At 60.5% G+C, this 111,545-nt stretch carries 112 protein-coding genes and 1 pseudogene (2 of these 113 cut by a window edge); 54 read left to right on the top strand and 59 right to left on the bottom strand.

Annotation, left to right across the window (positions count from 1 at the left end; genetic code table 11):
• The 7 genes from RHEC894_RS16470 to RHEC894_RS16500 all read left to right on the top strand — a co-directional run.
• Nucleotides 1-121 carry the 3' end of a polysaccharide pyruvyl transferase family protein gene (locus RHEC894_RS16470; RefSeq protein ID WP_085738068.1) on the top strand. It extends 899 nt beyond the left edge of the window, so 121 of the gene's 1,020 nt are visible here — the last part of the coding sequence; the start codon falls outside the window, past its left edge; its stop codon occupies nt 119-121.
• 12 nt (nt 122-133) lie between these two features.
• Entirely contained in the window at nt 134-955 is an 822-nt protein-coding gene (locus tag RHEC894_RS16475) for a galactosyl transferase (RefSeq protein WP_085738069.1), read from the top strand.
• Between the two features lie 81 nt (nt 956-1,036).
• Nucleotides 1,037-1,981: a glycosyltransferase gene (locus tag RHEC894_RS16480; protein ID WP_085738070.1), complete on the top strand. Its 945-nt coding sequence runs from the start codon at nt 1,037-1,039 to the stop codon at nt 1,979-1,981.
• A 96-nt stretch (nt 1,982-2,077) separates the two neighbouring features.
• On the top strand, nt 2,078-2,962 hold the full coding sequence (locus tag RHEC894_RS16485) for a glycosyltransferase family 2 protein (RefSeq protein WP_085738071.1): 885 nt from the start codon (nt 2,078-2,080) through the stop codon (nt 2,960-2,962).
• On the top strand, nt 2,959-3,939 hold the full coding sequence (locus RHEC894_RS16490) for a glycosyltransferase family 2 protein (protein ID WP_085738072.1): 981 nt from the start codon (nt 2,959-2,961) through the stop codon (nt 3,937-3,939). Before RHEC894_RS16485 ends, RHEC894_RS16490 begins: the two co-directional genes overlap by 4 nt.
• A 208-nt stretch (nt 3,940-4,147) precedes the next feature.
• On the top strand, nt 4,148-4,606 hold the full coding sequence (locus RHEC894_RS16495; protein ID WP_085738073.1) for a glucuronosyltransferase: 459 nt from the start codon (nt 4,148-4,150) through the stop codon (nt 4,604-4,606).
• Nucleotides 4,603-5,079: a glycosyltransferase gene (locus RHEC894_RS16500; protein WP_085738074.1), complete on the top strand. Its 477-nt coding sequence runs from the start codon at nt 4,603-4,605 to the stop codon at nt 5,077-5,079. Before RHEC894_RS16495 ends, RHEC894_RS16500 begins: the two co-directional genes overlap by 4 nt.
• Nucleotides 5,080-5,100: 21 nt before the next feature.
• Here RHEC894_RS16500 and RHEC894_RS16505 read toward each other — a convergent pair whose 3' ends face one another.
• The 4 genes from RHEC894_RS16505 to RHEC894_RS16520 form a co-directional block, all read right to left on the bottom strand.
• Nucleotides 5,101-5,796: an SGNH/GDSL hydrolase family protein gene (locus RHEC894_RS16505; protein WP_085738075.1), complete on the bottom strand. Its 696-nt coding sequence runs from the start codon at nt 5,794-5,796 to the stop codon at nt 5,101-5,103.
• Nucleotides 5,797-6,030: 234 nt separating this feature from the next.
• Entirely contained in the window at nt 6,031-7,338 is a 1,308-nt protein-coding gene (locus RHEC894_RS16510; RefSeq protein WP_085738076.1) for an HlyD family type I secretion periplasmic adaptor subunit, read from the bottom strand.
• Between the two features lie 15 nt (nt 7,339-7,353).
• Nucleotides 7,354-9,123, bottom strand: a complete 1,770-nt coding sequence (locus tag RHEC894_RS16515) for a type I secretion system permease/ATPase (RefSeq protein WP_085738077.1) — start codon at nt 9,121-9,123, stop codon at nt 7,354-7,356.
• Nucleotides 9,124-9,711: 588 nt separating this feature from the next.
• Entirely contained in the window at nt 9,712-11,268 is a 1,557-nt protein-coding gene (locus RHEC894_RS16520; RefSeq protein ID WP_085738078.1) for a right-handed parallel beta-helix repeat-containing protein, read from the bottom strand.
• A gap of 672 nt (nt 11,269-11,940) precedes the next feature.
• Between RHEC894_RS16520 and RHEC894_RS16525 the strand changes: the two genes are divergently transcribed.
• A complete protein-coding gene (locus tag RHEC894_RS16525) occupies nt 11,941-12,669 on the top strand; it encodes an Ig-like domain-containing protein (RefSeq protein ID WP_281069160.1) in 729 nt (242 codons plus the stop codon).
• Nucleotides 12,670-12,815: 146 nt separating this feature from the next.
• Here the strand turns inward: RHEC894_RS16525 and RHEC894_RS16530 are convergent, their stop codons facing one another.
• From RHEC894_RS16530 to RHEC894_RS16550, 5 genes are all read right to left on the bottom strand, one after another.
• Nucleotides 12,816-13,520, bottom strand: a complete 705-nt coding sequence (locus RHEC894_RS16530; RefSeq protein ID WP_085738080.1) for a hypothetical protein — start codon at nt 13,518-13,520, stop codon at nt 12,816-12,818.
• On the bottom strand, nt 13,520-15,796 hold the full coding sequence (locus RHEC894_RS16535) for a polysaccharide biosynthesis tyrosine autokinase (protein WP_085738081.1): 2,277 nt from the start codon (nt 15,794-15,796) through the stop codon (nt 13,520-13,522). The genes RHEC894_RS16530 and RHEC894_RS16535 overlap by 1 nt, the downstream gene beginning before the upstream one ends.
• Before the next feature lie 51 nt (nt 15,797-15,847).
• On the bottom strand, nt 15,848-16,552 hold the full coding sequence (locus RHEC894_RS16540; RefSeq protein ID WP_085738082.1) for a sugar transporter: 705 nt from the start codon (nt 16,550-16,552) through the stop codon (nt 15,848-15,850).
• 76 nt (nt 16,553-16,628) lie between these two features.
• Nucleotides 16,629-17,840 (bottom strand): polysaccharide biosynthesis/export family protein, encoded by a 1,212-nt coding sequence (locus RHEC894_RS16545; RefSeq protein WP_085738083.1) that lies wholly within the window; start codon nt 17,838-17,840, stop codon nt 16,629-16,631.
• Nucleotides 17,841-18,129: 289 nt separating this feature from the next.
• Nucleotides 18,130-19,554, bottom strand: coding sequence for an O-antigen ligase family protein (locus RHEC894_RS16550; RefSeq protein WP_085738084.1), 1,425 nt, complete (start codon nt 19,552-19,554; stop codon nt 18,130-18,132).
• A gap of 308 nt (nt 19,555-19,862) precedes the next feature.
• Between RHEC894_RS16550 and RHEC894_RS16555 the strand changes: the two genes are divergently transcribed.
• On the top strand, nt 19,863-20,462 hold the full coding sequence (locus RHEC894_RS16555; RefSeq protein ID WP_010067361.1) for a transglutaminase-like cysteine peptidase: 600 nt from the start codon (nt 19,863-19,865) through the stop codon (nt 20,460-20,462).
• 258 nt (nt 20,463-20,720) lie between these two features.
• Entirely contained in the window at nt 20,721-22,049 is a 1,329-nt protein-coding gene (locus RHEC894_RS16560) for a UDP-glucose/GDP-mannose dehydrogenase family protein (RefSeq protein ID WP_085738085.1), read from the top strand.
• A 111-nt stretch (nt 22,050-22,160) separates the two neighbouring features.
• Here RHEC894_RS16560 and RHEC894_RS16565 read toward each other — a convergent pair whose 3' ends face one another.
• Nucleotides 22,161-22,952, bottom strand: a complete 792-nt coding sequence (locus RHEC894_RS16565) for a metallophosphoesterase (RefSeq protein ID WP_085738086.1) — start codon at nt 22,950-22,952, stop codon at nt 22,161-22,163.
• A gap of 589 nt (nt 22,953-23,541) precedes the next feature.
• Between RHEC894_RS16565 and RHEC894_RS16575 the strand changes: the two genes are divergently transcribed.
• Entirely contained in the window at nt 23,542-23,793 is a 252-nt protein-coding gene (locus RHEC894_RS16575; RefSeq protein WP_010067482.1) for a KTSC domain-containing protein, read from the top strand.
• Between the two features lie 99 nt (nt 23,794-23,892).
• Here RHEC894_RS16575 and RHEC894_RS16580 read toward each other — a convergent pair whose 3' ends face one another.
• The 3 genes from RHEC894_RS16580 to ung form a co-directional block, all read right to left on the bottom strand.
• The gene (locus RHEC894_RS16580) at nt 23,893-24,498 is read right to left on the bottom strand and encodes an alpha/beta hydrolase (RefSeq protein WP_010067483.1); all 606 of its coding nucleotides are present in this window, start codon (nt 24,496-24,498) and stop codon (nt 23,893-23,895) included.
• 11 nt (nt 24,499-24,509) lie between these two features.
• Nucleotides 24,510-25,442, bottom strand: coding sequence for a VOC family protein (locus tag RHEC894_RS16585; RefSeq protein ID WP_085738088.1), 933 nt, complete (start codon nt 25,440-25,442; stop codon nt 24,510-24,512).
• Nucleotides 25,443-25,575: 133 nt separating this feature from the next.
• The gene (ung, locus tag RHEC894_RS16590) at nt 25,576-26,277 is read right to left on the bottom strand and encodes a uracil-DNA glycosylase (RefSeq protein WP_010069003.1); all 702 of its coding nucleotides are present in this window, start codon (nt 26,275-26,277) and stop codon (nt 25,576-25,578) included.
• Nucleotides 26,278-26,508: 231 nt separating this feature from the next.
• Between ung and RHEC894_RS33265 the strand changes: the two are divergent.
• From RHEC894_RS33265 to RHEC894_RS16600, 3 genes and pseudogenes are all read left to right on the top strand, one after another.
• Nucleotides 26,509-27,930 (top strand): annotated as a pseudogene (locus RHEC894_RS33265) (phosphomannomutase); the annotation flags it as partial.
• Nucleotides 27,931-27,969: 39 nt separating this feature from the next.
• Nucleotides 27,970-29,397: a mannose-1-phosphate guanylyltransferase/mannose-6-phosphate isomerase gene (locus RHEC894_RS33270; RefSeq protein ID WP_206427926.1), complete on the top strand. Its 1,428-nt coding sequence runs from the start codon at nt 27,970-27,972 to the stop codon at nt 29,395-29,397.
• Between the two features lie 135 nt (nt 29,398-29,532).
• Nucleotides 29,533-29,838, top strand: a complete 306-nt coding sequence (locus RHEC894_RS16600) for a hypothetical protein (RefSeq protein WP_085739016.1) — start codon at nt 29,533-29,535, stop codon at nt 29,836-29,838.
• Nucleotides 29,839-29,880: 42 nt separating this feature from the next.
• Here the strand turns inward: RHEC894_RS16600 and RHEC894_RS16605 are convergent, their stop codons facing one another.
• A complete protein-coding gene (locus RHEC894_RS16605; RefSeq protein WP_085738090.1) occupies nt 29,881-30,837 on the bottom strand; it encodes an endonuclease/exonuclease/phosphatase family protein in 957 nt (318 codons plus the stop codon).
• 280 nt (nt 30,838-31,117) lie between these two features.
• On the opposite strand from RHEC894_RS16605, the gene RHEC894_RS16610 reads away from it, so the two are divergent.
• Nucleotides 31,118-32,134, top strand: coding sequence for an NAD-dependent epimerase/dehydratase family protein (locus RHEC894_RS16610; RefSeq protein ID WP_010068295.1), 1,017 nt, complete (start codon nt 31,118-31,120; stop codon nt 32,132-32,134).
• 37 nt (nt 32,135-32,171) lie between these two features.
• Here RHEC894_RS16610 and RHEC894_RS16615 read toward each other — a convergent pair whose 3' ends face one another.
• Nucleotides 32,172-32,573: a hypothetical protein gene (locus tag RHEC894_RS16615; protein WP_245339475.1), complete on the bottom strand. Its 402-nt coding sequence runs from the start codon at nt 32,571-32,573 to the stop codon at nt 32,172-32,174.
• Nucleotides 32,574-32,749: 176 nt separating this feature from the next.
• Nucleotides 32,750-33,007 (bottom strand): hypothetical protein, encoded by a 258-nt coding sequence (locus RHEC894_RS32485; protein ID WP_125460971.1) that lies wholly within the window; start codon nt 33,005-33,007, stop codon nt 32,750-32,752.
• Nucleotides 33,008-33,283: 276 nt separating this feature from the next.
• Between RHEC894_RS32485 and RHEC894_RS16620 the strand changes: the two genes are divergently transcribed.
• The 6 genes from RHEC894_RS16620 (at nt 33,284) to RHEC894_RS16645 (ending at nt 39,518) form a co-directional block, all read left to right on the top strand.
• On the top strand, nt 33,284-33,988 hold the full coding sequence (locus RHEC894_RS16620) for a CerR family C-terminal domain-containing protein (RefSeq protein ID WP_085739018.1): 705 nt from the start codon (nt 33,284-33,286) through the stop codon (nt 33,986-33,988).
• Nucleotides 33,985-34,998, top strand: a complete 1,014-nt coding sequence (gene hlyD / locus RHEC894_RS16625; protein WP_085738091.1) for a secretion protein HlyD — start codon at nt 33,985-33,987, stop codon at nt 34,996-34,998. Before RHEC894_RS16620 ends, hlyD begins: the two co-directional genes overlap by 4 nt.
• A complete protein-coding gene (locus RHEC894_RS16630; RefSeq protein ID WP_085738092.1) occupies nt 34,995-36,752 on the top strand; it encodes an ATP-binding cassette domain-containing protein in 1,758 nt (585 codons plus the stop codon). The genes hlyD and RHEC894_RS16630 overlap by 4 nt, the downstream gene beginning before the upstream one ends.
• Nucleotides 36,749-37,876, top strand: a complete 1,128-nt coding sequence (locus RHEC894_RS16635; RefSeq protein ID WP_085738093.1) for an ABC transporter permease — start codon at nt 36,749-36,751, stop codon at nt 37,874-37,876. Before RHEC894_RS16630 ends, RHEC894_RS16635 begins: the two co-directional genes overlap by 4 nt.
• 1 nt (nt 37,877) lies before the next feature.
• Nucleotides 37,878-38,990 (top strand): ABC transporter permease, encoded by a 1,113-nt coding sequence (locus RHEC894_RS16640; RefSeq protein ID WP_085738094.1) that lies wholly within the window; start codon nt 37,878-37,880, stop codon nt 38,988-38,990.
• Nucleotides 38,991-39,122: 132 nt separating this feature from the next.
• The gene (locus RHEC894_RS16645; protein WP_085738095.1) at nt 39,123-39,518 is read left to right on the top strand and encodes a DUF1236 domain-containing protein; all 396 of its coding nucleotides are present in this window, start codon (nt 39,123-39,125) and stop codon (nt 39,516-39,518) included.
• Between the two features lie 74 nt (nt 39,519-39,592).
• Here RHEC894_RS16645 and RHEC894_RS16650 read toward each other — a convergent pair whose 3' ends face one another.
• The 5 genes from RHEC894_RS16650 to RHEC894_RS16670 all read right to left on the bottom strand — a co-directional run bounded on the left by RHEC894_RS16650 (nt 39,593) and on the right by RHEC894_RS16670 (nt 43,068).
• Nucleotides 39,593-40,030, bottom strand: a complete 438-nt coding sequence (locus RHEC894_RS16650) for an EamA family transporter (protein ID WP_085738096.1) — start codon at nt 40,028-40,030, stop codon at nt 39,593-39,595.
• A gap of 81 nt (nt 40,031-40,111) precedes the next feature.
• Nucleotides 40,112-41,155 (bottom strand): Gfo/Idh/MocA family oxidoreductase, encoded by a 1,044-nt coding sequence (locus RHEC894_RS16655; RefSeq protein ID WP_085738097.1) that lies wholly within the window; start codon nt 41,153-41,155, stop codon nt 40,112-40,114.
• A 9-nt stretch (nt 41,156-41,164) separates the two neighbouring features.
• Complete coding sequence (locus RHEC894_RS16660) at nt 41,165-41,950, bottom strand: ThuA domain-containing protein (protein WP_085738098.1); 786 nt, start codon at nt 41,948-41,950, stop codon at nt 41,165-41,167.
• A gap of 196 nt (nt 41,951-42,146) precedes the next feature.
• A complete protein-coding gene (locus RHEC894_RS16665) occupies nt 42,147-42,488 on the bottom strand; it encodes an SMR family transporter (RefSeq protein ID WP_085738099.1) in 342 nt (113 codons plus the stop codon).
• Between the two features lie 16 nt (nt 42,489-42,504).
• Nucleotides 42,505-43,068, bottom strand: coding sequence for a TetR/AcrR family transcriptional regulator (locus RHEC894_RS16670; RefSeq protein ID WP_085738100.1), 564 nt, complete (start codon nt 43,066-43,068; stop codon nt 42,505-42,507).
• A gap of 167 nt (nt 43,069-43,235) precedes the next feature.
• Here RHEC894_RS16670 and RHEC894_RS16675 point away from each other — a divergent pair, with 167 nt between their 5' ends.
• Complete coding sequence (locus RHEC894_RS16675; protein WP_085739019.1) at nt 43,236-43,625, top strand: group II truncated hemoglobin; 390 nt, start codon at nt 43,236-43,238, stop codon at nt 43,623-43,625.
• A 2-nt stretch (nt 43,626-43,627) separates the two neighbouring features.
• Nucleotides 43,628-43,999: a DUF423 domain-containing protein gene (locus RHEC894_RS16680; RefSeq protein ID WP_085738101.1), complete on the top strand. Its 372-nt coding sequence runs from the start codon at nt 43,628-43,630 to the stop codon at nt 43,997-43,999.
• A 77-nt stretch (nt 44,000-44,076) separates the two neighbouring features.
• Here the strand turns inward: RHEC894_RS16680 and RHEC894_RS16685 are convergent, their stop codons facing one another.
• The 5 genes from RHEC894_RS16685 to RHEC894_RS16705 all read right to left on the bottom strand — a co-directional run bounded on the left by RHEC894_RS16685 (nt 44,077) and on the right by RHEC894_RS16705 (nt 46,969).
• Nucleotides 44,077-44,391, bottom strand: a complete 315-nt coding sequence (locus RHEC894_RS16685) for an antibiotic biosynthesis monooxygenase (protein ID WP_085738102.1) — start codon at nt 44,389-44,391, stop codon at nt 44,077-44,079.
• Nucleotides 44,392-44,400: 9 nt separating this feature from the next.
• Nucleotides 44,401-44,673: a hypothetical protein gene (locus RHEC894_RS16690; RefSeq protein WP_085738103.1), complete on the bottom strand. Its 273-nt coding sequence runs from the start codon at nt 44,671-44,673 to the stop codon at nt 44,401-44,403.
• On the bottom strand, nt 44,670-45,077 hold the full coding sequence (locus RHEC894_RS16695) for a DUF2325 domain-containing protein (protein WP_010064567.1): 408 nt from the start codon (nt 45,075-45,077) through the stop codon (nt 44,670-44,672). The genes RHEC894_RS16690 and RHEC894_RS16695 overlap by 4 nt, the downstream gene beginning before the upstream one ends.
• 108 nt (nt 45,078-45,185) lie before the next feature.
• Nucleotides 45,186-46,490: a TonB family protein gene (locus tag RHEC894_RS16700; protein ID WP_085738104.1), complete on the bottom strand. Its 1,305-nt coding sequence runs from the start codon at nt 46,488-46,490 to the stop codon at nt 45,186-45,188.
• A 56-nt stretch (nt 46,491-46,546) separates the two neighbouring features.
• A complete protein-coding gene (locus tag RHEC894_RS16705; protein WP_010064519.1) occupies nt 46,547-46,969 on the bottom strand; it encodes a hypothetical protein in 423 nt (140 codons plus the stop codon).
• 178 nt (nt 46,970-47,147) lie between these two features.
• On the opposite strand from RHEC894_RS16705, the gene RHEC894_RS16710 reads away from it, so the two are divergent.
• From RHEC894_RS16710 to RHEC894_RS16740, 7 genes are all read left to right on the top strand, one after another.
• Complete coding sequence (locus tag RHEC894_RS16710; protein ID WP_085738105.1) at nt 47,148-47,330, top strand: hemin uptake protein HemP; 183 nt, start codon at nt 47,148-47,150, stop codon at nt 47,328-47,330.
• A gap of 8 nt (nt 47,331-47,338) precedes the next feature.
• Nucleotides 47,339-48,388 (top strand): ChuX/HutX family heme-like substrate-binding protein, encoded by a 1,050-nt coding sequence (locus tag RHEC894_RS16715; protein WP_085738106.1) that lies wholly within the window; start codon nt 47,339-47,341, stop codon nt 48,386-48,388.
• An 11-nt stretch (nt 48,389-48,399) separates the two neighbouring features.
• Nucleotides 48,400-49,329 (top strand): ABC transporter substrate-binding protein, encoded by a 930-nt coding sequence (locus RHEC894_RS16720; protein ID WP_085738107.1) that lies wholly within the window; start codon nt 48,400-48,402, stop codon nt 49,327-49,329.
• A gap of 2 nt (nt 49,330-49,331) precedes the next feature.
• A complete protein-coding gene (locus RHEC894_RS16725) occupies nt 49,332-50,444 on the top strand; it encodes an iron ABC transporter permease (protein WP_085738108.1) in 1,113 nt (370 codons plus the stop codon).
• 23 nt (nt 50,445-50,467) lie between these two features.
• Nucleotides 50,468-51,262 carry a heme ABC transporter ATP-binding protein gene (locus tag RHEC894_RS16730; RefSeq protein ID WP_085739020.1) on the top strand — a complete coding sequence of 265 codons (795 nt, stop codon included), beginning with the start codon at nt 50,468-50,470 and terminating at the stop codon, nt 51,260-51,262.
• Between the two features lie 149 nt (nt 51,263-51,411).
• The gene (locus RHEC894_RS16735; protein WP_010067268.1) at nt 51,412-51,756 is read left to right on the top strand and encodes a DUF883 family protein; all 345 of its coding nucleotides are present in this window, start codon (nt 51,412-51,414) and stop codon (nt 51,754-51,756) included.
• Nucleotides 51,757-51,765: 9 nt separating this feature from the next.
• Nucleotides 51,766-52,164, top strand: coding sequence for a hypothetical protein (locus RHEC894_RS16740; RefSeq protein ID WP_085738109.1), 399 nt, complete (start codon nt 51,766-51,768; stop codon nt 52,162-52,164).
• 268 nt (nt 52,165-52,432) lie between these two features.
• Here RHEC894_RS16740 and RHEC894_RS16745 read toward each other — a convergent pair whose 3' ends face one another.
• Both RHEC894_RS16745 and RHEC894_RS16750 read right to left on the bottom strand, forming a co-directional pair.
• On the bottom strand, nt 52,433-52,990 hold the full coding sequence (locus RHEC894_RS16745) for an RNA polymerase sigma factor (RefSeq protein ID WP_085738110.1): 558 nt from the start codon (nt 52,988-52,990) through the stop codon (nt 52,433-52,435).
• A 10-nt stretch (nt 52,991-53,000) separates the two neighbouring features.
• Nucleotides 53,001-53,207: a NepR family anti-sigma factor gene (locus RHEC894_RS16750; RefSeq protein WP_085739021.1), complete on the bottom strand. Its 207-nt coding sequence runs from the start codon at nt 53,205-53,207 to the stop codon at nt 53,001-53,003.
• 253 nt (nt 53,208-53,460) lie between these two features.
• On the opposite strand from RHEC894_RS16750, the gene RHEC894_RS16755 reads away from it, so the two are divergent.
• From RHEC894_RS16755 to RHEC894_RS16775, 5 genes are all read left to right on the top strand, one after another.
• Nucleotides 53,461-54,255: a response regulator gene (locus RHEC894_RS16755; RefSeq protein ID WP_003581798.1), complete on the top strand. Its 795-nt coding sequence runs from the start codon at nt 53,461-53,463 to the stop codon at nt 54,253-54,255.
• A gap of 192 nt (nt 54,256-54,447) precedes the next feature.
• Nucleotides 54,448-55,443: a sensor histidine kinase gene (locus RHEC894_RS16760; protein ID WP_010069031.1), complete on the top strand. Its 996-nt coding sequence runs from the start codon at nt 54,448-54,450 to the stop codon at nt 55,441-55,443.
• Nucleotides 55,444-55,847: 404 nt separating this feature from the next.
• Nucleotides 55,848-57,209 (top strand): NAD(P)-dependent oxidoreductase, encoded by a 1,362-nt coding sequence (locus tag RHEC894_RS16765; protein WP_085738111.1) that lies wholly within the window; start codon nt 55,848-55,850, stop codon nt 57,207-57,209.
• Between the two features lie 15 nt (nt 57,210-57,224).
• The gene (gene preA, locus RHEC894_RS16770; protein WP_085738112.1) at nt 57,225-58,538 is read left to right on the top strand and encodes an NAD-dependent dihydropyrimidine dehydrogenase subunit PreA; all 1,314 of its coding nucleotides are present in this window, start codon (nt 57,225-57,227) and stop codon (nt 58,536-58,538) included.
• A 62-nt stretch (nt 58,539-58,600) separates the two neighbouring features.
• Nucleotides 58,601-58,858 carry an SEC-C metal-binding domain-containing protein gene (locus tag RHEC894_RS16775; protein WP_245339476.1) on the top strand — a complete coding sequence of 86 codons (258 nt, stop codon included), beginning with the start codon at nt 58,601-58,603 and terminating at the stop codon, nt 58,856-58,858.
• A 93-nt stretch (nt 58,859-58,951) separates the two neighbouring features.
• Here RHEC894_RS16775 and prfH read toward each other — a convergent pair whose 3' ends face one another.
• The 3 genes from prfH to ftrA form a co-directional block, all read right to left on the bottom strand.
• Nucleotides 58,952-59,566, bottom strand: coding sequence for a peptide chain release factor H (prfH, locus tag RHEC894_RS16780; protein ID WP_085738113.1), 615 nt, complete (start codon nt 59,564-59,566; stop codon nt 58,952-58,954).
• The gene (locus RHEC894_RS16785) at nt 59,553-60,743 is read right to left on the bottom strand and encodes an RNA ligase RtcB family protein (protein ID WP_010069127.1); all 1,191 of its coding nucleotides are present in this window, start codon (nt 60,741-60,743) and stop codon (nt 59,553-59,555) included. The genes prfH and RHEC894_RS16785 overlap by 14 nt, the downstream gene beginning before the upstream one ends.
• A 234-nt stretch (nt 60,744-60,977) precedes the next feature.
• Entirely contained in the window at nt 60,978-61,979 is a 1,002-nt protein-coding gene (ftrA, locus tag RHEC894_RS16790) for a transcriptional regulator FtrA (protein WP_085738115.1), read from the bottom strand.
• 71 nt (nt 61,980-62,050) lie between these two features.
• Here ftrA and RHEC894_RS16795 point away from each other — a divergent pair, with 71 nt between their 5' ends.
• From RHEC894_RS16795 to RHEC894_RS16805, 3 genes are all read left to right on the top strand, one after another.
• Nucleotides 62,051-62,458 (top strand): rhodanese-like domain-containing protein, encoded by a 408-nt coding sequence (locus tag RHEC894_RS16795; RefSeq protein WP_085738116.1) that lies wholly within the window; start codon nt 62,051-62,053, stop codon nt 62,456-62,458.
• Nucleotides 62,459-62,613: 155 nt separating this feature from the next.
• A complete protein-coding gene (locus RHEC894_RS16800) occupies nt 62,614-63,150 on the top strand; it encodes a biliverdin-producing heme oxygenase (protein ID WP_085739024.1) in 537 nt (178 codons plus the stop codon).
• Nucleotides 63,147-65,717, top strand: a complete 2,571-nt coding sequence (locus tag RHEC894_RS16805; protein WP_085738117.1) for an HWE histidine kinase domain-containing protein — start codon at nt 63,147-63,149, stop codon at nt 65,715-65,717. Before RHEC894_RS16800 ends, RHEC894_RS16805 begins: the two co-directional genes overlap by 4 nt.
• Nucleotides 65,718-65,720: 3 nt before the next feature.
• Here RHEC894_RS16805 and RHEC894_RS16810 read toward each other — a convergent pair whose 3' ends face one another.
• Nucleotides 65,721-66,398: a TetR family transcriptional regulator C-terminal domain-containing protein gene (locus RHEC894_RS16810; protein ID WP_085738118.1), complete on the bottom strand. Its 678-nt coding sequence runs from the start codon at nt 66,396-66,398 to the stop codon at nt 65,721-65,723.
• On the opposite strand from RHEC894_RS16810, the gene RHEC894_RS32490 reads away from it, so the two are divergent.
• The 4 genes from RHEC894_RS32490 (at nt 66,388) to hydA (ending at nt 69,845) form a co-directional block, all read left to right on the top strand.
• Complete coding sequence (locus RHEC894_RS32490) at nt 66,388-66,594, top strand: hypothetical protein (RefSeq protein WP_125460972.1); 207 nt, start codon at nt 66,388-66,390, stop codon at nt 66,592-66,594. The genes RHEC894_RS16810 and RHEC894_RS32490 overlap by 11 nt on opposite strands.
• Nucleotides 66,595-66,671: 77 nt before the next feature.
• Nucleotides 66,672-67,928 carry a Zn-dependent hydrolase gene (locus RHEC894_RS16815; RefSeq protein WP_085738119.1) on the top strand — a complete coding sequence of 419 codons (1,257 nt, stop codon included), beginning with the start codon at nt 66,672-66,674 and terminating at the stop codon, nt 67,926-67,928.
• Entirely contained in the window at nt 67,925-68,383 is a 459-nt protein-coding gene (locus tag RHEC894_RS16820) for a hypothetical protein (protein WP_010068501.1), read from the top strand. The genes RHEC894_RS16815 and RHEC894_RS16820 overlap by 4 nt, the downstream gene beginning before the upstream one ends.
• A 4-nt stretch (nt 68,384-68,387) precedes the next feature.
• Nucleotides 68,388-69,845 carry a dihydropyrimidinase gene (gene hydA / locus RHEC894_RS16825; protein ID WP_085738120.1) on the top strand — a complete coding sequence of 486 codons (1,458 nt, stop codon included), beginning with the start codon at nt 68,388-68,390 and terminating at the stop codon, nt 69,843-69,845.
• Between the two features lie 57 nt (nt 69,846-69,902).
• Here hydA and RHEC894_RS16830 read toward each other — a convergent pair whose 3' ends face one another.
• Complete coding sequence (locus RHEC894_RS16830; protein ID WP_085738121.1) at nt 69,903-70,316, bottom strand: cupin domain-containing protein; 414 nt, start codon at nt 70,314-70,316, stop codon at nt 69,903-69,905.
• A gap of 94 nt (nt 70,317-70,410) precedes the next feature.
• Here RHEC894_RS16830 and RHEC894_RS16835 point away from each other — a divergent pair, with 94 nt between their 5' ends.
• The 7 genes from RHEC894_RS16835 (at nt 70,411) to RHEC894_RS16865 (ending at nt 79,744) form a co-directional block, all read left to right on the top strand.
• Nucleotides 70,411-71,196, top strand: coding sequence for an ABC transporter ATP-binding protein (locus RHEC894_RS16835; protein WP_004673032.1), 786 nt, complete (start codon nt 70,411-70,413; stop codon nt 71,194-71,196).
• A gap of 172 nt (nt 71,197-71,368) precedes the next feature.
• Nucleotides 71,369-71,749 carry a DUF559 domain-containing protein gene (locus RHEC894_RS16840; RefSeq protein WP_085738122.1) on the top strand — a complete coding sequence of 127 codons (381 nt, stop codon included), beginning with the start codon at nt 71,369-71,371 and terminating at the stop codon, nt 71,747-71,749.
• Nucleotides 71,746-72,675 carry an ABC transporter permease gene (locus RHEC894_RS16845; protein ID WP_085738123.1) on the top strand — a complete coding sequence of 310 codons (930 nt, stop codon included), beginning with the start codon at nt 71,746-71,748 and terminating at the stop codon, nt 72,673-72,675. The genes RHEC894_RS16840 and RHEC894_RS16845 overlap by 4 nt, the downstream gene beginning before the upstream one ends.
• Nucleotides 72,672-73,799 (top strand): ABC transporter permease, encoded by a 1,128-nt coding sequence (locus RHEC894_RS16850; protein WP_085738124.1) that lies wholly within the window; start codon nt 72,672-72,674, stop codon nt 73,797-73,799. Before RHEC894_RS16845 ends, RHEC894_RS16850 begins: the two co-directional genes overlap by 4 nt.
• A gap of 59 nt (nt 73,800-73,858) precedes the next feature.
• Nucleotides 73,859-74,830, top strand: a complete 972-nt coding sequence (locus RHEC894_RS16855) for an ABC transporter substrate-binding protein (RefSeq protein ID WP_085738125.1) — start codon at nt 73,859-73,861, stop codon at nt 74,828-74,830.
• 387 nt (nt 74,831-75,217) lie between these two features.
• Nucleotides 75,218-76,411, top strand: coding sequence for an efflux RND transporter periplasmic adaptor subunit (locus RHEC894_RS16860; protein WP_085738126.1), 1,194 nt, complete (start codon nt 75,218-75,220; stop codon nt 76,409-76,411).
• 12 nt (nt 76,412-76,423) lie between these two features.
• On the top strand, nt 76,424-79,744 hold the full coding sequence (locus RHEC894_RS16865; protein WP_085738127.1) for an efflux RND transporter permease subunit: 3,321 nt from the start codon (nt 76,424-76,426) through the stop codon (nt 79,742-79,744).
• A gap of 99 nt (nt 79,745-79,843) precedes the next feature.
• On the opposite strand, the gene ureG is transcribed toward RHEC894_RS16865, so the two are convergent.
• From ureG to RHEC894_RS16960, 19 genes are all read right to left on the bottom strand, one after another.
• A complete protein-coding gene (gene ureG, locus RHEC894_RS16870; RefSeq protein WP_008534592.1) occupies nt 79,844-80,455 on the bottom strand; it encodes an urease accessory protein UreG in 612 nt (203 codons plus the stop codon).
• Nucleotides 80,456-80,543: 88 nt separating this feature from the next.
• Nucleotides 80,544-81,215 carry an urease accessory protein UreF gene (locus RHEC894_RS16875; protein WP_085738128.1) on the bottom strand — a complete coding sequence of 224 codons (672 nt, stop codon included), beginning with the start codon at nt 81,213-81,215 and terminating at the stop codon, nt 80,544-80,546.
• 6 nt (nt 81,216-81,221) lie between these two features.
• Nucleotides 81,222-81,818, bottom strand: coding sequence for an urease accessory protein UreE (gene ureE, locus RHEC894_RS16880; RefSeq protein WP_085738129.1), 597 nt, complete (start codon nt 81,816-81,818; stop codon nt 81,222-81,224).
• A gap of 84 nt (nt 81,819-81,902) precedes the next feature.
• Entirely contained in the window at nt 81,903-82,766 is an 864-nt protein-coding gene (locus RHEC894_RS16885) for a GGDEF domain-containing protein (RefSeq protein ID WP_010067688.1), read from the bottom strand.
• A gap of 330 nt (nt 82,767-83,096) precedes the next feature.
• The gene (locus RHEC894_RS16890; protein ID WP_085738130.1) at nt 83,097-83,768 is read right to left on the bottom strand and encodes a TIGR02117 family protein; all 672 of its coding nucleotides are present in this window, start codon (nt 83,766-83,768) and stop codon (nt 83,097-83,099) included.
• Between the two features lie 31 nt (nt 83,769-83,799).
• On the bottom strand, nt 83,800-85,512 hold the full coding sequence (ureC, locus tag RHEC894_RS16895; protein WP_085738131.1) for an urease subunit alpha: 1,713 nt from the start codon (nt 85,510-85,512) through the stop codon (nt 83,800-83,802).
• A gap of 3 nt (nt 85,513-85,515) precedes the next feature.
• A complete protein-coding gene (locus RHEC894_RS16900) occupies nt 85,516-86,154 on the bottom strand; it encodes a Urease operon accessory protein (protein WP_085738132.1) in 639 nt (212 codons plus the stop codon).
• Between the two features lies 1 nt (nt 86,155).
• Nucleotides 86,156-86,563 carry a lysozyme inhibitor LprI family protein gene (locus RHEC894_RS16905; protein ID WP_085738133.1) on the bottom strand — a complete coding sequence of 136 codons (408 nt, stop codon included), beginning with the start codon at nt 86,561-86,563 and terminating at the stop codon, nt 86,156-86,158.
• Nucleotides 86,564-86,575: 12 nt separating this feature from the next.
• Nucleotides 86,576-86,881: an urease subunit beta gene (locus tag RHEC894_RS16910; protein ID WP_003542314.1), complete on the bottom strand. Its 306-nt coding sequence runs from the start codon at nt 86,879-86,881 to the stop codon at nt 86,576-86,578.
• 10 nt (nt 86,882-86,891) lie between these two features.
• The gene (locus RHEC894_RS16915) at nt 86,892-87,140 is read right to left on the bottom strand and encodes a DUF1272 domain-containing protein (RefSeq protein ID WP_085738134.1); all 249 of its coding nucleotides are present in this window, start codon (nt 87,138-87,140) and stop codon (nt 86,892-86,894) included.
• Nucleotides 87,141-87,149: 9 nt separating this feature from the next.
• A complete protein-coding gene (locus RHEC894_RS16920; RefSeq protein WP_003561955.1) occupies nt 87,150-87,452 on the bottom strand; it encodes an urease subunit gamma in 303 nt (100 codons plus the stop codon).
• A gap of 28 nt (nt 87,453-87,480) precedes the next feature.
• Entirely contained in the window at nt 87,481-88,299 is an 819-nt protein-coding gene (locus RHEC894_RS16925; RefSeq protein ID WP_085738135.1) for an urease accessory protein UreD, read from the bottom strand.
• A gap of 152 nt (nt 88,300-88,451) precedes the next feature.
• Complete coding sequence (urtE, locus tag RHEC894_RS16930) at nt 88,452-89,147, bottom strand: urea ABC transporter ATP-binding subunit UrtE (protein WP_085738136.1); 696 nt, start codon at nt 89,145-89,147, stop codon at nt 88,452-88,454.
• Nucleotides 89,148-89,165: 18 nt separating this feature from the next.
• Entirely contained in the window at nt 89,166-89,684 is a 519-nt protein-coding gene (locus tag RHEC894_RS16935) for a hypothetical protein (protein WP_010068678.1), read from the bottom strand.
• 76 nt (nt 89,685-89,760) lie between these two features.
• Complete coding sequence (gene urtD, locus RHEC894_RS16940; RefSeq protein ID WP_085738137.1) at nt 89,761-90,516, bottom strand: urea ABC transporter ATP-binding protein UrtD; 756 nt, start codon at nt 90,514-90,516, stop codon at nt 89,761-89,763.
• Nucleotides 90,517-90,521: 5 nt separating this feature from the next.
• Complete coding sequence (gene urtC / locus RHEC894_RS16945) at nt 90,522-91,685, bottom strand: urea ABC transporter permease subunit UrtC (protein WP_085738138.1); 1,164 nt, start codon at nt 91,683-91,685, stop codon at nt 90,522-90,524.
• Nucleotides 91,682-93,334 (bottom strand): urea ABC transporter permease subunit UrtB, encoded by a 1,653-nt coding sequence (gene urtB / locus RHEC894_RS16950; protein ID WP_085738139.1) that lies wholly within the window; start codon nt 93,332-93,334, stop codon nt 91,682-91,684. The genes urtC and urtB overlap by 4 nt, the downstream gene beginning before the upstream one ends.
• Before the next feature lie 114 nt (nt 93,335-93,448).
• Nucleotides 93,449-94,741: an urea ABC transporter substrate-binding protein gene (urtA, locus tag RHEC894_RS16955; RefSeq protein WP_085738140.1), complete on the bottom strand. Its 1,293-nt coding sequence runs from the start codon at nt 94,739-94,741 to the stop codon at nt 93,449-93,451.
• 188 nt (nt 94,742-94,929) lie between these two features.
• Nucleotides 94,930-96,834 carry a phosphatase PAP2 family protein gene (locus RHEC894_RS16960; RefSeq protein ID WP_085738141.1) on the bottom strand — a complete coding sequence of 635 codons (1,905 nt, stop codon included), beginning with the start codon at nt 96,832-96,834 and terminating at the stop codon, nt 94,930-94,932.
• Between the two features lie 178 nt (nt 96,835-97,012).
• Here RHEC894_RS16960 and RHEC894_RS16965 point away from each other — a divergent pair, with 178 nt between their 5' ends.
• Together RHEC894_RS16965 and RHEC894_RS16970 are read left to right on the top strand one after the other, a co-directional pair.
• Complete coding sequence (locus RHEC894_RS16965; protein WP_085738142.1) at nt 97,013-100,399, top strand: ATP-binding protein; 3,387 nt, start codon at nt 97,013-97,015, stop codon at nt 100,397-100,399.
• Nucleotides 100,392-101,309 (top strand): response regulator transcription factor, encoded by a 918-nt coding sequence (locus tag RHEC894_RS16970; protein WP_085738143.1) that lies wholly within the window; start codon nt 100,392-100,394, stop codon nt 101,307-101,309. The genes RHEC894_RS16965 and RHEC894_RS16970 overlap by 8 nt, the downstream gene beginning before the upstream one ends.
• 185 nt (nt 101,310-101,494) lie before the next feature.
• On the opposite strand, the gene RHEC894_RS16975 is transcribed toward RHEC894_RS16970, so the two are convergent.
• The 6 genes from RHEC894_RS16975 to RHEC894_RS17000 all read right to left on the bottom strand — a co-directional run bounded on the left by RHEC894_RS16975 (nt 101,495) and on the right by RHEC894_RS17000 (nt 107,028).
• Nucleotides 101,495-102,619 (bottom strand): branched-chain amino acid ABC transporter substrate-binding protein, encoded by a 1,125-nt coding sequence (locus tag RHEC894_RS16975; RefSeq protein WP_085738144.1) that lies wholly within the window; start codon nt 102,617-102,619, stop codon nt 101,495-101,497.
• Between the two features lie 120 nt (nt 102,620-102,739).
• Complete coding sequence (locus tag RHEC894_RS16980) at nt 102,740-103,093, bottom strand: DUF6867 family protein (RefSeq protein WP_085738145.1); 354 nt, start codon at nt 103,091-103,093, stop codon at nt 102,740-102,742.
• 18 nt (nt 103,094-103,111) lie between these two features.
• Entirely contained in the window at nt 103,112-103,855 is a 744-nt protein-coding gene (locus RHEC894_RS16985; RefSeq protein WP_206427867.1) for an ABC transporter ATP-binding protein, read from the bottom strand.
• Nucleotides 103,855-104,730: an ABC transporter ATP-binding protein gene (locus RHEC894_RS16990; RefSeq protein ID WP_085738146.1), complete on the bottom strand. Its 876-nt coding sequence runs from the start codon at nt 104,728-104,730 to the stop codon at nt 103,855-103,857. Before RHEC894_RS16990 ends, RHEC894_RS16985 begins: the two co-directional genes overlap by 1 nt.
• Nucleotides 104,730-106,121, bottom strand: a complete 1,392-nt coding sequence (livM, locus tag RHEC894_RS16995) for a high-affinity branched-chain amino acid ABC transporter permease LivM (RefSeq protein WP_085738147.1) — start codon at nt 106,119-106,121, stop codon at nt 104,730-104,732. The genes RHEC894_RS16990 and livM overlap by 1 nt, the downstream gene beginning before the upstream one ends.
• Before the next feature lie 4 nt (nt 106,122-106,125).
• Nucleotides 106,126-107,028: a branched-chain amino acid ABC transporter permease LivH gene (locus tag RHEC894_RS17000; RefSeq protein WP_085738148.1), complete on the bottom strand. Its 903-nt coding sequence runs from the start codon at nt 107,026-107,028 to the stop codon at nt 106,126-106,128.
• Nucleotides 107,029-107,565: 537 nt separating this feature from the next.
• Between RHEC894_RS17000 and cysQ the strand changes: the two genes are divergently transcribed.
• The 3 genes from cysQ to RHEC894_RS17020 all read left to right on the top strand — a co-directional run bounded on the left by cysQ (nt 107,566) and on the right by RHEC894_RS17020 (nt 111,362).
• Nucleotides 107,566-108,363, top strand: a complete 798-nt coding sequence (gene cysQ / locus RHEC894_RS17010) for a 3'(2'),5'-bisphosphate nucleotidase CysQ (protein WP_085738149.1) — start codon at nt 107,566-107,568, stop codon at nt 108,361-108,363.
• A gap of 620 nt (nt 108,364-108,983) precedes the next feature.
• The gene (locus RHEC894_RS17015) at nt 108,984-109,709 is read left to right on the top strand and encodes a sugar transferase (protein ID WP_085738150.1); all 726 of its coding nucleotides are present in this window, start codon (nt 108,984-108,986) and stop codon (nt 109,707-109,709) included.
• Nucleotides 109,710-111,086: 1,377 nt separating this feature from the next.
• Complete coding sequence (locus tag RHEC894_RS17020; protein WP_007533628.1) at nt 111,087-111,362, top strand: DUF1153 domain-containing protein; 276 nt, start codon at nt 111,087-111,089, stop codon at nt 111,360-111,362.
• 22 nt (nt 111,363-111,384) lie between these two features.
• Here the strand turns inward: RHEC894_RS17020 and RHEC894_RS17025 are convergent, their stop codons facing one another.
• Nucleotides 111,385-111,545, bottom strand: the final stretch of a protein-coding gene (locus RHEC894_RS17025; protein ID WP_085739026.1) for a paraquat-inducible protein A. The gene runs 307 nt beyond the window's last position; only the last 161 of its 468 coding nucleotides appear in the window; the start codon falls outside the window, past its right edge; its stop codon occupies nt 111,385-111,387.

Consider the following 111,545-nt stretch of genomic DNA (forward strand, 5'->3'; position numbering starts at 1 on the left):
CATGAATGCCTTCTCCGGCGGAACGGATCTTTCATACAAGGCAACCTCGCTCGAAGACGGGATCGAGTGGGCGCGTCACCAGGCGCTCCAGAATAAAGAAGCCGTGGGCTTGCGGGCTTAAGGGGGTTATTCGATGCCACTCGTTACCTTCATCATCCCGGTCCGACATCAGGACAACGCCCGCGATTGGAGCAGGCTGAAGGCAAATCTTACCCAGACCGTGGCCTCCATTTCCAACCAGACCAATGGCGACTGGCGCGGAATCATCGTGGCGAACGAAGGGGCCGATCTGCCTGATCTGCCGGAAAAGTTTTCCGCCGTGCGCGTGACTTTTCCGCCGAACGACCTGCACGAACTCGGAAAGGGCAGCAAGGAAGATTTTCTTGACGCCTTCCGCGCCGACAAGGGCCGGCGCGTTCTGAGCGGCATGTTGACCGCCGCCGACAGCCGCTTCTTCATGATTGTCGACGACGATGACTTCGTCAGTTCCCGCATCGTGCAACACGCATCCGAAAATCGAGACGCCAACGGCTGGACGATCGACCACGGCTACATCTGGGATGATGGCGGCAATTTCCTCTTCGGCCATGATGACTTCAGCCATCTCTGCGGCACATCCTTGATCATCCGTGCAGATCTCTACGATCTGCCGAACCGATTTGAGGATGCTTCGCTCGACTGGATCAAGTCGATGCTGGGCAGCCATGTTCGTATCGCGAAAATTCTGGCGCAACGCGGAACGCCGCTTGCAAAACTCCCCTTTCGCGGAGCAGTCTATCGGGTCGCCCATGGCGGATCGCACAGTCAGGCGCCGAGCCTGCTGCGGCAGTATTTCCTGAACCGCGGCGTGCTCACCAAACCGCGGCGCTGGTTACGCAATCTTCGTAAGTTGAGGGTGCTCGGCGAAACACACAGGCGCGAATTCTTCGGCAAGACGCGGTCGAATCCAGCGTAAAAACCGTTTGCTCGAACATCGCACAGGCAGTCAAAATATGAGGCTTTTCTCTTTCGACTTCACCAAGAGGGTTGGTCATTGATGTCGGATCTATTCGTCAGCGTGCTCTTTGCATCTTATAATGGCGCCAGCCGACGGATGCGCCATATGTTGGATTCCTTGGTGCGCCAGGAACTTCCCCATGATCGATGGGAATTGATTGCTGTCGACAACAACAGCAATGACGACACGTTCGATCTTTTGAAGTCCTACAGCGACAAGCTTCCGATCACCATCCTGCAGCAGCGCACGCCGGGAAAGTCCGGTGCGTTGAACATGGGCTTGGATCGGGTAAAGGGAGATCTCGTCGTCCTGACCGACGACGACATTCGCGCCGAACCGAATTGGCTGACGGCAATCGTCGACTGCGCCGCTGCCCATCCCAGCTATGGCGTCTTCGGCGGCAGAATCGTCCCCGATTGGGAAAAGGAGCCGAAGGATCGCTTTATCGACTGGATTCCTATGGGATCGACATTTGCGATCGTTGACGAGACACAAAGCGGACCATGCGACCCGACAAAGGTTTGGGGCCCGAACACGATTGTTCGGCGTGAGTTGCTGGGGGCGAGCGTCCGCTATCGGGAAGACATCGGTCCTCTTCCGGGACCGATGTTCGCAATGGGCGAGGATGCCGAAATCATCATCCGCCTCGCAGCCAGCGGCGCCAAATCCTATCGATGCGCCGAGGCCGTGGTTCACCACTGGATCCCGGCATCGAGCGTCACCGAGCACTGGGTCCAGAAGCGCGGCGAACGGCTTGGCTATGGCATGCCGGCACTCTTTCCCGACGAAGTGCCTGGAGGGGTAAGGCTAAGCGGAGTTCCGCTTCCGACTTGGATCGAAAGCGCGCAATGGGCATTGCGGGCAGCCGGCCTTTACCTCCTGCCGCAATCGAAGAAGCGTTTCTGGGCAATCTGGAAATATTACTACATGCGTGGCTATCGCGCCGGAATTCGCCGATACGCGCCCCAGACGCTGGGGCGATGATCGATTGGCCTACTGCAGCACTTATGCAGCAATTCAAAATGTTACAGCGTCCTTTGCGCGTCTGAAAAGACGCGCGGCGCTGTAGGAGGCGATAATTTGAAACTTTCGGTGCTCATCAACAATTTCAATTATGGGCAATATTTGCGCCCATGCATCGACAGTGTTCTGTCGCAGGCCTATCCCGACTTTGAAGTGATCGTAGTCGACGACGGCTCGACGGATGATTCCAGGCAGATTCTCGCCTCCTATGGCGAGAAGATCCTGCCGGTGTTGAAGGAAAACGGCGGCCAGGCCTCGAGCTTCAATGCGGGTTTTGCGGCCGCGAGCGGCGATATCCTGTTTCTCCTCGATGCCGATGATGCGTTTCTGCCCGGTAAACTCGCCGGGATCGCCGAGATCTACGATCGCAACGAGATCGACTGGTGTTTCGACCGGGTGACGACCAATGAAGGCGACCAGCCTCCGGTGCGACTGCAGGTGACGCTCTTCGACAAGCGGGATACGCTTCGCAACGGCGGCTTTCCCTCGCTTCCGGTTCCGACATCGGGCCTGAGTTTCCGCCGCAGCCTGCTGTCGCAGATCCTGCCGATGTCGGTTGCGACAGACGTCGTCCTCAGCGACAACTATATCAAGTTCGCCGCAGCCTATCTCGGCCGCGGCGCCATCGTCGAAACTCCTCTGACCTTCCAGCGCATTCATGCGTCGAACCGCTATACCGGCACGAGCAGGGCAAAGACATTGCGCCCACGCATCATGATTGCGACGGGACTGGAGCTGGCACGTCGTTATGACGGGCTGCAGGCGCTCGGCAAGAGCCTGGTGGCCGGCGGCATCGCCGAAACGACCTCGCTGCTGAAGCTCAGGAGCGAAGCGCGCAATACGGTCGCCGGCGGCCCGTTCGGCGATGCAGCCGCAACCGAAGTGGCCCTGATGGCGGCGCGCAAGCGTTTGGGAAATATGCTGCGGAGAGGACAGGCATGAACCAGCAAGAAACTCTCCCGCCTTCATCCGCCGATATCGCAGCGGACGCCGCACCGCTGAAGATCGCCGTCGGCGTGCTGACCTATCGCCGTCTGGACGGGATCGCCAAGCTGCTCGACGTCATGACGCGCCAGATCAGGCACGCCGCCCGCCCCTATCATCTCACCATGGTGATCGTCGACAATGATGCGGCCGGCAGCGCGAAGGCAACGGTGGAGGGGTTTGGCCAGACCGGCGCCTACGATCTGATTTACGTCGTCGAACAGAACCAGGGCATACCCTTTGCACGCAACCGCGCGCTGGATTCGGCACCTCCCGGCACCGACCTCTTCTGCTTTCTCGACGACGACGAATGGCCGGTCGACGGCTGGCTGGACGCCATGCTGGAGACCCGCGAGAAAAACCGCGCCGATTGCGTCTACGGCCCCGTTCAGCCGGTCTATCCCGAAAACCCGCCGGAATATTTCATCAAGGCCAGGGTATTCGAGCGCAAGAAGAACATCGACGGCCAGCGTATCGGTTATGCGGCTTCGAACAATGTGATGTTCGACTACCCCCTGATCCGCTCATGGAACCTTCGTTTCGAGGAGAAGATGCGCTTCACCGGCGGCACGGACTATCTTTTCTTCAATCAGGCCGTCCGCCGCGGCATGCAGATTTTCTGGGCCGACAAGGCGCTGGTCTATGACATCGTTCCTGCGAACCGGATGACCTGGAAATGGGTGTTGCAAAGACAATACCGACTCGGCAATACCTTCGCAGTCAGCGAGGTTCTGCACGGCAATCTCAAGCGCCGGATTTATCGCGCCGCTTATGGTGCCACGCGGGTCCTGCTTGGACTGGCCATGCTGCCGGCGATCTTGATTTCACCCTACTGGGGCATGCGTGCCCTCACCCATGTTCTGCGCGGCGCCGGCATGGTCAACGGCATTCTCGGACATGCATATCAAGAATATAAGCCCAATGCCGCTCTTTGAGACTGTTTGGAGCATGTTCAGATGAGCTTTGACGCTTCCGACGTTCCAACCGGACATATCCTGTGTGATTGGCCGTCCGTGAACTTCAAGGCTTCAACCAACCCGGCCAAAAATGGTACAGTTCCGTGGAACTATCTTGACATGACCGCCGTTCGAACAGAACCGTTTCCCACACATGTCATCGGTCAAATATAGGAGATGCCTGTCTATGGCTGAGAAAAAATTGAAGGTTCTCGCTGCCTCGTCAGGAGGCGGCCATTGGGAGCAGCTGATGGCCATGCGCGGCGCGTTCGAAGGCTGCGATATCGTCTTTGCAACGACCATTCCGGGCCTGCTTGCCAAATATGACATTCGCGACGGTCTGGTGCTTCCCGACTGCAGCCGCGACTCCATTACCATGTCGATCCGCTGCTTTTTCAGCGCCTTCTCCATCGTCATCAGACACAGGCCTGATGTCATCATCTCCACCGGTGCGGCGCCCGGACTTTTTTGCCTGCTTGCCGGCAAATTGACGGGCAAGCGCACGATCTGGATCGACAGCGTCGCCAATGTCGAGAAGCTCTCCCTGTCGGGAAAATTGGCTGGCCGTATCGCGACGCTCTGGCTGACGCAGTGGCAACATTTGTCGCGGCCGGATGGTCCCCACTACGCAGGAGCTGTGCTTTGATCCTTGTCACCGTCGGAACGCAGCTGCCGTTCGATCGCCTCGTCAAGGCTGTCGACTCTTTTGCAAAGGATCTGTCCAGGCCGGTTCTGGCGCAGATCGGCAAGGGGACTTACACGCCCCAGAACATGAAATGGATCAAGAATATCGAGCCCGCGGACTTCGACAGGGTCTTTTTCGATGCAAGCGTTATCGTTTCTCATGCGGGAATTGGCACAGTGCTGACCGCGAAACGTTTTGGAAAACCGATCATTCTCGTTCCCCGGCAGGCGTCCCTCGGAGAACATCGCAACGACCATCAACTCGCCACGGTAGGCCAACTCGCCGGCCGGCCAGGCATCTATGTCGCCCATACCGACGAGGATCTCAAAAACTATCTTCTCGACGATCTGGACAGTCCCTCTCACGAGGACCCGTCTGAGGCTGGGCGGACTTCGCTGGTCAAATACCTCAAAGGCTATCTCGCGGCGGTCTGAACCAAGCCCCTCGCGGATCTGTCATTCTTTGCAATTGCCGCCGGCAATCTGTTTGACAAGCTCCGGCACGATGATTTTGGAAGCAATGTCAGGCAGGGGATGGGCGCCATCGGGGATGGCTGCAGCCAGATCCTCCGGCGTCAGACGCTGCCAGTTGGGCTGGTGGTCGACAAACTCCAGACCCCGTTCCTCAGCCTCCGCCTGATGGGCCGCGATGTAACTTCCGACAAAGGGACGGATCAGGCCACGCATTCCCGAAAACGGGTTCATCGCCATGACGATGATCCGCGCGCGCGGCAGGCGCTGCCGAAGCCGGTCGAGGATGTCGCCGATATTCTTGCGGCTTTGCGCAAGCGACACGAACCGCTGCAAGGCTGCATCGTTGGCATAAAGCTCGATCAGAACGATATCCGGCTGCCCGGCAACGACGCGATCAAGCTGGGTGAGAGCCCATAGCGTCGTCTTGCCGCTCTTTGCAACGCTCTCGACTTTCACAGGTCTTTGCAGGCAGGCTGCAAGCTCAGTCTCGAGCGACGGCTGCCACCCCCCGCGGGCCGTCAAGGATGTGCCGAAAGCCACTATTTTCAACGGCGGAAGGCCCTCGGCATTGCTATTCCCAGTCACCGAAAACATCGCGAAACAGGCAAAAAGCAAAAGCAGCCCATAAGCCGGTTGTCTCGCCATTGGCATCGCTCGCCAGAGCCGCAAACCGATCATGAGGAGACCTTGCAACAGGCTTGGAGCCATCTTGCGAAATGGCCGCGCATCGCTGTTCGATCGTGACAGATCGCTCACCAGGGAACCGCGCTTCTTTTCACACGCCCAAAAGGTGCTGGAACGCTTTCGATCACTGCATATTTCTCAATCGGTTCCGATTTCAGAAATTATGCAGAAGAGCCAGATCGATGACAACGGCCTCTTTGAAGCGTTGGCGACGCGGTACGCCGCCAATCACTCCTCACGAAATACGTGCTGCATCTGATCGGTCAGCGGCTTGGTAAGATAAGAGATAACGGTCCTGTCGGCGATCTTGATAAAGACCTCAGCCGGCATGCCCGGATAAAGCTTTATAGCCTTCAGCTTGGCGATGCTTGCAGCCTCCGGCTTGACGCGAAGGGGATAATAGCTGATGCCCGTCCGCTCATCCTTGACGATATCAGGCGCAATCGAGGTGATCTCGCCGCGCACATCAGGCGTCGTGCGCTGATCGAAGGCGCTGAAACGCACATCGACGGACTGGCCGACGTGAACCTGGTCGATATCGCGGGTGGCAACCTTCGCTTCAACCGTAAGGTCTTCGTTCTCGGGAACGACGAGCATCAGCGTCTCGCCAGGATTGACGACGCCATTGACCGTGTGAACCGAAAGCTCATGAACGCGCCCGCTGAGCGGCGCGGTAATGTCGAGGCGGCGGAGCTGATCGACCGCCGTTCCCCGGCGCTCTTCATTTTCGGCGATCTTAGCCTCAACGTCGGTCAGTTCCTTCGCGATCTCGGAGCGACGGTCCTCGTCCAGCTGAATTGTCTGGCGATCGAGCTCGATTGCCTTGCCTTCAGCCTCTGCCTTTGCCGCGATTTCCTGGCCGCTGTTACCCTGGAGTTCAGCGCGGGCGCGCTTCAGCGAATTCAAACGCTGCAGCGTGACCAGCCCTTTCTTGTAGAGCGTATCGACGCCCTCGAGTTCCTGTTCGATCAGCCCGAGCGAATCATTGGTCGCATTGATCTGAACGACCAATCCTTTGATCTGCTCGGCCAGCTGATCCTTGCGCGAGGCCAACTGGCTCTTCATGCCGACCAGCGCCGATCTGCGGCTGTCGAACAATTTCGTCTCGCCGTCCAGCAGATCCCGCGCCGCGCTGCTGGATGTCAGATCGCTGATGTTTTCCTCGACATTGAATGACTCGGCGTCGATCCGTTCGGCCTTCAGCCGGGCGCGGCGCGCGTAAAGCTGGGCGAGCGTGCTCTCGACGATCGAGAGCTGCGCCTTTGTCGTCGTGCCGTCGAGTTGTATCAGGACCTGTCCAGCCGTCACATGGTCGTTTTCCGCAACCAGCAGCTTGGACACGATGCCGCCGGTCAGATGCTGAATCTTCTTCACGTCACCGTTGACGACAACAACACCTTCGCCGATGACGGCGCTCGAAAGCTCCGTCGTTGCCGCCCAACCGCCAATGCCGCACACGAGAGCGATAGACAACGCGCCGACGATAGCGACATGACGATTGAGGGAGCGTTTCGATTCGCTGATAACTTTACTCACAATCTTCCTTCCGGCCTATTCGGCGGCCATGCCGTCGACGACGACCTTGAGCTGAGCCACACGCTCGGCAATCGGCGTACGCGCCGCCGCCGCGTCCGGCCGGCTGACCCGCGCCAGCACTTCTTCCTTGGGACCGAATGCGATCATCCGGCCGTCCTGCATCATCAGCACGAAGTCGCATGCTGCCAGAACACCGGATCGATGGGCGATGACGACGACGATGCCGCCGCGTGCGCGCACGCTCATGATCGCAGCACTTAGCGCCCGCTCGCCTTCTTCATCGAGATTGGAGTTCGGTTCGTCGAGCACCACCAGGAATGGTTCGCCGTAAAGCGCTCTTGCAAGCGCGATGCGCTGTCTCTGGCCGGCCGAAAGCGCGGCCCCACCTTCGCCGATTTCGGTTTCGTAACCGTTCGGCAGGCGAAGAATGAGATCGTGAACGCGCGCTGCCCTCGCCGCGGCAACCACCGCCTCAGGCGACATTTCCTTGGCGAAACGGCAGATATTCTGCGCGACGGTTCCCGAGAAAAGCTCGACATCCTGCGGGAGATAACCGATATGCCGGCCAAGCGCGTCGCCATCCCACTGGTCGAGCGCTGCGCCATCGAGGCGAATGGATCCCCTGACGGTCGGCCAGACACCCATCATCGCCCGCGCCAGCGACGACTTGCCCGAGGCGCTGTAACCGATGACCCCGAGGGCGCTTCCTGCTCTCAAGCCGAAGCTGACATCGGAAATGACCAGACGCTGGCCGGCCGGCGGTCCACTCGCCAAACCCTCGACCGTCACCTGCTTGGAGGGCGCCGCAAGCGCCAGCGGGACCGGAATTTCCGGAATGGTTTTCAACAGATTCGCAAGCCGCGCCCAGCTTTGCTGGGCGGAAACGAAACCGCGCCAATTTCCGATCGCCGCTTCGACAGGCGCCAGAGCGCGGGACGTCAGAATGGAGCCGGCGATGATAATGCCTGAGGAGGCCTGGCCTTGAATGACGAGGATCGCACCGGTCGCCAGCGTTCCCGATTGCAGGGCAATACGGAAAATTTTCGACAGCGTCGCATAACCGTTGCCGACATCCGACGCCTGCCGGGTGATGAGCCGGTATTCGCTGTTTTTACGGTCCCAGATTTCAGCCATGGTGCCCGCCATGCCCATGGCGTGAATGACTTCGGAATTGCGGATCGAGGTCTGCGCAAAGGCATTGCGCATATTGCCGGCTTCGGATTGCCGTTTTGACAGCGTACGCGTTCCCTGGTTGGTCAGGAACGTCAGGATGGCGAGAACCAGCGATCCACCGATCGCGATATATCCGATCGCCGGATGAAACAGGAAACAGATCACGACATAGAAGGGAAGCCAGGGCAGATCGAACATCGCCGTCGGACCCATGCCGGACAGGAAGGTTCTGATCTGGTCGAAGTCGCGCAACGGCTGCAGCCCGTCCCCACCGATCTTGACCTTCAACGGCGCCTTGATCAGCGCCCGGAACACGCGTCCATTCACCATCTCGTCGAGCGAGCCGGCAACGCGCACGAGCATTCTGCTCCTGAGAACTTCGAACGCACCCTGAAAAGCGTAAAGGGCCAACGCAAGTATTGCCAGAGCACCCAGCGTCGGTATGCTTTTGGCGGGAATGACGCGGTCATACACCTCAAGCATAAAAAACGAACTTGTGAGATAGAGGATATTGATGAGCGCGCTGGCTATGCCAATGAAGACAAGGCCTCCCTTGCATTTTCGCAAGGCTTTGGATGGCTCGCTGACGTCCGCTGCTGAACTCTGAAACACCAAGTAATCCCTCTTCTACCGCATCGCACGCAGGTAAACGCCAACGCGCTCCGCAGTTACGGGCCCATCAAGCCCGACAATGACATAGTCGCATTTGGATCATCGGCACCGGCGCCGGGTCTCCGCTTGCAAGTTCACGACTTATTATATGAATCGCACCGAAAGATGGCCGAAAATTCCAATTTTAGCGCGCCAGTTTAGGGGTTCTAGCTTAACGCTACGATAAATATATCGGCTTAAGCAAGTGAAAATCCCAAACCGCCCAATAACGGCTCAACGCGCCGGCCGCCGGCCGCGCATAGACACGATGTTTACTGGGGCATTAACTATACGTTCAATATACATCTTTCTTGCTTTTGCGGGACGGAACATTTTTGTCATTGACCGTCCTTCGCTCTTTTGATTTCGACGGCAGATCCGGCGAGTTTGGAGCATGTCGCGGAAAACTGTGTGGCGGTTTTGCGGCAACGACATGCGCAAACAGGACCTAAAGCGCGGGGAGCGATTTCGATCGCGGCGCGCTTTACACGTCGAGACGGACCGCTCGGCAGCAGCGGCCGGCTGACGCCGTCCCGGCGGCAGTCTGCTTCAGAGCAATATGTGGCTGTGATGGAATGCATCCACATCGATGCCGACGCTCAAGCTGTCCGTGTCGATATGCGAAGCGCCGTCGGAGATCTTGTACTGGAAGGACTCGCTGACCTTTCCGCTGAGGCCGGCGATTTTCGCCGCATCGACCGTGTAGGTGTAGTCGCCGTCGCTATCCACATGGATGACACCGTATTTTCCGGTCAGCGTCAGACCGTGTTTGTCGACCGCACTATCACCGAAGCGGCGAAGCAGCACGATCCCATTGGCCGCATGATCGTTTTCAAGAAGATTGCCGTGATAGGCGTTGCCGGTGTCGGCCGAGATCTTCAGAGTATCATGCACCGCGACAATTTTAGCGGCGACGGTCGGCGATGTGGGCGCCGTGTGCGTTTCGATGACCGGCTCGACAACTGGCGTGGCGGGGGTCTGTACACTTCCTGATGTATTGCCGGCAGCACTGTCGAGTTCGGCCTGGGCTTGTTCGAGCGTCTTGTTGTCGCTGACGGAGAACGTGTTTGCGACGGCAATGACGGCAGCTATCGTCGACGTCGACACCAGGCTGTCGACTATATTGTCATGGAAAGAGCCGGTTGCAGCTCTGTCGACCTTCAGCGCCGACGAGGTCAGATCGTCAAAGACATTGTCATGGACGTCGATATTCGAGCGAACATAATCTGGATAACCCGCCGCACTGATCGATACGCCCCACACGCCGTCGTGAATATAGTTTCCGCTGATGTCGTAGTTCTTCGCATCGCCCTGATCGCCAAGGCCGATGCCATAGGACCATTTATAGCCGCCGAATCCGGAAATATCGTTGTCATGAATGGAGATATTCGTACCCGCCTGGGCGCTCAACCCGAAGCCGCCGCCGACCAGCGTATTGCCCTCGACCACCGCATCTGTGGCGCGCACCAGCACCAGCACGCCCTTGGCGCTATTGGTCTCGGTCTGCTCCAGATGATTGTCCTTGACCAGGATATTGCTGCTGTCATTCAGCTGGATGGCGTCAGCTGCGCTGCCGAGGCTGTTGGTCACGGTATTGTTGATGAGAGTGACGCCGTTGACCTTTTCCATCCAGATGCCGTCGGCATGCACACCGGTCAGCGTGCTGTTCTCGATCGTGATGTTCTGGCTGCTTTGGAAGCTGACTGAACCGGCCTTTCCGGAAAGGCCCGTATTTGTCACCTCGACGTTGCGCACCGTCCAGTTCGACACATTGCCCGCATAGATCGCGTTGGCCCCGGTATCGGCAATCTTGATGTTCTCGATGACGATGTTCGACGCCTTGGAACCGTGGATACCGTCATTGCTGCTGTGAATGACCGGTGCGTCGCCGATACCATAGCTGCCGATCGTGATCGGAGCGGTGACGCTGCCCGAATATTTCAAGTCGAACTGTTCGTTGAACACGCTTCCGGCAGCAAGGAGCACGCTGTCTCCGGGATTGAGCTTCAAGGCTTCGACAGCAGACAAAGTCGCAAAAGCTGAATTCTCGCCGGTTCCGCTATTGTGGTCGGATCCTGTTGCTGAATTCACGTAGTAGACGGTCATGCTCTGATCTCCCCGCGCCAATGGAAATCTTTTAAGCGTGGACCTCTCTCCGCCAGCTAAAATGAAACACTAAAATGCCGGACATCCCGCAATAATTCTTGAATTCTGAAGAAAAGGACGTGCTTCAGCGGTAAACATTTTGCATTGCAGCGAATTTGTACCGCACAATTCACGTATACCTCTCAGTAATACGTGCAACACGAGCGCATCTCTCAACCTGTGATATTTCGATAGAAAGGAGTTCAGCCCGGTACCTAAATTCCTTGGTAAACGGCTATGACGACGAAGTCGCAGCGACAAACATCAGGCACAATCCAGTTGCAATAATGCTACAATCAATCAAAAACTTAAAATTTAACAATAGCTCAATCTGATTATCCGGAATATGACAAGCAGAAGAAGCTTCATGCCGTATTATTGTAAATTGCCCACCAATAAAATTTCTTGTCACCGGAAGAAAATTGGCAGCGAATGTCATAGCTTGCGTTTTCAATTATTGTTAACGCAATATTACCTAGGCCTTTCATTATCTTATGCACATTTAACGTGTGCCGATATTGAGCATCGCGCCCAGAAATGCTCACTTTTTGTTAATTATGTTCTTGACTCTCCGAATTAGGAAATCCTTAATCGGGCCGCTCGCCAAAGGTCAGGGACGGCCGGCGAAGAATAATTCAAGGAGAGAATTCAATGGCTATTCATGCAACCGACGATACTGCAACATTCCTGGAAACCGACGTCATCTCGGGAAATCTGCTTTCTAACGATTCATCCGACAACGGCCACCTGTTCCTGCGCGCCTTCGATCAGCAGAGCGTTGGCGCCAAGCAAGGCAACAACCAGGTCACCGAAATCCAGGGCGACTACGGCACCTTCTTCGTCAAGCCGGACGGCAGCTACACCTATGTTCTAAGCGCCGCTGCCAAGGTCAACTTCACCAATGGTGAACTGCTTCAGGAGAAGGTCTCATACAAGATCTCCGACGGCAGCGGCCACACCGACGTCGGCCTGTTCACGCTGAATATTCAGGGTGTAACCCAGGTCAAGCCGATCGCTGTCGACGACCATTACAGCTTCATCGAAGGCAACCCCATCGGCGGCAACGCTCTCGCCAACGACATTCCCGGCGACAATGGTCATCTCTTCCTCCGTCAGTTCGGCACCACGAGCGTCAACGGCAATCCGAGCGCAACGACCGACGTCGCCGGCACCTACGGCACGTTCCACGTCAAGTCGGACGGCTCATTCACCTATGATCTGGCAGCAGATATCGCCCCGGGCGATCACGTCACGGAAACCGTCCAGTACTACAAGATCTCGGACGGCCAAGGTCACACGGATGTCGGCGTTCTGACGCTCAATATCACCGGCACGGATTTCGTTTCGGGCGCCAGCGTCTGATCGTTCCATAGCCGATCAATAGACAATGCCCGCCGCGCAAACGGCGGGCATTCTCATATTTCAGTTCGGGCTCGATAAAAAAACCGGAGCAGCGGCTTGGCTGCAACCCGGTGCCGGTATGCGCCAGCCTTCAAAGCGTCGACGAATTATCTGCTGCAACGCTGTCGAAACCGTGCTGTCGCACCGTCTCCGACGCTCGCCCAGCTTCGATCAAAGATTGGACGAAGCTGCGGGCTGATCTCTTTTATCGCAGCATTGACCCTGCAGCGATCGCCGAGTTTCAGCATTGTCGTCAGATCGCTATCGAGCGCGCGCTTGGCCGCGGCAAGCGTCGCGTCGGTGAAATCGTTCCAGAAATAAAACCGCGTCAGAACCATCATTTCGTCGTGGGGCGCCAGCACAACCGAGCGCTTCATCATTCCCGCAATCGAAACCGGCTCTTCCGCAATAGTCGACTGCACGGCCGCAAGACGAAGCCAAAAATTGCTGTTCGTCGGCATGCACGACAGCGCATACCGAAGATATTGGCGCGCACCCGATGCTGCAGCGGCCCAGGCGTCATAGTTGACATTGACGTTTTGCCGATCGAGTTGCGCCAGGACGAGCGTTACGCCAGCCGCCACAATGTCGGATCGGCAATAATGCCCGTCAACAACCTCGACACTGCGCGAAGCATATTTAGCCACGACATCATCGGCGACAGTCCCGCCACGCTCGATCCTTTCGGCGACGATCGAGATGCTTGCCGTTCTGATCGACGCGTACAGCTCACGACCAGCCAGCACCGCAAAGGCGACGGTGACGACAACAAAAACGACCCTGGAAACCGAAACGGACCGACTGCCGAACATCAGCTTTCGGTATAGTATCGCGAATACCGCTTATAATAATATTCGCTCGAACCGAATGTCCGGTAAAGCTTCATCTGCGACGGGTCGACCTTGGTCAATACGGCACCGACGCATTTTGCATAGAGTTCCGGCTCGGACAGCAGGGTCGACTGCACGACCTTGCGCGAGGTCTTCCCCCACTCGATAACGAACACCACCGCATCGAGCTTCGAACTGATAGCGCGCGCATCGACAACCGGCGCCAAGGGCGGCAGGTCGACGATAATATAATCGAAGCTCTGACGCGCCGTTTCAAGAAGCTGATCCATGCCGCGTGACGCCAGCAACTCCGACGAATGCGGAACGCGGTACCGCGCCACCGTCGGCAGAAATGCAAGCTTTGTCCTTGGATCGAGTAGGATCAGATCCTTGAGCGGACGACCGTCGACGATCGCCTCGAGCAAGCCCGCCTCGGCATGGCGGCCGATTGCCCGGGTTGCGCCGGGATTACGCATGTCGCCGTCGATCAGCAGGCAGCGCGCACCCTGCATTGCCAGAAGCTTGGCAAAATTGACGGATGTCGTCGACTTGCCCTCCCCGGGCAGGCTCGACACGACGCCGATGACCTTGCAGCGCTGATCGGCGGCGCTGATGTCGATGGCGATTTTCGCGCTTCGAAGCGTTTCGGCAAATGCCGACAGCGGATGCTCCTCGACATAGGTCGTCGTCTTCCCGCCTCTGGCGATGCTTCGCGGATTGTTGGGATCGACAAGCGCCGGATCGTCGACGTTATTTTCGATCAGCGGCATGACGCCGAGAGACTCGACATCCAGCACTTCCCGGACATCGTCACCGGTGCGGAAGAACCGATCCCGGAATTCACGGAAGGCGCCGATGCCGCTTCCGACTGCGCATCCGAGGAACATCGCAAAAGCGACGACGAGGGCTCTCTTTGGAGCACTCGGCTTCGTCGGAGTCTCCGCCGTCGTGATGATACGCGCGGCAGTGATCGGAAAGCTCTGCTGCTGAATGGCTTCCTGATAGCGCGTCAAGAAGCTCTGATAGAGATTCTTGTAGGTATCCCGGGTACGCTCAAGCTCGCGAAGCTGCACCTGCGTCTCGCCGGCCGTTGCAGCCACTCCCGTCGCTTGATCAACGCTTTCGCGGAGCGACTTCTCTCGAGACTGAGCGACCTGTACCTCGCTTTGATAGCTCTCAGAAATACGGTTCAACTCGTCAAACATGAGTCGTTCATATTCGGCCATTTCCGCACGAAGCCGGACCGCCTGGACGTGGTCCGGACCGAGTCGCGCCTCGATTTCGGCTTCGAGCTTCGAAGCTTCAAGATATTTCTTGCGCAGGTCGTTCGAAATGGAGCTGTCGAGCACATCCGTGACGATCGCATCGGTCTGTTTGGCATCGATAATCGACTTGACGCGCGCATATTTTGCCTCGGCCTGCGCTGTCGCCGCCTGGGCATTGATTAGCTGGCTGTTCAGTTCGGAAAGCTGCTGCTCGCTGAGAAGCGTTCCGGTTCCTGACTCGACAAGCCCGTGCTCGCTACGGAATTTCTGAACCGCAAGGTCGGTGTCCAGCGCCTGCTGTCGCAGTTCCTCGATACGCTCTTGCAACCACGCGCCGGCCCGGCGTGTCGCCTCGTATTTCGAATTGAGCTTGTCGACAAGATAGACGTCGGCGATCGCGGCCGCGATCTGACGCGCCATGTCGGGCGACTGCGAGGTATAACTGACATCGAGAACGTAGGATTTGCCGACGCGTTCGACATCGATATTGCCGGCGACGGTTTCGGCAGCAAACCGCCGCTTCATGTCCTGATCCGGTGCCACGGCCGCGTCATCGGCAAACCACGATTTGAAATTCACCAGAGATTTCAGCGTCGCGACTGAAAACAGCGAATTCTGCTGTGCGTTAAACACCGGATCGTCGACAAGCTTCAACTTGTCGACGACGGCATAGGCGATCGTGTCGGACTTCAACAACTCGACCTGGCTGAGGACCGTCCCTTCGTCATCGTCCAATTGGCCGAAAGCCGCCAGCTGGTTGATCACCTGATTGTCGCTGCGATCGATCAGCACGCTTGTATCGGCGGTATAGACCGGTACCGATGTCACCACATAGACGATGCCGAGAATGGCGAAGGCGAAAGCGCTCGCCGCGACCATCCGCCACTGTCGGCGGGCAATCGCGATGAGCTTGTCGAAATCGATGAAATCAGCTTCGTTTCCCGTATCGCGGGAGGGGTCGATACGCGGCGTAAGTTTATCTGGCGATAGCAATTTCGATCTCCAACAAAGGCGTCAAGCGCTAAGATCTAAGGGCAATTCCAGCTATTGTATGACGGGGGTGCTCGGACTCGTCGATCCGCCCGTGTCGGAAGACGACTGCCCTGCCCCATTCACGCTGAGGATCGTCGTCGTCGAGGACGAGCTGTCGTCGCTGGCGCCGCCATTGGAAACCTTGAGTGTACCGGCAGTCGTCGCGGCTCCGTCGAAGGGCGTACCATCGTCAGAGCCCGGCCCCGTCGGGCCAATCGACCCGTCATTGCCGATGCCGGCTGCAGCGGCGGCACTTGCCCCCGGGCCGAGCGCCGCAGTTCCGCCTTCGGCAAGAACCTTCGCAAAGGCGGCAAGCAGCGGCGCCAGATTGGGATCGGCACTCGCCGCCTCGGCAACGGCCTTTTCGATTGCCAGCTTGAACTGCGGATCCGAGACCTGGCAGCTGTTCGCCGCCCTTCCAAGACCAGACCCGATCGCCGCCATCTGCGCGGCATTGGCCTTTTTGGCCTGCTCGATCACCGGCGCAAGCGTGTCATTGCTGCTGCCGACCAGTGCCCGAACACGGGATGACAAAACCAACGGATCGGACATATCGAGCAGAGCGGCGGGATTGGTCGTAAATCCGCTGACGTCGACCGAAGTCAGATTTGCCGGCCCGAGGCAGGCGGCCGCAAAAGCGCTCGAAGTCATGCCGGCAAACATCGCGACGACAATTCCGCTATACGCAAGCTTACGATAAACAGCTGACCTTGCCATAACCTAGTCCTTCATCAAATCCGCTATATATAGGCCGCCGGCGTCGATCAGCGATCGATGCCGGCGCCTATTTCAATCAATTTTCGAGATCCCGAACCGCGTTGCGGGTATCCCTCGCATCGTCGGTCACGCCGGAAACAGTGGACGATACCGAGTTGACGATGTCAAGGAACTTGACCAGTTCGACAGAGTCCGAATTGGAAATATAGATAATATCCTTGTCTTCCATCTTGAATTGCTGGGTGGCAAACAAGGTAGCGGGATCACGCAGGTTGGCGCGAATGATCACCGGAACCGCATCCCCTGCAAATCTCGTCGTGTCCACGCGCATCGCTTGAAGCGTTTTCTTTGGAACCTGGCGATAGAGCAGAACCTGAGCCGGATCGGCGCGGTCGTCGCGCAGGCCACCTGCCTTTGCAATTGCCTCGCCAAGGGTCAAGTCAGACTCTTCGAAATCGAAACGGCCGCTGACGCCGGCGGCGCCGAGCGCAAGATAGGTGCGGCGCTCGTGATCGACCGAGATCGTATCATCCGGCGCGACATAGATATTTTCCGCCGGGTTTTTCAGCAGCGTATTGTAGGCGACGGTTGCCGTCTTGCCGCGGCGCTGCAGCGTCACGTTCGTTTCGATATTGTTGGTCGTTAAACCGCCGGCGGCGGAAATGACGTCGAGAACACGTTCACCGGCCGGGCTGATCTCGACACGCTGCGGGTTGTTGACGTCGCCGAGAACCGCAACCTGGCTGGACCGGTTTGTCGTCGTCGTGATAACCACCTGCGGCTCGATCGCGCGGCTCGCCAGGCGATCTTCGACATCCTGTTCCACGGTCTCCTTGAGGCGACCGGCAGCCGGAACGCGGCCTGCATAAGGAATTGTGATCGTGCCGTTTCTATCGATGGTCTGAGTCGGCAGCGAGATGTAATTGCCGGGTCGGCTGCCAGCATCGGACGGAATGAAGAGACCGCCGGACTGGGCTTCGAAGATGGCGACCTGAACGACGTCGCCGTAACCAAGCGGAATTTCGGGGGCGCCGCCTCGACCGCCGCCAAAGCCCTTGAAGGAGGTTGGCTGGGCAGAGGTAAAATAGGGAAGAACGTTCTTGCTGAGATCGACGAGGGCGTAGTCGATGCCGACGCGACGCTCCTTCGTTGTCACTTTTACCGCGGCATCTCGATCAACATCTTTGTGATCGGGGCCGGATCTTGGCAACGACGTGCAGCTTGCCAATATAGTGGTTAGCGCTACAACAATGGCGACGCGTGTACTAACGATACGAGAACAACCCATAGAATAACCTGTGTTGACGCCCCTGAAGCTACTGCCCCGCAATCTGACCAAATACAAGACAATCCCCAATCAATAACACTGAAAGCCGATTAACATTCCCCTAACTGTGGCAGGCCGGCAACGCCAGGCCTCTTAGGAAGCGAAAATGACGCCGACCCGACTTTTTTTGGGGCCGCAACAATCCGAAGGCTGCACCTGCTATAAAATTTCTTGCGTTTGAGAGTCAACAGTTCGCACCTGCACAATCACTACTTTTGAAAAACCTTCATAAAATTCACCCACTTAATTTTCAGCTAGTTAGCGACCGCTCATATACCCTGTCCGCTTCGCCGTTGCTGCGCCCAAGACTGATCGCGACAACAGCACTGAGGAAGGCGGCGTAAAACACGGCAAAACCCGGTATCTGCAAAGAGAAATCCACCGCCGCATGCAGGGCGACCAAAACCGTTCCGGCCAGGCCAAGAAGGACATAGTGTCTCAGGCGTCGTCTTTGCGCGAGCCCGCGCCGGAACACGCTGGCAAGCACCGAAAAGGCAAGGGCCGCCGCGATCGGAAACAATATTCCGAGACCCAGGAATCCTTCGAGATAGAAATTATGCGCCCGGTCGAAGATCCCGAAAATTCCGCAGGCCGGATCGCGGTAGGCAGAAAACACGGTGCGGAAAGTGCCAAGGCCGGTCCCGGTCAGCCAATGATCCGAAATGGCACGCCAGATGCCCGGCAGGATGCAGAACCGATCATCATCCTCGAGATGCCGCTCTTGCGCACGCAGGATCGCCTGGCCTGCGAACATCGCCACCAACAAGATGACGAAACCGATCGCCGAGACGAACTTCACCGTGGAATGCCATTTCGGCGCCGGCTTCGGCTTTCTGCCGGAGCCGTTCCAATTGAGAACGAGCCATGGAAAATAGATGAGAGCGGCAACGAAGGTCGAAAATATTCCGGCGCGCGACCGGCTCAGCATCAGCGCCGTGAAGCAGGCGCATAACAGCAGAATATAGATCCACGACCTCAAGAGAAGAGCGTTGCGGCCCGGCTCGCCGGATGGATATTTTGATAAGGAACGGGCGATGTCCCTGACCAGGGTTAGCATCAGCAGCGTTCCAAGCCCGAGGAAGGTCGCGGCAGTATTGCGATTGACGAAGACCGCAGTCAGGCTGTCGAGGTAGGCGCGTTTCTCGACGACGACCAAGATATTGGGAAACAGCGAAAATTGCAGCAGGCCGAAAACCGCGATGATGCCCGCAGAGAGCCCGAGGCCGGCGAGCACTTTCCTCGCCCGCTGATCGGTATCGCACAGGAGAAGCCCGGTCAGGAAGGTGACGAAAGGCAGCGCGACCCAGAGGATCGACGCGAGGGTATCGGCCGGTTCGACCGAGATTGCCGCATACTGAACACCCGCCAGGTCACGCGCAGCCCCCCAGGCGGGATTTGCCAGCCAGTTGGCAGGCAGCTCGATGGTCTGGACGAACATCCAGCCCGTCACCACGATGAGCAGAAATAAAGAGAGGCTGAAAACCCACCTGCTTTGTCCAGGCTCTCCGAAGAGCAGCGCCGAAATGACGGCGAGGGCAAACATCCCGATCGCGGCGAAGGCGAAAGGAAAGGGCGTAACGCTTCCGAACGGAATGAGCGTCAGTATAACCAGGCCAACAAACGCAAAGAGAAGAACCTCCCGCACGACTGGTCTGTTGATGAGGTTGGAGAACATTTGAATTCGTTTACCAGAGCAGGCGGCGACAAAGCCATTGCAACCGAAGAGATTAATTTACTCGTACTAACATAAGTTGAACATCAAGCACTTGCGTGCTAAAGTGTAACAGAATTCCACATCGTTTAAAATTGTCGCGAAAGGTTTAAGCCAATCGAGACAAGGCCCGGTTATGCTCCCTCCAAGCAGCAGAAACGGGACAGATATTCTGCGTCCAATACTTGGCAGATCACCAGATCGCCATGCCATTGACCGAGAAAAAAGGCAAGCCTGATCTCAATCGGTTGCCCTGAAAGGGGATTAAAGAGATGAAGAAAACGTTCGTTACACTTCTGGCGCTGGCCTTTACGGCAGGCAATGCCTGCTCGGCATTTGCCGCCGGTCCCGCAGGTTTTGCCCGCGGCCTGAACGGTAGTTCGGCGGTCAGCTATATCTCTGAAAAAGGCAAGATCATCCCACCCTTCGCCCAGGTGTTGTTCTGCGCCCAGAACCCGGCCGAATGCCGTGACAACAATGGTCTGTCGGTCGTTGCGCTGACCGACGAGCAGATGCAGCAACTGAAGACCGTGAACAACACCGTCAATCGCACGATGATCGGCCGCAACGACTCCAGCAGCGAACTGAACGGCGATGTCTGGAAGGTGAATGTTCGCAGCGGCGACTGCGAAGATTTCGCCTTGACCAAGCGCAGCCGGCTAATCGCTATGGGCTGGTCGTCGCGCGCTTTACGAATCGCGACGGCATATACACCTTCCGGCGAAGGACATGCGGTTCTCGTGGTCAGAACCGACAAGGGTGACCTCGTGCTCGACAACAGGAAAAGCAGCATCAAGAACTGGCGGGACACCGATCTGCGCTGGGACAAGATTCAATCGGGGACAGACCCCTATGTCTGGTACCGGCTGTAGAAGTTCGGGCTGCGGAAGAACCGTCTGGAAATGAAAGTCGAGCCGCCTCTGACGAGCGGCTCGACTTGTCACATTGCCCACACAAACCTATGTTTCTTGCTGTCGAAGGGGTGCCGGCAATGAATTGTCGTGCCCCTCGTTCGATTTTCGATGTGGGTATCAAGCGATCTTCGATATTGTCTTTTCGCCCAGATTCAGTATGACCAACGCCATGCTGCGACGCAGCATGACGTTCTACTCCAATGATTTGAGGGAAATATGCGCATCACGATGATTGGATCAGGCTATGTCGGCCTCGTTTCAGGCGTTTGCTTCGCGGATTTCGGCCACGACGTCATCTGCGTCGACAAGGATCTGAGTAAGATCGAAGCCCTTCGCGAAGGCCGTATTCCGATCTACGAGCCGGGTCTGGAGCAACTGGTCGCCGAAAATACCAGCACCGGCCGGCTGTCGTTTTCGACCGATGTCGGCGAAAGCGTCCGTAGCGCAGACGTCGTGTTCATCGCGGTCGGTACGCCATCCCGGCGCGGCGATGGCCACGCAGACCTCTCCTATGTCTATGCGGCGGCGCGCGAGATTGCCACCTACGTGGAAGGCTTCACCGTGATCGTCACCAAGTCGACGGTACCGGTCGGCACCGGTGACGAAGTCGAGCGCATCATGCGCGAAACCAATCCTGCGGCGGATGTCGCCGTCGTTTCCAATCCGGAATTCCTGCGCGAAGGTGCGGCGATCGAAGACTTCAAGCGCCCCGACCGTATCGTCGTCGGCCTGAATGACGACCGGGCGCGCGAAACCATGACCGAGGTCTACCGCCCGCTTTATCTCAACCAGGCACCGCTGGTCTTCACCACCCGCCGCACCTCGGAACTGATCAAATATGCGGCCAATGCCTTCCTCGCGATGAAGATCACCTTCATCAACGAGATCGCCGATCTCTGCGAGCGCGTCGACGCAAATGTCCAGGACGTTTCGCGCGGCATCGGTCTCGATGGCCGTATCGGCGCCAAGTTCCTGCATGCCGGTCCCGGTTACGGCGGCTCGTGCTTCCCCAAGGATACGCTTGCCCTTGCCAAGACCGCGCAGGATTACGATGCGCCGGTCCGCCTGATCGAGACGACGATCTCGATCAACGACAACCGCAAGCGGGCGATGGGGCGCAAAGTGATCGCCGCCGTCGGCGGAGACATTCGCGGCAAGAAGGTCGCGATTCTCGGCCTGACCTTCAAGCCGAACACCGACGACATGCGCGACAGCCCGGCGATTGCCGTTATCCAGACCCTGCAGGACGCCGGCGCTAAGGTGGTCGGTTACGATCCCGAAGGCATGGAGAACGCCCGCAAGGTGATCGAAAACATCGAATATGCGAGCGGCCCCTATGAAGCAGCCGCCGGTGCGGATGCGCTCGTCATCGTCACCGAATGGAACCAGTTCCGCGCGCTCGATTTCAATCGCCTGAAGCAGTCGATGCACAGCCCGGTCCTGGTCGACCTGCGCAATATCTACCGCAGCGACGAGATCCGCAAACACGGCTTCACCTATACCGGCATCGGCACCAACCTCTATCAGGAATCGACGAACACCTGACAGGTCCCGGTACACCGATCATCATCCTGACGCCGCGGAGCATAAAGCCCGCGGCGTTTGATTTTGGAGCACGGCGCAAAAGCGAAAACGGTTTCGGCGACATGCACTCATTCAAAGGATCCCGACCCGCGTTCCTTTTATCGTCAACACCGTCAACCGGCCCGTCGCCGAAACCGCCGTATCGATACCGATCCGTTGCGGACCGAATGTCGGGGTTCGTGCCGGGGTATGCCCGTGGATCACCAGGACAGGAAGCTGCGGTCCTTCATCCAGGAAGGGTTGGCGGATCCACATCAGGTCGCTGTCTTTCTGCTTCTTCAGGTCGATGCCCGGTTTGATGCCGGCATGGACAAAAACCACCCTTCCCATCCGCAGCATGATCGGCAGCGATTCCAGGAACTGGATATGCCGCTCGGGGATCATGTTGCGAATGACGCGGGCAATCATTTCGCTTCCCGCCGCCGACTGCAGCAGATGCTCGATATCGATACCGTATGAGTGCAGCGTCTCCGTCCCGGCAAAGCCGAGCCATTCAAGAATGTGCGCCGGTTTGCGATAGAGCTTCACAAGCTCCGCGTCGTGGTTGCCGCACAGAGAAAAACGCTGAAATCCCGGCGGCGGGCTCTTGCTCAGGAACTCCAGCACCGCGCTCGAGTCAGGCCCGCGATCGACATAGTCGCCGAGCATGACGATAAGTTTCGGCCCAGGAATGCGCGCGGCATCCTCCTCGATGCGGCGATGTGCTTCGATAAGCTCCTTGTAACATCCGTGGACATCGCTCATCGCGTAGACCGCAGCGAATTCGCCTTCGGCAAAGGTCAGCCGAGCGCGTCCTTTACGGCTGCCGGCCAATATCGATATCTGTTGTCGCCACGGCCCGAGATTGTTGAACATGTAACCCATTTATGAGATCCGACAGCACGCGAGCTTGTCGGACAAACTCCATTTCCGACTCATCCCTGCACGGGCATGAGGCTTAGTGTCCAAAAGAAGTTGGCCTGATCACGGCCTCATCGAATTGCCGCGACCGCTTGCCACATTCAGAACGATATAATCCTCTTCCCGAGGCACTGCTCCCCTCGCATCGAATCACCCAATTCTCACATCGTCACCTTGGGGAAATTTGCGCATGCAGATCAGCCTTCGGAGGCCCATGGTCCAGCCGCTCACGCAACAGTGAAATCACTATTGCGAGAAACGGTAATTTGTATTCGGTCATTTTGCGCGGGCAGCACCATCAATATTGCACTTTATTTTGGTATAGGACGGTTAATTCGGCGTTAAACCGTAATGTTCGCTCCATCAGCGGCTGTGTCCATCGCCAGTTCTCCGAACTGGAGAATTTCCGGCCATCGGATTTCCACAGGCGAGACTTTCTGAAAAGCTGTAAAAAGCAACTATAGCGATATGCTTCGGAAAAAAATGAACGTTTAAGCTTATCATGCTTGACGCTACTGTGGCGCCGCATGATGATAGGCCATTGCGAGCGTGAATGACATTCGTCACCAGAAATCTCAGATCCAAAACTGCGGGGTGCAAAGTGGAAACTGCGGTTGATTCGAAACTTATCGAGGCGATCACCTACGACGAAGACAGCCGGCATCTACGGGTCTACCTGACAAACGGTCAGAGGCGAGAATATGAAGGCGTTCCCAAAGGAGTGGTCGTCGGTTTGACGATGGCCGAATCCCCGGGAAATTTTTACATGAAGGCAATCAGGGGCAAATATCCTCCCCGCCCCTGATCTCCTGTCCACAACGACGATAGGACATCGGTTCAAAAAGCTGCGGGAGCGGCATATGCCGGTCCCGCAAATCAGTTTCCGACCGGCTGCGGCATATCCTCAATCGCCACCGAAGAAATCGCGGACCGCATCGACCTCGAGCGGAGCAATCTCGTGGCCACCGGGATGCCAGACCATCCTCACCTCCGCCCCGCGGCTCTTCAGATACTCCGATAGCGCCTCAGTCATCGCAACAGGAGCGATCGGATCCCGCTGGCCGGCCGTCAACAGCACCTTTCTCCCCACAAGCGTTGCCTGGGCTTCCGGCCGAAACGGAATGAGGGGGTGCATCAAAACCGCGGCATCGAATATCCCCTTCTCGATCAGCACATTGGCAAGAATGTTTGCGCCGTTCGAAAAGCCCAGGCCGAGAATCTCGGAAGCCTTGTGTTCGTCAGCCAATGCCTTGACATAGGCGGCCATCTTTTCCGTCGCCCGTGAAAGGTCGGCCATGTCGTAGACCCCCTCTCCGGTGCGCCGGAAGAACCGCGCCGCGCCATATTCGGAAACGTCGCCGCGCGGCGAGAGAACCGTTGCTTCGGGCAGCAGCCGCCGGCCGAAATCGAAGAACTGATTCTCGTCGCCGCCGGTGCCGTGCAGCACCAGCAGGATCGGTTTGCCAGGTGCACCGGAATGCAGCCGGTGCACATATCCAGCTTCTGTCATGTCGCCCCTCCTTACGCTTCGAGCGGCTGCAGGTGCTGTTCGAGCAGCGCGCGAAGATGGGCGTGTTGCTCCGGCAGCTTCAGGGCTTCGCCGAGATGGGCCGTGTCTTCGTCCCGGTCAAAGCCGGGCTCATTGGTCGCGACCTCGAACAACACGCCACCCGGTGTGCGGAAATAGATCGCCCAGAAATAATCGCGGTCGATCACCGGCGTGACCTGATAGCCGGTGTCCATCAGCGCCTTGCGCACTTCGAGCTGCTTTGCGCGGTTCTCGACGGCGAAGGCGACGTGATGCACGGAGCCGGCGCCGGGAAGCGCACGGGCAATATTCGGCATGGTCTCGAGATCGATGAGATGCGCGCCGTTGCCGTCGGGCTTGATCAGCCGCTTGACGCCGTCCCTTTCCTCTGCGACCTCATAGCCCATGAACTTCAGGAGTTCGGCGGTGGCGCCCTCGTCCCGCAGCCGCATGGCGACAGAGTGGAAACCGCGAATAGCGTGGTCCTCGCTGATACCGCCATGCGTCCAGGGCTGGCGGACATCGTCCCTGACCTCAACCAGCGCGAAGCCGTCGCCATCCGGGCCCGAGAAGTTCAGGCGCTTCTCGCCGAAGCTTTCCTCGGCCTTCAGGCCGCCGATATTGAGCGCGGCAAAGCGATCGCTCCAGAAGCCGAGCGAGCCTTGCGGAACGGAAAACACCGTCGTGCCGACCTCGCCGGTACCCGGACGGCCCTGCGCCATCTTCGGGAACGGGAAATAGGTCATTACAGTGCCGGGCGCACCGGTCTCATCACCATAATAAAGGTGATAGACGTCGGGCGCGTCGAAATTCACCGTCTTCTTGACGCGGCGCAGGCCGAGCGCATGGGTGAAGAACTGGTTGTTGGTGCGGGCGTCCTCCGCCATCGACGTGACGTGGTGCAAACCCTTGATCTGATCGAGCATGTGAGACCCCTTTCTTGCCCGCCGCTTGCAGGCTTTCGATGGATCATAAATGCGCGCTCGCAGCCCCTGCGGATAGACCCGCCGACCAAAACGCATTGTCTCCTTTTAGTGAACGAAGGTCGATATGCGTTCACTAAGAAGCATTGGGATCGACCGGCAATTGCCAGTCGACCGGCGTGCGCCCGCGTGACTGCAGGAAGGCATTCGCCTTCGAAAAATGCGCGCAGCCGAAGAAGCCGTTATGGGCCGAAAGCGGCGAGGGATGCGGCGCCTTCAACACCAGATGGCGCGTCGTATCGACGAAGGCAGCCTTGCGCTGGGCATAGGAGCCCCAAAGCATGAAGACGACGGATTCGCATTCGTCGTTGACCTTGCGGATGACGGCGTCGGTGAATTTTTCCCATCCCTTGCCCTGATGGGTCGCCGCCTGCCCTTCCTCGACGGTCAGCACGCTGTTCAGCAGCAGCACGCCTTGCTTTGCCCAATGTTCGAGAAAGCCGTGACGCGCCGGCGTGATGCCGAGATCCGTCTCCATCTCCTTATAGATATTGACCAGCGAAGGCGGTATGCGCACGCCCGGCCGCACGCTGAAGCAAAGCCCGTGGGCTTGCCCCAGCCCGTGATAGGGGTCCTGGCCGAGAATGACGACCTTGACGTTGGAGATCGGGGTCAGATCGAGCGCGCGGAAATATTCGCTGCCCCGCGGGAAAATCCGCTTACCGACCTGCTTCTGCGCGACAAGAAAGGCTTTAAGTTGCTGCATATAGGGACTGGAGAATTCCCCCGCCAAGGCGGCCTTCCAGCTCTCTTCGAGACTGACTGATGTATCGCTCATCCAGCAAACCCTTCGCATATGACGAAACAACGGACACACGGTTCTAACAAAATCGATCTAGGCTGCAATGCCTGTCGGCAATGGGTCTACGCCTTTGGAATCGGCGGCAGAAGACTGCGAGAGGCTGTCCGAGGCATCGTTGTTCGTGTTTAACTATATGACGGCTTCGGTATTTACGCCGGCAGGCGGCCTGAGTAGAACCTTGATCGTAAACCGGAGACATCTCTTCAAATGAAATTCGGCACGAGCGGCCTTCGCGGACTTTCAGTGGATCTCAAGGGACGCGCCTCTGCGCTTTATGCGACGGCGTTCGGCAAATATCTGCTGCAGACCGGCAAGGCTGAGGTCGGAGATACCGTTCTGATCGGCCGCGATTTTCGCGATTCGAGCCCGGATATCTCCGGAAATTGTGCCGGCGCACTCGCCGCGCTCGGCTTCCGGGTCTTCGACTGCGGCAATGTGCCGACGCCGGCGCTTGCCCTTTATGGCCTCGCCATCAACGCCGCATGCCTGATGGTTACGGGCTCGCATATTCCGGCAGACCGCAACGGCATCAAATTCTATCGCCCGGATGGCGAAATCGACAAATTGGACGAGGCGGCAATCACGGCATGGGCGGCCGAGATCGAACGAACAGGCGAGGCCGTTGCAGAGGCGCCGGCCAAGACCGAAAATCATGAAGCGATCTGCCGGCAGCTCTTTTTTGAACGCAATACCGCCCTGCTTGCGCAAGGCGCGCTCTCCGGCCTGAAAATCGGCGTTTACCAGCACAGTACCGTCGCCCGCGACCTGCTGGTCGACGTTCTCGCCCATTACGGCGCCGAAATCACCGCTCTCGGACGTTCGGAGAGTTTCATTCCCGTCGATACCGAGGCCGTTTCCGACGAGACGATCGCGCAGATGAAGCGCTGGACGTCCGATCACAAATTCGATGCGATCGTCTCGACCGACGGCGACGGCGACCGCCCGCTGGTCGCAGACGAAAGCGGCACGCCGCTGCGCGGTGATCTTCTCGGCCTTGTCGCAGCCAATTTTCTCGGCGCCGGCACGGTGGTGACACCGGTGACCTCCAATTCCGGCATCGAGGCTGCAGGCTCCTTCGCCGTCAGGCGAACCCGCGTCGGTTCGCCCTTCGTCATCGCAGGCATGGAAGAGGCCGTGGCCGCCGGCGCGGATCATGTCATGGGCTTTGAGGCCAATGGCGGGATGCTGACCGCAACGACGTTCGACATCAACGGCAGAGCCGTGCGCGCCTTGCCGACGCGCGATTGTTTTATCCCGATACTTGCGATCCTGTCGCTCGCCGCCAGTCGCAGGCAGCCGCTTTCTGCCATTGCCGCCTCCTATCGCCTGCCCTTTGCCGCCGCCGATCGCCTGGAGAATTTTCCGGTGGAGACGAGCGCGACGCTGATGGAATATCTTCGCGCCTCCAATGAAAATCTTGTCGCTTTCCTGGAGCCGGTCGGGGAGCCGGCGACGACATCCGACATCGACGGACTTCGCGTGACGCTGAAGGACGGCAGGATCATTCATTTCCGGCCCTCGGGCAATGCACCTGAGATGCGCTGCTACGTGGAAGCCGAAAGCGAAACCGCAGCCCTGGATCTGCTGAAGACCGGGCTCAGGGAAATAACGAACTGGGCAGACGCCCGCCAACATGCCACGAACAAGCTTTTTTCAAGGAACCCGCCTATGACGCAGAAAATCGTTCCCGTGATCATGGCCGGCGGCAAAGGCACGCGGCTCTGGCCGCTTTCCCGTGCCACCGCACCGAAACAGTTCATCCAGTTCGTCGGCGACAAGACGCTGTTTCAGGCGACCCTCGAACGCGTTTCCAATCCGGAGATCTACGAAGCCCCGATCGTCGTCACCAATGAGGAATTCCGCTTTCTGGTCGCCGAACAGGCCCGCGCGCTGGCCGTCCCGCTCGCCGCCGTGCTGCTGGAACCGGTCGCCCGCAACACCGCCGCAGCGGTGGCCGCCGCCGCAACACTTGCCGCCGACCTTTTCGGCAAGAACACCATCATCCAGATGCTCGCCTCGGATCACGAAATCCTTGCCGACAAGAGCTATTTCGATTGCATCCGCATCGCCCGCGACGCCGCGGCCGACGGCAAGCTCGTCACCTTCGGCATCAGCCCGACCGAGCCGGCAACCGGTTACGGCTATATCGAGATCGGCGATGCGCTTAAAAACGGCGCTCACAAGGTCGTTCGCTTCGTGGAGAAGCCGGCATTGGAAAAGGCCGAGCGGATGCTCGCCGACGGCGGCTTCTACTGGAACTCCGGCATCTTCATGTTCCCGGTGACGGAACTCATCGCCGAATTGCAGGAACATGCGCCCGATGTACTGAAGGCGGCAAGCAAGGCCGTTTCCAAGGCCAGCCGCGACCTCGATTTTACCCGCCTTGACGCCGACCATTTCGCCAAGAGCCCCGATATATCGATCGACTATGCGATCATGGAAAAGACCTCGAAGGCTGCCGTCGTCCCCTCGCCGTTCAAATGGTCCGACATGGGAAGCTGGGATGCCGTTTGGAAATCAGGCGCCCGCGACAGCAACGGCAATGTTGCCGCCGCAAACACCACCGTCGTCAATACCCGCAACTCGCTCGTCATGACGCATGGCGTACATCTTGCGGTCCAGGGCATGGAGGACGTCGCCGTCATCGCCAGCGAGGACGCCGTCTATGTCGGGCCGCTCAAGGACAGCCAGAATGTCGGGCAACTGGTCAAGATGCTGGCCTCTTCTTCCGGCACGGCGAAATTCACCGAAACCCACCCGACATCCTACCGCCCCTGGGGTGGTTACACCTCGATCTTCAACGGCGATCGTTTCCAGGTGAAGCGCATCTTCGTCACGCCGGGCAAGAAGCTGTCGCTGCAGAAGCACCACCATCGCTCCGAACACTGGATCGTCGTCAAGGGAACGGCCGAGGTGACGGTCGGCGACAGCGTGCGGATGCTGCGCGAGAACGAAAGCGTCTATATCCCGCTCGGCGAAGTCCATCGTCTCGCCAATCCCGGCAAGATTCTCCTCGAGCTGATCGAGGTGCAGACAGGCTCCTATCTCGGCGAGGACGACATCATCCGCATCGTCGATGAGTTCGGAAGAACCTGACGTCGCAGCCGGACCGCGGGTCTGGATCAAACAATGCGCCGCCCTTTTCGGCGCAACCACCATCGCTGTTGAAGTCGCTGTGGGAATTCTCGTAGAATGGACGCACCGAAAGACATGACCGGAGATATTCCCCTGATGCGCATCTTGCCCGCCCTCGCCGGACTTCTCGCAATCATGGGACCGGGAATGGCGTTTGCCGAAAACGCAAAGATGCGGACGGCAAGCGAAGCCGAAATTCGCGAGCACCTGCCGGGCACGTCGGAACTGAAAGAAAGCAGCAACGGTTACGAATATCGCAAGGGCAACGCCAATGGCTATAAAATAACCAATGGCCAGGTGTGCGTCCGGTTTCCCAACAAATCGACCGACTGCGTCAGCGTGAAGACCGACGGCGAGAAATTTCAGATGATCGACAAAAAAGGCGGCAGAACGAAATTCTGACTTTGCTCCGGGCACGTCCCAGGCAAATTATCCTGCCTGGGCTCATCTTGCCGGTGAAGTTTGACCGTTCCTGTCGAGAGCGAATTCGGCGATCAGGCCTGAATGGTTCGAGCCGAGATTGTCATCGAGACGTTTCAGCGATGTCAGACGAAGCGGCGCGCGCGCAAATATGTGATCGATGGCGATCCCGAGCACGCCCGCGCCGGCCGGCCATGTTGCCGGTTCTGGCGCGATCGTTTTCAGCTTCTGTTCGCGCAGGAAATCCTGGATGCTCGGGGCGATTACCGAAGAATTGAAATCACCCGCCAGCACCAGAGGGCCGTCGATCGAACCAAGCGTTTTGGCGAGGTCTTCCAATTCAGCCATCTGGAAATCATCGAAATAGGGTTTGGTCAGGTGGGCCGAGACCAGATTGATGGTTTCGCCGCCAAACTCGACGCTCGATATAGCAAGCCTGTTTTTTCGCAGACTGCCCATGCTTGCGACCTGCCGGCTGACGAACGGGCGTTTGGACAGCAGCAGCGTATCGCAGCTATCCTTCCCGTCGTCGCAGCCGATATGATAGGGATAGACCTTGAACAGTTGCTGCAGATGAAATGTCAGCGGCTTGGCTTCGAGCAGATTGACGACATCGGCATTCGAAGCGATCACCATGTCGGTGATAGCAGTCGAGTTTTTCCAGTTGTCGATCGCGATGTTGAACGACATCAGACGGAAAAGCCCCGGTCTGTCCGTACCTCTGTCGTCCTCGGAAAACTCGCGCAGCATGACGACGCCGTGAGCGACGAGAACAAGCGAGACAAACAGAAGAACGAAGCCGTAAATCTGTCTCCTGACAGCCAGAATGATCAGGCTGGCGGCAACAAAGAGGACGCCGAAATGAACCTGGAAGCTGTAGAGGAAGGACAGCAGCCAGAAGTTAGTGACATAGCGTAGAGATACGATCGCGATGGCAACGGTCAGAAACGCACAGAGAATCCAATAAATTATCTCTCTCATCGATCCTGACCTGCTTGCAGACGACCTGTCGGCCATAACATGCAGGCAGCCATGCCGCAATGCAGCATAACAGCCGATGGCCGCAACTGGCCCTCCGGCGATATCGACGGCCTCTCCGTCATTCCTCAGGCCAGCGGGCGGATACGCCGAAGACACGCTGCAATGACGCCGCCTTCTCTTCAAAGACCTATCGACTCGGCGTCTTCTTATCTTGTAAGTGAGGGCCAATTCATATGGAGTCGGCTTTTTGCCGTCGGCAAGGAGTCGAGAAAAGGTGGGAATGCGCTACTTCATTACAGGCACTGCCGGCTTTATCGGCTTTCATCTGGCCAGGCGCCTGCTGCAGGAAGGGCATGACGTCACCGGTTTCGACGGCCTCACTCCCTACTACAATGTCAAGCTCAAGGAGATGCGCCACGCGGCACTTTCCCAGTTTCCGGCCTTCACACCCGTCATATCGATGCTTGAGGACCGGCCGGCCCTGGAAGCGGCGGTTCTGGCGGCCAAGCCCGACATCCTGATCCATCTCGCCGCCCAGGCCGGGGTGCGCTACAGCCTGGAAAATCCCGAGGCCTATCTTCGTTCGAATGTCGAAGGCTCGTGGAACATCATGGAAATCGCCCGGCGCGCCGAAATCCGCCACCTGATGCTGGCCTCGACATCGTCGATCTACGGCGCCAATGCGACCGTTCCTTTTCATGAGACCGATCGTGCCGACGAACCGCTGACCATCTATGCGGCGACGAAGAAATCGATGGAACTGATGGCGCACAGCTACGCCCATCTTCATAAGATTCCGACCACGGCCTTTCGTTTCTTCACGGTCTACGGCCCATGGGGCCGGCCCGACATGGCACTGTTCAAATTCACCAAGAACATGCTCGAAGACCAGCCGATCGAGATCTACGGCGAAGGCAATATGAGCCGTGACTTCACCTATATCGACGATCTGATCGAAGCGATCGTCAGGCTATCGGCAATCGCTCCAAGCGAGGACAACCGTCTCGACAATGTGGCTGTTGAAACGCTTTCGCGCCAGGCGCCCTTTCGCGTCGTCAATATTGGCGGGGGACAGCCGGTCAGCCTGATGGATTTCGTCGAAACGGTGGAGAAGGCGCTCGGCCGTCCTGCCATTCGCAAGATGCTGGCAATGCAGAAGGGTGATGTGCCGCGCACATTCGCGGCCCCCGACCTGCTCGTGGCACTGACGGGATACAAGCCGGACACGACTTTGGATGTCGGCGTCAAGGCTTTCGTCGAATGGTATCTCGAGGTGCGCGGCGAGCTCGGCGCCTGAAACGCCGCGCCGGATTATTGCCCGTTGATCCGGAGCGTCAGCGGAGAAACGTCACCGCATGCACCGCGTTGACCGCCTGCGAGAACACGTAGTCGACGATTGCCCGACCTGAGAGATAGGTCTTGAGCTGATAGCCCTGCCCCTCGGCTTCGGCAGGGCTGCGCAGAACGAAAGGCATGGCTGGACGCACGAAACCGGCACGTGTCGTCAAGGGAGCCTCGGGCGAATGACCGATGGCGGAGGTGTACATCAGGTCGCGGGCAAGGCTGGCGGGGCCGATAGCGAATGCCGGCCCGGCAGCGGCGGTGATGGTCAGAGTCAAGGCGATGGCGGCGAGCGTCTTGTGCATGTCGAAGTCCCCATTTTGCGGATCGGCGGGCTTTTGCCTGGCCCGGCTCCAAACGATCGGTGTGTCTGTCCACACATCGGCCGTTTTCATGAGACCACTCTACACCTCAGTATTTTCAGGGCTTTTAAGCGGATCGGTCAAATTTTACGAAATTTGATTTTCTCGTAAAAGGCTCGGATCCACAGGGAAAATGGATTGGCTGGCCAGACGGGCCACGAATGCAGCGTCGGCGAAACGTGCCGATAATCCGAGCGCTGCACCGCGGTCTACAGAATGCGATCCAGCTTCTTATTGATGTGCAGGTTCGGCATCAATCCCGCACTTTGCGCGGCATGATAGGATTCCCGCGCCGCATCGAACGAGATCGACCACATGATGGCGCTGAGCAGGAGCGCGATGATATAAATCTGGATACGCATCACATCGGCGATACGGAAAGAGCAAGGCCGTTTTGTGTCAAAAAATGACCGCGTAAATAGAAAAAATGGCAGGATTATTTGCGCTGCAATATGTCCGCCGGACACATTAGTGTCGCGAAAATTAGCGATGGTGCATCGCTACTGTTAGCAGCCCAACCCCGAGGCTTGTTTCTCTTCCCACCTGAGAACCCTGAGAGGCCCGTTCGTCACGGGCCTCTTTGCCTTTGTCGCCGACATTTCCCGCGGGCAGCCGAATTGGGCGGCACATCGATCTCGGTTATTCGCCCTATTCTGAATCTCTGCAGATCCGGTTTGAAAGGGTTCTCCGCGGAAATATATCAATCGATTGACTTATTTTACGATCCGCGCTATAAAACTATCATGAACCAGGAACATGACGCCGAACCTCCACCAACTTCCGCCCGTGCCGAGATCGCGCGCCAGAAGATGCTGACCGCCGCTCTCGACGTCTTCGGGCGCTACGGCTTCGACGGCGCTTCGACGCGCCAGCTGACCGAAGCCGCCGGCGTCAACCTGCAGGCCATCCCCTATTATTTCGGCAGCAAGGAAGGCCTCTACATCGCCACTGCCGAATTTCTGATGGCCCGCATCGACACGCATGTCGGCGATATGAGGGCACGCATCGGCGCGCATCTGCTGACGCTTGACGCCGCCGGTGAACGGCTCGCCGAAGCTGAGGCCCGTCGCTTCCTCACGGAAATTCTCCAGACGATGGTGACGCTTTTCGTCGGCAAGGAATCCGAATCCTGGGCGCGCTTCCTGATCCGCGAGCAGATGGAGCCGACCGAGGCCTTCACACGGGTCTATCAGGGCATCATGCGGCCGATGATCGAGATGGGCCGGCGGCTGATCGGCGCCATCCTGCATGAGGACCCCGCCTCGGAACATGTGCGCCTGCGCACATTCAACCTTCTCGGTAGCATCCTGGTCTTTCGCGTCACCCACGCGGCCGTCCTTGCCCAGATGGAATGGGACGCCATCGGCCCCGAACAGGTGGAAACCTTGCGCGGCCTTGCCGCCGAACTTGTGGATCTCCTCGGCCCGCCGAAAGGAGGCGCAGAATGAAACGCACGCTTCCCATCGCCATCCTGCTCCTGCTTGCGGTGGGTGCGGCGGCCTGGTGGTACGGACTGCCCGAAAGGCTCGGCTGGCTGCCTCCAACCGGCCGCGAATTCGTCCTTTATGGCAATGTCGATATCCGCCAGGTCTCGCTCGGCTTCCGCGTCAGCGGCCGCCTCTCCGAACTGCGCGTCGATGAGGGCGACGTCATCAAGAGCGGCACTGTTTTGGCGAAGCTCGACGCCGCGCCCTACGAATTCGCCGTCCGCTCCGGCGAGGCCAATGTCGCGGCGCTTCGGGCAACACTGGATAAGCTGAAGGCGGGGCCACGGCCGACCGAGATCGCACAGGCACGCGCCGCTTATGACGAAAGCCTCGCCGATCTCGAAAACGCCAACCTCGCTTATGAGCGCGCCCGCCAGCTTCGCCCGCAGGGCACGATCTCAGAAGCGAACCTCGATCAGGCAACCGCCGCAAAAGCGATGGCCGCCGCCCGCTCCGCTTCCGCCAACGAGGCGCTGAAACTGCTGCAGGAGGGCTCGCGGGCCGAGGATATCGCCGCCGCCGACGCGCAGGTGAAGGCCGCAGAGGCAACGCTCGCCTCTGCCCGCACGTCGCTTGAAGATACCGAGCTGCGTGCGGCGAATGACGGCGTCATTCTCTCTCGCGTGCGGGAAACCGGCGCCATCGTCTCGCCGGCCGATACCGTCTTCGTCTTGTCCCTGACCGCGCCCGTCTGGGTGCGCAGCTATGTCGCGGAACCCGATCTCGGCCGCATTCATCCCGGCATGAAGGTATCAGTCGCCTCCGATACGGCGCCCGACAAGCCCTATGAAGGCACGATCGGCTTCATCTCGCCGGTCGCCGAATTCACCCCGAAATCGGTGGAGACGCCGGAGCTCAGGACCGATCTCGTCTATCGCCTGAGGATCGTCATCGACAAGCCCGGCCCGGATCTGCGCCAGGGCATGCCGGTCACCGTGCGACTTTCCCCGCCCGCGGCAGACGGGCAATGACCGCCGCCGAAACCGCCCGCCGGACAGGTTGGGACGACAAGCCGCTCGTCCGGATCGACGGCGTCACCAAGCGCTTCGGTGACGCGCCCGCCGCCCTCGACGCCGTCTCCGGCGTCATTGGCGGCAGCGCCATCACCGGCCTCGTCGGCCCCGATGGCGCCGGCAAGACGACGCTGATCCGGCTGATGACCGGCCTGATGCTGCCGGATACGGGAACAGTAGAAGTCCTCGGCTTCGACACCCGAAAAAATGCCGCCGGCATCCAGGCGGCGATCGGCTACATGCCGCAGCGCTTCGGCCTCTATGAGGACCTCTCCGTGCAGGAGAACCTCGATCTCTATGCCGACCTGCGCGGCCTGCCGAAGAGCGACCGCGCCGGCGCCTTCGACGAACTGCTCACCTTCACCGACCTCAAGCGTTTCACCGGCCGGCTCGCCGGAAAGCTGTCCGGCGGCATGAAACAGAAGCTCGGCCTCGCCTGCGCGCTGCTGAAGAAGCCGCGCCTGCTGCTGCTCGACGAGCCGGGCGTCGGCGTCGACCCGATCTCGCGCCGCGACCTCTGGAAGATGGTCGAGAACCTGACCAGGGAAGGCATCGGCGTGCTCTGGTCGACCGCCTATCTCGACGAGGCCGAGGCCTGCGATCATGTGCTGCTGCTGAACCAGGGAAAACTGCTTTTCTCGGGAAAACCGGAGGAAATGACCGAGCGTGTCAACGGCCGCGTCTTCCGGGTCTCGGATGTCTCTGGCCGCCGCCGCCAGGTTCTTGCCGAGCTGCTGCAGGCCGATGGCGTTATCGACGGCGTGATCCAGGGCGAGGCGATCCGCCTGGTCGCTGCCAGCGGCAAGACGCCCGATATCGGCAAGGCCGGCGACCGAGCATCGCTCGCCTCCGCCCCGCCCCGCTTCGAGGATGCCTTTGTCGACATGCTCGGCGGCGGCCCCGGCGGCCGCTCCAGGCTTGCAGAAGCGCAAGAGCCGCTGAAGGCCGAGGACGACCGGCCGGTGATCGAGGCCAAGGGACTGACCAAGCGCTTCGGCGATTTCACCGCCGCCGACGATATCAGCTTCGATATCCGCCGCGGCGAGATCTTCGGCCTGCTCGGCCCGAACGGCGCCGGCAAATCCACCACCTTCAAGATGCTCTGCGGCCTGCTGAAGCCAACCAGCGGCGAAGGCCGCGTCGCCGGTTTCGATCTCCGCCGCGATGCCGCCGAAGCCCGCAACCAGCTTGGCTACATGGCGCAGAAATTCTCGCTCTATGGCGACCTCACCGTCATGCAGAACCTCGAATTCTTCGCCGGCGTCTACGGCCTTCGCGGTCAGCGCAAGCGCGAGCGCATCGCGCTGATGGCCGGCATTTTCGATTTTGGCCGCCACGCCCGCGAACCCGCCAAGGACCTGCCGCTTGGCCTGAAGCAGCGCCTGGCGCTTGCCTGCGCCGTCATGCATGAGCCGCACGCCCTGTTCCTGGACGAGCCGACATCAGGTGTCGATCCGATCACAAGGCGCGAGTTCTGGACGCATATCAACGCGCTTGTGGAAAAAGGCGTCACCGTGCTCGTCACCACCCATTTCATGGACGAGGCGGAATATTGCGACCGCATCTCGCTGATCTATCGCGGCCGCTCGATCGCGCTCGGTTCGCCCGATGAACTGAAGGCCCGCGTCGTGACCAAGGAACAGCCAGACCCGACGATGGAGGACGCCTTCATCGCCCTGGTGCAGCAATCAGAAACGGAGGATGCCGCATGAGCACCTCTTCCGGCCGGCTTCGGCGTTTGTTTGCCCTCGTGCGCAAGGAAAGCTTCCAGGCGATCCGCGATCCGAGCAGCATCCTCATCGCCTTCGTATTGCCGCTGATCCTGCTGTTTCTCTTCGGCTACGGTGTCTCGCTCGATACCACCCGCACCCGCATCGGCCTGGTGACCGAGGAGATGACGCCGCTGACGCAGGATCTGTCGGCGAGTTTCCAGGCCTCGCGCTATTTCGATGTGACGATCGGCCGTGACCGGCGCCTGTTCGAGGACGATTTGGTGACCGGCAAGGTGCGCGGCATCGTCATCATCCCCGCCGAGTTCACCACGCGCTACACCGCCGGCAATCGCCCCGTCATCCAGGTGATCGTCGACGGCTCCGACCCGAACACGGCGAATTTCGTGCAGAATTATGCGCAGGGCGCCGTTGCCAACTGGGAGCAGCAAAGGCGGGCTGATGTCGCCTCGCACAGCCCTGCCGTCGCGGTCGAGCAGCGCTTCTGGTTCAACCCGGAACTCACCAGCCGCAATTTCCTGGTGCCGGGCTCGATCGCCATTGTCATGACGCTTGTGGGCACGCTGCTCACCTCGCTCGTCGTCGCCCGCGAATGGGAACGCGGCACGATGGAAGCGATGATGGCGACGCCGGTGACGGCGGTCGAACTGCTCGCCGGCAAGATCTTGCCTTATTTCCTGCTCGGCCTCACCTCGATGACGCTCTGCGTGCTGCTGGCGGTCTTTCTCTTCGGCGTGCCCTTCCGCGGCTCGGTCGTCGCGCTTTACGCGCTGTCGGCCGCCTTCCTGATCCCGGCGCTCGGCCAGGGCCTGCTGATCTCGACGGCGACGAAGAACCAGTTCCTCGCCTCGCAACTGGCGCTGATCTCAGCCTTCCTGCCGGCCTTCCTGCTGTCGGGCTTCCTGTTCGAGATCAATTCCATGCCCGAAGTCATCCAATGGATCACCTTCATCGTGCCGGCACGCTACCTGATCCCCAGCCTGCAGACCGTGTTTCTCGCCGGCGACATCTGGCCGATGTTCGGAAAAGCGATCTCCGTCATGCTGACGATCGGCGCCATCATGTTCGTGCTGGCCGCACGCAGCACCAGAAAGAGGATCGGCTGAGATGGGATGGACGAGGCTTTACGCCCTGATCGTCAAGGAACTGCTCGCCGTGCTGCGCGACCCCAAGGGCCGCGCTATCCTGATCGGCCCGCCGATCGTTCAGCTCCTCGTCTTTTCCTATGCGGCAACGCTCGAAGTGCGCAATGTCGACGTCATGATCCTCAACCGCGACAGCGGCCATTGGGGCCAGGAGCTGATCGAGCGCATCGACGGCTCGCCGACCTTCCGCAACATCGAGGTCGCCGCCAGCCAGGCGGAAGTCCAGGTGGCGATCGACAATCAGGCCGTCATCGCCGCCGTCGAGATCGGCCCGGATTTCTCACGCAACATCGAGGCGGGAACGCCTGTTGATCTGCAGGTCGTGCTCGATGGCCGCCGCTCCAATGCCTCGCAGATCGTCGCGGGCTATCTCTCGCAGATCGGCGCGGCCCTTGCCGCCGAGACGCCGGCAGGCAGGCGCGCCGGCGCCGAAATGGTTTCGACAGTGCCCCGCAACTGGTTCAACCCGAACCTCACCTACCAATGGTTCATGGTGCCGAACCTGATCGCCAGCATCGCGCTGCTGATCGGCCTGATCGTCACGGCCCTGTCGATCGCCCGCGAGCGTGAGCTCGGCACCTTCGATCAGCTGATGGTCTCGCCGCTGCGCATGCATGAGATCCTGATCGGCAAGCTGATCCCGCCGATGATGATCGGCCTCTTCCACATCACCGTCTATATCCTCGCCGCCGTCTTCCTCTTCGAGGTGCCGCTGCGCGGCTCGCTCTTCCTGCTTTACGGCAGCGCGATCTTCTATTTGGGCTCGGTCGCCGGCCTCGGCCTCTTCATTTCGGCACTGTCGATGACGCAGCAGCAGGCGATCCTCGGCGCCTTCCTGTTCATGGTCCCGGCCATGCTGCTGTCGGGCTTCGCGACGCCGATCGAGAACATGCCGGGATGGCTGCAGCCGATCACCTTGATCAATCCGCTGCGCTATTTCCTGGTGATCGTCAAAGGCGTTTTCCTCAAGGATATCCCACTGAGCGAAGTGGTGAACCAGACGATCCCACTGGCGCTGATCGCCGCCGTCACCCTCAGTGCTGCCGCCTGGCTCTTCCGCCGGCGCCTGGAATAATCCCACCCCCACGCATGCTTTCTGCCGCCTCACAGATTGTGAACCCGGCTTCCAAAGCGTGACTCTTTGCTGCGGGAACATCGATTTGGCGTGGTCGTTACCCAAACGCAACCCCAGCAAAGGAGAAGCAAAATGTACAAGATTCTACTTGTCTCCAGCGCCCTTGCGCTGTCGTCGCTCGCCACCAATGCTCTGGCTGATGGAGCCGTGACCGGTGCCGCCGGTGGCGCCATCACCGGCGCGATCGTCGGTGGTCCCGTGGGTGCAGCCATTGGCGGGGTGGCCGGCGGTGTCGCCGGCGCCGTCGTCGATCCGCCGCCGCGCGAGGTCGTGACCTATGTCCAGCAGCAGCCCGCACCGACCACCGGCGTTGTGGTCGAGCAGCCAATCGTCGTCGGCAAGCCGCTTCCGGCTGATGTCGTCGTCACCCCGGTGCCCGACAATCCGAAATACGCCTATACCGTCGTCAACAATCGCCATGTGATCGTCGAGCCCCGCACCCATCGCGTGGTGCAGGTCATAGAATAATCAAAAGGTCGAGACCGCCTGTTGCGGCTCGACTACCTCCGGCCCCGCCTCGGCGGGGCCTTTTTTCGCGCCGGTCAAGCCCTGTAGGCGATGAGCACGGCGCCTCCCGCAATCATAACGACGCCAAGCCAGTTCGGAAACGTCAGGCGCTCGCCGAGGAACAGCACCGCAAAGACGGACACGAAGACGACGGATAGCTTGTCGATCGGCGCGACCCGGGCGGCATCGCCAAGTTTCAGGGCCCGGAAATAACAAATCCAGGATGCGCCGGTCGCCAGACCGGAGAGCACCAGGAAGAACCAGCTCCGGCTCGACACCGAGGACGGCTCCTGCCAGTTGCCCGAGATAGAAACCATCACTGCCGCCGCCAGCAGGATGACGATGGTGCGAATGAAGGTCGCGAAGTCGGAATTCACGTTCTCGACGCCGACTTTGGCAAAAATCGCCGTGAGCGCAGCAAAACCGGCGGAAAGAAGCGCCCAAAGCGGCCAACTCGTCAGGAGGCTTTTCATGCAGCTTGCCCTGTTATGCCTATCGGCGTGGCGAAGGAAACCGCCCACGACGTTCGTATCGTGAGCGGCTCGAGATCTCAATCAGACCTTCAGCTCGCGCCGCTCGCGCTCGGTCACCATGGCGAGATCGAGCACCTTCTGCAGATTGGCGGCGTGGCGGAAGTTCGGGTCCGGCTGAATGCCGCTTGCCACGGCCTCGGCAAAACGCTCGTAATTGGTCGCCACCGGTTCAACCTCGATCTCAGTCCAGGTGGCAGTTTCGATACCCTCGCCGAGGCAGCCATGCAGCTCGGAACCGTTAGGACGGTGGATCACCTCAAGGCTGCCCCTTTCGCCATAAATGCGCAGCTTCAGCTCGTTCAGGTGCCCTGTCGCCCAGCGGCTGGCGTGGATGACGCCGAGCGCGCCATTGGCGAAATCGACAGACATGGTGAAGCTGTCATTGGCATCGAGCAGATATTCGCCGATCTGGCCGCCGGGCGCCTTATTGAAGGTCTTCAGCCGCGCAAAGACGTGGTCGATGTCGGTCGCCGCACCGTAGGCGGCGAAATCGAGGATATGGATACCGACGTCGCCGAGCACGCCGTTCGAGCCGTGACCGGTGGAAAGCCGCCACAGCCAGGTCGATTCCGTGCGCCAATCGCCCCAGGCACGCGACACGAGCCAGCTCTGGAGATAGGAGGCTTCCACGTGCCTGATCGTGCCGAGTTCGCCTGATAGCACCATCTCGCGGGCGCGCTGCAACGGCGCGACATTGCGATAGGTCAGGTTGACCATATTGATGACGCCGGCCTTTTCGGCCGCCTCCGTCATCTCCAGCGCCTTCGCGTAATTCTCCGCGAGCGGCTTTTCGCAGAACACATGCTTGCCCGCGGCAATCAACGCCATCGTCGTCGGGTGGTGGATACGGTCGGGCGTGACGTTCGTCGCCGCATCGAATTCACCCCAGGCGATCGCCTCTTCCAGCGAAAGAAACCGCTTTTCGATGTTGAACTTGTCGGCGAAGGCCGAAAGCCGCTCGGGATCGGTGTCGACGGCACCGACCACTGTCACGCCGTCGATGAGGGAGAAGCGGGCGAGCTGGTTTTTCGCCATCACCCCCGTGCCAAGAACGAGTAGTCGCATGGATGCTCCTCAGCGGTAACCGGCTTCGCCGGCCTGGTGCAGTTTCGGGCCGCGCTCGACGATCGGCTCCAGTGCTTTTTCTACCGGCACATTTGGGGCGTCGATAATACCAGTCAACGCTCCCTCAGGGTTATAGGCCCACTTGACGCCGTTGATCAGCACCTTTTGCACCGTGGCGTCATGATAGGTCGGGTAGGTCTCGTGGCCGGGGCGGAAATAGAAGATATTGCCGGCGCCGCGCCGCCAGGTCAGGCCCGAGCGGAACACTTCTCCACCCTGAAACCAGGAGATGAATACCGTTTCGAGCGGCTCCGGCACCGAGAACTGCTCGCCGTACATTTCCTCATTCTCGAGTTCGAAATGCTCACCGATGCCGGCAGCGATCGGATGGCGCGGGTTGATCGTCCACAGCCGCTCGCGCTCGCCCGCCTCGCGCCATTTCAGCGCGCAGGGCGTGCCCATCAGCCGCTTGAAGATCTTCGAGAAATGGCCGGAATGCAGAACGAGAAGGCCCATGCCTTCCCAGACGCGTTTGGCGACGCGCTCGACGACGACATCGGAGACCGCGCCGTGGTCCTTATGGCCCCACCACGTCAAAACGTCGGTTTCATCAAGGCGGGCTTCGCTCAATCCGTGCTCCGGCTCCTGCAGCGTCGCCGTGGTCGCGGAAATGGCGGGATCTGTATTCAGCGCGTTGGCGATCGCCGTGTGCATGCCTTCGGGATAGATGCCCCGGACGATCTCATTGCTAGTCTCGTGGATATTCTCTCCCCAGACGACGGTGCGTATGGCCATGATGTGCTCCTGTGGAACCTGGAAGTATCGATAGGCGGGAAAAGCAGAAGAATTCAAAGCGCTTTGGAAACGGGCGCTGGTTGCGCCCCAGTCTCCTCCACGTCCAAGCAACACATAGCCCTTTGTCAGGATTTTGACAAAGGGGAAAATTTCTCCCGCGAGCTTCCGAGGAGCGATTTAAAATATCACAATGGATTCAATGCGAAACGGATTTCGAGAACAGATTGACCACGACGACCCCGGATATGATCAGCCCGAGGCCGATGATCGCCGGCGGATCGAGGCGCTGCTTGAAGAAGATCAGGCCGACCGAAGAAATCAGCACAATTCCCAAAGCGCTCCAAATCGCATAAGCGATGCCGACAGGAATGCTCTTCAGCGTCAGCGACAGGCAATAGAAGGCCGCCGCATAGCAGGCGACGACAAGCGCCGTCGGCCCGATGCGGGTGAACTGCTGCGACAATTGCAGCGCGGTCGTGCCGATGACCTCGAGCACGATGGCTGTAAACAACAGCCCGTAGATGGCGGCCTGGCTCATGGCGGTATTCCCTAGATTACTTTCCGGTCAATTCGACGAGGCGGTCGATGAGGTTCCGCCTCACAGCATCGGCGATATCATGGCTCTCCAGCGTATCTGCGAACCACAGCCCGTCGGCGGCGAAACGCACGATCTGCGCATCGAGCGAGGAATCGGTGCCGACATATTCCTCGGCCCGCGCCTGTACCCATTGGCGCCAGCGAAGGCGGAGCCGGGGTTCGGCAAGAAGCGCGATCGTCACCTGCGTCCAGCTCCTGGAATCGTCGGGACGATCCTTAAGACCGGCTACCGCCCCGACATAGGCGCGGGTGAAGCGGCCCTGCGGCACGGGATCGCGGCGCATCAGTTCCTCAATATCGGCGTCGAACTTTTCGAGCAGGCTCTCGAACAGGGCGTCGAGAAGCGCATTCTTCGTCGGGAAATGATGCAGCAGCCCACCCTTGCTGACACTGGAGGCGGCGGAGACGGCATCGAGCGTCACGGCCGCCATGCCTTCGCTGGCGGCAAGACGCGCGGCGACCTCCAGCAATTGCTGGCGCACGAGAACCGGTTGTTTCTTGCGATGATGAGCGTTTGACATGTCGAATAAAAGATACCGTCCGGACGGTTTTGTCAAGAAGAATCGCTGGATCCCCTGCCCCGCGGGCATTATGCGCGAAATGCCGCGGCACCTTGATGACAGTTGCGATCATTTTCCATCAGGTGCATGAAGGATCGGGGAATGGGGATGATATCGGGGATGGTTTCGTGACGGAGAAAGTCACCACTTTATATGAAGCGATCGGCGGCGATCCCACCGTGCGGGCGCTGACGCATCGCTTCTATGCGCTGATGGATAAGCTGCCCGAGGCAAGCAACGTGCGCGCCGTGCATCCGCCGAGCCTCGAAGGCAGCGAAGAGAAGTTCTACGAATATATGACCGGTTATCTCGGTGGCCCGCCGCTCTATACCGACAAACGCGGCCATCCGCGCCTGCGCAGCCGCCATTTCGTCGCCGAGATCGGCCCGGTCGAGCGCGACGAATGGCTGCTCTGTTTCCGCCGCGCGCTCGACGAGACGATCGCGAGCCAGGCGCTGCGCGATCTCATCTGGGCGCCGGTCGAACGCCTCGCCCATCACATGCAGAACAAGGAATAGTCATGAGCCTGAACGCGCGCCTGGAGCCGGTGCTTTATCTCTTTGCCGGCCTGTTCGGCGCAGCCGGCGTGGCGCTCGCCGCCCTTGCCGCCCATGGCGGCGGGCAAGCCAACCTTGCGGCATCCGCCTCGGCCATGTGTCTCGCACACGCCCCTGCCCTGCTGGCATTGGCTCTCGGCACTGCCAAGCTCAAAACCGCCTGGCTGGCCGGTTTCCTGATGATCGTCGGAACCCTACTCTTTGCGGGTGACCTCGTCACGCTGCGTTTTGGCGGCTCCGGCCTCTTCCCTTATGCCGCCCCGACCGGCGGCTGGGCGATGATGCTCGGCTGGCTGGCCGTCGCGGCGGGTGCTGTTTTTCGGGTTCGGGCGTAGAGTTTTGGCAATCGCCGCCGATTACTCGGGGGCGAACAAGAGTGGCATGAACGGCGTGCCGTGCAAACTGTCGGCAGCTATATACCCTCAACCACATTGAAGCCTTCGAAAACGGGCGGCCCCTTATACATCGCCTTGCGGTCGCCGGCATTGCGGTGCGCGGCGCGAAAATTCTCGGACTTCGTCCAGTTCTGGAAATCTGCTTCGCTCTTCCAGACCGTATGCGAGGAATAGAGCGTGTAACCCTCCTCTTCGCTGGCCTTGCCGCGCAGCAGGCGGAATTCGACGAAACCGGGCACCTCGGCCAGGCTGGAATCGCGATTGCGCCAGACCGTCTCGAAATCGCCCTCGGCCCCGGTTACGACCTTGAAGCGGTTCATTGCGATATACATGGAATCTCCTCAGGCTTTCCGCTTGCCCGCCCTTACCGAAGGCAAGGGAAAGGCGAGAATATTATCGCCGTTTGCCGCCGCCGCGCCAAGCGGTCTTGTGGCCGCCTCCCCAGGCATGCGCGCCTCCCAGGTCGGGAACAGCGTCACATTCCGGTAGATCTGCTGACGTTGAGCATGCTGCTGGAACAGTTCGTAAAGCTCGGGCACGAGGCCGTCGCCGCTCTGCGCGGCGAGCTTGTGCAGACCGATCATGGTGAAGCCATCGGGACGCTGGTCGTTCATCGGGAATTGTCTCGTTCGTTCATCGTCTGCAGCGCACGTTCCAGGCTGGACTTGCTGCCGTTGCGAAGCGGGATGAAGGCCTTGCTGAACTTCTTGCAGCCGGTCTTCACCCGCAGGCAGGCATCGTGGCTGATACAGTCGATGGGGCAGAACACGCAATCGACAGAGGGAAGCAACGTGTCGATGCGGGAAACCGCCTCGCGAAGACCGCCGTCGTGATGAATGAGCTCGGCGCCGAAATTGCTGGCGATCTGACGCAGATGCGCCACCTGGCAGTCACGCCCACCAACATAGAGGAAACTGCGGCCACCCAGTTTGGATCGTCCGAGGGATGTCTCACCGGCATCCTCGCCCGCGCTGTCGCGGACTTCCCGGTTCGATCCTTTCTTGCCCTTGCGAGCCATATACCACCCGTTTGCTCGTTGATCGTCACACGATTCCTGCGTGTGCGGATGGACCTTATTAAACCTGATTTTTATAGTAAAGTATAAAGTTGATTATTTTTATCATATTTATCGCGAAGTCACCTGAACCTCCTGAGTGAAGCTCCAATTGGCCTTGCCCCATTCGGGGGGCAATGGCGGAAACGGCGCGGCGCGGCGTACGCCATCGAGAGCAGCCTTGTCCAAGTCCGGAATACCCGAACTACCGGCGACGGAGACTGACGACAGCCTGCCCGTTCCATCGATCGTCAATCTGAGACGCACCGAAATAGCCCCGCCCATCCTCTTGTATTCGTCAGGCACCCGAATTGCGCGGCGAATTCGCTTCTGCACCTTGCCAGGATAATTGGCTACAGCGGCGCTTCCAATACCATCGCCTCTGCCTGATGCCGTTGACATGCCATTTAACTCCGGCGCGTCCTGACCGGTCGTTACGCCTCTCTTCATGTCTCGCCGATCGGTGCCATTATTTCCACCAGTAGGCTCTACCTTCTTCCGAGATTGCTCTTTTTTGTCCGGTTTCGGCTTTTCAACCTTTGATGCCGGTTTCGGCTCCGGCTGCTCTTCGGTTTTCGGCGAGACTTCGGCGGCCTCGACGGGCTTCACTTCCTCTGGCTGAACTTTCACCGGCTGCACCGGAGCCGTCACCGCCTGTTGTGGGACGAGGGTCGACACCACATCAGGTGCGGGCTGCTCCGGCACTACCGTTGCCATCGGCTGAGCGACGAAAGTTTCGGCGGGATTCTGAGAAACGAGAATCTCTGGCTCCGCAGCCACAACTGTGTCGGGCGAAACACGCGTCACCTCTTGGGGCTGCGTCTCCATCGTCCGCAGTTCGTCAGTCACAGTCGTCGATTGAACCGTATCCGGCTTAACTTCCTCTGCGGGAATTTCATCCGGCTTCAATTCCAGTTCGGGGTCACCTGCCGAAGTCTGGTCAATATCGGAATCGCCAAATACGATGACGCTGACAGCCTCACCAGCGTCTTCAATCACTTCGTTCGGCGGTTGCGGCATGAACAGAGCAAGAGCGACTACCAGACTTGTGTGGAAAAGCAGCGAACCGGCACAGGTGAGCGCCACCCGCCATCGCACCGGCTTCCTTTCGTCTTCCTGCTTTTCTACCGCGGCATCCATCAGAGGCGCGGAGAGAGGAGCAGCCAGCGCTGTTTCCGGATGGTCGGGAAAGGAGGATATCTGCGCAAAACGCGTGTAGTGGATCACCGTTTCGCCGGCCGGCTGCCGCTGCACATTGAGCAATTCGGCAAGCTCGTGGCCGGGATGCATGCCGGGCGTGTTGTCGTTCAGGCTGTGATCGGCGTCCGCCTCCCCGATGAGCACCTGTCTCGATCTGGACTTCGCTGAAATCGCCATTGTCTACGCCTCGGACAGCCTGAAACATGTCCGCCGGGGTCATCCCCGGCGTTATCTTAGCCCTCGAAGGGAACCGATATCTGCGAGCGGGTGACGAGACCCTTCATGCATTCGCCCGCCGCCGGCCCGTCACAGACCGGCGTGTCGTTGATGAGGATGCGGGTCACGCTCTCGCATTTGACATTCGGCATGTCGAACTGGCGCACGCGCTTTTTGCCCTGCGGCAGATCGCGGAAGTCGAGCACGGTGATGCGGTCGACGGCATTCCTGTCGTTGAAGAAGGCAAGCTCGAAGGAGATCTTGTTGATCGGCGCCTGCAGATTGTTCTCGGCGACGAAGGTCATCATGCAGCCCTTCTGCGATGGCGCCAGAGCGTTGAGTTCGACATCCAGCTTGGTGCCTGCCGCGTCCTGCGCTTGGGCTAAGCTTGAAATCGACATCAACATGCCGGCCGCAACTGCCGCAAACCTGACCGTCATAATATTCTCCGCTCTTGTCGCGAACCGCCGCCAGGCGGCCTCAAATCAGCAATCTCAAAAACATGACTGCATTAGTCTCCTATTGCGTCTTTAAAAAACTATGAGTAAGAAAGTCAAGTTAATTGTCATCACAACCAGGGACCCCTGATCCCCGGCCCCACGGAATTGCCAAACCGAAATGATGGTTGAAAAGCCAGATAACTTTAAGCACGCGCCGATGCAGAGCGAACCCGCGGCACAGCACCGGATCTTCGAAAGCGCGGATCTTTTCCGCGGCACGAACGAGATCATGATCAGACATGACGGCTTGGTCTATCGGCTGAAGATCACCCGCCAGGGCAAGCTCATTCTCAATAAGTAAGGGAAGACATGACCGAACAGACAAGACCGGCGCCAGCCGAAATCCGCGCGTTTCGCGCCGAAAATCCAAAGATGCGCGAACGCGAGATCGCCGCCCGGCTGAAGATCTCCGAGGCAGCCCTGGTCGCCGCTGAAACCGGCATCAGCGTCACCCGCATCGACGCGAGCGCGCTGAAGCTTCTCGAACGTGTAGCAGGCCTCGGCGAAGTGATGGCGCTGTCGCGCAACGAAAGCGCCGTGCACGAAAAGATCGGCGTCTTCGAAAACATCAAGTCGGGCGTGCAGGCCGCGATCGTTCTCGGCGAGAATATCGACCTGCGCATCTTCCCGAGCCGTTGGGAACATGGCTTCGCCGTCTCGAAGACGGATGGCGACCAGGTGCGCCTCAGCCTGCAATATTTCGACAAGGCAGGCACCGCCGTGCACAAGGTGCATCTGCGCCCGAATTCGAATGTCGAGGCCTATCATGCGATCGTCGCCGAGCTGAAACTCGAAGACCAGTCGCAGGACTTCGTCGAGGCCGAAGTCTCGAATGCCGCCGACGAAGCCGCCGATGTCAGCCGCGACGAACTGCGCGACAATTGGAGCAGGCTCACCGATACCCACGAGTTCTTCGGCATGCTGAAGCGCCTGAAGATCGGCCGCCAGGCGGCCATTCGCAGTGTCGGCGACGACTATGCCTGGAAACTCGACAACACCGCGACGGCTGAGATGATGCATGCCTCGGTGAAATCCGGCCTGCCGATCATGTGCTTCGTCGCCAATGACGGCATCGTCCAGATCCATTCCGGCCCGATCTTCAACGTGCAGGCGATGGGTCCGTGGATCAATATCATGGACCCGACCTTCCACCTGCATCTGCGCCAGGATCAGATCGCCGAGACCTGGGCGGTGCGCAAGCCGACCAAGGACGGCCACGTCACCTCGCTGGAAGCTTACGATACGCAAGGCGAGATGATCATCCAGTTCTTCGGCAAGCGGCAGGAAGGTGTCGGCGAACGCACCGAATGGCGCGAGATCATGGAAAACCTGCCGCGGGCAGCAAGTGTCGCCGCATAAGGATCACAGCGATGACGATGCGTAACAATCTGCGAGGGATTCGCCTTTGGGAACTGGCCCTGACGGCAACCGTCATGGCATTGCCGCTGATCCCGACGGCGACGGCGGTCAAAGGCTTCTCCTTCGTCCGCGCCGCCCATGCCGAGGAAAAGAAGCTCGACACCTCGCGTCTGGTTTCGGTCGGCGGCGACGTCACCGAGATCGTCTATGCGCTCGGCGAGGAAGGTCGACTGATCGCCCGCGACACGACGAGCCTCTATCCGGAGGCAGCGTTGAAGCTGCCGAATGTCGGTTACATGCGGGCGCTGTCCCCGGAAGGCATCCTTGCCATGAACCCGACCGCAATCATCGCCGTCGAAGGGTCCGGTCCGCCGGAGGCGCTCACCGTGCTCAAAAATGCCAGTGTGCCCTTCGAGATGGTGCCGAACACCTTTACCCGCGACGGCATCGTCGCCAAGATCGACCGTGTCGGCACGCTGCTTGGCGTGCCCGACAAGGCGAAGGTGCTTGAAGAAAAGGTCGCGGCCGATCTCGATGCGGCAATCGCCGATGCCGAAAAGCGCCCGGAGGCCGAGCGCAAGCGCGTTCTCTTCATCCTCAGCGCCCAGAACGGCCGGATCATGGCCTCCGGCACCGGCACGGCGGCCGATGGCATCGTCAAGCTCGCGGGCGCCATCAACGCCGTCGGCGCATTCCCGGGTTACAAGCCGCTGACCGACGAGGCGATCATCGAAGCCAAACCCGACATCATCCTGATGATGAACCGCGGCGATGGCGCCGGCACCAAGAACGAGGACCTGCTGGCCCAACCGGCGATCGCGCTGACGCCGGCCGGCGAGAAGAAAGCGATCATCCGCATGGACGGCGTCTACCTGCTCGGCTTCGGCCCACGCACCGCAACCGCCGCGCGTGACCTCAACGCGGCGATCTACGGGGGCTGATCATGGCCCTGCCGCAAGCCATGATGGAACGAAGGCGACCATTCCCGATAGCGGAGATCCGCGCAAACCGGCAGGCGGGCGACAGAACGCGGCTCGCCTTGCTGGTCATCGCGCTGCTCGTCATCGGCTCGGTCTTCTCGATGCTGTTTTCGGTGACGACGGGCGCCTCGGATGCCTCGATCCTCGACGTTATCGGCAACATGGCCGGTTCCGAGGCGGCGCTCAGCACGCGCGACCGGATCATCATCTTCGACATCCGCCTGCCGAGAGCGATCCTCGGCTTCCTGATCGGCGCCTCGCTGGCCGTTTCCGGCACGGTGATGCAAGGCCTGTTCCGCAACCCGCTCGCCGATCCCGGCCTTGTCGGCGTCTCCTCCGGTGCAAGCCTCGGTGCCGTCACCATGATCGTGCTCGGCGGCAGCCTTGCAGCGCCGCTTCAGGCGCTTCTCGGCATCTATGCCCTGCCGGCGGCCGCCTTTGGCGGCGGTCTCGTCACGACGCTGCTGCTCTACAGGATCGCCACCCGCCACGGCCAGACCTCGGTGGCAACGATGCTGCTTGCCGGCATCGCTCTCAGCGCGCTTGCCCTGGCGATGACGGGTCTGCTGATCTACATGGCCAACGACCAGCAGCTGCGCGACCTGACATTCTGGAGCATGGGCTCGCTGGCCGGCGCCACATGGACGAAGATCGCCGCCGCCAGCCCGATCATTCTCCTGTCCTTCACCGCCCTGCCCTTCATGGCGCGCGGCCTCAATGCCATCACGCTTGGCGAGGCCGCCGCCTTTCATATGGGCGTGCCGGTGCAGCGGCTGAAGAATGTCGCGATAACAGGCGTCGCCGCGGCGACCGGCGCATCCGTCGCCGCCAGCGGCGGCATTGGTTTCGTCGGCATCGTCGTGCCGCATATCCTGCGCATGGCGATCGGCCCGGACCATCGTTTCCTGCTGCCGGCCGCAGCTCTTCTCGGCGGCTCTCTGCTGATTTTCGCCGACGTGCTCGCCCGCACCCTGGTCGCCCCGGCCGAGCTGCCGATCGGTATCATCACCGCGGCGGTCGGCGGGCCGTTCTTCCTGTGGATTCTGCTGAGGCAGCGTTCGCGCCTTGCCCTGTGAGTGACTTTGTGAGCGACGTGCAGATGATCGAAGTGTCCGGCCTCTCCGTACGCCTTTCCGGCAAATCGATCATCAACGACGTCGCCTTCACGGCAAAATCAGGCGAGCTGACGGCGATTGCCGGGCCGAACGGCTCCGGCAAGACGACGACGATGAAAGCCATATCGGGCGAGCTTGCCTATGGCGGCTCGGTGCGCATCGGCGGCGACGAGGTGAAAGAGCTGAAGCCCTGGCGCCTTGCCGCCCTTCGTGGCGTGCTGCCGCAGGCAAGCACCATCTCCTTTCCGTTCACCGTGCGCGAGATCGTCCGCATGGGCCTGACATCGGGCATCAACCTCAATCCCGACAAGGCCGAGCAGATGGCGGCGGCAGCACTTGCATCGGTCGACCTGACCGGCTTCGAAGGCCGGTTTTATCAGGAACTCTCCGGCGGCGAGCAGCAGCGCGTGCAGCTTGCCCGCGTGCTCTGCCAGATCGCCGAGCCCGTCGTCGACGGCAAACCCTGCTGGCTGCTGCTCGACGAGCCGGTCTCGAGCCTCGACATCAGCCACCAGCTGACGATCATGACGCTTGCCCGCAATTTCTGCGAACGCGGCGGCGGCGTCATCGCCGTCATGCATGATCTCAACCTGACGGCGCTCTTTGCCGACCGCATCGTGCTGATGAAATCCGGCCGCCTTGCCGCTGCCGGCAGCATCGGTGACGTGTTGACGGATGAAACGATGCTGTCGGTGTTCGGCTGCGCGCTGCGGATCAACCAGGTGCCGGCCGACGGCACGCCCTTCGTGCTCGCCCACAGCGCCATTTCCGAGCGCTAACCGCCGCGTGCGGCGGAACTTTTGACCGCCCGGCACGTTTTCGGCAGTGATCTGGGTCAATGCCGGGCGATATCTCTTATGCAACGGACGGTGGTGACCCCAGTGCGAAATAGGCGGGCTTGCGCGCGCCCCAGCCAATGGAGACAGCCATGAGCTATTCTATCTTCCAGTCCGGCCGCAGCCGCCGCAACGGCACCTTCCACAATCTGGAATCCGGCATCGAGGAGCAGATCGAGGCGCTGCGCGACGACCTCGCGGAACTGACGCGCCTCGTCGGCAAGAGCTCGCGTCACCAAAGCGAGAAAATCCGCAGCCAGGCCGGCGCCGGCTATGAGGAATTGCTCGGCCGCAGCGAGGATCTGCTGCGCGAATTGCAGCACGGCTATGAACGCGGCACGACCGAAATGCGCGAAACCGTGCGCAAACATCCGCTGGCAACCATCGGCGCCGCAGCCGTTTTCGGCCTCGCCATCGCCTTCCTCGCCCGCCGCTGAGGAAGCGCGATGCTGTCGATCCTCAGCCTGCTGACGGGCGCAAGCGTGCACCGGACCGTTGCGCGCGCCAGGCGCAATAGCATCTTCATCGCGCTTGCCGCACTTTTTCTCCTCACCGCTTACGCGCTGGCCGTCACCGCCGGCGCCATCTGGCTCGCCGGCATCTACGGCCCGGTCGGCGCCGCTCTCTTCCTCGCCGCCTGCGCGCTGCTGATCGCCATCATTGCACTGGTGGTGATGGCGGTGATGAATGCCCAGGAGAAGCGCCGCGCCCGCGAACGCCGCGCGGCACTGGAATCTCTAGCGGCAGTGGGCCTCGGCCTCGTCCGCGCTCAGCCGCTGCTGACGGCCGGCGTCTTGGCGGCGATCGTCGCGGCCAATCTGGTGGGGACGAAGCGGGAGGATTGATCTTCTTGCGCCGACCGCCTCCCCGATCCGGAAGAGGTGAAGCCCCACCTCTCCTCCCTCATTCCTGTGCTCGTCACAGGAATCCAGCCACGGCGCGTCCGCGCCGTGAATGAACCAAATCGTCACGAAAAAGTCTTTCGCGCCCAAGGACTTGGGCGCACTGGATTCCTGTGACAAGCACAGGAATGAGGGTGGAGAGGTAGTGCCACGAATGGTGATGCAAAAGCCGGCGCCTCGACAGGCAGCCGGCTCTCGCAATCATCACTCCTCAAAATGCAAACGCCTTCGACGTCAGTGGCGCCGAAGTGGCGTCGGGGCCGAAATCGGCTTCGCCTGATATCTGCAGCAGTTCCTGCAGCCGCTGGCGGGCGCGGTTGACGCGGCTCTTGATGGTGCCGACGGCGCAGCCGCAGATTTCGGCCGCTTCCTCGTAGGAGAAACCCGAGGCGCCGACGAGGATGATCGCCTCGCGCTGGTCCGGGGGCAGCTGGTCGAGCGCCTTCTTGAAATCCTGCAGATCGAGCGCCCCGTATTGCGAGGGATGCATTGCCATCGATTCCGTGAACAGTCCGTCGCTGTCCTGGACCTCACGGCCGCTCTTGCGCATCTGGCTGTAGAGTTCGTTGCGCAGGATGGTAAAGAGCCAGGCCTTCATATTGGTGCCCATCTCGAAATGATCCTGCTTGGCCCAGGCCTTCATGATGGTATCCTGGACAAGATCGTCGGCGCGGTCATGCCGCCCGATCAGCGAAATGGCGAAAGCACGGAGACTTGGGAGGGCCGCCAGCAGTTCCCGCTTGAAGCTGGGTTGCGTTTTTTCTTCCATGCCGATGATCCTATTCGGCCAGCTTGGCAGAAGCCATCATTTCGGCATGGTCAAGCTTTTCGAGAAGATCGAGAAAACGATCGGGAATCGCCTCTTCCTGCGCGGATGCATACAGCGACCGCAGCTTGACGCCGATCTGATTGTTCGGGTCCAGAATATCGCTTGCCCGCAGCTCCAGCTTACGCTGATCGGCTGCTTCTTTCTTGCGTGTCGTCATCAATTCGTCTTCTCGCCGGTTGTCTGTTGGGGCGTGCATAGGATCAATCGCGATTTCAACCATCGAAGCCGAGCCTTCGATTGTCGATGTCGCTGGCATTTCTTGTTTCATGGGTCAAAACGCTACGCCCTTTCTTCGTCGGCTGGAATAATGCGGCGTGACAAAAAAAGTTCCTGCGGTTCCGGAACTTTTTTAGCAAGGCGGCGTTAACCGCTCATTGAAACCAAGACCGGCCTGCATACGGGAGCCCTGAATGACACTTTCCACTCGAATTGCGCCGCACCTTCCTTATCTGCGCCGCTATTCCCGCGCCCTTACCGGCACTCAGACTTCGGGCGACGCCTATGTTGCCGCCGTTCTTGAAGCCATCATCGCCGATCTCACGATTTTCCCGGATACGGCGAATGACCGGGTGGCACTCTACAAACTGTTTACGCAATTGTTTGGTTCCACCGCAGTCCAGATTCCAGAGCCGACATCGCCCTATGCCTGGGAACAGCGCGCCACGCTCAACCTTTCGAAGGTTTCACCGGGCGCCCGTCAGGCCTTCCTGCTCGCCTCCGTCGAGAATTTCCGCGTCGCCGAGATCGGTGAAATCCTGGAACTCGACGAACAGGATGTGATGCGGCTGCTCGACATGGCCTCGCAGGAGATTTCCCGTCAGGTCGCAACCGATATCATGATCATCGAGGACGAACCGCTGATCGCCATGGATATCGAGCAAATGGTCGAAAGCCTCGGCCATCGCGTCACCGGTATTGCCCGCACGCATGCCGAGGCCGTGGCGCTCTACAACAAGACCAAGCCGAGCATGGTGCTGGCCGACATCCAGCTTGCCGACGGCAGTTCCGGCATCGACGCGGTCAACGACATCCTCAAGACATCGAGCGTGCCGGTGATCTTCATCACCGCTTTCCCGGAAAGGCTTCTGACCGGCGAGCGCCCCGAACCGACTTTCCTTGTCACCAAGCCCTTCAATCCAGACATGGTCAAGGCACTGATCAGCCAAGCGCTTTTCTTCAACGAATCGACCAGAGTGGCCGCCTGAGACGCAATTCTTCGGCCTTCGGAACCAAATCGTGAAAACAGGCGTTCCGGTGCTACCGGGACGCTCCGGTGGCTTTAACGGTTTTTGCAGCGCTTTGTTCTAGAGTTGACAGGCGAGGCCTTGAGGGCGCTCGCTTTCAGCGAAGTCCAAGATGTCACAAGGAAAGGCGGCCGAGTGAATAGGACTGAACCATTGTCCGGCGTGCCTTTTACCTTCGAAGGCAAAGCCGCAATGATGGAACGCGCGCTCGGCAGCGCCGGGATTTCGATCCTCTGCCAGGACGCCCGGCTTTCGATCTTCTACGCCGAAAATCTGCCGCCGCATTTCGCGGCACTCTTTACGCCCGGCGGCAGCGACGCCGCTCTTTTCGGCGACGCTCATGGGCAATATCTGACAGCGCTGAAACACAAGGTATTGGAAACCGGCATCCCCAACAATGCCGAGATCGAGATCGCCGTCGACGGTGAAACGCGCAGCTATGAATTGAAAATCCAGCGAACCGGTGAGCGCGGCGAATACGGACTTCTGTCCGTCATGGCTGAGGTCACCGAAAGCCGGCATCGTGAAAAGGTGCTGAAATCGCTGTTGCGCGAACTTTCGCACCGCTCGAAAAACCTTCTCGCCATCATCCAGGGCATCGCCACGCAGACGGCGCGCAACACGCTTTCTCTCGACAGCTTCCTCGTCAAGTTTCGCGGGCGGTTGCAATCGCTTTCCAACTCGCAGGATCTGATCACGGATTCGAGTTGGCGCGGCGCCTATCTCTTCGAACTTGCCGAAAAACAGTTCGCCCCCTACTGGCCGGAAACGTCAGGTTCCATGCCGATCTATGGCATCAATGCCCATCTGACCCCGAATGCCGCCGTGCATGTCGGGCTCGCCCTCCACGAACTCATCGTCAACTCCGCCTCCTATGGCGCGATCTCAGGCGGCGGCGCCTCGATCACGCTGAATTGCCGGGAAGCCATGATCGGCGAGAAGAAAGCGATCGAGGTCGCCTGGGCAGAGGTGCTGCAGGATCAATCGGAAATCCACGAATTCAGCGACAACAGCTTCGGCCGAACGGTGCTGGAGCGTGTCGTGCCCTCCTCCGTCAATGGCAAGGCGGAGTTGAGCCTCGTTCCCGGCCGCATCGAATATCGTCTGACCATTCCGGAAACCGAATTCGAAATATTCAAACGTGTCTGAAAGCCCCGACAACCCAAACAGAAAAACAGCCGGTGCGAGGGCGGCGCACCGGCTGTCTTCACTCACCGGGAGGGGACCGTGAGTACGTCCGGATAGTGGGTTGGGGGCGCGCATGTTGGGTCGATGCGATCACCATCCGGATATCGCAATAACGACGACATCGGACATTGGTTCCCGGCCGAATGAAAAAAATTCGACTTTTTACAATCTTTTTTCGGATGCTCTTTTCCTCCCGCGCGCCCGGATGAATCCCCCAATCGAGAAGAAGAAATTAAGCATGTAAAAACAGTTGCTTGCAGGAATCCTCTCCAGAACAAACCATCAAAATTTTACCGTTTGATAAATTTTTAAACCTGAGTTACGCTTTCCCTCACAGGCCGTTTACCAATAATGAGGGAACTTCAATGGAACGACTGGAAACCGGGATTCATGCCGGCCGGCTTTCGCCCGCCGAGTATGAGGCTAATTTTTCCGATCTTCATCCGCGCCTCGACAATCACGAGGCGCTGGTCGCCGCCGACCGCTGCTATTTCTGCTATGACGCGCCGTGCATGACGGCCTGTCCCACCTCGATCGACATTCCGCTGTTCATTCGCCAGATCTCGACCGGCAATCCGCTCGGCTCGGCAAAGACGATCTTCGATCAGAACATTCTCGGCGGCATGTGCGCCCGCGTCTGTCCCACCGAAGAGCTCTGCGAACAGGCCTGCGTGCGCAACACGGCCGAGGAGCGGCCGGTCGAGATCGGCCGGCTGCAGCGTTATGCCACCGATGCCGCCATGCAGGCCGGCAAGCAGTTCTATGTCAGGGCCGAAGCGACGGGAAAGAGGATCGCCGTCGTCGGCGCCGGTCCGGCCGGTCTTGCCGCCGCCCATCGCCTGGCGGTGAAGGGCCATTCCGTCGTCATCTATGATGCCAGGGAAAAATCCGGCGGCCTCAACGAATACGGCATCGCCACCTATAAGGCGGTCGACGATTTCGCCCAGAAGGAAGTCGAATACGTCATTTCGATCGGCGGAATCGAGGTTCGCCAGGGCGCTCTTCTCGGCCGCGATTTTTCGCTTTCCGATCTGCAGGCCCAGTATGACGCCGTCTTTCTCGGCATCGGCCTTGCCGGCGTCAATGCGCTGCGCATCGACGGCGAGAATCTCACGGGCGTCGACGATGCCGTCGATTTCATCGCAGCACTGCGCCAGGCCGATGACAAGAGCGATATCGCCATCGGCCGCCGTGTCGTCGTCCTCGGCGGCGGCATGACGGCGATCGACGCTGCCGTGCAGGCTAAACTCCTCGGCGCCGAGGAGGTAACGATCTGTTACCGCCGCGGCAAGGAGCAGATGAACGCCTCCGAATACGAGCAGGATCTGGCAAGCTCCAAGGGCGTCATTATCCGTCACTGGCTGGCGCCGAAATCGATCCTGTCGCAGGACGGCAAGGTTGCCGCCATCGAGGTCGAATATACGCGGATACTCGAAGGCCGCCTTGTCGGCACCGGCGAGACTGGCGTGATCGCCGCCGATCAGATCTTCAAGGCGATCGGCCAGAGCTTTGACGCCGCGGGTATCGCTTCGCTGCGCATGGAATCCGGCCGTATCGCCGTCGATGCCGAAGGCCGCACCTCGCTCGATGGCGTCTGGGCCGGCGGCGACTGCGTCTTCGGCGGCGACGATCTCACGGTTTCCGCCGTCGCCCACGGCCGCGACGCGGCTGAATCCATCCATCGGACCCTGTCTGCAGCAGCCGCTCCGGCTGTCGCGGTTGCCTGAAGGGGAGAGAGAACAATGGCTGATCTCCGCAATAATTTCGTCGGCATCAAATCCCCGAACCCGTTCTGGCTGGCGTCGGCGCCGCCGACCGACAAGGCCTACAACGTCGAGCGCGCCTTCAAGGCCGGCTGGGGCGGCGTGGTCTGGAAGACGCTCGGCGAGGAAGGCCCGCCCGTCGTCAACGTCAACGGCCCGCGCTACGGCGCGATCTTCGGCGCAGACCGCCGCCTGCTGGGCCTGAACAATATCGAGCTCATCACCGACCGCGACCTCTACACAAACCTCAGGGAAATGAAGCAGGTCAAGATGAACTGGCCGGATCGGGCGCTGATCGCCTCGATCATGGTGCCCTGCGAGGAACAGGCCTGGAAAGCGATCCTGCCTCTGGTCGAAGAGACCGGCGCCGACGGCATCGAACTCAATTTCGGCTGTCCGCACGGCATGTCGGAGCGCGGCATGGGCTCGGCCGTCGGCCAGGTGCCGGAATATATCGAAATGGTCGTGCGCTGGTGCAAGCAGTATACCCGCATGCCCATCATCACCAAGCTGACACCCAACATCACCGACGTTCGCCGTCCCGCCCGCGCCGCCAAGGCCGGCGGCACCGATGCCGTCTCGCTGATCAACACGATCAATTCGATCGTCTCCGTCGATCTCGACAACTTCGCCCCCAACCCGACGGTCGGCGGCAAGGGCAGCCATGGCGGTTATTGTGGCCCGGCGGTCAAACCGATCGCGCTCAACATGGTGGCCGAGATCGCCCGTGATCCCGAAACCTACGGCCTGCCGATCTCCGGCATCGGCGGCATCACGACCTGGCGGGACGCGGCCGAATTCCTTGTCCTCGGCGCCGGCAACGTGCAGGTCTGCACCGCCGCCATGACCTATGGCTTCAAGATCGTGCAGGAAATGATCACGGGGCTCTCGGACTGGATGGATGAAAAGGGTCACAAGACCCTCGACGACATTACCGGCCGCGCCGTGCCCAACGTCACCGACTGGCAGTATCTGAACCTCAACTACATCGCCAAGGCGAAGATCGACCAGGACGCCTGCATCAAATGCGGCCGCTGCCACATCGCCTGCGAGGACACCTCGCACCAGGCGATCACCAACGTCGTCAACGGCCTGCGCCATTTCGAGGTGATCGAAGAGGAATGCGTCGGCTGCAATCTCTGCGTCAACGTCTGCCCGGTCGAGAACTGCATCACCATGGAACCGCTTGCCGCCGGCACCCTGGACAAACGCACCGGCCGCACCGTCGACCCCAACTATGCCAACTGGACGACACACCCGAACAACCCGATGGCCCGCCAGGCGGCAGAGTGACAGGTTTGCAACGCCGCGGGGAAGATCGCTCCGCGGCGTTGCACTGAACAGGCAAGAGCTCTATGGCCACCATGCTGCACGATCGCAGCGTGTCAACCAAGAGGAGGCAGCCATGGCTCGCAAACACCTCACCGATCTCAGCTTTTGAGGTCACGTCGAAACGGCGTAAATCCTTCCCGTCAGAAACCCGGGTCAAGACCGGTTTGCAAACCGTTCACGACGATGTCGAACTGATCGAAAAACTCGGCCGTAACGATCCCTGCCCCTGCGGTTCCAGGAGGCGGTTTCAAGAACTGCTGCCTGCAATCCGGCCGCTATGACGGCATCGAACGGGATCACTATTTTTAGAGACCGCGACTGAAGGTGGCGGCGCCCTTGTCGAAGGGCGCCGTTTATTGCGGTGGCACCAACAGTCACAGCTTGAAAGACTTGACCTCGTTGCCTCGCTCGATGGTCCGGTTGGCAACGAACCGTCCGGATTTGGCCGCCTCCTGCTTTTCCACCTCGATATGGCGCAGCATCGCTTCAAGACGCCGAAGCGCCAGAGCTTTGTTGCGGTGCTGCGAGCGTTCGTCGCGCGCCCTCACCATGAGACCGGTCGGCCGATGCAGGATGCGCACCGCGCTGTCGGTCGTGTTCTGGTGCTGCCCGCCCGGCCCGCCAGCCCGCAAGGTCTCGAAACGCAGGTCGGCGGGATCAATCGTCACCTTGCCGCCCTCAGTCCCGGCATCGATGCGTTGAACCGCAACGTACCAGTTCTGCCGCTTGTGACCGGGACGCGCCGGGCTCTTGAAGGTGAACCTGATCGTGCCGCAATAGCTGCTGGCAATCCCCTCCGCCTCGAGACCATCGAGGCTGACGACCGCCGACTTCGCACCGTGCCGATCCGGCATCGGACCGAGGCTCTTCTCGAAGCTGCAGCCAAGCCCGACCGCCTCGCGCTCGATAATGTCGAGAAGTGCGGAGAGCGCCATTCGGCACTCCACTGGGCCGTTGCCCGACGTCACGAGAAGATCAATAGCGCTCATGGCCGCGCCCTCCTTCCCGGCGATATTCAGGCTTTCGACGACGCTGCTCCACCTCCGCCTCGTCAACCGCCTTCTTGAAGGTGACGAGCGGCCGCAAGCTGGCAAGCCCGCGGACCAGTCGCGCCTTTTCAAGATCGCTCACCACCTGCCCGGCATCCTTATAGGCCGACGCCGCTTCTTCGATGACGAGAGCGCGATCATCGCAGATGGCGATACCGCCCCAGGAATTACGCAGCAGCAGTTCGCGTTCGGACCGGTTGCGGCCGACCCGTCCATGCATGGTGGCGCGATCATATTTGCGACCGGCCCCATGAGAGATGCCACCGAGCGAACGACCGACGTCGGCGCTCGCGACAACCACATGGCTGAGGCTGGCGCGAGATCCGGCAATCGGCGCAAGTTCGCCGGGTGCGACGGCCGCAGCGCCCTTATAATGCACAAACCCGTGATCCGAGCGACGAACGAGATTATGCGGTATATCGGCGATCACGCGCAGATCAGCACGAAGTGCTGCAGCAGCCCGAGCTGCGATCAGTCGCCGGTTCAGCGATGCCCAGGCAACGCAGCGATCATGGCTCGCAAGCCAGGCAGCGCCTGCCTCCGAACCGGGATCGAGGCCGGCGACAAGTCCCGGATGAGCGGCCAAGGTCTGCGAGAAGACCGTAGCGCCAAGGGAGCGTGAGCCGGAATGAACGAGCAGGTAAAGACCCTGATCGTCAAGACCGGCAGCGTGCCCGCCCTCGGCAACATCTTCCACCGCCTGCAGTTCGCAGAAATGGTTGCCGCCGCCGATCGTGCCCAAGGCATCGGGTGCAAGATCGACAGACAGACCCATTTCGGCCAGCCATTCGCGCGCCTCTCCGATTGCCTGCGTTTCAAGCCGGCGAAGCCGCTCCGCCGCCTTGTCGATCTTCAGCTTGCGCAGCGGCAGATCGAGACCGAAGAGCGACATGCCGCAGCCGATGTCGTTGCCGATCAGCAGCGGGTGCAGCCTAGATGACAGCAGGGCGACACCGGTCGCACCATATTTGCCGGGATGCAGATCCGGAAAGGCGGCGATCTCCAAAACACCCGGCAGTCGGGACATCTCGTCGAGCTGGTCCAAGGCAGCACCTTCGATCCAGGCAGAACCGGAAAAGAAACGATTGATGACCGCCGGATCCGACGCCGACGTCATCGGGGAGCTTCCGCTCCCGATAGAATTGCCCATGATAATGAACTCTGGATATGAGTGGTCTTTCATCACCGGAAACGGCGATGTTCAACCGGCATGCATCAGCCATTGGCTGAGTTAAGCCGAAACCCTCTCGGGGCGTGCGGAGATAGTCGTCATCGTGGCGCTCCCTTTATCCAGAACAATAGAGAGCGCCCGTTTAGGCGAAGTAAGGCGTAAATGCAAGCGTAAGATGCCTCAGCCGCCGAACGACTTCCGATAGGCATGCGGGCTCGTTCCCAGCCGCCTGCGGAAATGGTGGCGCATTGTCGCCAGAGTGCCGAAGCCACTTGATACCGCGATGTCGTCGAGCGAGACGGCAAGTTGCTTTTCGAGCAGGTCGCGGGCATGGCGCAGCCGCTCCTTCAGCAGCCATTCGCCGACGCTGAGACCCGTCGTCGCTTCGAAGCGGCGCTGGAAAGTGCGCATGCTCATGCCCGCTCTTTTCGCAAGCAGCCTGATCGGCTGCTCTTGCGAAAGGCTTTCGCGCATCCATTCGATCAATGGGCCGAGACGGATGCCCTCACGCTCTTCCGGAACCGGGGCGCTGATGAACTGCGCCTGCCCTCCTTCGCGGTGCGGCGGCACGACGAGGCGGCGGGCGACGCTGTTTGCGGCCTCCGAGCCGAAATCGCCGCGCACCACATGCAGGCAGAGATCGATGCCGGCGGCACTGCCGGCCGCCGTCAACAGGCTGCCCTCATCGATGTAGAGAACGCCGGCATCGAGCGCGATATCGGGATAACGAGCGGCGATCGAGGCGACATAGCGCCAATGTGTCGTCGCCTTGCGATTGGCAAGCAGCCCGGATCCGGCCAGAACCGCAACGCCGGAGCAGAGCGACATGATGCGCGCGCCGCGCTGATGCGCTGCCCGGAGCGCCTCGGCGAGCGGCTCGGGCACCGGCGCATCGATCGCCCGCCAGCCCGGCACGACGATCAGATCCGCCTCTTCAAGGATCTCCAGTCCCTTGTCGACCGCGACCGTCAACCCGCCGGCGGCGTGAAGCGGTCCTGGCTCGATGCCGCAGACCGAGAAGCGATACCAGCCTTCGCCCATCTCCGGGCGCGGCAGGCCGAAGACCTCGTAGGCGATGCCGAATTCGAAGGTGCAGAGCCCGTCATAGGCAAGGGCTGTGACCAACGGTCCTGTCGTCTGCTGTGGTGATAAGTTTGGCATGATCTTTACGCTGTCGGTCATGATGGCCAATTTCGCAAAGCTCTAGCATCGGCGATACCAGGCGGCAACTCCAACATGGAAAGGAAAGACCGATGCCAAGCCCCGTCGCCGAAATCCCTGCCGCCGAGCCTGATCTCGCCGCCGCCCACTATGCCGCCAAGCTCGCCTTCGAAACCGATTGCTCGGATGTCCAGGCCGCCTTTGCCGGCGCCAAGGTCGATTTCATCCTCCTCGACGTGCGCTCGCCGGCACTGTTTGCGCAGTCCCACCTGCCGGGAGCGATCAACCTGCCGCACGGCAAGATGACCGCGCACCGCATGTCGGAATGGGCAAAGGACACCCTCTTCGTCGTCTATTGCGCCGGTCCCCACTGCAACGGCGCCGACAAGGCCGCCTTCCGCCTGGCCAAACTCGGCCTCACGGCCAAGCTGATGATCGGCGGCATGACCGGCTGGGCCGACGAGGGCTTGGCCTTCGAAGAGGCGGCTATGGCCGAATAGGAGGCGAAGCCCATTCACCGCGCGGCGAGATATAAATTGAGGGAAGCCCATGTTTTTCTATGGGTTTCCCTGGAAATACCGGGATGCTGCAATATATCGCTAGTTCATCCTCAGATGAACGGCATCCTGTGCCATATTTCTTGAACACGGTTCGCATGTCCCTTCGCAGCGTGCTTCGCGCACAAACAGCAGATTGCCACGCCGAGGTCGACAAGCTTTTCGGCACTTTCGACCTTTCCAATAGAGAGCAGTATAAGACATTTCTGCGCGCCCATGCCCGGGTCGTGCCGGCGGCAGAAGATGCACTCGAAGAAGCAGGCATCGCCCGCCTGCTGCCCGACTGGTGGGGGCGAAGGCGCGCCCACCTGCTGCTTGCCGACCTTAGGGAACTAGGGGATCCATTGCCCCCGTGCCTAGCGCCACCGGCATTGCAATCCCAGCCGGCGCTCTGGGGCGCCCTCTATGTCCTTGAAGGCTCCAAACTCGGCGGCGCCCTGCTCGCCAAGTCCGTCCCCGGCCACCTGCCCAGCAGCTATCTCACACCGCAGGCTCCAAAGGGCGCCATGCGGATCTTCATGGACCGTCTCGATGCCGACGATGGTGACGATCCCGACGCCGCCGTTTCCGCGGCTCGCAGCGTCTTCGATCTTTTCCTCGAAGCCGGGCAGCTCGAATTGGAAGCCATCCCATGAGCGGCACGTTTGAACCCGTCGATCTCACCAATTGCGACCGCGAACCGATCCACCAACTCGGCGCAATTCAGCCTTTCGGCTTTCTTCTGGCGATATCCTCGGACTGGATCGTCACCCGCGCCTCGGCAAATCTGGGGGAGTTCCTCGGCATTGCGCCGGCGGACGCCCTCGGCCGCGCCGTTGGCTCACTGATCACGCCCGAGGCGCTCCACGCAATCCGTAACAAGCTGACCACGCTGCGCGGTTCCGACGTCGTCGAACGCATTTTCGGCATTGCACTGACATCAGGTGAGGGCAGGTTCGACGTTGCCGTGCATCTGAACGAAGGTCAGGTCATCATCGAAGGCGAGCGTGGGCAGGAAGACAGGCGCGACGCCCCTTCCCTCTCCATGCGCAGCATGATGTCCCGCCTCGACCATACGGAAACGATGGAGGCTTTCTTCCGCGAGGGCGCAAGGCAGGCGCGCGCCCTGACCGGCTTCGATCGGGTCATGGTCTATCGCTTCGACGACAGCGGTTCCGGCGAAGTGGTGGCGGAAGCCGCCCGCGCCGGCATCGGCTCGTTCCTGGGGCTTCATTATCCCGCCTCCGACATTCCGGTACAGGCCCGGGCGCTTTATCTGCGCAACCTGTTTCGTATCATTGCCGATATCGACGCCATGCCCGTGCCGATCTTGCCTGAACTCGACGAGAACGGTCGGCCGCTCGATCTTTCCATATCGGTTTTGCGTTCGGTCTCGCCGATCCATATCGAATATCTGAAAAACATGGGCGTCGGCGCATCGCTCTCCATATCGATCGTCGTCGACGGCAAGCTCTGGGGTCTGTTTGCCTGTCATCACTACGGCCCGCGCCTGCCTTCGGCCCAAAACCGCTCCACCGCCGAACTTTTCGGCCAGATGTTTGCCTCGCGCCTCGAAAGCCGCGAACGGCGGCTGGCTCTCGACTACGAGACCAAGGCCCGCCGCATCGCCGACCGGCTTCTCACCTCCGTGGTGGACAATGCCAGCCTGCTCGACGATCCGGCCTGGCTGATCGAAGCACTCGCCGACGCCATCCCTGCCGACGGCATCGGCGTCTGGATCAACGGCCGGCTGGCTCTTGCTGGCATCGCGCCGGATGAGAGAGCTTTCGCAGCTCTCGTCCGCCATCTCAACCGCAACGCCGCCGGCCGCATCTATGCCGTCGACAAGCTCACGGAAACATATCCGGATCTTGCCGTCGACGATGCCGTCGCAGGCATGCTCGCCATCCCGATCTCACGTTCGCCGCGCGATTATGTCGTGCTTTTCCGCCAGGAGCAGGTGCGCACCGTCCGCTGGGCCGGCGACCCGCAAAAGCCGGTGGATTATGGACCCAACGGCCCGCGGCTGACGCCGCGCAAGAGTTTCGAGGCCTGGTCGGAACTGGTACGCGGTCGCTCGCTGCCCTTCACCGAGGCCGAGCGCCGCGTCGCTGAAACGATCCGGGTCACGCTGATCGAGGTGGTGTTGCGCCTCACCGACGAGGCCAGCATGGCGCGCCAGACGGCAAACGAGCGTCAGGAACTGCTGATCGCCGAGCTGAACCACCGTGTGCGCAACATATTGAGCCTCATCACCGGGATCATCCGCCAATCGCAGGCAACCGCGGTCAGCGTTGGCGACTACATTCGCCAGATCGAAGGCCGCGTCCAGTCGCTCGCCCGCGCCCATGACCAGATCACGAGGGATCATTGGGCGCCTGCTTCGCTGCGGCAATTGCTGCTGGCCGAGACCGCCGCCTATCTCGGCAAAAATGCGCAGCGCATCCGGATGCATGGCGACGACGTGCTGCTGGAGCCGCAAGCCTTTTCCACCGCCGCCCTTGTGTTCCATGAGTTGATGACCAACAGCGCCAAATATGGCAGCCTTTCCGGTACGGGCAGCGGCACCGTCGAACTCGGCTGGCATCGCGACGATGAGGGCAATCTGTCCATCGGCTGGCGCGAAAAGAATGGTCCGCCCGTCGTCGAGCCCACACGCCAGGGCTTCGGTTCGACAATCATCCGCCGCTCCATCCCCTATGATCTCGGCGGCAAGGCGGAGGTCCGCTACGTCAGGGACGGGCTAGAGGCCGATTTCAACATTCCGGCTCGCTATGTCGTCGGCTCGACGAGCGAACGGTCAGATCCAATTCCGGTCGGAGCGGCTGAGCGCAACACGGCTCCCGACAATCATCAGCCGCTGCTCGGCCTGAATGTGCTGCTGGTCGAAAACAACCTGATCATCGCCATGGACGGCGAAGAGATTCTCCGCCGGCTGGGCGCCGAAGTAGCAACGGCGCCAAGTGTCGCCGAGGCGATGGAAATCCTGGCCGATCGGTCGTTCGATCTGGCGCTGCTCGATGTCAATCTCGGCGACGAGACCAGCTTCGGCATTGCCGACCGGCTGGCAGCCGAAGGCGTGCCCTTCGTTTTTGCCACGGGTTATGGGGAAGGCATCGCCCAGGCGAACAGCCATTCTGGCGCACCGGTGTTGCAGAAGCCCTATACCATGGAGGGCGTGACGGACATACTGGGCCGCATGCCGCTCCCTGAAAGGCAATAGACCTCAGGTCTCGGATCGATCCGGCCGCAGCCCGCCAATGAAGAGCTGTTCCAGAAACCGGGCCGCATCCTCGAAGCGCCCTTCGCCAGCATGCTCCTGCCCGAGCACAGCCCGCACCTGAACGTCGAAATCCGCGTAATGCTGCGTCGTCGACCAGATGGAAAAGATCAAGTGGTAGGGGTCGCACTTGACGATCTTGCCCGATTTCGCCCAGGCGCGGATGACCTCCGCCTTCTCGTCGACCAGTTCCTTCAGCGGCCCCTTCAGCTCGTCCTCGATATGCGGCGCCCCCTGCAGCACCTCATTGGCGAAGAGCCGGCTCTCACGCGGAAAATCGCGCGCCATCTCCAGCTTGCGTCTGATGTAGCTGCGGATTTCCTCCTCCGGATTGCCCTCGGCATCGAAGGCGCGCAGCGGCTCCAGCCAGGTGTAGAGCACCCGGTCGATCAGCGCCCGGTGCATGGCTTCCTTCGTGCGGAAATAATAAAGCAGATTGGGTTTCGACATGCCGGCGACCTCGGCGATCTGGTCGATGGTCGAGCCGCGGAAGCCGCTTGCTGAAAACACGTCGAGCGCCGCCTCCAGGATCTGCTCTTCCTTCTCCTCCTGGATTCGCGTCCGCCTTAAGGTTTTCGCTGCTCTCGGTATGGTCACAGGCTGTCGTTTCCCCTTGAAATTCAACTTCTTCGCTCAAGCTTTAGCGGAGAAAGACCCCTGCCGTTTTCTTGAGCAACTGCCCGCATTTTTATCGGCAATTTTCGTGATTTTCGTCTTGAGCCCGGCGGTGGAAGTTGTAATGTTTACCAATCGGTCAAATATCCGTCAGATGAAAAACAAAGGCAACTGGCGATTTTCCGGCGCTCGACAAAACCAATAAGAGGCGCGGGAATGGACCACGGGAACAGGCGGGCATGCCCCTTGCATGACTGCCGCAAACAGGTGAGGGCATAAAAAATGGTGGCAGCACCAGGCGAGAACATGCGCGTCAATGGCGACCGTCTCTGGGACAGTCTCAGGGACATGGCCAAGATCGGCCCCGGCATTGCCGGCGGCAACAATCGCCAGACGCTGACGGATTCGGACGCCGAAGGCCGCAGTCTTTTCAAGACATGGTGCGACGAAGCCGGCTTGACGATGGGCATCGACCAAATGGGCACGATGTTCGCCACCCGCCCCGGCACCGATCCCGATGCCCTGCCGGTCTATGTCGGCTCACACCTCGACACCCAGCCGACCGGCGGCAAATATGATGGTGTTCTCGGTGTGCTTTCGGCGCTCGAAGTCGTGCGCACGATGAACGACCTCGGCATCAGGACAAAGCATCCGATTGTCGTCACCAACTGGACGAACGAGGAAGGCGCGCGTTTTGCCCCAGCCATGCTGGCCTCGGGCGTCTTCGCCGGCGTGCACAGCCTGGACTTCGCCTATAACCGCAGGGACCCCGAAGGCAATCTCTTCGGCGACGAACTGAAGCGCATCGGCTGGGTCGGCGACGAAGAGGTCGGCGCCCGCAAGATGCATGCCTATTTCGAATACCACATCGAACAGGGCCCGATCCTCGAAGCCGAAGACAAGCAGATCGGCGTCGTCACCCACTGTCAGGGCCTGTGGTGGCTGGAATTCACGCTCACCGGCAAGGAGGCCCATACCGGCTCGACGCCGATGAACATGCGCGTCAATGCCGGCCTTGCCATGGCGCGCATCCTGGAGATGGTTCAAGGTGTCGCGATGGGCGAGCAGCCGGGCGCCGTCGGTGGCGTCGGCCAGGTCTTCTTCTCGCCGAACTCCCGCAACGTGCTGCCGGGCAAGGTCGTCTTCACCGTCGACATCCGCTCGCCCGACAAGGCCAAGCTCGACCGCATGCGGGCGAAGATCGAGGCCGAGGCCCCTGGCATCTGCGACGCGCTGGGCGTCGGCTGTTCCATCGAGGCGATCGGCCATTTCGCGCCGGTTACCTTCGACGAAAAGCTGGTCACCTCGGTCCGCTCCGCCGCCGAACGCCTCGGCTACTCCCACATGAACCTCATCTCCGGCGCCGGCCACGACGCCTGCTGGGCCGCCAAGGTCGCGCCTGCCACCATGGTCATGTGCCCGTGCGTGGGTGGACTTTCGCACAACGAGGCGGAGGAGATTTCCAAGGAATGGGCGACGGCGGGCGCCGACGTGTTGTTCCATGCGGTGGTCGAGACGGCGGAGATTGTCACCGAATGAACCTTCGGCCGCCGTATCTCGCTTGTGCAGTCTTCGCTTGGACTGCATTAGTGGGTGCACCTGACGTCTTTGGCGCAACGAACAATGATGCGGATGTAAGACAGCTTAGTAATGTGGAAGAAAATCAGGAAGTTCACATTACGCCAGCTGACTTTTGTACACGCAACCAAACATTGGAGCTGATGATAGCCAACCCGGTGTTGCCGGACTCAAGATCATTGACACCAGCCACAATCACGCGTGAAGGCGACTCTGTTACAGTTATTCTTCAGGACAATAGCGACGTATGGAACACGAGGGATGCCGTTCAGAAATTGAACTTGTTCATTATCGAAAGCCTAAACCGGGATTGTCGCACGTTACAAACGTGGAAAGTCAAAGGTATAACACTGAGAGGCCTTCACATCATTAAGCGTCCTGATGGTCAACCAGATTTCGACTTTAGGAAGGACTAGGATTATGAGTACCACTGTCATCAAGAACGGCACCATCGTCACGGCCGACCTCACCTACAAGGCTGACGTCAAGATCGACGGCGGCAAGATCGTCGAGATCGGCCCGAACCTCTCGGGCGACGAGACGCTCGACGCCTCGGGCTGCTATGTCATGCCTGGCGGCATTGACCCGCACACCCATCTCGAAATGCCCTTCATGGGCACCTATTCCTCCGACGATTTCGAGAGCGGCACGCGCGCGGCGCTTTCCGGCGGCACGACCATGGTCGTCGATTTCGCCCTGCCTGCCCCCGGCCAGTCGCTGCTTGAGGCGCTGACCATGTGGGACAACAAGTCGACGCGGGCCAATTGCGATTATTCCTTCCACATGGCTGTCACCTGGTGGAGCGAGCAGGTCTTCAAGGAGATGGAGACCATCGTCCGCGACAAGGGCATCAACACCTTCAAGCATTTCATGGCCTACAAGGGCGCGCTGATGGTGGACGATGACGAGATGTTCGCCTCCTTCCAGCGCTGCGCCGAACTCGGCGCCCTGCCGCTGGTGCACGCCGAAAACGGCGATGTCGTCGCCTCGATGTCGGCAAAGCTGCTGGCCGAGGGCAATAATGGTCCCGAGGCGCATGCCTATTCCCGCCCCGCCGAGGTCGAGGGCGAGGCCACGAACCGTGCGATCATGATCGCCGACATGGCCGGCTGCCCTGTCTATATCGTCCATACTTCCTGCGAGCAGGCGCATGAAGCGATCCGCCGCGCCCGCGCCAAGGGCATGCGCGTCTACGGCGAACCCCTGATCCAGCACCTGACGCTCGACGAGAGCGAATATTCCAATCCCGACTGGGATCATGCCGCCCGCCGCGTGATGTCGCCGCCCTTCCGCAACAAACAGCATCAGGACTCACTCTGGGCCGGCCTTGCCTCCGGCTCGCTGCAGGTGGTCGCCACGGACCATTGCGCCTTCACCACGGCGCAGAAGCGTTTCGGCGTCGGCGATTTCACCAAGATCCCCAACGGCACCGGCGGCCTCGAAGACCGCATGCCGATGCTCTGGACCCGCGGCGTCAATACCGGCCGGCTGACGATGAACGAGTTCGTCGCCGTCACCTCGACCAACATCGCCAAGATCCTCAACATCTATCCGAAGAAGGGCGCGATCCTCGTCGGCGCCGATGCCGATATCGTCGTCTGGGATCCGAAGCGGTCAAAAACCATCTCGTCCAAGAGCCAGCAGTCGGCGATCGACTACAACGTCTTCGAAGGCAAGGAAGTGACCGGCCTGCCGCGCTACACGCTGACGCGCGGCGTCGTTGCCATCGAGGAAAGCACGGTCAAGACCCGCGAGGGCCACGGCGAATTCGTCCGGCGCGAACCGGTAACTGCCGTCAGCAAGGCTCTGTCCACCTGGAAGGAGATCACCTCTCCGCGCAAGGTGGAACGCAGCGGCATCCCGGCAACAGGCGTGTGACATGGCGCGTTACGATACCGCCATCAACCGGGGAACGACGCCTCCATGCGGATGACCTCACGCCGGCACCAGCGCATCCAGCTCCGGCAGAAGCACGACGCTTTCCTGCTCGTTCGGGTCGGTGCGGGCGATGACCGCTGTGCACGGCGTGCTGCTGAGGTTTGCCGGCACATGCGGCACGCCAGCCGGGATATAGAACAGTTCGCCGGCATGGACGACGACATGATGCTCCAGTCGGTCGCCATACCAGGTGTGGGCCTCGCCGGAGAGCATATAGATCGCCGTCTCATGCGAGACGTGCAGATGCGCCCTGGCACGCACGCCGGGCGGGATCGTCAAAAGGTGCATGCAGATACCCTTGGCGCCGACCGTCTCGGCCGCTATTCCCTCGAAATAGCTGAGCCCCTGCTTGCCGCCATAGGCGTGGTTGGGACGAACGATGTGGCAGGTGGGTTGTGATGTTGCGTCCATTCTCTTCCTCCATGAAATGTGCCGCCGGCAGGGCCTGCGGCGATGGTAACACGCAAACCGCCTCCCCGCGGCGAAAACAAGAACGGTCGCATTGATGCAAGCACCCTCCGTCGTATCCGCCAAGGATCTCTGTCTCACCTACCAGGCGAATGACGGCCCGGTGAATGCGCTGAGCGATGTCAATCTCGATGTCCGCAAGGGCGATTTCGTCTCGTTCATCGGCCCTTCGGGCTGCGGCAAGACGACCTTCCTGCGCGTCATCGCCGATCTCGAAAAGAGCACCTCGGGCGAAATCTCGATCAACGGCATGACGCCGGAGGAAGCCCGAAAGGCCCGTGCCTACGGCTATGTGTTTCAGGCCCCGGCGCTCCTGCCCTGGCGGGTCATCGAAGACAATATCGCCCTGCCGCTGGAGATTATGGGTTATCGCGGCGCTGATCGCACGCGGCGGATCGCCGAAGCGCTCGATCTGGTCGGCCTCTCCGGCTTCGAGAAGAAATTCCCCTGGCAGCTTTCCGGCGGCATGCAGCAGCGGGCCTCGATCGCCCGCGCGCTCGCCTTCGACGCCGACCTGCTGCTGATGGACGAACCTTTTGGCGCGCTCGATGAGATCGTCCGCGATCATCTGAACGAGGAGCTGCTGAAACTCTGGGCCCGCACCAACAAGACGATCTGCTTCGTCACCCACTCCATCCCCGAGGCGGTCTACCTCTCGACCAAGATCGTGGTGATGTCGCCGCGCCCGGGCCGCGTCACCGACGTGATCGACTCGACGCTGCCGGCCGAACGCCCGCTCGACATCCGCGACACCCCGGAGTTTCTGGAGATCGCCCATCGCGTTCGCGAGGGGCTGAGGACGGGGCATAGCCATGAGGTTTAGGCGCGAGTTGTTGGAAAAGACCCCTCCCCAACCCCTCCCCACAAGGGGGAGGGGCAAACCGGCGGCATTCGCCGAGTTCTCCAACAACCGGCCCAACAGAGTATCAAGGCCCGCGGCGGGTTCGGCGTTAAAGCCCCTCCCCCTTGTGGGGAGGGGTTGGGGAGGGGTTTAAATGCCACATTCAAACATCACCCCCAAAACCCGCGACACGGCAAAGCGCCTTCGCCGTGAATTGACGAAAGCCGAAGCTGCCATGTGGGATATGCTTCGCGATCTCAGGCCCTATGGCGCCAGATTCAGGCGCGAGACACCGATCGGTCCTTATATTGCTGATTTTGCCTGGCTGTCGGCGCGGCTCATCGTCGAAGTCGACGGCGACAGCCACGAGACCACTGCTGGCCGTCGGCATGATCTTGTCCGGGACGCGTTCCTGCGCAATGAAGGATTCAACGTGCTTCGCTTCGACAACGCTCAGGTGCTTGATGGACCCGACTACGTGTTTCTGACTATCGAAAAGCACGCCGCTCCGTTTTTGAAGGAGCGCGCAGCGTGAAACCCGACACCTTCAAAGACAAGATCCTCCCCGTCACCGCGATCCTGCTCGCCCTCGTCGCCATCTGGTATGTCGCCGCCGTGCTGATGAACGCGCCGTTCCAGCGCGACATGGACAGTCGCGCCGGCATCACCCCCACCACGATGGAATTCATCAGCAAGACGCTGGCGCAGCCGAAGCCGATCCTGCCGGCGCCGCATCAGGTGGCGCAGAACGTCTATGAGAACACCGTCCTGCGCAGCCTTTCGAGCAATCGCAGCCTCGTCTATCACAGCTGGGTGACGCTCTCCTCCACCCTGCTCGGCTTCGGCTTCGGCATGCTGCTCGGCATTCTTCTTGCGGTGCTGATCGTGCACAACCGCGCCATGGACCGCTCGCTGATGCCCTGGCTGGTGGCGAGCCAGACCATACCGATCCTCGCCATCGCGCCGATGATCGTCATCATCTCCTACAATGTGCTGACCGGCGACAACGCGATTGCCCATCTTCTGAATCTCGATTCCGACGCCTCCCGTCTCGTCTCCAAGGCGCTGATCTCCACCTACCTCTCCTTTTTCCCTGTCGCCGTCGGCATGGTGAAGGGGTTGCGTTCGCCCGAGATCATGCATCTCGACCTGATGCGCACCTATTACGCCAGCCCGACGCAGACTTTCTGGAAGCTGCGTGTTCCGGCCTCGATCCCCTTCCTCTTCACCTCGATGAAGGTCGCGATCGCTGCCAGTCTCGTCGGCGCCATCGTCGGCGAACTGCCGACAGGCGCCGTTGCCGGCATCGGCTCCAAGCTGCTCGCCGGCTCCTATTACAGCCAGACCATCGATATCTGGGCAGCGCTCGTCGCCGGATCGCTGCTGGCGGGCATCCTGGTTGCGATCGTCGGCATTGCAGCAAAGATCGTCGACCGCGCCATGGGCGGGAGGCCGGCATGAGACATCTGAACTTCTCGTGGCAGGCTGTCGTCGCCCTTCTCCTCTGTATCGCGGCGCTGACGAGCCTTCCGCTTTTCGCCGAGGGTGCCGCACGCCCCTTAGGCGACGGCACGACGAGCCTGGTCTTCATCATCATCGCCGCGGCCGCTCTCCTGTCTTTTGCGCCGCAGCCGCCGGCCTACCGCGCCACCGTACTGTTCATCGGGGCACATGGCGCCGCCTGGATGCTGCTGTCGGCTCTTTCCGGCAATGAGGGAACGGCGACGCGAGCCTTCTTCCTGCTGCTCTTTTCCTGCTGGCTGCTGGCCTGGCGATGCGTCACCGAGCTGTCGAAACTGCAGCCCCTCACCACGTTCGGCAAATCGACACTTCAACTGCTGATCCCGGCGATCTTCGGCGCCTGGATCCTCATCCTCTGGGAGGCGGTCACGCGCGGCGGCGGCATTCCCTTCATCATCCTGCCGCCGCCGAGCGCCATCGGTCAGCGTATCATGGCCTCGCTGCCGATCCTCGGTGCAGACGTCAGGCAGACGATCTTCAAGGCGGTGCTGATCGGTTATATCGTCGGCTGCCTCGCCGGCTTCGCCGTCGCGGTGCTGGCCGATCGTATCGCTTTCCTGCGCCGCGGGCTGTTGCCGATCGGCAATATGGTATCGGCCCTGCCGATCATCGGCGTCGCCCCGGTCATGGTCATGTGGTTCGGCTTCGACTGGCCGTCGAAGGCCGCCGTCGTCATCATCATGACCTTCTTCCCCATGCTGGTGAACACCGTCGCCGGCCTTGCCGCCTCCGGCAGCATGGAACGCGACCTGATGCGCACCTATGCCTCGAGCGATTGGCAGACGCTGCTCAAGCTCAAGCTGCCGGCGGCCATGCCCTTCATTTTCAACGCACTGAAGATCAACTCGACGCTGGCGCTGATTGGTGCCATCGTTGCCGAATTCTTCGGAACGCCGATCGTCGGCATGGGCTTCCGTATCTCCACCGAGATCGGCCGCATGAATGTCGACATGGTCTGGGCGGAAATCGCTGTCGCGGCTCTGGCCGGCTCGATCTTTTATGGCATCATCGCCCTGGCCGAACGGGCGGTGACGTTCTGGCATCCGTCTATCCGTGGTGGCTAGGCGCGCACGGGCTTCGCAAATGGGGTCCGGGCATAACTTCAGAGGGTAAGGACAAGAAAATGAAAAAGTTGATGGTTGCAATGATGGCGAGCGCAATGTCGCTTGCAGCAGCCCATGCGATGGCCGCCGACAAGGTCGTGCTGCAGCTGAAATGGGTCACGCAGAGCCAGTTCGGCGGTTATTATGTCGCCAAGGACAAGGGTTTCTACAAGGAAGAAGGCCTCGACGTCGATATCAAGCCGGGCGGCCCCGACATCGCCCCCGAGCAGGTGATCGCCGGCGGCGGCGCCGATGTCATCGTCGACTGGATGGGCGGCGCGCTTGTTGCCCGCGAAAAGGGCGTCCCGCTTGTCAACATCGCCCAGCCCTACCAGAAGTCCGGCCTGGAAATGATCTGCCGTAAGGATGGCCCGGTGAAGACCGAAGCCGATTTCAAGGGCCATACGCTCGGCGTCTGGTTCTTCGGCAACGAGTATCCCTTCTTCGCCTGGATGAACAAGCTCGGCCTGTCCACAGAAGGCGGTGCGAACGGCGTCACAGTCTTGAAGCAGAGCTTCGACGTACAGCCGCTCGTCCAGAAGCAGGCCGATTGCATCTCGGTGATGACCTATAATGAATACTGGCAGGCGATCGACGCCGGCTTCAAGCCGGAGGAACTGACGGTCTTCAACTATACGCAAATGGGCAACGATCTTCTCGAAGACGGCCTCTATGCGATGGAAGACAAGCTGAAGGACCCGGCCTTCAAGGAGAAGATGGTCAAGTTTGTCCGCGCCTCGATGAAGGGCTGGAAATATGCGACCGAGAATCCGGATGAGGCTGCCGAGATCGTCATGGACAATGGCGGCCAGGACGAGAACCATCAGAAGCGCATGATGGGCGAAGTCGCTAAACTGGTTGGCGACGGCTCCGGCAAACTCGACGAGGCGCTTTATGCCCGCACGGCAAAGGCGCTGCTTGACCAGAAGATCATCAGCAAAGAGCCCTCGGGCGCCTGGACGCACGACGTTACCGACGCGGCGGTCAAGTAATCGCCGCGATACGCCAAAACCGAAACGCGCGGGAGATTTTCCGCGCGTTTCTTTTTGTCGAAAAAAATGCCTTGCAACTGTCGCATTTATCCGGCGTCAAACGTCATTGGGGTAGAAGCGCGATCAATCATCGTCATGTTCGCATAACCTTGCGGTGATTGATTCAGGTTCTGATGGTAATTATTATCGGCTCATGGGGAATTGTTTTCTGCCGGGCTTGCATATCGAGCAAATCGATACCAACTAGAAGCCGATTTGCCGACGAGGGATGACGGCAAATGATGTGTGGATACCCTTGAGAATGCAGCAAAGGCAGTGGCCTGGTCGCGAGCTGAAGGACAGACGCGCGAGTTCGGCTAAGCTTGTTACAAGATTGGACGAAGACGCATGGCACGCAAGCCGATTGGAATTCTAGGCGCATCCACCCTTTTTGCAGCGCTGCTGCTGGCTGCATCTACCGCATTGTCGCAGGAAGCGCCTGTTGTAAAACCGCAGCAGAACCTGCCGGCGATCGTCGTCACCACGGCTGTCAATCGCACCCTCGTCGACCGTGTCATCGGTACGGGAACGGTCAAACCCGTCGAGGAAGTCTATATCCAGCCGCAGGTGGAGGGCCTGTCGATCCGTACGCTGAAAGCCGATATCGGCGACAAGGTTCAGGCGGAAAGCACGCTGGCGACGCTCAACGATGATGCGCTGGTCCTGGAGAAAAGCCAGATGATGGCGACGAAGGCCAAGGGCGAGGCAAGCCTCGCCCAGCTGCGCGCCCAGCTCATCGAAGCCCAGGCCAATGCCGAACAGGCAAGGCAGCAGCAGGCCCGCTCCCAGGAAATGGGCAAGAAGGGTACCGTTTCCACCGCCCAGGTCGAACAGGCCGATGCGACAGCCGCCGCCGCCAATGCCCGCGTCGTCTCTGCCGAACAGGCGATCGAGGTCGCCGAAGCCGATCTCAAGGTCTTCGACAGCCAGATCGCCGATGCCGATCTGAAACTTGCCCGCACTGATGTGAAGACCCCGGTTGCCGGTACGATCGCGGCAAAGAACGCCAAGGTCGGCGCCATTGCCGCCGGCAACGGCGATCCGCTGTTCACCATCATCCGCGACGGCGATATCGAGCTCGTGGCCGAGGTCGCGGAAAGCGACATCGTCAGGATCATGGCCGGCCAGAAGGCGACGATTTCACTTTCCGGCAGCCGTGAGAAACTTTCCGGTGCCGTGCGCCTGGTTTCGCCGACTGTCGATGCCAGCACCCGCCTCGGCCTGGTGCATATCTCGATCGACGATGACAGCAAGGCGCGTTCCGGCATGTATGGCAGCGCCGAGATCATCGTGCGCGAGACGGACGGCGTATCGCTTCCCCTGACCGCGGTGCTGACCGGCAATGAAGGCTCTTCGGCCCGCAAGGTCGAGGATGGCGTGGTGAAATTTGCCAAGATCGAGACCGGCATCCAGGACGGCGCCTATGTCGAGATCGTCAAGGGATTGAAGAGCGGCGACGAGGTCGTGGCCAAGGCGGGCGCCTATGTCCGTGACGGCGACCACATCACGCCGGTGCGTGAACAGCCCTCCGCTTCCAACTAAAGAGACCATCCGATGAATTTTTCAGCCTGGTCCATTCGAAATCCGATCGCGCCGCTGCTGGCCTTCTGCCTGCTGATCTTCATCGGCATTCAGTCCTTCAACAAGCTGCCGATCACCCGCTTCCCGAACATCGACGTGCCGCTCGTCTCGATCAGCGTGACGCAGAGCGGCGCTTCGCCGGCCGAGCTCGAAATGCAGGTAACGAAGGAGATCGAAGATGCGATCGCCTCCATCACCGGCATCGACGAAATCCAGTCGACGGTGACCGACGGCAGCTCGCAGACCAACGTCATGTTCCGGATGGAAGTGCCGACGGAACAGGCCGTGCAGGACGTCAAGGATGCGATCGACCGCATTCGCAGCGATCTGCCGGCAACGGCCGAAGCACCAATTGTCACCAAGGTCGATGTCGAGGGCCAGGCGATCCAGACCTTCGCCGTTTCCTCGCCTGATATGTCGCTGGAAGAACTCTCCTGGTTCGTCGACGATACGATCAAGCGCGCGCTGCAGGGCCAGGCGGGCATCGGTCGCGTCGATCGCTACGGCGGCGCGGAGCGCGAAGTGCGCATCGAGCTCACTCCTGCCAAGCTCGATGCTCATGGCATCACCGCCGCAAGCGTCAACCAGCAGCTGCGCGGCACCAACGTCGATCTCGGCTCCGGCCGCGGCCAGGTGGCGGGAAGCGAACAGGCGATCCGCGTTCTCGGCGATGCCCGTAATGTCGCCGAACTCGCCGACACGACGATCGCGCTGCCGAACGGCCGTTTCGTCAAGCTGTCGGACCTCGGCGTCATCAAGGACACCTATGAGGAGCCGAAATCCTTCTCGCGCTTCAACGATACGCCTGTTGTCACCTTCGGCGTCTTCCGCTCGAAGGGCGCCAGCGAAGTCAGCGTCGCCGAAACCGTGGCGCAGAGCCTCGACAAGGTGAGGGGCGAAAACCCGAATGTGAAGATCGAGATGATCGACGATTCGGTGTATTTCACCTACGGCAACTACGAAGCCGCCATCCACACGCTGCTCGAAGGGGCGCTGCTTGCCGTCATCGTCGTCCTGCTCTTCCTCCGGAACTGGCGTGCGACGCTGATTTCGGCCATCGCCCTGCCGCTCTCCGCGATCCCGACTTTCTGGGTCATGGACATGATGGGCTTCTCGCTGAACCTCGTCAGCTTCCTTGCCTTGACGCTGGCGACCGGCATCCTCGTCGACGATGCCATCGTCGAAATCGAGAACATCGCCCGCCACATCAAGATGGGCAAGACGCCCTATCGCGCGGCGATCGAGGCGGCGGATGAAATCGGCCTCGCGGTCATCGCAACCACCTTCACGATCATCGCCGTCTTCGTGCCGGTTTCCTTCATGCCGGGCATTCCCGGCCAATATTTCATCCAGTTCGGCCTGACCGTCGCCTTCTCCGTCTTCTTCTCGCTGATGGTCGCCCGTCTCATCACCCCGATGATGGCCGCCTATCTCATGCGCGCCGAAGACGGCATGGAAGACCATCACGACAATGATAGTTTGCTGATGAAGGGCTATACCCGCCTGATACGCGGCACGACCGGGCACAAATATTCGCGATATCTGACCTTGCTTGCGGCAATTGGCTTCCTGGTTGGCTCGGTTTTCCTGCTGATGAAGGTCCCGGGCAGCTTCCTGCCGCCGGAAGATGCCTCGCGCATCGTGCTCTCCGTCGAACTGCCGCCCAATGCACGCCTTGACGACACCGAGAAGACGACTGATGCGATCTATGACAGGGTCAAGGATATCAACGGCGTCGAAAGCGTCTTCGTTCTTGGCGGCGCATCGCCGAAGGGCGAACTCGAACTGCGCCGCGCGACCATCACGCTCGCGCTCGGCAAGCTCGACCAGTCGCTGGTCAAGAAGGTGGTCAACGACGTGCTTGGCCACATCCCCCTCATCGGCCCGATGTTACCGAAGGTGGAAGTCCACGGCCGTGAACGTCCGCAATGGGCCATTGAAAAGGAAGTCTTCGCCAAGCTGCGCGATATTCCCGACGTCCATATCCTCAAGCTCAACGATCGCGGCGAACGCGACCTCTCCTTCAATTTCCTCTCCAAGAACGAGAAGGACCTGAACGACGCCGTCGGCATCCTGGAATCCAAGCTTCGCGCCGACCCGCTGCTCGCCAATGTCAGCGCCGACGGCGCCCTGCCGCGCCCGGAACTGCAGGTCTATCCGCGTAAAGACGAGGCCGCCCGCCTCGGCATCACGCCGCAGCAGATTTCCGAGACGATCCGCGTTGCCACCATCGGCGATGTCGATGCGGCCCTTGCCAAGATCTCGCTCGACGATCGCCAGATCCCGATCCGGGTGCAGGCCGCGCTCGACATGCGCCGCGACCTCGCGGCCATCCGGGCATTGAAGATCCAGACGGCCAGCGGCGGCACCGTTCCGCTCGCAAGCGTCGCCAATATCGATTATTCGGAAGGCGTAAGCTCGATCAAGCGCAACAACCGCAACCGCGTCGTCTCGATCGGCTCCGACCTGCCGCAGGGCGTGGCGCTCGACACGGCCTCGGCCCGCTTCCGCGAGATCGTCAAGGCGGCCAACATCCCGGCCTCCGTGCACCTTGCGGAAAGCGGCGATACCAAGGTGCAGACCGAGATGCAGCAGAGCTTCGTCAACGCCATGTTGATGGGTCTTCTGCTGGTGCTGACGGTGCTGATCCTCCTTTTCAAGGACGTGATCCAGCCCTTCACCATCCTGTTCTCGCTGCCGCTCGCCATCGGTGGCGTCGCGGCGGCTTTGATCATCACCAGCAATCCGCTGTCCATGCCCGTCATGATCGGCATCCTGATGCTGATGGGTATCGTCACCAAGAACGCCATCCTGCTCGTCGATTTTGCGATCGAGATGCGCCACCAAGGCATGGACCGTGTCGAGGCCATGGTTGAAGCCGGCCGCAAGCGCGCCCGGCCGATCATCATGACTTCGATCGCCATGTCCGCCGGCATGCTGCCATCGGCGCTCGGTGTCGGCGAAGGCGGCTCGTTCCGCGCCCCGATGGCAATCGCGGTGATCGGCGGCATCATCGTCTCGACGGTGCTCTCGCTCGTCGTCGTGCCATCCTTCTTCCTGATCATGGACGATCTGTCCCGCCTGCTCGGCTGGATGTTCGGCCGCCTCGTCGGCAGGAAGGACGAGGAGGAGCTGCCGCTGTCACGCGAGGATCTCACCCGCGTTACCCGCGAGAACCGCAGCGATATCGACTCGCTGGACGAGCGCCTCACCGCGATCGAAAAGCCGGAAAGCAAGCGCAAGAGCGCCAGCGACACCAATGTGCTGCGCCTGCCGCCCTTTGCAGCGGAGTGAGTAAAGCCTCAGGAAACAAAACGGGCCGGGAGCGATCTCCCGGCCCGTTTTTGTTTGGCCATCCTCGCCGCCGGCAGCCTGATGCGGCGGGCCTGCCCGTTAAAGTCCGCCCTGCTCTCTCAGGAAACTGACGATCGAGCTGACGCCGTCGCCGCGCTTCATATCGGAAAAGACGAAGGGACGGCTTGCGCGCATGCGCGTCGCATCCCGGTCCATCACCTCGAGATCGGCGCCGACATGCGGTGCCAGATCCTTCTTGTTGATGACGAGCAGGTCGGAGCGGGTGATGCCGGGCCCGCCCTTGCGCGGGATTTCCTCGCCTTGGCAGACCGAGATGACATAGATGGTGATATCGGCCAGATCGGGCGAAAAGGTCGCCGCCAGATTGTCGCCGCCGGATTCGATGAAGACGACGTCGAGATCGGGGATACGCTCATTGAGACCGGCGATCGCCTGAAGATTGATCGTCGCGTCTTCGCGAATGGCGGTATGCGGGCAGCCGCCTGTCTCCACACCGACGATACGGTCGGAAGGCAATGCCTGCATGCGCACCAGCGCCTCGGCATCCTCGGTCGTATAGATGTCGTTGGTGACGACCGCGACGGAATAGTCGTCGCGCATCGCCTTGCAGAGCTTTTCGGTCAGCGCCGTCTTGCCCGAGCCGACCGGCCCACCGATGCCGACGCGCAAGGGTCCATTTCTTGATTTCATGTGTGGTTACTCCAATCGAACCGATGATAGCGGCGCTGACGGCGCGCGCCACCGTCAAATGACGCAGTCACACGGATAATTTGATCCGCTAAGAGCGGAAAAGCCGCGTCGCCTGCGTTTCATGGCGGAGGCTGGCGATATCGGCCTGTACCGTCGCCGAGCCGAGATCGTCGAGCGTCGAGCCTGCCGCCCGCCGGGCGGCCTCCGCAATTTGCTCTTCAAGGCCGGCAAGCACGGCAACGCCGTCCTTCTGACCGGCGACGCCGAGGCGAATGCCCGATGAAACCGCCTGCGAAACATAGGCGTGCAGGAAGACCGCGAGCACCTCCTCAGGCCTTATGCCATGCGCGCCCGCAACCGCTCCGACCGCAATGGGATAGGCAACCTTGCCAGGTAGCCTATCGAAAACCTCGTCCGGCCAGGCCCGCGCTGACGCCAGAAAGGCCTCGCCGAGCAGCATCGTTTCCTGATGGCGCTCGCGCGATCCGGCGAGGGCTTCGGCAAGTGCGGCGACTTCGGCAAGGCGCGCGGGTTCCGCCTGGCGCCTGTGGCTCTCAGCCAGAAGCACGGCATCGTTCCAGACCGAGCCATGGCCGATCAGCGAGCCGATCCAAGCCGCAAGCGAGGCCGCATCGGTGACGAGCCCGTCCGCCACCGCCCGCTCCAGCCCGCCCGAATAGGCAAAACTGCCGATCGGGAAGGCCGGCGAGAGCCATGCCGTCAGACGCAGCAATGCCTGCAGTTCAGAGTGCCCCGTCATCGAGCCTCAGTCGTGCTTGTGGCCATGATGCCCGTGGTCGTGATCATGATCCCCCCCGTGGTCATGGTCATGATTGCATCCCGGTCCATGCACATGGTCGTGGCCGTGATCATGTTTGTGGTCATGCCCGTGCTCATGAGCCGCATGACCGTGATCGTGCGAGTGACCGCCATGGGCATGATAGGCTCCGCGTGCCGGCTGGAAGGGCTCGTCGATGTCGAGGACGGTGGCGCCGAGCCCCTGCAGCATGGTGCGAATGACATGATCCCGCAGGATGACGATGCGGTCTTCCTCGATCTGGGCTGCAAGATGGCGATTGCCGAGATGCCAGGCAAGCTCGACCAGATGCGTGCGGTCGCGGCCGCGGACTTCGAAGAGCTTCTCGTCGGCGGCGAGGATCTCGATCAGTTCGCCGTCGTCGCGCACCAGCAGGTCGCCGTTGGCGAAAAGCACCGGGTCCTTGAGATCGAGCATGACCATCTCGCCATTTTCCAGATGCAGCAGCTTGCGGCGCAGATGGCGCAGATCATGCGGCAGCTTGACCTGGGCGGTCGGATGGGAGGACGGGGTTCCGGCGGGAAGATAGGAGGTAACGCGCTGCATGATATGTCCGTTTTGCTGAGGCGACCATGCAAAATAGCCTCTCCCGACGCAAGCACCAATGGCCTTTTGCTCAGGAGCCGGCTTTTATATTCCGTAGGCCTGCATCACGTTGTCGCCCCCCTGCCCTCTGCTCTCGGCATCGGGGCTGGTTTCGGAAAGCCCGTGCCAGGCATGGTGCAGCCCCTCCCGCTCATGCACGACGCGATTGCGTCCGAGCGCCTTGGCCAGGTAGAGCGCCCGGTCGGCGGAGGCATAGACCTGCTGCTTGCTGCGCCCGGCGACGAGATCGGCCACGCCGCCGGAAATGGTGATGCCGATATTGTGCCCCTCCGTCACGATCGGTCCACCCGCGATCCTTGCCCGCACCGCCTGGATCCGCTCCAGTCGCGCCTCCAGCGGTTCGCCGGAGACGATGACGCCGAATTCCTCGCCGCCGAGGCGCGCGACGACGGACAATTCGTCGAAGGTCGAGGTCAGAACGGCCGAGACAGCCGTAATGACCGCATCGCCGCAGGCATGGCCGAAACGATCGTTGATCGCCTTGAAGCGGTCGACATCGAATATGACGAGCGAGGCGTTGCTCTCGGTATTCTCGAGCGCCTCGCTAAAGGCACGCCGGTTCAGGAGGCCGGAGAGCGTGTCCGTGCGGCTGAGCTTTTCGAACTCCGCTCGCGATAGCGTCAGCTCGTGCAGGGCAAAACCAGCCGCCAGCGACAGCATGCCGGAAACCGTCCCGCCGACGAGCCAGGAAAAAATGGCGCCGAAGCCGAGTGCATGCGAGAGCGTCACCGGCAGCAGCCCCAAAAAGCCGAGCGGCGGTATCGTCAGCGACATGATGACGCCGGAGAGAACGACGGCAAGAAAGCTCATCTTCAAAGCGAAGAGATAGACGTTCCTGCGATGTTGAAAATTACCGAAATCGGCCTGCAGCGACATCCAGTTTTTCATGAGAATCAACCTTCCTGTCCGGCGTTGCAAGGCATTGATAAGAGGCCAATTGCTGCGGGTGTCTTAATCGAACCGTTAAAATTCGAACGGTTTCGGACGATTCGGTGGACAGATTTTTTCTAGCAGGAGATGCAGCCTCCCAATCCCTGAATCGGACAAGGCAGAGAGACACTCAGGTATTTGATTTAAAACAGCTTTGTCGGATTGCACGGTCAGGCTGTTCCAGAATGGTCTACTTTGGGGAAATACCGGTTCTTCCATTAAATTTCACAACCATATGGGGAACTCCAGTTACACTTCACCTCAACAGCGGACGGGCCGGCGGCTGCATCAATTGTAGACACCGAGAGACAATCGCAATGATTGTGGAAGGGGATTCCATAGACCGGTTCGAAGCCCGGCCGAGCGGAGCGCAGCCGCCGTCCAGGTGTTGCAGCCGAAGAGAGCGTTGAAATATCCCTTGGCCTCGAAGAACCGATCGATCTCGCCGTAACCGGCGTCCGGGATCGGCACCACCGCGCCCGCTTCGCGAACGAAGCTGTCGGAGATGAATTTGCGCAGCCGCGCCATTTGATCGTCGCCGATATCGAATGCCGCAATCGTGGGCTGCGGCTCGGTGATGTGGCCGGCAAGGTCGATATGCAGCACCGAACGGTCGATCGTCAGCGCCCGCAGAACCGGCAGCGGCTTCAGCTGCCCCCAGGTCGGGGTCTCCAGATAGAAGGCACGGCCGCCCCAGCCGATGATGAGCCATTCCGCATTCGGATGGCCGAGCGGAAAATCGGTACCGTCGAGGAAGGAAAAGGCCGCCCGCGTCTCCTCGTCGAGCGGAATGGCAATATCGGTATGGATCGGCCCCGACAGCAGGAGCACCCGGTGCATAGCCGCCGCGGGCGACGCCTCGACCGGGGCAATCAGCGGCCGCGGAATGAAGGTTCCGCAGACCGCCGAAAACACGATCAGGAATACGATCCGCAGCAACCAGCGGATGCCTGTCCTCATCGGAACCACCAGTCGCACATCGGATGTGCGCCTAAAACAGGAAATAGCGCTGCGCCATCGGCAGCACCGTCGCCGGTTCGCAGGTCAGCAATTCGCCGTTCGCCCTGACCTCGTAGGTCTCCGGATCGACCTCGATCTCCGGTGTCAGGTCGTTATGGATCATCGATGCCTTGGAGATGCCGCCGCGCGTATTCTTCACCGCCACCAGCTCCTTGGCAACGCCGAGCCGGCCCCTCAGGCCGGCATCGAGCGAGGCCTGGCTGACGAAAGTGACGGAGGAATTGGTGAGGCTCTTGCCATAGGAGGCGAACATCGGCCGGTAGTGCACCGGCTGCGGCGTCGGGATCGAGGCGTTCGGATCGCCCATCGGAGCCGCAGCAATCGAGCCGCCGAGCAGCACCATGTCGGGCTTCACGCCGAAGAAGGCCGGGTTCCAGAGCACGAGGTCGGCGCGCTTGCCGATCTCGATCGAACCGATCTCATGGCTGAGACCGTGAGCAATCGCCGGATTGATCGTGTATTTGGCGATATAGCGGCGAACGCGGAAATTGTCGTTATCGCCCTTTTCCTCCTTCAGCCGGCCGCGCTGGCGCTTCATCTTGTCGGCCGTCTGCCAGGTGCGGATCGCCACCTCGCCGACGCGGCCCATGGCCTGGCTGTCGGACGAGATGATCGAAAAGGCGCCGATATCGTGCAGAATGTCTTCCGCCGCGATCGTCTCCTTGCGGATACGGCTTTCGGCAAAGGCGATATCCTCGGGGATTGACGGCGACAGGTGATGGCAGACCATCAGCATGTCGAGATGCTCGGCGATGGTGTTGACCGTATAGGGCCGCGTCGGATTGGTCGACGATGGAATGACGTTCGGCTGGCCGCAGATCTTGATGATATCGGGCGCGTGCCCGCCGCCCGCCCCTTCGGTGTGGAAGGCATGGATGGTACGGCCCTTGATGGCGCCGATCGTATCTTCGACGAAGCCGCTTTCGTTCAGCGTATCGGTGTGGATCATCACCTGCACGTCATAGTCGTCGGCGACCGACAGGCAGCAGTCGATGGCGCCAGGCGTCGTGCCCCAGTCCTCGTGCAGCTTCAGCGAGGTGGCGCCGGCCAGCACCATCTCGGTCAAAGCCCCCGGCAGTGATGCATTGCCCTTGCCGGCAAAAGCGAGGTTCATCGGGAAAGCGTCGGCCGCCTCGATCATGCGCGCGATGTGCCAGGGACCGGGCGTGCAGGTGGTGGCAAGCGTGCCGTGCGCCGGCCCCGTGCCGCCGCCGAGCATGCAGGTCATGCCTGACATCAACGCTTCCTCTATCTGCTGCGGCGCGATGAAGTGGATATGGCTGTCCATGCCGCCGGCGGTCACGATCTTGCCTTCGGCGGCGATCGCCTCCGTGCCCGGGCCGACGATGATGTTGACGCCCGGCTGCATATCCGGATTGCCCGCCTTGCCGATCGCAGCGATGCGGCCGTTCTTCAGCCCGATATCGGCCTTGTAGATGCCCGAATGATCGACGATCACCGCATTGGTGATGACGGTATCGACCGCGCCGTCTGCCCGTGTCACCTGGCTCTGGCCCATGCCGTCACGGATCACCTTGCCGCCGCCGAACTTCACCTCCTCGCCATAGGTGGTGAAATCCCTTTCGATCTCGATGAAGAGCTCCGTATCGGCAAGGCGCACCTTGTCGCCGGTGGTCGGTCCGAACATGCCGGCATAGGCGGCGCGAGAGATCTTGTAGGGCATTCATCAAGCTCCATGGGAGGAAGAGAAAAATATTTTTCCGCCAAGCCGCGAGAGGCGGCCGGCGGCAACATAGGTATCGACAAGCTGCCTTTCGGCCGCAAACGGATGCCATTCCCAGCCGGCGTGACCGAAGCCGGCCAGCATCACCTCGGCATCGACGAATTTATTCAATACTTCGGCAATGACGATCATGCCGCTGCTCGGCACCACATAGGACGCCGGGGCAAAGGCCGAAAGCGAGGCGTCAACCGCTTCGTGGACCGCCTTGCCGACGACGACATGCGTCTTGCCGGTCTCGGCGCAAAAGGCAGCGAACGCGTCCGTATAATCGTCGCAGAAATCGTCGAGATCGGGATGCGAGACGGCAAGTGGCGCCCGCATCGCGGCAAATTTTTGCGGGTCGCGCACGCTCCAGATTTCGCGCGCCGCGACGATGCCGGGATGATCCCGCCATTCCTGAGAGCCGAGCATCGCCTTGGCCGGCCGGCCGGTATTGCAGACCGCAACGGCATCCGTGCGGCTGCCGCCGGCGCCGTAGGAGCGGCAATCATTGAAGCGGATGACGAAATCGGCGGCATCGATGACGCCTGCCTGTCCTTCCCCGACCTCGCCATTGCCGACGATTACGATCTTTTTGATCACCTCAGTTGCCCATCGTGTCGGCGAGCTCTTTCAGCTCTTTCGTGCGTTTATCGGTCTCTTCGGCCAGACATCCGGCAACCAGCATCGGCTCCATCGTGCCGCCGCGGGCCTGAAAGCCGAAGGCATCGCATTGGGCGTCGCGATAATCGATCCAGGCGCGCTGCGCTTTGACCAGCGCCTTTTCCGCACCCTTCATGTCGCCGTCGAGATCCTTGTCGATCGCCACCATGGCGGCACGCGTCTTCTTGTATTGCTCGTTCAGCGCCTTGTCGGCAGTCTCATGGCGCGCGACCTCACAGGACGTCATGTCCGACTGCGTCTTCGGATTCTGGCAATCGACATCCTGGGCGGAGGCCGCACCTGAAGCCAGCAGCATCGCGGTCCCGAAGAGGCAAATCTTCAAACGCATGCGCTCCTCCCGTTAAAGCTTGCCCATCACCAGCTGACGGAAGCCATAGACCTCACGCTTGCCGGAAAGCGGGATCAGCGTCACCGAACGCGTCTGCCCGGGCTCGAAGCGCACGGCCGTGCCCGCCGGAATATCGAGACGCTTGCCATGCGCCGCTGCGCGATCGAAGGAAAGCCCGGCATTGGTTTCGGCGAAATGATAGTGGCTGCCGACCTGCACCGGCCGGTCGCCGGTATTGGAAACCTCAAGCGTCACCGTCGGCGCGCCGGCATTCAGTTCGATGTCGCCGCTGGCGGCAATGATTTCGCCCGGAATCATCTCGTTCTCCTTAAGCCGCCTTGGGCGCGCAACCCTCGGCCTTCAGCACACGTTTTGTCGACGCCGGATTTTTGGCGAGCCTATCAGCCGGCCGAATGGGTCTGGCAACGAGATTGCCGCCGCAGTTCGGGCAGGCACCCTTCAACACACCGTCGACGCAATCGGCGCAGAAGGTGCAATAGGTGCAGATTCGCGCCTCCGCGCTATCAGGCGGCAGGTCCTTGTCGCAGCATTCGCAATTGGATCTGAGCTCAAGCATGCTCTCTCCTCACCGGATCGGTTCGTGGACGGTGACGAGCTTGGTTCCATCCGGGAACGTCGCCTCCACCTGCACGTCGTGGATCATCTCGGCGATGCCCTCCATCACCTGGTCGCGGCCGATCACATGGGCGCCGGCCTCCATCAGCTCAGCGACGGGGCGGCCGTCGCGGGCGCCTTCGACGACGAAATCGCTGATCAGCGCGATCGCCTCGGGATAGTTCAGCTTGACGCCGCGCTCCAGCCGCCGCCGCGCCACCATCGCCGCCATCGATATCAGCAGCTTGTCTTTTTCTCTCGGAGTGAGGTTCATTACGTACCCATCTGCTTCGTGCTTAAATTCATAGATTCCAGACTTTCGGCACAGGCGCACCGTTGCGCAAGGTGGAAATGACCGGGATCAGGATTTTTCTGAGCGAGAAGCCGTCGGCTGCCGCAAGGCGCACGACGAGCTTGTCGTTCCAGGCGCTGGCGCCGCCCATCGACCGCTCGACGAGCGGGCGGACCTTGCCGAGATAGGCTTCCGCCAGCGGCCCGGCGTAAAGCAGTGTCGCAAAGGCCACCTGCCCGCCGAGCACGGCCCGGCGCCCAGCCAGCGCCGAAATACCTTCGGAAAGCTTCAAGTCCTCGGCATGGATCAGTCGGCCCGAACGGCGGATGCGCCAGCGGTCGCGAAAGAACCCGGTCTCCACCGCCTCACCCATCGCCTTGCGGCCGAGCAGCACGGCTTCGACGGCCAGGAATTCGGCACTTTCGTCGACATTGACATCGAGCCGGCGGAACAGTGAAGCGCGGTCGAACAGGATCGTTTCCTGCGGCAGCCAGTCGACCCGCGCCCCCACCCCCACTTCGATGCTGGTCGTCACCTCGGCGATGCCGGCCGATGCCTTGTAGATCTTTTCGCAGGCCTGGGTGGTGACGTCGATCTTCGTGCCGGCGCCGGCAACGATGCTCCAGTCCATCCGGTCGCCGCCGGTCAGCCCGCCCGCGGTATTGATGATGACGGCTTCCATCGAGGCGTCGAACGTGTCGGGCAGGCGGATCTTCGCCGCGCCCTCCTGATAGAGCTCGCGGAGGCGCGTGCGGTCGTCGAGCAGCCTTGCCGCCAGATGCCCGCGTCCTTCCGCTCTTTGCGGTCTCGTGCTGGCCGCCGCTATCATCTCCAAGTCCCTTTTGTTCGCGCCCCGGCTTTTACTCAAGCGCGCGGATAGCGGAAAGCAAGCAATTCCCATGCCGTCCGGGGATGCCTTTAGCGGACGCAGGAGATTTGCGAAGTCCCGCATTTCCTGCCGCAAAACGCGGCATCTGCCCGTCAAACAGTCAGATGACGGCGAGCCTCCGGCGTATCCAGCGTCTCTGCCAGTCCTTCATGAACGATCTCGCCGCGATCCATGATGTAGACGTAATCGGCAAGCTCCCGGCAGAAATCCAGATATTGTTCGACGAGCAGGATCGCCATGCCGGTGGAATCGCGGAGATAGCGGATCGCCCGGCCGATATCCTTGATGATCGACGGCTGGATGCCCTCGGTCGGCTCGTCGAGCACGAGGATCTTCGGCCGAGTCACCATGGCGCGCCCGATCGCCAACTGCTGTTGCTGCCCGCCGGAAAGATCACCACCGCGACGCGACAACATCGACTTCAGCACAGGGAAGAGACTGAAGATGTCGTCGGGAATGTTACGGTCGCGGCGGCCAAGCGGGGCAAAGCCGGTTTCGAGATTTTCCTTGACGGTGAGCAGCGGGAAGATTTCACGGCCCTGCGGCACATAGCCGATGCCCTGCTTCGCCCGGGCAAAGGGCGGCAGGCCGTTCAGCCTGGTATCGTTGAAGGTGACGGTGCCGGCCGACAGCGGATGCTGGCCGGTCACGGCACGCAGAAGCGAACTCTTGCCGACGCCGTTGCGCCCCAGCACGCAGGTGATCTTGCCCATCTCCGCCCTGACGGAGATGCCGCGCAACGCCTGGGCGGCGCCGTAATGCAGGTTTGCGTTTTCGACTGTCAGCATCCGTTCACCCGTTCCCCATCAATTCATCAGCGTGCGCCTCAGCGTCTGCAGGGCGTGCTCCTGTTCTTTCGTGCTTTCGCCGCCGGCCGCGGCGACGTCCTCGGCAATATCAATCAGTTGCCGGCGCTCCTGCATGTCGAGCGCCTTTAACCAGAGATCCCGGAACCGGCGGATCGGGTCTTCGGGACTGTTGACGTTCTTGGACGCCCATTCGCCGAAAACCAGCACCTCGTCCATATCGCCAGGCCGGATGATCCCCTTCATGCGGCTGCGGATGACATCCTTGGCCGCGTCGAGATACATCGGCTTCTCCTTGGCAAGGCAGAAGAAGAAAGCCACCGCCGCAATCGCCGGATCGGCGATCGAGGCGAGCGGCGCCGCCTCCGCCTGCTTGCGGCGCTTTCCGCGCCTGTAAGCGCCCCGCATGCGCTCGACGGAATCGATGATCTCGTTTCCCGCCTCACGCATCATTTTAAAACGCCAATACCAGATGACCGCGCCGCTGAGCGCCGCGACAAAAATACCGAGAAAAGCCATGATGAAACCCCACAATGAAACCCGCTCGTTTTAGAGCGTCTTCTTCTGTCAGGTTCAAGCCTGGAAGTTGCATTCCTCACCGTCCCAAATAGTTCTCGATCACCTTTGGATCGGAGCTGACGAAATCGATCGACCCTTCGGCCAGCACCGATCCTTCCGCAAGGCACGTGACCTTGACGCCGAGGTCGCGGATAAAGCCCATATCGTGCTCAACGACGACCACCGACCGGGTCCTGGCGATATCCTTGAGCAGGATCGCCGTTTCCGCCGTCTCCGCATCGGTCATACCGGCCACCGGCTCGTCGACCAGCAGGAGTTTCGGCTCCTGTGCGAGCAGCATGCCGATTTCCAGCCACTGCTTTTGCCCATGCGAAAGGTTGGCGGCGAATTCGTCGCGGCGGTGCGTCAGCCGCACCGTTTCGAGGATCTCCTCGATGCGAGCCTTGTCCTCGCCCGAAAGCCGATAGAACAGCGTCGAGAACACGCCACGGCGACGGTTCAGCGCCAGCTCCAGATTGTCCCAGACCGTATGACTTTCGAAGACCGTCGGCTTCTGGAATTTGCGGCCGATGCCGAGTTGGGCAATGTCGGCCTCGTCCCTCCGGGTGAGATCGACGGTGCCGTTGAAGAACACTTCGCCTTCGTCGGGCCTTGTCTTGCCGGTGATGATATCCATCATCGTCGTCTTGCCGGCGCCGTTCGGGCCGATGATGGCGCGAAGCTCGCCGGGTTCGATGACGATCGAGAGCGAATTCAACGCCTTGAAGCCATCGAAGGAAACCGAGACGCCGCTGAGATAAAGCACGCTGGTGGGTTTGACGTCGGGAATCACTGTGCTTACTCCGCTGCCTGGATTTTCGGTTCGATGCCGTCTTCCCGCGCCGCGGGCGGGACGGCAGCGGAAACGGCTTTCCGTTTGCCGAGATATTGCGCGACGGTGCCGACGACGCCCTTCGGCAGGAACAGGGTGACGGCGACGAAGAGGCCGCCGAGTGCAAACAGCCAGAACTCCGGAAAGAGACCGGTGAAGATCGTCTTGCCGCCGTTGACGAGGATTGCGCCGATGATCGGCCCGATCAGCGTCGCCCGCCCACCGACCGCCGTCCAGATGACGACTTCGATCGAGTTGGCCGGCGCGAATTCGCCGGGGTTGATGATGCCGACCTGCGGCACGTAGAGCGCTCCGGCAATGCCCGCCATCATCGCCGAGACGACGAAGGTGAAGAGCTTGAAATGCTCGACGCGGTAGCCGAGGAAGCGCGTGCGGCTTTCGGCATCACGCACCCCGACCAGCACCTTGCCGAACTTCGAACGAACGATCGCTGAAGCAAGCAGCAGCGACAGCGCCAGGAAGATCGCGGTTGCCGCAAACAGGGCGGCACGTGTGCCGTCGGCCTGGACGTTGAAGCCGAGAATGTCCTTGAAATCGGTCAGACCGTTGTTGCCGCCGAAACCCATGTCGTTGCGGAAGAAGGCGAGCAACAGCGCATAGGTCATCGCCTGGGTGATAATCGAGAGATAGACGCCGTTGACGCGTGAGCGGAAGGCGAACCAGCCGAAAACGAAAGCAAGCAGGCCGGGCACGACGAGAACCATCAGCGCCGCAAACCAGAAATGGTTGAAGCCGTACCAGAACCAGGGCAGATCCTTCCAGTTCAGGAACACCATGAAGTCGGGCAGGATTGGGTCGCCGTAGCTGCCACGGGTGCCGATCTGGCGCATCAGATACATGCCCATCGCATAACCACCGAGCGCGAAGAAGGCGCCGTGGCCGAGCGAGAGGATGCCGCAGAAGCCCCAGACGAGATCGAGTGCCAGCGCCAGCAGCGCATAGGTCAGGTACTTGCCGAACAGCGCCATGACATAGGTCGGGATATGCAGCGGGTTGGTCGGGCCCGTCATCAGGTTCAGGACGGGAACGAGAATGGCGACCAGAAGCAAGAGGGCGATGGCAATGACGATCTTGTGATCGAGAGACCGGAGAAGGAAGGCCGTTATCATGCTTCCACCGCCCTTCCTTTGAGTGCGAAGAGCCCACGCGGACGCTTCTGGATGAAGAGAATGATGAGGACGAGCACCAGGATTTTGCCGAGGACGGCGCCGGCAAAGGGCTCGAGGAACTTGTTGACGACGCCGAGCGACAGCGCCCCGACCAGCGTGCCCCATAGATTGCCGACACCGCCGAAGACGACGACCATGAAGCTGTCGATGATGTAGGACTGGCCGAGGTTCGGCGAGACGTTGTCGATCTGGCTGAGCGCCACGCCGGCAATGCCGGCGATGCCCGAACCGAGCGCGAAGGTGAAGGCGTCGACCCAGCCGGTGCGGATCCCCATCGACGAGGCCATGCGCCGGTTCTGCGTGACGGCGCGCATCTGCAGGCCGAAGGCGGAGCGTTTCAACAGCATGAGCAGTGCCAGGAACACGACCATCGAGAAGAGGATGATCCAGAGCCGGTTCCAGGTGATGGCGAGCCCGCCGAGATCGAAGGCGCCGGACATCCAACTCGGATTGCGAACCTCGCGATTGGTCGGGCCGAAGATGCTGCGCACCGCCTGCTGCAGGATCAGCGATACGCCCCAGGTGGCGAGCAGCGTTTCGAGCGGCCGGCCATAGAGATAGCGGATGACGGCGCGCTCGATGACCAGACCGACGAAGCCGGTAAAGACGAAGGCGGCGGGCACCGCGAAGGCCAGGGAATAATCGGCCAGTTCCGGAAAGGCGGCAACCACGTATTCCTGCACGACATAGGTCGTGTAGGCGCCGATCATCACCATTTCGCCATGCGCCATGTTGATGACGCCCATGACGCCGAAGGTGATCGCAAGGCCGATCGCCGCCAGCAGCAGCACCGAACCGAGGGACAGGCCATACCAGACGTTCTGGGCGACGTCCCACAGCGTCAGGTCGCGATTGATGGAGTTGATGTTCGACTGGATCGCCGGCTTCAAATCATCGGGCGCGGTTTCGAGCGTGGTCGTGAGAATGGTCAGCGCATCGCGATTGCCGCGCGCCGCGATCGTATCGATTGCAGCCTTCTTGTCCTCGACGCTCGCATCGGTCTTCAAGAGCAGCACAGCGCGCGCCGCTTCCATCGTATTCTTGATCTCCGCGTCCTTTTCGGCCGCAAGCGCCGAATTCAGCAGCTCGAGATTGGCGGGATCGGCATCTTTCAGCAGTCCTTGTGCCGCGGCAAGCCGCGCGGAACGATCCGGGCTCATCAGCGTCAGCTGGCTGTTGGCGGCACCGATGACGCCGCGAAGGGCGTTGTTGATCTTGACCTTGGTCATCAGATCCGGATCGACATCATCAGCGGCTTCACCGGTGATCGGATCGGAATAAGTCGGTTCCTCATCGGTCCCGCCCTGCAGGAGAACCGGGCCGCCATCGGAGTTGACGTAGAGAAGGCCGTCGCTCAACTGCTGCAGGATCTGGCTGACATGCGGGTCCTTGGAGGCGACCAGCGCCTTGATTGCCGCTTCGCGATCCGAGAAGTCGCCGACGCCGAGCGCGTCGATGAGGACATGGATATCGCCCTCGGCCCGAACGTCGCCCGAAAATGACAGACTTGAAAATGACAGGCCCGAAAACATTAGGCCCGAAAACATTAGGCAAAGCGTGATGAGGAAAATCTTTGTGGCGCGATACATCGGCTTTTTCGCCCTTGATATCGTTGGCGTTGCGGCGCAATCGCTGGGACGGGAGCTTCCGCCCGGGGTCTGACCCGGACGGAAGCAACTCGGCATCGATCGTTCGAAGATCTATCAGGAGCCCTTGCCGCCGCATTTGCCGGTTGCAACGTTGAAGTTGCCGCAGGACATCGGCTTGCGCCAATCGGAGATCAGATCCTTGGAGTCCGGAAGGTAATCCGACCATTCGTCGCCGACGACGGCAGGCGTCTGCTGGACGATTTCGAACTGGCCGTTGGCCTGGATTTCACCGATCAGCACGGGCTTGGTGATGTGGTGGTTCGGCATGACGGTCGCATAACCGCCGGAGAGGTTTGGAACACTGACGCCGATGATGGAGTCGAGAACCTTGTCGGTATCGGTCGTGCCGGCAGCCTGGACGGCCTTAACCCATGCATTGAAGCCGATATACGCAGCTTCCATCGGGTCGTTCGTCACGCGCTTGTCGTTCTTGGTGTAAGCGTGCCAGTCCTTGATGAACTTCTTGTTGGCCGGGCTTTCGACCGACTCGAAATAGTTCCAGGCAGCGAGATGGCCGACAAGCGGCTTGGTGTCGAGACCGGCAAGTTCTTCTTCACCGACCGAGAAGGCGACGACGGGAATGTCGGTTGCCTTGATGCCCTTATTGCCCAGCTCCTTGTAGAACGGAACGTTGGCGTCGCCGTTGATCGTCGAGACGACGGCGGTCTTCTTGCCGGCCGAACCGAATTCCTTGATCTTGGCAACTTCGGTCTGCCAGTCGGAGAAGCCGAACGGCGTGTAGTTGGTCATGATGTCTTCTTTCGGAATACCCTTCGAAATCAGGTATGCCTCAAGAATCTTGTTGGTCGTGCGCGGATAGACGTAGTCTGTACCTTCGAGCACGAAGCGTTTGACGCCCTCTTTTTCCATCAGGTAGTCGACGGCCGGAATTGCCTGCTGGTTCGGAGCCGCACCGGTGTAGAAAATGTTGCGCGAGGATTCTTCGCCTTCGTACTGCACGGGATAGAAGAGCAGCGAATTGAGCTCTTCGAAAACAGGCAGGACGGATTTGCGCGAGGACGAGGTCCAGCAGCCGAAGACGGCGGCGACTTTGTCCTTTTCGATCAGCTCGCGTGCCTTTTCGGCAAACAGCGGCCAGTCGGAAGCCGGATCGACGACGACGGCCTCGAGCTTCTTGCCGAGAAGGCCGCCCTTCTTGTTCTGCTCGTCGATGAGCATCAGCATGGCGTCTTTCAGCGTGGTTTCGGAAATCGCCATCGTGCCGGAAAGCGAATGCAATACGCCGACTTTGATCGTGTCTTCGGCGGCAACCGCGCCCTGGAAAGCGGCCGATGCCGCCATGACGGCACCGAGCGCCGCGCCGGTGATCGTGGATCTGAGATTCATTTGGTTGAGCCCCTCTTCTTGTTCCGCAACAGGCCGGAAACGGAATTTAACTGTTGCCGAGGGGACTATCGGGTGCTGCATCGCAAAAACACATACGCAAAATGACGTAGGTGCAGGGGGCAAACGAACAGGCCGGAAAGCGAAGGGCATCCCCGCAATTGGGAATGCCCTCTTGGTTCGAGAAGAAATTATCCTTCGATCGTCAGGGTGACGGAGGTCGGGCCGTAAGAGAGGCTGGCCTTGTGGCCGGAGATGGTGAGCTTGCCGAAGGTGCCGGAAAGGGTGCTGGCCTTCAGGATCTCGATCTTCGTTCCTGCCGCCGGGACAAAACCATCGGCAAGCGTCACATCGAGATCGCCGGCCAGCGCTGCTTTGCCCTCGACCGCCAGCGTGCCGGCACCGTTCGCACCGAGCGCCAGTTTCGCCGTCGCATTGGCAGACTGCTGATAGTCGCCGCCGACCGTCAGCGGTTTGTCGGCCGCCACAACGAGCGAACCGCCATCGACCGTCAGTCCCCCGCTGCCGAAAGCCGAGGACGATCCGGCCACCAGCGCGCCCTCTTCGAGTACCGTGCCGCCGGCATAGCTGTTGGCGCCGGAAAGGCCGAGGATGCCGCTGCCGCGCTTCACCAGCTTGCCTTTGCCGCCGATATCGTTGCGCCAGGTGTCGATCGCATTGAAGCCGCCCTTTGCTGCGTCCATCGCCACGGCCACATCCTGGTCGAAGGCGCCGTACCCGTCGGCGGCGGCAAACAGGTTGAGACGGCCGTAACCTTCCGCATCGTCGAGGAGCGGATAGCCCGAGGCGATCTCCGTCGTCTTCAGCACCTCGCGGCGCTGCTCGACGTCGAGATAGGGCAGACGCGTTTCGAGAAGCGCTTCGGCGCCCTGCGGCACGCGGGCCGGCCGATCGGTCGGATGGATCGTCGGCAGGCCGTAGCTCAGGCGCTGCAGCACATAGGCGCGATTGGCGTCATGATCGGCGAAGCGGTCCGCGGCGATCGGCTCCGCATGCGCAGCGACTTCGAGCGCGCCCGCATCGGCAACGCCCGACTTGGCGATGAGCCAGGATTGTGCCTGGGCGTAGGCATCGCTCTTCAGCGCTGCATTGTCGGCCTTGTTCAGATTGTAGACGACCGTCGCGGTGCCGAGCATGCGGCCGCCCATCACATCGAGAGGGGAATGCATGCCGGCAAGGATGCGATCCTCGCCCAGCTCGCTGGCGCGCGTGATCATTTCCTGGAAGCGCTGCGGCACGAGATAGGCCATGGCGAGCGCATCCCGCCAGGCTTCAGCCGTATGGCCGCTCGGGAACCCGCCGTCCTCGACCGGCTTGCCGCTCTTGGCGGGCTCGAGAGTGGGGACGACCGAAACGTCCTGGCTCCAGCGGTAGGGACGGCCATATTTGAAATAGCGCTTGGCGGGCTCCGTCGAGCCGTCACCGCTGGCGGCGTTGATGAAGTCGATTGCGAGGCCCATGTCCGGATTGGAATCGGTCTTGTTTTCGGTGTCCGGCTTGCTGCCGGCGCCGCGATTGTTGCCCTTATCGTCATATTTGACGGTCGTCGCATCGGCGGCCACCTCGGTGATCGTGGTGGTCTGCTTGGAGCCGGCCTTCCAGGCAGCCGTCAGCGGACCGAGGCCATCGACGATGCTGGCATTCTTGCCGCGTCGGTCGTCGAGATAGGCGGCTACCGCCTGATCGGCCGTCCGCGCCCGTGTCGCCTTGACGACATAAGCGATGTTGGCGTCATGCACCGCCTGATTGACGATCTGGCCGTCGGTCTTGCTGGCAGGAATGCCATCCCAATCCGTCTTGGCGACCGCAGGGCAATTGTCCTTGGCCGGGGCTTCGACACCCGCATCGACGAAAGGCGTGCGCGGGGTCCAGATTTCGAGGAAGCCGGAGAGAAGGTGAACGGCAGCATTGGTGTCCACCGTCGAGAAGCAGGCGTCACCGCGCTTGTTGGTATTTCCGGCCTCCGCATAAGGCGCTTTTGCCGCGGTGGCCTGCTCGGCGCTGGCAAACGATGGCACGATGGACAGAAGGCAGACGAGGGCGGTGCTCAGGCGGCAAAGGCTTAAAGCAGACATGGTGATACCCGAAATCGTTGAACGAACGCCGGGACAGTTAGAGCGCTTATGTGACAGATCAATTGCAAAAATATTGCCATTCTGTAAACCGGCCGGTGCCCGCCTCTTGCCTTTCCCAGCCATCCCGCCAAAACTGGCTGGAAGACGATGAGCCCAACCGGAATGCCGAAAGGAAGACATGGCAGCGCGCCAACGCATCATTCCGGTAAGACGCGAATATAATCGCTGGGTCGCCAACCAGACGCTCGAAGATTACGCGCTGCGCTTCACCGCAAAGAGCGCCCGCCATTTCTCTTCGCAGCGCATCTCGCAGACGGCGATCGGCGCGATCTCCTTCCTGGCGCTCGAAGCGATCGGCGGCGCGATCACCCTCTCCTACGGCACCACCAACGCCTTTTACGCCATTATCGTCGCCTCGATCGCCATGCTGGCGATCGGCCTGCCGATCAGCCGCTATGCCATCCGCCACGGCGTCGACATCGACCTTCTGACGCGCGGCGCCGGCTTCGGCTATATCGGCTCGACCATCACCTCGCTGATCTATGCGAGCTTCACCTTCATGCTGTTTGCGATCGAGGCCTCGATCATGTCCGGCGCGCTGGAGCTCACCCTCGGCATCCCGCTCTGGATCGGCTATATCCTCAGCGCCGTCATGGTCATCCCGCTGGTGACGCACGGCGTGCGGCTGATCAGCAAATTCCAGCTGATGACCCAGCCCTTCTGGATCGTGCTGAATATTCTGCCCTTCATCTTCATCGCCTGTTTGGACTGGGAAAAGTTCGATCTGTGGCGCGCCTTTGCCGGCATCCACCATGCTTCGGGTCCACCCGGCACCGTCGCCGATTTCGATCTGGTCGAGTTCGGCGCAGCCTCGGCCGTCATCCTGGCACTGATGTCGCAAATCGGCGAACAGGCCGACTTCTTGCGCTTCCTGCCGCCGGAGCCGCGGCGCAAATGGCGCCATCGCCTCGCCGTCTTCCTCGCCGGACCCGGCTGGGTCATTATTGGCGCGCCAAAACTTCTTGCCGGTTCCTTCCTGGTCGTGCTGACCTTCGCCTCGGGCGTGCCGCTCGACCGCGCTGCCGACCCGGCACAGATGTATCTGACCGCCTTCGGCTACATGGTCCCCTGGCACAATGCGGCGCTGCTGTTGATGGCCGCCTTCGTTGTCGTCTCGCAGTTGAAGATCAACGTGATGAATGCCTATGCCGGCTCGCTCGCCTGGTCGAACTTCTTCTCGCGGCTGACCCACAGCCATCCCGGCCGCGTCATCTGGCTGGTCTTCAACGTCGCAATCGCCCTGCTCTTGATGGAGCTCGGCATCTACCGGCTGCTGGAGGAAACGCTCGGCATCTTCTCGATCGTCGCCATGGCCTGGCTCTGCACGATCTCCGCCGATCTCTTCATCAACAAGCCGCTGGGACTGGCGCCCCCCGGCATCGAGTTCAAGCGCGCCCATCTCTACGACGTCAATCCGGTCGGCCTCGGCGCCATGACGTTGTCGGCGACGGTGTCGCTGATCGCCCATTTCGGCGCCTTCGGCGAAATCGCCGCCTCGCTCGCTCCCTATATCACCCTCGTCATCGCCCTGGTCGCCTCACCCGTGCTCGCCTGGGCGACGAAAGGCAGGTTCTATCTCGCCCGCAAACCGCGCCAGAGCTGGAAGACCCTGACGAACATCACCTGCTCGGTCTGCGAGCACCCGTTCGAGCCGGAAGACATGGCCTGGTGCCCGGCCTATGCCGCGCCGATCTGCTCGCTCTGTTGCTCGCTGGACAGCCGCTGCCACGACATGTGCAAACCGGCCGCCCGTTTCAACGCCCAGGTCGGCACCGTCGCCAAGGCACTGCTGCCGGAAACTGTTCTGGGCAAGCTGACGACGCGCCTCGGCCGCTACGGCATTGCCGTCGTGCTGGCACTGACCGCCATCGGCGCAATCCTGGCGATGATCGCCCATCAAGTTGCCGCCGCCTCACCCGAGACGGCCGAGGTCGTCAACCGCACGATCCTCATCGTCTTCTTCGTCTTCTCGATGATTTCAGGCGTCGTCTGCTGGTTCTATGTGCTCGCCCATGACAGCCGTGTCGTGGCCGAAGAGGAATCCTCGCGGCAAAACACCCTGCTGCTGAAGGAAATCGCCGCCCACAAGAAGACCGACACCGCCCTGCAGAACGCCAAGGAGACGGCCGAGGCCGCCAATCGCGCCAAGAGCCGCTACGTCGTGGGCTTGAGCCACGAACTGCGCACGCCGCTCAACGCCGTGCTCGGTTATGCCCAGATCCTCGAGCGCGACGAGACCATTCCGGCGCCGCGCCAATCCTCGATCAAGGTCATCCGCCGCAGCGCCGAACACCTCTCCGGGCTGATCGACGGCCTGCTCGATATTTCCAAGATCGAAGCCGGCCGCCTGCAGGTCTATTCCAACGAGATCAACATCCAGGATTTCCTCGACCAGATCGTCGACATGTTCCGCCCGCAGGCGCAGGCGAAAGGGCTCGCCTTCGTCCATCAGCGTTCGCCGGCCGTGCCGCAATTCGTCCGTACCGACGAAAAGCGGCTGCGTCAGATCCTCGTCAACCTGCTCTCCAATGCCATCAAATTCACCGATGAAGGCAGTGTGACCTTCGATGTCGGCTATCGCAGCCAAGTGGCGACCTTCACTGTCACCGATACCGGCCGCGGCATCACCGAGAGGGATCTGAGCCGCATTTACGAACCCTTCCAGCGTGGCGAAGCCGAAAGCGTGCGGCCGATGCCAGGCCTCGGCCTCGGCCTCACCATCACCCGGCTTCTGACCAACACGCTCGGCGGCGAGATTTCGGTTTCGAGCATCAAGGACGAAGGTTCGACCTTCCGTGTCCGCCTCATGCTGTCGGCCGTCATGCGCGCCATGGCCGCCGCACCGCAGGAGAAACGCATCGCCGGTTACGACGGTCCGCGCCGCACGATCGTTGTCGTCGACGATAACGAAGACCATCGCGAGATGATGCGTGAAATCCTGGCGCCGCTCGATTTCATCGTGCTGACGGCGGCAGGCGGCGCCGAATGCCTGACGCTGATCGAGGGAATTATACCGGACCTCTTCCTTGTCGATATCCTGATGCCCGGCATGAACGGCTGGCAGCTCGTCTCGCGTTTGCGCGAGGCCGGTCAGACCGCACCGGTGCTGATGCTTTCGGCCAATATCGGTGATGCGGCGGTTCTCGGCGACAGTGACGACAGCCACAATGATGCGATCGGCAAACCGGTCGACATCCGTCAGCTGCGCGACAAACTCGCTCTGCATCTTGGCCTGACGTGGATCTATGCCGACGCCGCGACCGCCGTTCCCGTCAAGACCGAAGCGCCGATGCGGAGTCCCGGTGCCGCCCATGTGCAGGAATTGCTGCGGCTCGGCGAAATCGGCTATATCAGAGGCATCGAAGCCAAGCTTTCGGACCTTGCCAAGGTGGAGGCAAATCAGCCATTCACCGAGAAACTCCGCGCCTATGTCGCCGCCTTCGATCTCGCCGGCTTCATGACCTTCCTGCACGACTTCGACGAAAAGGTGGAATCCATTGGCTGAGCCGGCCCTGCCCCGCGACATCGTTCTGCTCGTCGACGACTCGCCCGAAGCGCTCGGCTTTCTGACCGACGCGCTCGAACAATCCGGCTTTTCCGTACTGATCGCCACATCGGGCACGGCAGCACTTGGCATCGTCGAGCGCATCACACCCGATCTCATCCTGCTTGACGCCGTCATGCCCGCCATGGATGGATTCGAAACCTGCCGCAGGCTGAAAGCGAATGCCGCTGTCGCCCAGGTGCCCGTCATCTTCATGACCGGCTTGACCGAGACCGAGCACGTCGTGCACGCGCTGGAATCCGGCGGTGTCGATTACCTCAGCAAGCCGATCAACATCGACGAATTGCGCGCCCGCATCCGGGTCCATCTGCGCAACGCTCGCTCGGCCCAAAGCGCCCGCGTCGCGCTCGACGCCGCCGGCCGCCATCTGCTGGCCGTCAAGGGCGATGGCGCTATCCATTGGTCGACGCCGCAGGCGACACGGCTGGTCAATGCCGCCATGGGCAGCGACGACGGCATGGAAATCGTCGTTCGCCATATCGCCGGCTGGATGCGCAACCGCGTCGCTGCGGTGCGCGACGGCATCATCTCGATCGCCCATGCCGGCCAGGCGGCGCTGCAGCTCGCCTTTCTCGGCGCGATCGGCCCCGACGAATATCTCTTCCGCCTCACCGCCGCCAATCAGCGCAGTGACGACGAGATGCTGCGCCAGCGCTTCTCGCTCACCCAGCGCGAATCCGAAGTGCTGCTCTGGATCGCCAAGGGCAAAGCCAACCGCGACATCGGCGAGATATTGGGACTGTCGGCGCGCACGGTGAACAAACACCTCGAACAGATCTACGTGAAGCTCGGCGTCGAGAACCGGGCATCGGCCGCCGTCAAGGCGACGCATGTGCTGCACGAGATGTGAGGGATATTGGGCGGCATCGCCGCCGGGATTGCCGAGGACCTTCGTGACAGCCGGCAATTGACGGAAATCGTCGGCGCCAGATAAGCGGCACGGAGGCAAACGGAAATTCAGCTCCCCACAGAACGAAAGAAGCCCGGCCGAAACCGGGCTTCCATCAGATCGTAGTACCAATAAGCAAGCTAAGCTTACTTAGCTTCCTGCGGGACGTAGGTGTACTTGCCGTCCGCGCCCTTCTTCCATTCGTACATGATGTAGCCAGGAATCTTCGGGTCGCCCTTTTCGTCGAACGAAATGTCGCCGAGAACCGTCGGGAACGGACCCTTTTCCTTCATGGCCGTGGCGACAGCTTCAGGATCCACCGAACCGGCAGCCTTGGCGGCTCCCGCGATCGCCTGCATCGCAGCGTAGGAGTAGAGCGTATAGGCTTCCGGGTTGAAGCCGGCGGCCTTGAACTTTTCGACGAGTTCCTTGTTGGCCGGGTTCAGCGTCGGATCGGGGCCGAAGGTGTTGAGCGTACCGGCAACGGCGTCACCAGCGATCGAGGCCAGTTCGTTCGAAACGATACCGTCGCCCGAAACCAGCGTTGCCTTCAGGCCCTGGTCGGCGGCCTGACGAATGATGAGACCGGCTTCAGTGTGCAGACCGCCCCAATAGATAATCGAGACGCCGGCTTCCTTCATCTTGGCGATGAGGGCCGAGAAGTCCTTGTCGCCGACGTTGATGCCTTCGTACATGACTTCCGTCAGACCGGCGGCATTCATCGCCTTCTTGGTTTCGTCGGCAAGACCCTGACCGTAAGGCGTCTTGTCGTGAACGACGGCGATCTTGGCGTCCTTGAAGTGATCGGCGAGATACTTGCCGGCGATGGCGCCCTGCTGGTCGTCACGGCCGCAGGTGCGGAACGTGTTCCAGAGGCCCCGTTCGGTGAACTTCGGGTTCGTAGCAGCCGGGGTGATTTCGAGGATGCCGTTTTCGGCATAGACTTCCGAAGCCGGGATCGAAACGCCCGAGTTGAAGTGGCCGATGACGAACTTGACGCCGTCAGCAACGAACTTGTTGGCGACCGAGATGCCCTGCTTCGGGTCGGAGACGTCGTCGCCGAGCTCGATCTTGATCTGCTCGCCGTTGATGCCGCCAGCAGCGTTGATGTCGGCGGCCGCCTGCTCGGCGCCCTTCTGGAGCTGAGCGCCGAATGCGGCGTTCGGGCCGGTCAGCGGACCAGCGACAGCGATGAGGACGTCGGCCCAAGCGTTGCCGCTGAAGGCGACCATCGCCGTCAGAGCCACTGCCGACAGAAGAGACTTCTTCATATTGTTACTCCCAATTTTTGGGCGGGTTCCGGTCCAAGGCCCGACGCATTACCCACCATTGACTGCGCCAGGAAAGCTGTTCCACTCTGAAGGCAATTCATGCCTAGTTTCAACGGACTGTCAATGTTTGTCCTTCCACGAAAACGCGGAAGTTTTTTCGTACAGCCAGTAATAGTTGTTGACCATCTGGTTGGTGCGGCGAAAGCGGAAGCCGGCCGTTGCAAAGACCAGCAGCGTGACGAAATCGATGCCATAGTAGACGGCGTCGAGCATCGGCCCGTCGAACAAGGCGTGGTGCAGAAACTGCATCGCCCAGGCAAGCAGGAAGGTGTAGATCACGGCTAACGGATAATTGTTCCAGCCGTCCGCCACAGCCTTACCGGCTCGCCAGGCCGTCCAGAAGCCGATCAGCACGACGAGGCCCCGAATGACAACTCGGACACCGGCATCGCTTTCGAAGAAAAGTCCCTGCATGTTAAACTCTCCCTTCGACTAGTGTCTTCCGCCTTCGAGATAGGCGGCGCGGACCTCAGGATTGGCGAGCAGTTCCCTGCCGGAGCCGCTCATCGTTACCTTGCCGTTCACCATCACGTAAGCGCGGTGCGAAAGCTTCAAGGCGGCGAATGCATTCTGCTCGACGAGGAAAACCGTCAGCCCTTCCTGTTCGTTGAGCTTCTTGATCGCCTCGAAGATGCCCTTGACGATCAGAGGCGCAAGGCCGAGCGATGGTTCGTCGAGAAGCAGGAGCTTCGGGCGCGCCATCAGCGCGCGGCCGATGGACAGCATCTGTTGCTCGCCGCCCGAAAGCGTGCCGCCGCGCTGGGCGTGGCGTTCCTTGAGACGCGGGAAGAGCGTGAAGATCTTCTCGACGTCCTCGGCGAAATATTTGAGATTATCCAGGCCGGCGCCCATCTGGAGGTTTTCCAGAACCGTCATGCGCGGGAAGATGCGACGGCCCTCCGGCGACTGCGCGATGCGCAGGCGAGCGATTTCGTGGGTCGGCATCTTGGTGATATCGCGACCCTCGAAGACGACAGAGCCGGTACGGGCCTGCGGGCTGCCGCAGATCGTCATCATCAGCGTCGACTTGCCAGCGCCATTGGCGCCGATCAGGCTGACGATCTCGCCCTTGTTGACATGGACATCGATGCCGGCCAATGCACGGATATTGCCGTAATAGGTTTCGACGCCGTTCACCTGAAGGAGCGGTTGACCCGTCATTACTTCGTCGCCCATCAGTTTGCGCCTCCTTCGAGCTGCTCGACGGTTGCGATCACCTCTTCCACCTCTTCATCCTCGACGCCGAGATAGGCCGCGATGACCTTCGGATCGTTCTTCACGTGATCCGGTGTGCCATCGGAAATCTTCTGGCCGTATTCCAGGACGACGACGTGATCGGAGATTTCCATGACGACCGACATGTCGTGCTCGATGAGCAATATCGACGTTCCGGTTTCGGCACGGATGCTCTGCAGCAGCTCGTTGAGCGTTGCCGATTCCCGCGGGTTCAGACCTGCGGCCGGTTCATCGAGGCAAAGCAGCTCCGGACCGGTGCACATGGCGCGGGCGATCTCAAGGCGCCGCTGGGCGCCGTAGGGCAGATCGCCCGCCGGGTCGTCGGCACGGTCGATCAGATCGGCCTTTTCGAGCCAGTGACGTGCAAGCTCGACCGCAGCGGCCGCCTCCCGTCTGTAAGGGCCGATGCCGAGGAGGCCGAGGATCGTATAACCCGATGCCTGCATCAGCTTGTTGTGCTGGGCGACCAGCAGGTTCTCGAGAACGGTCAGGCCGGAGAACAGCCGGATGTTCTGGAAGGTGCGCGCCACCTTGGCTTCCTTGGTGATGCGGAAGTCAGGCAGACGCTCGAGCAGGTACTGCTTGCCGCTCTTCTGGTTGAGCGTAATCATTCCCATCGTCGGCTTATAGAAGCCGGTGATGCAGTTGAAGACGGTGGTCTTGCCCGCGCCGTTCGGCCCGATCAGCGCGGTAATATCGCCGCGCTTGGCTTCGAAGGAGAAGTCGTTGATGGCCATCAGGCCGCCGAACTTCATCGACAGGTGCTCGACTTTGAGAAGCGTATCGCTCGACATCGTATTGGTAACGGGGCTCATCAACCGTGGCCCTCCTTGGTGAAGCTTCCGGATATTGCCTTGCGTTCCTTGAGGAAAGCCGTCGGTTCACGCGAACCGACGAAACCGCGCGGCTTGAACAGCATGACCACGACCATGGCGAGGCCGAAGAGCAGCATGCGGTAGAGTTCCGGCGTGAAGTCTGGCCCGAAGACCACTTTCAGGAAGTCCATTTCGCGCAACGCTTCGGTACCGCCGACCATAACGATCGCGGCGACCGCGATGCCGGTCAGCGAGCCCATGCCGCCGAGAACGACGATGGCGAGAACGACAGCCGATTCCAGGAAGATGAAGGATTCCGGCGAAACGAAGCCCTGGCGCGCTGCGAAGAACGAGCCGGCGAAGCCGCCGAACATGGCGCCTGTCGCAAATGCGGTGAGCTTGGTCGTCACCGTGTTGATGCCGAGCGAACGGCAAGCGATCTCGTCTTCGCGCAGCGCTTCCCAGGCACGCCCGATCGGCATGCGGCGCAGCCGGATGGTAACGTAAGCCGTCAGCATGCAAAGCGCCAGGATCAGATAGAAGAGGAAGATCTTGTAGTAAGCGGAAGACATCGGCAGGTGGAAGAGCTTGGCAAAACCGCCGGCCGTCGCATCGAAAGGAATGCCGAAGAGCGTCGCCTTCGGAATGCTCGAGATGCCGAAGGTTCCCTTGGTCACGTCAGTCCAGTTTATGAGGACGAGGCGGATGATTTCACCGAAGGCAAGCGTCACGATGGCGAGATAGTCGCCGCGCAGGCGCAGCACCGGGAAGCCGAGGATCACACCCCACAAGGCCGCGAAGATGCCGGAAAGCGGCAGCAGCACCCAGAATGACAGGCCGAAATAGCTCGACAGCAGCGCGTAGGAATAGGCGCCGACCGCATAGAAGGCGACATAGCCGAGATCGAGCAGGCCGGCGAGGCCGACGACGATGTTCAGTCCCCAGGCGAGCATCACATAGATCAGGATCTGGATGCCGAAATTGTCGACCCACTTCAGCGAGCCCTGTGCGCCGACAAGCGCCACGATCACCATGGGATAGAGCAGCAGCGCAATCAGCGCGATCTTCAGGAAATGCCGATGGAAAAAGTTCTTTTCCGTCGAGATGTCGAGATCGCCCTCTCGCGCCTTGCTGAGCTTGCGGCGGTCGATATTCGGCTTGATGAAAACGACCATGAGGAAACGGCCGATCGCCGCGACGGCGACGAAGATCGCAAGCAATCCCCAGCGCTGGACGATAATCAGCTCGTTGTTGATGTTCTGATCGGTCTTGAGACCGACATAGAGAACGAACATGCCGAACGACAGGACGGCGGCGAAAAGGGCTTCGGTAAGGCCTTTGCGGACAAGTCCGGCATCGGACTTGCCTGCAGAATTCTCAATGTTTGCCATGACGTTATACCTTCTCGACTTCCGGCCGTCCGAGAATACCCGTCGGCTTGAAGATCAGCACGAAAGCGAGGATGGCGAAAGTCGCGACATCCTTGTACGCGATGGTGAAATAGGCCGACCACAACGATTCGATCAGGCCGATCATCAGCCCACCGAGGACGGCGCCCGGCAGCGAGCCGATGCCGCCGAGAACGGCCGCGGTAAATGCCTTCACACCCGGCGTGAAACCATCGGCGAACGAAGCGACGCCATAATACATCAGATACATCGTGCCGGCGACGGCAGCGAGTGCCGCACCCATGACGAAGGTGATGGAAATCGTCTGGTCGACATTGACGCCGAGCAACGCCGCCATCTTGCGGTCCTGCTCCGTGGCGCGCTGGGCGCGGCCGAGCGCGGTGTGGTTGACGATGTACCAGAAGATCGTCAGCAGTACCGCCGTGATGACGATAATGATGATCTGCTTCAGCGACACCGAGATGTTGCCGAACTGGTAGACCGTGCTCACCATCGGCGGGATCGGCTTGTTGCGCGGTCCCTGCGTCACCTGGATGAAGTTGGACAGTACGATCGACATGCCGATCGCGGTGATCAGCGGCGCCAGGCGGAAGGAACCGCGCAGCGGACGGTAGGCGACGCGCTCGATCGTCCAATTCCACAAACTCGTCATCAGCATCGCAACGACAAGCATCGCCAGCAGCAGAATTGCCACCGGGAGACCTGCGAAGATGGATGTGAGGACGAGGAAGACGATGAGAGCGGCGAAACCACCGAGCATGAAAATGTCGCCATGGGCGAAGTTGATCATGCCGATAATGCCGTAAACCATCGTATAGCCAATAGCCACAAGGCCATAGATGGATCCGAGCGTCAGCCCATTGAAGAGCTGCTGGACGAAATACTCCATATGTCGTTTTCCCCTGGATGCGAGCCGAAAATGCTGCATCTCTTTTTGGTTCTTCGGTTCCCCGTTTCAGGGAACCTCATAAGCCGAATGCATAGCGGTTTCGTTGGAAATGTGAAGACAAAAAGGATTTACTCCGGCAGATTCTTGGCGAAACAGGCCTAAATGGTTCGTTTTGAACCAAAATCCACAGAAAATCGGCATCGGAAGGCGGATTTTTAGCCAGAAATCGCCGCCAGGTTAAACATTCGGCAATGTTGCCGGCGATTTCATGCGCCGTCTGCCGCGTAAGCTATTCCACAGAATTGGAAGATGACGCAAATTCAGACCTTAAGCCGGCTGCTTTTACGAATACCATTTCATTAGCAGATACCCATCTTCGTCTGACAAGACTGAAAGCTTATGGTAGCATCGTGAGCTGCGTTATCGGGGATGCGGAGCGCAACGGGAAACACCATATTAATGAGCATGGTGACAGGGATGGTTTGCGGATGAGCGACAGTGGGACGTTCGCCCGCGCGGCGAAACGGCAAAAGGACAATGCTGAGGACATTTGAAAGAGCGGCACTCGAAGCCGGCAGGGCCATTATAACGGTTTTGCGCGAAGGCTTCCCAGTCGCCATGAAAGCCGATGCAAGCCCGGTCACCGTCGCCGACGAGGAGGCCGAACGCATCATCCTCGCTCATCTCGCCAGGGATTATCCCGAAATACCGGTCGTGGCGGAGGAATCGGTCGCCGCCGGAAAAGTCCCCGACATCGCCGGCCGAGGCTTCTTCCTGGTCGATCCTCTCGACGGCACGCGCGAATTCGTCGACGGGCGGCAGGAATTTACCGTCAACATCGCCTATATAGAGAACGGCGCCCCGATGGCCGGCATTGTCTATGCGCCGGCGCTCGGGCTCGCCTTCTCGGGAGAGTGCGGCCACGCCGAAAGGCTCGTCGTCACGGAGGATTTCACGGTCGGCGCACGCAGCGCAATCACCGTGCGCGAACAGCCGGACGACAGGTTGGCGCTCGCCAGCCTTCGCCACAACAGCCCTGAGACCGGAAGCTTCCTCGCCCGCCACGCGATCTCCAAATGCACCAATATCGGCTCCTCGCTGAAATTCTGCCTGCTCGCAGAAGGCAAGGCCGACGTCTATCCGCGTTTCACGCGCACGATGGAATGGGACACGGCGGCCGGCGATGCGGTGCTGCGCGCCGCCGGCGGTTCGACTGTGACCCTCGACGGAGCGCCGTTGACCTACGGCAAGACGGGAGCGGCGGCCGATTCCGACTTCGCCAACCCGAACTTCATCTCCTGGGGTGGCAGGAAACACGTCCTCGAACCGGCGTAATCTCGCGCTGCAGGCGCTGACCTCAGACAACGGATAAATCCCTCGCACCGAGCGATGCTTCGTACCCGTCGCTGCCGGGCTCACATGGCTCCGTCTCCTCCTTAAGGCCGCTGCCGGCACCGTTTGGAACACGGACAGCTAAAGGGTGTGATTTGCAACGCCAGGATGGATCAAGCGATTCCGGGCGCGAATCCGATTCGCCGAATCTTCCGGACCGAATGCTGCCGATCCGCCTTGATTTTGTCATATTGTGATACAGTTTGAACGCAGCCGGGCATCCTCGCCCCAAAAATTTCGCTTAGGATCCGGTTAAAAATATCGGTTAACGAGTAGCGGTCGCGTGCCGAAACCGCACGTCGGACCACCCCTGGAAGGTCTCGCCAAAGGCCTAGAAACCTTGACGAAATTCCAATTATTAACGGAATATCATGAGGTTGCCTCAACTTAACGCAAATGCGAAAGATTTGTTGCGATGCGATATTTCTCTGGACACCATTACACAATTGTCGCATTTTTCCGTTTTAGTAGGGTTACCAACACCTGAGTGCAGCCCTGGTGACAGGGTTAACCATTGATCGCCTATTGCCGCCGCGCCCCTCGAAGACAACAGAGTACGATCCTTGAGCATCACGGAACTAAACAACAGCATTTCGACTGACTCCTTCCGGCCGAGCCGCCGCCAGCAGCCGACCCTGAAGGTTCAGACCCCTGTGATCCATAGCGATGCGCCGCAGGCGCCGCTGATGGACATTGCCCTGAAGCGGGCGTTCGACATCGTTTCGTCGTTGAGCGCCCTCCTCGTCCTTGCCCCCTTCCTTCTTTTGGTCGCGCTGCTGATCAAGCTCGACAGCCCGGGACCGGTGCTCTTCAAGCAGACCCGCTGGGGCAAGAACTGCAAGGCCATAAAGGTCTACAAGTTCCGCTCCATGCGGACCGATCTCTGCGATGTCTCGGGTATTGCCCAGACGGTAAAGAACGACCCGCGTATCACCCGTATCGGTGCCATTCTTCGTCGCACGAACGTCGATGAGCTGCCGCAGCTGCTGAACGTGCTGATGGGCGACATGTCCGTCGTCGGTCCGCGCTGCCATGCGATCGGCATGCGTGCAGGCGGCATGCTCTACGAAGAGCTCGTGCCGGAATATCATCAGCGCCACTCCATGCGCCCGGGCATGACGGGTCTTGCCCAGATGCGCGGCCTGCGCGGTCCGACCGATCGTCCGGCCAAGGCGCGCGCCCGCATCGCCAGCGATCTCTATTACGTCGGCAATTTTTCGATCGTGATGGATATCCGCATCATTGCCGGCACCGTCGTGTCGGAACTGACCCGCGGAAAAGGCTTCTAAGCTTTCCGAGAAGACCAGCTGCGTTTACGCATGTAGGCCAAAACTGTGCATCAGTTTTGGCCTACATGCGTTGAAGCTGAACCTGAAGCGCGCAGTGACACTGCTTGAATGCAAGCCCGGAAGTGTATAGCGGTTTCGGAATAACGACAGGCACGAAGGCAAAGAGCCAAAGAAATCGCGCCGGAATGCCCTGGCGGCCGCCTGCGACGGCTGACCGAATCACGCTTACGAAGCCCACGCTTCAGATAGCGCCACCGCCAAACGCGGCGAGAAATCGAGAATGATCGCGATTACGTCGCCGCTCCTGCCGACCGCAAACCATCGTAAGCATTCGATTTCGCGGCGGCTCAGCTCTCCAATACCCTCCTCTGGGCCGGCGCCGCGGCAGACATCGCCCGGAAGCTTTCCACAGCCGCAGAGCACGCCACCGCCTGCTCTTGCACGGTACAGCTGCCGAGAAGGCGAAAAATGTATTGTTTCAGATCAGAGTCGTGCAACGGCATTCTTCAGCCCGTGCCTCGGAAAAGCGTCTTCAAGTGACGGTTTTGCTGATTGGCGGCGACGCCTGCAATTGACCGCTCCTCTCACCGAAGATCGGCACGATCCTCTGCTTCATCGCGTTATCACCCTGCCACAACAGAAGAGATCGGCGGCGGCGCACTCAAGGAGACCCCGCGGACAGTTGTCGATCAACGCGACACGCTAAGAGCCGTGCGGTCGCGCTCCGTGGGAAAGCCATGACCAGATATATATCGAAGCCAGCAAGCATCGCCATCTCGCCGAGCCGCTCCTTAGAGCATGATGCCGAAAAGTGTGAGCGGTTTTCGGGCGACATCATGCTCTAACTCTTTAATTTAGAACAGGATTCAGATTTAAGGCCGACCCGGCCTTAAATCATCCTGTTCTAGCGTCGTTGATCGAAATCCGAAATCCTCGGTCGGCGAAGGCAAAAATGCAGCATTCTCAGCGCCATCATCGACTCACCACTCACGTTTATCTTCGTAGCCTCATATTCTCGGGTCGGCACGCTGCTGCCGTCGACGAGAAGCTCGCGCCGAAGCATGCAGAAAAACGGCTACCCCATCCCACCGACACGAAGCATCAGGCACGAACTGGACTGAAACAGCGGGAAGACCGAGACGAAGTCTGCGTTCATTCTTATATTGGAGCGCTTGGAAAATTATCCCGGCAGACCGGGTATTATTGACCTCGTATCGCTCCCATGCAGCCGCTGCACGTGGCGGCAGCCGGCTACCCCAAATCCCGGGCCGGGAGGGCGGCTAAATTTGTTATCAAAGTCTTACGATGGGTTTAGGCAAATTTTAAATGTGGCAGGCTAGAGTGACGTCCGTGGTCTTGCGTTGTGTAGAGAGTCCAATGACCGAAATGATACGTCCCCGAGTGAAATATGTCATCGGCCCCGATGGCAGCCCCCTGACGATCGCGGATCTTCCGCCGCCCAATACGCGGCGCTGGGTGATTCGCCGGAAGGCAGAGGTTGTCGCGGCGGTTCGCGGTGGCCTGTTGAGCTTGGAAGAGGCCTGTGAGCGTTACACGCTCACGGTCGAAGAATTCCTCTCCTGGCAGTCGTCAATCAACAGCCATGGCCTTGCCGGCCTGCGCACCACGCGCATCCAGCAGTATCGCCACTGATCGCACCCAGCATCGATGCAATTTATTTCGGGCCGGACGCATCTCCCATCAGGGAATGCAGAAGGCCCGAAATCATTGACGAGGCCGCGTAGCACCAGAGACCGGGCTGCGTGAAGGCATCCGCCAGCCCCGTCGTCTTTGCCGCCGCAATGACGATCGCGACCAGCAGCACGTCCATCATTG

This window comes from Rhizobium sp. CIAT894, from assembly GCF_000172795.2.
In the GTDB taxonomy this organism is placed as follows: Bacteria; Pseudomonadota; Alphaproteobacteria; order Rhizobiales; family Rhizobiaceae; genus Rhizobium.

Excerpts from the sequence above, each read along its gene's own strand:
- RHEC894_RS16475 (WP_085738069.1), top strand. The coding sequence starts at position 134 with ATGCCACTCGTTACCTTCATCATCCCGGTCCGACATCAGGACAACGCC.
- RHEC894_RS16480 (WP_085738070.1), top strand. The coding sequence starts at position 1,037 with ATGTCGGATCTATTCGTCAGCGTGCTCTTTGCATCTTATAATGGCGCC.
- RHEC894_RS16490 (WP_085738072.1), top strand. The coding sequence starts at position 2,959 with ATGAACCAGCAAGAAACTCTCCCGCCTTCATCCGCCGATATCGCAGCG.
- RHEC894_RS16495 (WP_085738073.1), top strand. The coding sequence starts at position 4,148 with ATGGCTGAGAAAAAATTGAAGGTTCTCGCTGCCTCGTCAGGAGGCGGC.
- RHEC894_RS16505 (WP_085738075.1), bottom strand. The coding sequence starts at position 5,796 with ATGATCGGTTTGCGGCTCTGGCGAGCGATGCCAATGGCGAGACAACCG.
- RHEC894_RS16520 (WP_085738078.1), bottom strand. The coding sequence starts at position 11,268 with ATGACCGTCTACTACGTGAATTCAGCAACAGGATCCGACCACAATAGC.
- RHEC894_RS16530 (WP_085738080.1), bottom strand. The coding sequence starts at position 13,520 with ATGTTCGGCAGTCGGTCCGTTTCGGTTTCCAGGGTCGTTTTTGTTGTC.
- RHEC894_RS16540 (WP_085738082.1), bottom strand. The coding sequence starts at position 16,552 with ATGGCAAGGTCAGCTGTTTATCGTAAGCTTGCGTATAGCGGAATTGTC.
- RHEC894_RS16545 (WP_085738083.1), bottom strand. The coding sequence starts at position 17,840 with ATGGGTTGTTCTCGTATCGTTAGTACACGCGTCGCCATTGTTGTAGCG.
- RHEC894_RS16550 (WP_085738084.1), bottom strand. The coding sequence starts at position 19,554 with ATGTTCTCCAACCTCATCAACAGACCAGTCGTGCGGGAGGTTCTTCTC.
- RHEC894_RS16555 (WP_010067361.1), top strand. The coding sequence starts at position 19,863 with ATGAAGAAAACGTTCGTTACACTTCTGGCGCTGGCCTTTACGGCAGGC.
- RHEC894_RS16560 (WP_085738085.1), top strand. The coding sequence starts at position 20,721 with ATGCGCATCACGATGATTGGATCAGGCTATGTCGGCCTCGTTTCAGGC.
- RHEC894_RS16565 (WP_085738086.1), bottom strand. The coding sequence starts at position 22,952 with ATGGGTTACATGTTCAACAATCTCGGGCCGTGGCGACAACAGATATCG.
- RHEC894_RS16575 (WP_010067482.1), top strand. The coding sequence starts at position 23,542 with ATGACATTCGTCACCAGAAATCTCAGATCCAAAACTGCGGGGTGCAAA.
- RHEC894_RS16580 (WP_010067483.1), bottom strand. The coding sequence starts at position 24,498 with ATGACAGAAGCTGGATATGTGCACCGGCTGCATTCCGGTGCACCTGGC.
- RHEC894_RS16585 (WP_085738088.1), bottom strand. The coding sequence starts at position 25,442 with ATGCTCGATCAGATCAAGGGTTTGCACCACGTCACGTCGATGGCGGAG.
- ung (WP_010069003.1), bottom strand. The coding sequence starts at position 26,277 with ATGAGCGATACATCAGTCAGTCTCGAAGAGAGCTGGAAGGCCGCCTTG.
- RHEC894_RS33270 (WP_206427926.1), top strand. The coding sequence starts at position 27,970 with ATGACGCAGAAAATCGTTCCCGTGATCATGGCCGGCGGCAAAGGCACG.
- RHEC894_RS16600 (WP_085739016.1), top strand. The coding sequence starts at position 29,533 with ATGCGCATCTTGCCCGCCCTCGCCGGACTTCTCGCAATCATGGGACCG.
- RHEC894_RS16605 (WP_085738090.1), bottom strand. The coding sequence starts at position 30,837 with ATGAGAGAGATAATTTATTGGATTCTCTGTGCGTTTCTGACCGTTGCC.
- RHEC894_RS16610 (WP_010068295.1), top strand. The coding sequence starts at position 31,118 with ATGCGCTACTTCATTACAGGCACTGCCGGCTTTATCGGCTTTCATCTG.
- RHEC894_RS16615 (WP_245339475.1), bottom strand. The coding sequence starts at position 32,573 with ATGAAAACGGCCGATGTGTGGACAGACACACCGATCGTTTGGAGCCGG.
- RHEC894_RS16620 (WP_085739018.1), top strand. The coding sequence starts at position 33,284 with ATGAACCAGGAACATGACGCCGAACCTCCACCAACTTCCGCCCGTGCC.
- hlyD (WP_085738091.1), top strand. The coding sequence starts at position 33,985 with ATGAAACGCACGCTTCCCATCGCCATCCTGCTCCTGCTTGCGGTGGGT.
- RHEC894_RS16630 (WP_085738092.1), top strand. The coding sequence starts at position 34,995 with ATGACCGCCGCCGAAACCGCCCGCCGGACAGGTTGGGACGACAAGCCG.
- RHEC894_RS16635 (WP_085738093.1), top strand. The coding sequence starts at position 36,749 with ATGAGCACCTCTTCCGGCCGGCTTCGGCGTTTGTTTGCCCTCGTGCGC.
- RHEC894_RS16640 (WP_085738094.1), top strand. The coding sequence starts at position 37,878 with ATGGGATGGACGAGGCTTTACGCCCTGATCGTCAAGGAACTGCTCGCC.
- RHEC894_RS16645 (WP_085738095.1), top strand. The coding sequence starts at position 39,123 with ATGTACAAGATTCTACTTGTCTCCAGCGCCCTTGCGCTGTCGTCGCTC.
- RHEC894_RS16650 (WP_085738096.1), bottom strand. The coding sequence starts at position 40,030 with ATGAAAAGCCTCCTGACGAGTTGGCCGCTTTGGGCGCTTCTTTCCGCC.
- RHEC894_RS16655 (WP_085738097.1), bottom strand. The coding sequence starts at position 41,155 with ATGCGACTACTCGTTCTTGGCACGGGGGTGATGGCGAAAAACCAGCTC.
- RHEC894_RS16660 (WP_085738098.1), bottom strand. The coding sequence starts at position 41,950 with ATGGCCATACGCACCGTCGTCTGGGGAGAGAATATCCACGAGACTAGC.
- RHEC894_RS16665 (WP_085738099.1), bottom strand. The coding sequence starts at position 42,488 with ATGAGCCAGGCCGCCATCTACGGGCTGTTGTTTACAGCCATCGTGCTC.
- RHEC894_RS16670 (WP_085738100.1), bottom strand. The coding sequence starts at position 43,068 with ATGTCAAACGCTCATCATCGCAAGAAACAACCGGTTCTCGTGCGCCAG.
- RHEC894_RS16680 (WP_085738101.1), top strand. The coding sequence starts at position 43,628 with ATGAGCCTGAACGCGCGCCTGGAGCCGGTGCTTTATCTCTTTGCCGGC.
- RHEC894_RS16685 (WP_085738102.1), bottom strand. The coding sequence starts at position 44,391 with ATGTATATCGCAATGAACCGCTTCAAGGTCGTAACCGGGGCCGAGGGC.
- RHEC894_RS16690 (WP_085738103.1), bottom strand. The coding sequence starts at position 44,673 with ATGAACGACCAGCGTCCCGATGGCTTCACCATGATCGGTCTGCACAAG.
- RHEC894_RS16695 (WP_010064567.1), bottom strand. The coding sequence starts at position 45,077 with ATGGCTCGCAAGGGCAAGAAAGGATCGAACCGGGAAGTCCGCGACAGC.
- RHEC894_RS16700 (WP_085738104.1), bottom strand. The coding sequence starts at position 46,490 with ATGGCGATTTCAGCGAAGTCCAGATCGAGACAGGTGCTCATCGGGGAG.
- RHEC894_RS16705 (WP_010064519.1), bottom strand. The coding sequence starts at position 46,969 with ATGACGGTCAGGTTTGCGGCAGTTGCGGCCGGCATGTTGATGTCGATT.
- RHEC894_RS16710 (WP_085738105.1), top strand. The coding sequence starts at position 47,148 with ATGATGGTTGAAAAGCCAGATAACTTTAAGCACGCGCCGATGCAGAGC.
- RHEC894_RS16715 (WP_085738106.1), top strand. The coding sequence starts at position 47,339 with ATGACCGAACAGACAAGACCGGCGCCAGCCGAAATCCGCGCGTTTCGC.
- RHEC894_RS16720 (WP_085738107.1), top strand. The coding sequence starts at position 48,400 with ATGACGATGCGTAACAATCTGCGAGGGATTCGCCTTTGGGAACTGGCC.
- RHEC894_RS16725 (WP_085738108.1), top strand. The coding sequence starts at position 49,332 with ATGGCCCTGCCGCAAGCCATGATGGAACGAAGGCGACCATTCCCGATA.
- RHEC894_RS16730 (WP_085739020.1), top strand. The coding sequence starts at position 50,468 with ATGATCGAAGTGTCCGGCCTCTCCGTACGCCTTTCCGGCAAATCGATC.
- RHEC894_RS16735 (WP_010067268.1), top strand. The coding sequence starts at position 51,412 with ATGAGCTATTCTATCTTCCAGTCCGGCCGCAGCCGCCGCAACGGCACC.
- RHEC894_RS16740 (WP_085738109.1), top strand. The coding sequence starts at position 51,766 with ATGCTGTCGATCCTCAGCCTGCTGACGGGCGCAAGCGTGCACCGGACC.
- RHEC894_RS16745 (WP_085738110.1), bottom strand. The coding sequence starts at position 52,990 with ATGGAAGAAAAAACGCAACCCAGCTTCAAGCGGGAACTGCTGGCGGCC.
- RHEC894_RS16750 (WP_085739021.1), bottom strand. The coding sequence starts at position 53,207 with ATGACGACACGCAAGAAAGAAGCAGCCGATCAGCGTAAGCTGGAGCTG.
- RHEC894_RS16755 (WP_003581798.1), top strand. The coding sequence starts at position 53,461 with ATGACACTTTCCACTCGAATTGCGCCGCACCTTCCTTATCTGCGCCGC.
- RHEC894_RS16765 (WP_085738111.1), top strand. The coding sequence starts at position 55,848 with ATGGAACGACTGGAAACCGGGATTCATGCCGGCCGGCTTTCGCCCGCC.
- preA (WP_085738112.1), top strand. The coding sequence starts at position 57,225 with ATGGCTGATCTCCGCAATAATTTCGTCGGCATCAAATCCCCGAACCCG.
- RHEC894_RS16775 (WP_245339476.1), top strand. The coding sequence starts at position 58,601 with ATGGCCACCATGCTGCACGATCGCAGCGTGTCAACCAAGAGGAGGCAG.
- prfH (WP_085738113.1), bottom strand. The coding sequence starts at position 59,566 with ATGAGCGCTATTGATCTTCTCGTGACGTCGGGCAACGGCCCAGTGGAG.
- RHEC894_RS16785 (WP_010069127.1), bottom strand. The coding sequence starts at position 60,743 with ATGACGTCGGCGTCGGATCCGGCGGTCATCAATCGTTTCTTTTCCGGT.
- ftrA (WP_085738115.1), bottom strand. The coding sequence starts at position 61,979 with ATGACCGACAGCGTAAAGATCATGCCAAACTTATCACCACAGCAGACG.
- RHEC894_RS16795 (WP_085738116.1), top strand. The coding sequence starts at position 62,051 with ATGCCAAGCCCCGTCGCCGAAATCCCTGCCGCCGAGCCTGATCTCGCC.
- RHEC894_RS16800 (WP_085739024.1), top strand. The coding sequence starts at position 62,614 with ATGTCCCTTCGCAGCGTGCTTCGCGCACAAACAGCAGATTGCCACGCC.
- RHEC894_RS16805 (WP_085738117.1), top strand. The coding sequence starts at position 63,147 with ATGAGCGGCACGTTTGAACCCGTCGATCTCACCAATTGCGACCGCGAA.
- RHEC894_RS16815 (WP_085738119.1), top strand. The coding sequence starts at position 66,672 with ATGGTGGCAGCACCAGGCGAGAACATGCGCGTCAATGGCGACCGTCTC.
- RHEC894_RS16820 (WP_010068501.1), top strand. The coding sequence starts at position 67,925 with ATGAACCTTCGGCCGCCGTATCTCGCTTGTGCAGTCTTCGCTTGGACT.
- hydA (WP_085738120.1), top strand. The coding sequence starts at position 68,388 with ATGAGTACCACTGTCATCAAGAACGGCACCATCGTCACGGCCGACCTC.
- RHEC894_RS16830 (WP_085738121.1), bottom strand. The coding sequence starts at position 70,316 with ATGGACGCAACATCACAACCCACCTGCCACATCGTTCGTCCCAACCAC.
- RHEC894_RS16835 (WP_004673032.1), top strand. The coding sequence starts at position 70,411 with ATGCAAGCACCCTCCGTCGTATCCGCCAAGGATCTCTGTCTCACCTAC.
- RHEC894_RS16840 (WP_085738122.1), top strand. The coding sequence starts at position 71,369 with ATGCCACATTCAAACATCACCCCCAAAACCCGCGACACGGCAAAGCGC.
- RHEC894_RS16850 (WP_085738124.1), top strand. The coding sequence starts at position 72,672 with ATGAGACATCTGAACTTCTCGTGGCAGGCTGTCGTCGCCCTTCTCCTC.
- RHEC894_RS16855 (WP_085738125.1), top strand. The coding sequence starts at position 73,859 with ATGAAAAAGTTGATGGTTGCAATGATGGCGAGCGCAATGTCGCTTGCA.
- RHEC894_RS16860 (WP_085738126.1), top strand. The coding sequence starts at position 75,218 with ATGGCACGCAAGCCGATTGGAATTCTAGGCGCATCCACCCTTTTTGCA.
- RHEC894_RS16865 (WP_085738127.1), top strand. The coding sequence starts at position 76,424 with ATGAATTTTTCAGCCTGGTCCATTCGAAATCCGATCGCGCCGCTGCTG.
- ureG (WP_008534592.1), bottom strand. The coding sequence starts at position 80,455 with ATGAAATCAAGAAATGGACCCTTGCGCGTCGGCATCGGTGGGCCGGTC.
- RHEC894_RS16875 (WP_085738128.1), bottom strand. The coding sequence starts at position 81,215 with ATGACGGGGCACTCTGAACTGCAGGCATTGCTGCGTCTGACGGCATGG.
- ureE (WP_085738129.1), bottom strand. The coding sequence starts at position 81,818 with ATGCAGCGCGTTACCTCCTATCTTCCCGCCGGAACCCCGTCCTCCCAT.
- RHEC894_RS16885 (WP_010067688.1), bottom strand. The coding sequence starts at position 82,766 with ATGAAAAACTGGATGTCGCTGCAGGCCGATTTCGGTAATTTTCAACAT.
- RHEC894_RS16890 (WP_085738130.1), bottom strand. The coding sequence starts at position 83,768 with ATGAGGACAGGCATCCGCTGGTTGCTGCGGATCGTATTCCTGATCGTG.
- ureC (WP_085738131.1), bottom strand. The coding sequence starts at position 85,512 with ATGCCCTACAAGATCTCTCGCGCCGCCTATGCCGGCATGTTCGGACCG.
- RHEC894_RS16905 (WP_085738133.1), bottom strand. The coding sequence starts at position 86,563 with ATGCGTTTGAAGATTTGCCTCTTCGGGACCGCGATGCTGCTGGCTTCA.
- RHEC894_RS16910 (WP_003542314.1), bottom strand. The coding sequence starts at position 86,881 with ATGATTCCGGGCGAAATCATTGCCGCCAGCGGCGACATCGAACTGAAT.
- RHEC894_RS16915 (WP_085738134.1), bottom strand. The coding sequence starts at position 87,140 with ATGCTTGAGCTCAGATCCAATTGCGAATGCTGCGACAAGGACCTGCCG.
- RHEC894_RS16920 (WP_003561955.1), bottom strand. The coding sequence starts at position 87,452 with ATGAACCTCACTCCGAGAGAAAAAGACAAGCTGCTGATATCGATGGCG.
- RHEC894_RS16925 (WP_085738135.1), bottom strand. The coding sequence starts at position 88,299 with ATGATAGCGGCGGCCAGCACGAGACCGCAAAGAGCGGAAGGACGCGGG.
- urtE (WP_085738136.1), bottom strand. The coding sequence starts at position 89,147 with ATGCTGACAGTCGAAAACGCAAACCTGCATTACGGCGCCGCCCAGGCG.
- RHEC894_RS16935 (WP_010068678.1), bottom strand. The coding sequence starts at position 89,684 with ATGGCTTTTCTCGGTATTTTTGTCGCGGCGCTCAGCGGCGCGGTCATC.
- urtC (WP_085738138.1), bottom strand. The coding sequence starts at position 91,685 with ATGATAACGGCCTTCCTTCTCCGGTCTCTCGATCACAAGATCGTCATT.
- urtB (WP_085738139.1), bottom strand. The coding sequence starts at position 93,334 with ATGTATCGCGCCACAAAGATTTTCCTCATCACGCTTTGCCTAATGTTT.
- urtA (WP_085738140.1), bottom strand. The coding sequence starts at position 94,741 with ATGAATCTCAGATCCACGATCACCGGCGCGGCGCTCGGTGCCGTCATG.
- RHEC894_RS16960 (WP_085738141.1), bottom strand. The coding sequence starts at position 96,834 with ATGTCTGCTTTAAGCCTTTGCCGCCTGAGCACCGCCCTCGTCTGCCTT.
- RHEC894_RS16965 (WP_085738142.1), top strand. The coding sequence starts at position 97,013 with ATGGCAGCGCGCCAACGCATCATTCCGGTAAGACGCGAATATAATCGC.
- RHEC894_RS16975 (WP_085738144.1), bottom strand. The coding sequence starts at position 102,619 with ATGAAGAAGTCTCTTCTGTCGGCAGTGGCTCTGACGGCGATGGTCGCC.
- RHEC894_RS16980 (WP_085738145.1), bottom strand. The coding sequence starts at position 103,093 with ATGCAGGGACTTTTCTTCGAAAGCGATGCCGGTGTCCGAGTTGTCATT.
- RHEC894_RS16985 (WP_206427867.1), bottom strand. The coding sequence starts at position 103,855 with ATGGGCGACGAAGTAATGACGGGTCAACCGCTCCTTCAGGTGAACGGC.
- RHEC894_RS16990 (WP_085738146.1), bottom strand. The coding sequence starts at position 104,730 with ATGAGCCCCGTTACCAATACGATGTCGAGCGATACGCTTCTCAAAGTC.
- livM (WP_085738147.1), bottom strand. The coding sequence starts at position 106,121 with ATGGCAAACATTGAGAATTCTGCAGGCAAGTCCGATGCCGGACTTGTC.
- RHEC894_RS17000 (WP_085738148.1), bottom strand. The coding sequence starts at position 107,028 with ATGGAGTATTTCGTCCAGCAGCTCTTCAATGGGCTGACGCTCGGATCC.
- cysQ (WP_085738149.1), top strand. The coding sequence starts at position 107,566 with ATGCTGAGGACATTTGAAAGAGCGGCACTCGAAGCCGGCAGGGCCATT.
- RHEC894_RS17020 (WP_007533628.1), top strand. The coding sequence starts at position 111,087 with ATGACCGAAATGATACGTCCCCGAGTGAAATATGTCATCGGCCCCGAT.